Origin of the sequence: Bradyrhizobium sp. CB2312 (assembly GCF_029714425.1) — a bacterium.
GTDB lineage: Bacteria > Pseudomonadota > Alphaproteobacteria > Rhizobiales > Xanthobacteraceae > Bradyrhizobium.
In genome coordinates, this window is record NZ_CP121668.1 from 7,185,412 (window position 1) to 7,299,698 (window position 114,287).

At 64.5% G+C, this 114,287-nt stretch carries 104 protein-coding genes and 1 pseudogene (2 of these 105 only partly in view); 43 read left to right on the forward strand and 62 right to left on the reverse strand.

Annotated elements, in window-relative coordinates:
- Positions 1-56, forward strand: the end of a protein-coding gene (locus QA642_RS34920) for a GntR family transcriptional regulator (protein ID WP_283080943.1). 631 nt of this gene lie to the left of the window's left edge; the window shows 56 of its 687 coding nt (coding positions 632-687); its start codon lies beyond the left edge, outside the window; it ends in the stop codon at positions 54-56.
- 17 nt (positions 57-73) lie between these two features.
- Here the strand turns inward: QA642_RS34920 and QA642_RS34925 are convergent, their stop codons facing one another.
- From QA642_RS34925 to QA642_RS34935, 3 genes are read right to left on the reverse strand one after another with little or no spacing between them, the layout of a single operon-like run.
- Positions 74-532, reverse strand: a complete 459-nt coding sequence (locus QA642_RS34925; RefSeq protein WP_283080944.1) for a MaoC/PaaZ C-terminal domain-containing protein — start codon at positions 530-532, stop codon at positions 74-76.
- 52 nt (positions 533-584) lie between these two features.
- A complete protein-coding gene (locus tag QA642_RS34930) occupies positions 585-998 on the reverse strand; it encodes a hypothetical protein (protein WP_283080945.1) in 414 nt (137 codons plus the stop codon).
- Positions 999-1,021: 23 nt separating this feature from the next.
- Positions 1,022-1,285: a GlsB/YeaQ/YmgE family stress response membrane protein gene (locus QA642_RS34935; protein WP_283080946.1), complete on the reverse strand. Its 264-nt coding sequence runs from the start codon at positions 1,283-1,285 to the stop codon at positions 1,022-1,024.
- A 100-nt stretch (positions 1,286-1,385) separates the two neighbouring features.
- On the opposite strand from QA642_RS34935, the gene QA642_RS34940 reads away from it, so the two are divergent.
- Both QA642_RS34940 and QA642_RS34945 read left to right on the forward strand, forming a co-directional pair.
- Positions 1,386-2,384 carry a transglutaminase family protein gene (locus QA642_RS34940; protein WP_283080947.1) on the forward strand — a complete coding sequence of 333 codons (999 nt, stop codon included), beginning with the start codon at positions 1,386-1,388 and terminating at the stop codon, positions 2,382-2,384.
- A gap of 31 nt (positions 2,385-2,415) precedes the next feature.
- Positions 2,416-3,246 carry an ion transporter gene (locus QA642_RS34945; RefSeq protein WP_283080948.1) on the forward strand — a complete coding sequence of 277 codons (831 nt, stop codon included), beginning with the start codon at positions 2,416-2,418 and terminating at the stop codon, positions 3,244-3,246.
- A 65-nt stretch (positions 3,247-3,311) separates the two neighbouring features.
- Here QA642_RS34945 and QA642_RS34950 read toward each other — a convergent pair whose 3' ends face one another.
- A complete protein-coding gene (locus QA642_RS34950) occupies positions 3,312-4,136 on the reverse strand; it encodes an NAD(P)-dependent oxidoreductase (protein ID WP_283080949.1) in 825 nt (274 codons plus the stop codon).
- An 89-nt stretch (positions 4,137-4,225) separates the two neighbouring features.
- Between QA642_RS34950 and QA642_RS34955 the strand changes: the two genes are divergently transcribed.
- Complete coding sequence (locus QA642_RS34955) at positions 4,226-5,203, forward strand: SMP-30/gluconolactonase/LRE family protein (RefSeq protein ID WP_283080950.1); 978 nt, start codon at positions 4,226-4,228, stop codon at positions 5,201-5,203.
- 275 nt (positions 5,204-5,478) lie between these two features.
- Here the strand turns inward: QA642_RS34955 and QA642_RS34960 are convergent, their stop codons facing one another.
- Both QA642_RS34960 and QA642_RS34965 read right to left on the reverse strand, forming a co-directional pair.
- Entirely contained in the window at positions 5,479-6,909 is a 1,431-nt protein-coding gene (locus QA642_RS34960; protein ID WP_283080951.1) for an aldehyde dehydrogenase family protein, read from the reverse strand.
- Between the two features lie 296 nt (positions 6,910-7,205).
- Positions 7,206-9,569 (reverse strand): transketolase, encoded by a 2,364-nt coding sequence (locus QA642_RS34965; RefSeq protein ID WP_283080952.1) that lies wholly within the window; start codon positions 9,567-9,569, stop codon positions 7,206-7,208.
- A gap of 133 nt (positions 9,570-9,702) precedes the next feature.
- On the opposite strand from QA642_RS34965, the gene QA642_RS34970 reads away from it, so the two are divergent.
- The 3 genes from QA642_RS34970 (at position 9,703) to QA642_RS34980 (ending at position 12,747) form a co-directional block, all read left to right on the forward strand.
- Complete coding sequence (locus tag QA642_RS34970; protein WP_283080953.1) at positions 9,703-10,164, forward strand: Lrp/AsnC family transcriptional regulator; 462 nt, start codon at positions 9,703-9,705, stop codon at positions 10,162-10,164.
- A gap of 206 nt (positions 10,165-10,370) precedes the next feature.
- A complete protein-coding gene (ppk2, locus tag QA642_RS34975) occupies positions 10,371-11,291 on the forward strand; it encodes a polyphosphate kinase 2 (protein WP_283080954.1) in 921 nt (306 codons plus the stop codon).
- A gap of 46 nt (positions 11,292-11,337) precedes the next feature.
- Positions 11,338-12,747: a TAXI family TRAP transporter solute-binding subunit gene (locus tag QA642_RS34980; protein WP_283080955.1), complete on the forward strand. Its 1,410-nt coding sequence runs from the start codon at positions 11,338-11,340 to the stop codon at positions 12,745-12,747.
- On the opposite strand, the gene QA642_RS34985 is transcribed toward QA642_RS34980, so the two are convergent.
- The 12 genes from QA642_RS34985 to QA642_RS35040 all read right to left on the reverse strand — a co-directional run bounded on the left by QA642_RS34985 (position 12,725) and on the right by QA642_RS35040 (position 28,611).
- Entirely contained in the window at positions 12,725-13,804 is a 1,080-nt protein-coding gene (locus QA642_RS34985) for a zinc-binding dehydrogenase (protein ID WP_283080956.1), read from the reverse strand. The genes QA642_RS34980 and QA642_RS34985 overlap by 23 nt on opposite strands.
- A gap of 60 nt (positions 13,805-13,864) precedes the next feature.
- A complete protein-coding gene (locus QA642_RS34990; protein ID WP_283087038.1) occupies positions 13,865-14,809 on the reverse strand; it encodes a DMT family transporter in 945 nt (314 codons plus the stop codon).
- 188 nt (positions 14,810-14,997) lie between these two features.
- Positions 14,998-15,837, reverse strand: coding sequence for an aldo/keto reductase (locus QA642_RS34995; RefSeq protein WP_283080957.1), 840 nt, complete (start codon positions 15,835-15,837; stop codon positions 14,998-15,000).
- A 184-nt stretch (positions 15,838-16,021) separates the two neighbouring features.
- Positions 16,022-16,924: an SMP-30/gluconolactonase/LRE family protein gene (locus QA642_RS35000; protein ID WP_283087039.1), complete on the reverse strand. Its 903-nt coding sequence runs from the start codon at positions 16,922-16,924 to the stop codon at positions 16,022-16,024.
- 278 nt (positions 16,925-17,202) lie between these two features.
- Positions 17,203-19,188, reverse strand: a complete 1,986-nt coding sequence (locus QA642_RS35005; protein ID WP_283080958.1) for a methyl-accepting chemotaxis protein — start codon at positions 19,186-19,188, stop codon at positions 17,203-17,205.
- A gap of 136 nt (positions 19,189-19,324) precedes the next feature.
- Positions 19,325-22,027: a nitrate reductase gene (locus tag QA642_RS35010; RefSeq protein WP_283080959.1), complete on the reverse strand. Its 2,703-nt coding sequence runs from the start codon at positions 22,025-22,027 to the stop codon at positions 19,325-19,327.
- Position 22,028: 1 nt separating this feature from the next.
- Complete coding sequence (locus tag QA642_RS35015; protein ID WP_283080960.1) at positions 22,029-23,246, reverse strand: FAD-dependent oxidoreductase; 1,218 nt, start codon at positions 23,244-23,246, stop codon at positions 22,029-22,031.
- Positions 23,247-23,256: 10 nt separating this feature from the next.
- Positions 23,257-23,685, reverse strand: a complete 429-nt coding sequence (locus QA642_RS35020; RefSeq protein ID WP_283080961.1) for a globin family protein — start codon at positions 23,683-23,685, stop codon at positions 23,257-23,259.
- Between the two features lie 122 nt (positions 23,686-23,807).
- Positions 23,808-25,187: an MFS transporter gene (locus tag QA642_RS35025; protein ID WP_283080962.1), complete on the reverse strand. Its 1,380-nt coding sequence runs from the start codon at positions 25,185-25,187 to the stop codon at positions 23,808-23,810.
- A gap of 338 nt (positions 25,188-25,525) precedes the next feature.
- Positions 25,526-26,320, reverse strand: a complete 795-nt coding sequence (locus QA642_RS35030; protein WP_283080963.1) for an ABC transporter ATP-binding protein — start codon at positions 26,318-26,320, stop codon at positions 25,526-25,528.
- 13 nt (positions 26,321-26,333) lie between these two features.
- Positions 26,334-27,230, reverse strand: a complete 897-nt coding sequence (gene ntrB / locus QA642_RS35035; protein WP_283080964.1) for a nitrate ABC transporter permease — start codon at positions 27,228-27,230, stop codon at positions 26,334-26,336.
- Positions 27,231-27,294: 64 nt separating this feature from the next.
- Entirely contained in the window at positions 27,295-28,611 is a 1,317-nt protein-coding gene (locus QA642_RS35040; RefSeq protein WP_283080965.1) for a CmpA/NrtA family ABC transporter substrate-binding protein, read from the reverse strand.
- Between the two features lie 679 nt (positions 28,612-29,290).
- Here QA642_RS35040 and QA642_RS35045 point away from each other — a divergent pair.
- Both QA642_RS35045 and QA642_RS35050 read left to right on the forward strand, forming a co-directional pair.
- Entirely contained in the window at positions 29,291-30,130 is an 840-nt protein-coding gene (locus QA642_RS35045) for a formate/nitrite transporter family protein (RefSeq protein WP_283080966.1), read from the forward strand.
- A 67-nt stretch (positions 30,131-30,197) separates the two neighbouring features.
- Positions 30,198-31,928 (forward strand): bifunctional protein-serine/threonine kinase/phosphatase, encoded by a 1,731-nt coding sequence (locus tag QA642_RS35050; protein ID WP_283080967.1) that lies wholly within the window; start codon positions 30,198-30,200, stop codon positions 31,926-31,928.
- A 56-nt stretch (positions 31,929-31,984) separates the two neighbouring features.
- Here QA642_RS35050 and QA642_RS35055 read toward each other — a convergent pair whose 3' ends face one another.
- Positions 31,985-33,028 carry a medium chain dehydrogenase/reductase family protein gene (locus tag QA642_RS35055; RefSeq protein WP_283080968.1) on the reverse strand — a complete coding sequence of 348 codons (1,044 nt, stop codon included), beginning with the start codon at positions 33,026-33,028 and terminating at the stop codon, positions 31,985-31,987.
- Between the two features lie 170 nt (positions 33,029-33,198).
- Here QA642_RS35055 and QA642_RS35060 point away from each other — a divergent pair, with 170 nt between their 5' ends.
- A complete protein-coding gene (locus QA642_RS35060) occupies positions 33,199-33,510 on the forward strand; it encodes a hypothetical protein (protein ID WP_283080969.1) in 312 nt (103 codons plus the stop codon).
- Positions 33,511-33,591: 81 nt separating this feature from the next.
- Here the strand turns inward: QA642_RS35060 and QA642_RS35065 are convergent, their stop codons facing one another.
- Positions 33,592-34,509: an intradiol ring-cleavage dioxygenase gene (locus QA642_RS35065; RefSeq protein ID WP_283080970.1), complete on the reverse strand. Its 918-nt coding sequence runs from the start codon at positions 34,507-34,509 to the stop codon at positions 33,592-33,594.
- 163 nt (positions 34,510-34,672) lie between these two features.
- On the opposite strand from QA642_RS35065, the gene QA642_RS35070 reads away from it, so the two are divergent.
- Positions 34,673-35,947 (forward strand): serine hydrolase domain-containing protein, encoded by a 1,275-nt coding sequence (locus QA642_RS35070; protein ID WP_283080971.1) that lies wholly within the window; start codon positions 34,673-34,675, stop codon positions 35,945-35,947.
- A 225-nt stretch (positions 35,948-36,172) separates the two neighbouring features.
- Here QA642_RS35070 and QA642_RS35075 read toward each other — a convergent pair whose 3' ends face one another.
- Positions 36,173-36,406 carry a hypothetical protein gene (locus QA642_RS35075; RefSeq protein ID WP_283080972.1) on the reverse strand — a complete coding sequence of 78 codons (234 nt, stop codon included), beginning with the start codon at positions 36,404-36,406 and terminating at the stop codon, positions 36,173-36,175.
- A 139-nt stretch (positions 36,407-36,545) separates the two neighbouring features.
- On the opposite strand from QA642_RS35075, the gene QA642_RS35080 reads away from it, so the two are divergent.
- Together QA642_RS35080 and QA642_RS35085 are read left to right on the forward strand one after the other, a co-directional pair.
- Positions 36,546-36,890: a DUF1236 domain-containing protein gene (locus tag QA642_RS35080; protein ID WP_283080973.1), complete on the forward strand. Its 345-nt coding sequence runs from the start codon at positions 36,546-36,548 to the stop codon at positions 36,888-36,890.
- 351 nt (positions 36,891-37,241) lie between these two features.
- Positions 37,242-38,699 (forward strand): sensor histidine kinase, encoded by a 1,458-nt coding sequence (locus tag QA642_RS35085; RefSeq protein WP_283087040.1) that lies wholly within the window; start codon positions 37,242-37,244, stop codon positions 38,697-38,699.
- Positions 38,700-38,780: 81 nt separating this feature from the next.
- On the opposite strand, the gene QA642_RS35090 is transcribed toward QA642_RS35085, so the two are convergent.
- Entirely contained in the window at positions 38,781-39,512 is a 732-nt protein-coding gene (locus QA642_RS35090; RefSeq protein WP_283080974.1) for a cytochrome c biogenesis protein CcdA, read from the reverse strand.
- A gap of 206 nt (positions 39,513-39,718) precedes the next feature.
- A complete protein-coding gene (locus QA642_RS35095; protein WP_283080975.1) occupies positions 39,719-39,985 on the reverse strand; it encodes a hypothetical protein in 267 nt (88 codons plus the stop codon).
- A 495-nt stretch (positions 39,986-40,480) separates the two neighbouring features.
- On the opposite strand from QA642_RS35095, the gene QA642_RS35100 reads away from it, so the two are divergent.
- The 5 genes from QA642_RS35100 (at position 40,481) to QA642_RS35120 (ending at position 45,150) form a co-directional block, all read left to right on the forward strand.
- Positions 40,481-41,530, forward strand: coding sequence for a LysR family transcriptional regulator (locus tag QA642_RS35100; RefSeq protein ID WP_283080976.1), 1,050 nt, complete (start codon positions 40,481-40,483; stop codon positions 41,528-41,530).
- A 29-nt stretch (positions 41,531-41,559) separates the two neighbouring features.
- Positions 41,560-41,931, forward strand: coding sequence for a helix-turn-helix transcriptional regulator (locus QA642_RS35105; RefSeq protein ID WP_027558475.1), 372 nt, complete (start codon positions 41,560-41,562; stop codon positions 41,929-41,931).
- 376 nt (positions 41,932-42,307) lie between these two features.
- On the forward strand, positions 42,308-43,660 hold the full coding sequence (locus QA642_RS35110) for a L,D-transpeptidase family protein (protein WP_283080977.1): 1,353 nt from the start codon (positions 42,308-42,310) through the stop codon (positions 43,658-43,660).
- A 120-nt stretch (positions 43,661-43,780) separates the two neighbouring features.
- Positions 43,781-44,602 carry an enoyl-CoA hydratase gene (locus QA642_RS35115; RefSeq protein ID WP_283080978.1) on the forward strand — a complete coding sequence of 274 codons (822 nt, stop codon included), beginning with the start codon at positions 43,781-43,783 and terminating at the stop codon, positions 44,600-44,602.
- 266 nt (positions 44,603-44,868) lie between these two features.
- A complete protein-coding gene (locus QA642_RS35120) occupies positions 44,869-45,150 on the forward strand; it encodes a hypothetical protein (protein ID WP_283080979.1) in 282 nt (93 codons plus the stop codon).
- Between the two features lie 39 nt (positions 45,151-45,189).
- On the opposite strand, the gene QA642_RS35125 is transcribed toward QA642_RS35120, so the two are convergent.
- From QA642_RS35125 to QA642_RS35135, 3 genes are all read right to left on the reverse strand, one after another.
- Entirely contained in the window at positions 45,190-46,269 is a 1,080-nt protein-coding gene (locus QA642_RS35125; protein ID WP_283080980.1) for an isocitrate/isopropylmalate dehydrogenase family protein, read from the reverse strand.
- Positions 46,270-46,405: 136 nt separating this feature from the next.
- Positions 46,406-47,473, reverse strand: coding sequence for an alcohol dehydrogenase (locus QA642_RS35130; protein ID WP_283080981.1), 1,068 nt, complete (start codon positions 47,471-47,473; stop codon positions 46,406-46,408).
- 148 nt (positions 47,474-47,621) lie between these two features.
- The gene (locus QA642_RS35135; protein WP_283080982.1) at positions 47,622-48,818 is read right to left on the reverse strand and encodes a CoA transferase; all 1,197 of its coding nucleotides are present in this window, start codon (positions 48,816-48,818) and stop codon (positions 47,622-47,624) included.
- Positions 48,819-49,022: 204 nt separating this feature from the next.
- Here QA642_RS35135 and glgA point away from each other — a divergent pair, with 204 nt between their 5' ends.
- Complete coding sequence (glgA, locus tag QA642_RS35140) at positions 49,023-50,438, forward strand: glycogen synthase GlgA (protein WP_283080983.1); 1,416 nt, start codon at positions 49,023-49,025, stop codon at positions 50,436-50,438.
- Between the two features lie 230 nt (positions 50,439-50,668).
- On the opposite strand, the gene QA642_RS35145 is transcribed toward glgA, so the two are convergent.
- Positions 50,669-51,619, reverse strand: coding sequence for an oxygenase MpaB family protein (locus tag QA642_RS35145; protein ID WP_283087041.1), 951 nt, complete (start codon positions 51,617-51,619; stop codon positions 50,669-50,671).
- Between the two features lie 83 nt (positions 51,620-51,702).
- Positions 51,703-52,851: a patatin-like phospholipase family protein gene (locus tag QA642_RS35150; protein ID WP_283080984.1), complete on the reverse strand. Its 1,149-nt coding sequence runs from the start codon at positions 52,849-52,851 to the stop codon at positions 51,703-51,705.
- A gap of 198 nt (positions 52,852-53,049) precedes the next feature.
- Here QA642_RS35150 and QA642_RS35155 point away from each other — a divergent pair, with 198 nt between their 5' ends.
- Positions 53,050-53,931, forward strand: coding sequence for a LysR family transcriptional regulator (locus QA642_RS35155; RefSeq protein ID WP_283080985.1), 882 nt, complete (start codon positions 53,050-53,052; stop codon positions 53,929-53,931).
- Positions 53,932-54,125: 194 nt separating this feature from the next.
- On the opposite strand, the gene QA642_RS35160 is transcribed toward QA642_RS35155, so the two are convergent.
- Positions 54,126-54,842 (reverse strand): peroxiredoxin-like family protein, encoded by a 717-nt coding sequence (locus QA642_RS35160; protein WP_283080986.1) that lies wholly within the window; start codon positions 54,840-54,842, stop codon positions 54,126-54,128.
- 83 nt (positions 54,843-54,925) lie between these two features.
- A complete protein-coding gene (locus QA642_RS46610; protein ID WP_349253884.1) occupies positions 54,926-55,210 on the reverse strand; it encodes a hypothetical protein in 285 nt (94 codons plus the stop codon).
- Between the two features lie 237 nt (positions 55,211-55,447).
- Here QA642_RS46610 and QA642_RS35170 point away from each other — a divergent pair, with 237 nt between their 5' ends.
- Positions 55,448-55,930 (forward strand): cupin domain-containing protein, encoded by a 483-nt coding sequence (locus QA642_RS35170; protein WP_283080988.1) that lies wholly within the window; start codon positions 55,448-55,450, stop codon positions 55,928-55,930.
- 103 nt (positions 55,931-56,033) lie between these two features.
- A complete protein-coding gene (locus QA642_RS35175; RefSeq protein WP_283080989.1) occupies positions 56,034-57,236 on the forward strand; it encodes an MFS transporter in 1,203 nt (400 codons plus the stop codon).
- Here QA642_RS35175 and ccoS read toward each other — a convergent pair.
- The 10 genes from ccoS to QA642_RS35225 form a co-directional block, all read right to left on the reverse strand.
- Positions 57,233-57,400 carry a cbb3-type cytochrome oxidase assembly protein CcoS gene (gene ccoS / locus QA642_RS35180; RefSeq protein WP_283080990.1) on the reverse strand — a complete coding sequence of 56 codons (168 nt, stop codon included), beginning with the start codon at positions 57,398-57,400 and terminating at the stop codon, positions 57,233-57,235. The two genes, QA642_RS35175 and ccoS, sit on opposite strands and share 4 nt — an antisense overlap.
- Complete coding sequence (locus QA642_RS35185; RefSeq protein ID WP_283080991.1) at positions 57,400-59,592, reverse strand: cation-translocating P-type ATPase; 2,193 nt, start codon at positions 59,590-59,592, stop codon at positions 57,400-57,402. Before QA642_RS35185 ends, ccoS begins: the two co-directional genes overlap by 1 nt.
- Positions 59,593-59,603: 11 nt before the next feature.
- Positions 59,604-60,089, reverse strand: coding sequence for a FixH family protein (locus tag QA642_RS35190; RefSeq protein WP_283080992.1), 486 nt, complete (start codon positions 60,087-60,089; stop codon positions 59,604-59,606).
- Positions 60,090-60,104: 15 nt separating this feature from the next.
- Positions 60,105-61,571: a cytochrome c oxidase accessory protein CcoG gene (gene ccoG / locus QA642_RS35195; RefSeq protein ID WP_283080993.1), complete on the reverse strand. Its 1,467-nt coding sequence runs from the start codon at positions 61,569-61,571 to the stop codon at positions 60,105-60,107.
- Positions 61,572-61,681: 110 nt separating this feature from the next.
- Complete coding sequence (ccoP, locus tag QA642_RS35200) at positions 61,682-62,557, reverse strand: cytochrome-c oxidase, cbb3-type subunit III (protein ID WP_283080994.1); 876 nt, start codon at positions 62,555-62,557, stop codon at positions 61,682-61,684.
- A gap of 6 nt (positions 62,558-62,563) precedes the next feature.
- Positions 62,564-62,728 (reverse strand): cbb3-type cytochrome c oxidase subunit 3, encoded by a 165-nt coding sequence (locus QA642_RS35205; RefSeq protein ID WP_283080995.1) that lies wholly within the window; start codon positions 62,726-62,728, stop codon positions 62,564-62,566.
- Positions 62,729-62,741: 13 nt separating this feature from the next.
- Positions 62,742-63,476 (reverse strand): cytochrome-c oxidase, cbb3-type subunit II, encoded by a 735-nt coding sequence (gene ccoO / locus QA642_RS35210; protein ID WP_283080996.1) that lies wholly within the window; start codon positions 63,474-63,476, stop codon positions 62,742-62,744.
- 10 nt (positions 63,477-63,486) lie between these two features.
- A complete protein-coding gene (gene ccoN / locus QA642_RS35215) occupies positions 63,487-65,136 on the reverse strand; it encodes a cytochrome-c oxidase, cbb3-type subunit I (RefSeq protein WP_283080997.1) in 1,650 nt (549 codons plus the stop codon).
- A gap of 368 nt (positions 65,137-65,504) precedes the next feature.
- Positions 65,505-65,930 (reverse strand): CBS domain-containing protein, encoded by a 426-nt coding sequence (locus QA642_RS35220; RefSeq protein ID WP_283080998.1) that lies wholly within the window; start codon positions 65,928-65,930, stop codon positions 65,505-65,507.
- A 25-nt stretch (positions 65,931-65,955) separates the two neighbouring features.
- Positions 65,956-66,789 (reverse strand): universal stress protein, encoded by an 834-nt coding sequence (locus QA642_RS35225; protein ID WP_283080999.1) that lies wholly within the window; start codon positions 66,787-66,789, stop codon positions 65,956-65,958.
- Between the two features lie 205 nt (positions 66,790-66,994).
- On the opposite strand from QA642_RS35225, the gene fixL reads away from it, so the two are divergent.
- The 4 genes from fixL to QA642_RS35245 all read left to right on the forward strand — a co-directional run bounded on the left by fixL (position 66,995) and on the right by QA642_RS35245 (position 70,431).
- Positions 66,995-68,512, forward strand: coding sequence for a sensor protein FixL (gene fixL / locus QA642_RS35230; protein ID WP_283081000.1), 1,518 nt, complete (start codon positions 66,995-66,997; stop codon positions 68,510-68,512).
- A 3-nt stretch (positions 68,513-68,515) separates the two neighbouring features.
- A complete protein-coding gene (gene fixJ, locus QA642_RS35235; protein ID WP_283081001.1) occupies positions 68,516-69,133 on the forward strand; it encodes a response regulator FixJ in 618 nt (205 codons plus the stop codon).
- Positions 69,134-69,206: 73 nt separating this feature from the next.
- Positions 69,207-69,629, forward strand: a complete 423-nt coding sequence (locus tag QA642_RS35240; protein ID WP_283081002.1) for a response regulator — start codon at positions 69,207-69,209, stop codon at positions 69,627-69,629.
- Positions 69,630-69,732: 103 nt separating this feature from the next.
- Complete coding sequence (locus tag QA642_RS35245) at positions 69,733-70,431, forward strand: helix-turn-helix domain-containing protein (protein WP_283081003.1); 699 nt, start codon at positions 69,733-69,735, stop codon at positions 70,429-70,431.
- A gap of 37 nt (positions 70,432-70,468) precedes the next feature.
- Here QA642_RS35245 and QA642_RS35250 read toward each other — a convergent pair whose 3' ends face one another.
- From QA642_RS35250 to QA642_RS35265, 4 genes are read right to left on the reverse strand one after another with little or no spacing between them, the layout of a single operon-like run.
- Entirely contained in the window at positions 70,469-71,773 is a 1,305-nt protein-coding gene (locus QA642_RS35250) for an MFS transporter (protein WP_283081004.1), read from the reverse strand.
- A gap of 23 nt (positions 71,774-71,796) precedes the next feature.
- The gene (locus QA642_RS35255) at positions 71,797-72,333 is read right to left on the reverse strand and encodes a PRC-barrel domain-containing protein (protein WP_283081005.1); all 537 of its coding nucleotides are present in this window, start codon (positions 72,331-72,333) and stop codon (positions 71,797-71,799) included.
- Positions 72,334-72,350: 17 nt separating this feature from the next.
- The gene (locus tag QA642_RS35260; protein WP_283081006.1) at positions 72,351-74,555 is read right to left on the reverse strand and encodes an amylo-alpha-1,6-glucosidase; all 2,205 of its coding nucleotides are present in this window, start codon (positions 74,553-74,555) and stop codon (positions 72,351-72,353) included.
- Positions 74,556-74,612: 57 nt separating this feature from the next.
- Entirely contained in the window at positions 74,613-76,376 is a 1,764-nt protein-coding gene (locus QA642_RS35265; RefSeq protein ID WP_283081007.1) for an ABC transporter ATP-binding protein, read from the reverse strand.
- A gap of 278 nt (positions 76,377-76,654) precedes the next feature.
- Between QA642_RS35265 and QA642_RS35270 the strand changes: the two genes are divergently transcribed.
- Positions 76,655-77,725 (forward strand): glycosyltransferase family 4 protein, encoded by a 1,071-nt coding sequence (locus tag QA642_RS35270; protein WP_283081008.1) that lies wholly within the window; start codon positions 76,655-76,657, stop codon positions 77,723-77,725.
- Between the two features lie 171 nt (positions 77,726-77,896).
- Here QA642_RS35270 and QA642_RS35275 read toward each other — a convergent pair whose 3' ends face one another.
- From QA642_RS35275 to QA642_RS35295, 6 genes and pseudogenes are all read right to left on the reverse strand, one after another.
- A complete protein-coding gene (locus QA642_RS35275; RefSeq protein WP_283081009.1) occupies positions 77,897-79,825 on the reverse strand; it encodes an alkyl sulfatase dimerization domain-containing protein in 1,929 nt (642 codons plus the stop codon).
- 237 nt (positions 79,826-80,062) lie between these two features.
- Positions 80,063-81,223: a GGDEF domain-containing protein gene (locus QA642_RS35280; protein WP_283081010.1), complete on the reverse strand. Its 1,161-nt coding sequence runs from the start codon at positions 81,221-81,223 to the stop codon at positions 80,063-80,065.
- A gap of 120 nt (positions 81,224-81,343) precedes the next feature.
- Positions 81,344-82,627 carry a TRAP transporter large permease subunit gene (locus tag QA642_RS46615; protein ID WP_342741018.1) on the reverse strand — a complete coding sequence of 428 codons (1,284 nt, stop codon included), beginning with the start codon at positions 82,625-82,627 and terminating at the stop codon, positions 81,344-81,346.
- A gap of 288 nt (positions 82,628-82,915) precedes the next feature.
- Positions 82,916-83,236: pseudogene (locus tag QA642_RS46620) on the reverse strand (TRAP transporter small permease subunit); the annotation flags it as partial.
- 235 nt (positions 83,237-83,471) lie between these two features.
- The gene (locus tag QA642_RS35290; RefSeq protein ID WP_283081011.1) at positions 83,472-84,482 is read right to left on the reverse strand and encodes a DctP family TRAP transporter solute-binding subunit; all 1,011 of its coding nucleotides are present in this window, start codon (positions 84,480-84,482) and stop codon (positions 83,472-83,474) included.
- A 200-nt stretch (positions 84,483-84,682) separates the two neighbouring features.
- Positions 84,683-85,453, reverse strand: a complete 771-nt coding sequence (locus QA642_RS35295; protein ID WP_283081012.1) for a methyltransferase domain-containing protein — start codon at positions 85,451-85,453, stop codon at positions 84,683-84,685.
- 138 nt (positions 85,454-85,591) lie between these two features.
- Here QA642_RS35295 and QA642_RS35300 point away from each other — a divergent pair, with 138 nt between their 5' ends.
- Positions 85,592-86,335: an SDR family oxidoreductase gene (locus QA642_RS35300; protein ID WP_283081013.1), complete on the forward strand. Its 744-nt coding sequence runs from the start codon at positions 85,592-85,594 to the stop codon at positions 86,333-86,335.
- A gap of 81 nt (positions 86,336-86,416) precedes the next feature.
- Here the strand turns inward: QA642_RS35300 and QA642_RS35305 are convergent, their stop codons facing one another.
- The 3 genes from QA642_RS35305 to QA642_RS35315 form a co-directional block, all read right to left on the reverse strand.
- Positions 86,417-86,614, reverse strand: a complete 198-nt coding sequence (locus tag QA642_RS35305) for a hypothetical protein (protein ID WP_283081014.1) — start codon at positions 86,612-86,614, stop codon at positions 86,417-86,419.
- Positions 86,615-86,747: 133 nt separating this feature from the next.
- Positions 86,748-87,005 carry a hypothetical protein gene (locus QA642_RS35310; protein ID WP_283081015.1) on the reverse strand — a complete coding sequence of 86 codons (258 nt, stop codon included), beginning with the start codon at positions 87,003-87,005 and terminating at the stop codon, positions 86,748-86,750.
- 18 nt (positions 87,006-87,023) lie between these two features.
- Entirely contained in the window at positions 87,024-87,194 is a 171-nt protein-coding gene (locus QA642_RS35315; protein ID WP_283081016.1) for a hypothetical protein, read from the reverse strand.
- Positions 87,195-87,716: 522 nt separating this feature from the next.
- Between QA642_RS35315 and QA642_RS35320 the strand changes: the two genes are divergently transcribed.
- The 3 genes from QA642_RS35320 (at position 87,717) to QA642_RS35330 (ending at position 90,126) form a co-directional block, all read left to right on the forward strand.
- Positions 87,717-88,106: a helix-turn-helix domain-containing protein gene (locus tag QA642_RS35320; protein ID WP_283081017.1), complete on the forward strand. Its 390-nt coding sequence runs from the start codon at positions 87,717-87,719 to the stop codon at positions 88,104-88,106.
- A gap of 131 nt (positions 88,107-88,237) precedes the next feature.
- A complete protein-coding gene (locus QA642_RS35325; protein WP_283081018.1) occupies positions 88,238-88,672 on the forward strand; it encodes a hypothetical protein in 435 nt (144 codons plus the stop codon).
- Between the two features lie 359 nt (positions 88,673-89,031).
- Positions 89,032-90,126 carry an amidohydrolase family protein gene (locus QA642_RS35330; protein ID WP_283081019.1) on the forward strand — a complete coding sequence of 365 codons (1,095 nt, stop codon included), beginning with the start codon at positions 89,032-89,034 and terminating at the stop codon, positions 90,124-90,126.
- Positions 90,127-90,681: 555 nt separating this feature from the next.
- On the opposite strand, the gene QA642_RS35335 is transcribed toward QA642_RS35330, so the two are convergent.
- From QA642_RS35335 to QA642_RS35355, 5 genes are all read right to left on the reverse strand, one after another.
- Positions 90,682-92,748, reverse strand: a complete 2,067-nt coding sequence (locus tag QA642_RS35335) for a pentapeptide repeat-containing protein (protein ID WP_283081020.1) — start codon at positions 92,746-92,748, stop codon at positions 90,682-90,684.
- Positions 92,749-94,737 carry a trypsin-like peptidase domain-containing protein gene (locus tag QA642_RS35340; protein WP_283081021.1) on the reverse strand — a complete coding sequence of 663 codons (1,989 nt, stop codon included), beginning with the start codon at positions 94,735-94,737 and terminating at the stop codon, positions 92,749-92,751.
- Between the two features lie 60 nt (positions 94,738-94,797).
- On the reverse strand, positions 94,798-96,357 hold the full coding sequence (locus QA642_RS35345; protein WP_283081022.1) for a metallophosphoesterase: 1,560 nt from the start codon (positions 96,355-96,357) through the stop codon (positions 94,798-94,800).
- Positions 96,358-96,439: 82 nt separating this feature from the next.
- Positions 96,440-96,589 (reverse strand): hypothetical protein, encoded by a 150-nt coding sequence (locus QA642_RS35350; protein WP_283081023.1) that lies wholly within the window; start codon positions 96,587-96,589, stop codon positions 96,440-96,442.
- Positions 96,590-96,969: 380 nt separating this feature from the next.
- Positions 96,970-98,031, reverse strand: a complete 1,062-nt coding sequence (locus QA642_RS35355) for an isocitrate/isopropylmalate family dehydrogenase (protein ID WP_283081024.1) — start codon at positions 98,029-98,031, stop codon at positions 96,970-96,972.
- Positions 98,032-98,203: 172 nt separating this feature from the next.
- On the opposite strand from QA642_RS35355, the gene QA642_RS35360 reads away from it, so the two are divergent.
- On the forward strand, positions 98,204-99,592 hold the full coding sequence (locus QA642_RS35360) for an MFS transporter (protein ID WP_283081025.1): 1,389 nt from the start codon (positions 98,204-98,206) through the stop codon (positions 99,590-99,592).
- Between the two features lie 4 nt (positions 99,593-99,596).
- On the opposite strand, the gene QA642_RS35365 is transcribed toward QA642_RS35360, so the two are convergent.
- The gene (locus tag QA642_RS35365; protein ID WP_283087043.1) at positions 99,597-101,189 is read right to left on the reverse strand and encodes a B12-binding domain-containing radical SAM protein; all 1,593 of its coding nucleotides are present in this window, start codon (positions 101,187-101,189) and stop codon (positions 99,597-99,599) included.
- Positions 101,190-101,533: 344 nt separating this feature from the next.
- Between QA642_RS35365 and QA642_RS35370 the strand changes: the two genes are divergently transcribed.
- The 10 genes from QA642_RS35370 to QA642_RS35415 are packed head-to-tail and all read left to right on the forward strand — an operon-like array spanning position 101,534 to position 110,686.
- Entirely contained in the window at positions 101,534-101,983 is a 450-nt protein-coding gene (locus QA642_RS35370; RefSeq protein WP_283081026.1) for a (2Fe-2S)-binding protein, read from the forward strand.
- Between the two features lie 11 nt (positions 101,984-101,994).
- A complete protein-coding gene (locus tag QA642_RS35375) occupies positions 101,995-104,181 on the forward strand; it encodes a molybdopterin cofactor-binding domain-containing protein (RefSeq protein WP_283081027.1) in 2,187 nt (728 codons plus the stop codon).
- A 47-nt stretch (positions 104,182-104,228) separates the two neighbouring features.
- Positions 104,229-105,512 carry an NAD(P)/FAD-dependent oxidoreductase gene (locus tag QA642_RS35380; RefSeq protein WP_283081028.1) on the forward strand — a complete coding sequence of 428 codons (1,284 nt, stop codon included), beginning with the start codon at positions 104,229-104,231 and terminating at the stop codon, positions 105,510-105,512.
- Positions 105,505-105,957 (forward strand): sulfur oxidation c-type cytochrome SoxX, encoded by a 453-nt coding sequence (gene soxX, locus QA642_RS35385; RefSeq protein WP_283081029.1) that lies wholly within the window; start codon positions 105,505-105,507, stop codon positions 105,955-105,957. Before QA642_RS35380 ends, soxX begins: the two co-directional genes overlap by 8 nt.
- A gap of 4 nt (positions 105,958-105,961) precedes the next feature.
- Positions 105,962-106,429 carry a SoxY-related AACIE arm protein gene (locus QA642_RS35390; protein ID WP_283081030.1) on the forward strand — a complete coding sequence of 156 codons (468 nt, stop codon included), beginning with the start codon at positions 105,962-105,964 and terminating at the stop codon, positions 106,427-106,429.
- Positions 106,429-106,746 (forward strand): thiosulfate oxidation carrier complex protein SoxZ, encoded by a 318-nt coding sequence (gene soxZ / locus QA642_RS35395; RefSeq protein ID WP_283081031.1) that lies wholly within the window; start codon positions 106,429-106,431, stop codon positions 106,744-106,746. The genes QA642_RS35390 and soxZ overlap by 1 nt, the downstream gene beginning before the upstream one ends.
- Positions 106,743-107,522, forward strand: coding sequence for a sulfur oxidation c-type cytochrome SoxA (soxA, locus tag QA642_RS35400; protein WP_283081032.1), 780 nt, complete (start codon positions 106,743-106,745; stop codon positions 107,520-107,522). Before soxZ ends, soxA begins: the two co-directional genes overlap by 4 nt.
- A 58-nt stretch (positions 107,523-107,580) precedes the next feature.
- On the forward strand, positions 107,581-108,930 hold the full coding sequence (locus QA642_RS35405; protein WP_283081033.1) for an extracellular solute-binding protein: 1,350 nt from the start codon (positions 107,581-107,583) through the stop codon (positions 108,928-108,930).
- Positions 108,927-109,865 (forward strand): sugar ABC transporter permease, encoded by a 939-nt coding sequence (locus tag QA642_RS35410; RefSeq protein ID WP_283081034.1) that lies wholly within the window; start codon positions 108,927-108,929, stop codon positions 109,863-109,865. The genes QA642_RS35405 and QA642_RS35410 overlap by 4 nt, the downstream gene beginning before the upstream one ends.
- Positions 109,862-110,686: a carbohydrate ABC transporter permease gene (locus QA642_RS35415; RefSeq protein ID WP_283081035.1), complete on the forward strand. Its 825-nt coding sequence runs from the start codon at positions 109,862-109,864 to the stop codon at positions 110,684-110,686. Before QA642_RS35410 ends, QA642_RS35415 begins: the two co-directional genes overlap by 4 nt.
- Positions 110,687-110,711: 25 nt before the next feature.
- On the opposite strand, the gene QA642_RS35420 is transcribed toward QA642_RS35415, so the two are convergent.
- Both QA642_RS35420 and QA642_RS35425 read right to left on the reverse strand, forming a co-directional pair.
- On the reverse strand, positions 110,712-111,263 hold the full coding sequence (locus QA642_RS35420; RefSeq protein WP_283081036.1) for a hypothetical protein: 552 nt from the start codon (positions 111,261-111,263) through the stop codon (positions 110,712-110,714).
- A 4-nt stretch (positions 111,264-111,267) separates the two neighbouring features.
- The gene (locus QA642_RS35425; RefSeq protein WP_283081037.1) at positions 111,268-112,779 is read right to left on the reverse strand and encodes a hypothetical protein; all 1,512 of its coding nucleotides are present in this window, start codon (positions 112,777-112,779) and stop codon (positions 111,268-111,270) included.
- 311 nt (positions 112,780-113,090) lie between these two features.
- Here QA642_RS35425 and QA642_RS35430 point away from each other — a divergent pair, with 311 nt between their 5' ends.
- Positions 113,091-114,062, forward strand: a complete 972-nt coding sequence (locus QA642_RS35430) for an AraC family transcriptional regulator (protein WP_283081038.1) — start codon at positions 113,091-113,093, stop codon at positions 114,060-114,062.
- Positions 114,063-114,139: 77 nt separating this feature from the next.
- Here the strand turns inward: QA642_RS35430 and QA642_RS35435 are convergent, their stop codons facing one another.
- Positions 114,140-114,287 carry the end of a regulator gene (locus QA642_RS35435; protein ID WP_283081039.1) on the reverse strand. 1,505 nt of this gene lie beyond the right edge of the window, so 148 of the gene's 1,653 nt are visible here — the last part of the coding sequence; its start codon lies beyond the right edge, outside the window; its stop codon occupies positions 114,140-114,142.

Sequence of the window (114,287 nt, forward strand, 5' to 3'; positions counted from 1 at the left end):
AGTTCAGCAAGTCGGATTATCTGGCAAGGATTGCGGGGGAGGCGGCGCGGCGGTAGGGCTTCGCTTCGACGTCTCAGGAGCTCGCGACCGGCCGGCGCGCGACGAGAACTGTGCCAATGCACTGCAGCACGATTTCACGCTTTTGATTGCGGAGATGGATTTGGTTGCGGACGACACCCCTGTCGGAATGCGACTTGGTTTCGCGCTTCTCTAGGATCGTCACCTCAAGACCAAGCTCATCTCCCGGGCGCACCGGCGCGGGCAACCTGAGTTCATCAAAACCGAGCCCGGCCAAAACACGAAGCGAAAAGGGCTGCGTCTTGCTCAACAATGAAATCAGGATCGCGAAGGTGTGAGCACTTGATGCCGTCAGCCCCGCAAAGACCGAGCGCGCGGCAGCTTCCTCATCGACATGAAAGGGCTGCGGGTCGAACTTCCTGGCAAATTCGATGATCTCGTCCTTCGATACCTGATACGGGCCCGCCGTCCGCAATTTGCCGACCTCAGCCTCGTCGAAATACAGCATGACCATCAACGTCTCCCAAGTGCCGGCTGGCCAAAGCTGCCGAATAGGCCTCTGATGTTCAGTACCGCCTCAACAACCCGCGATCCACACCGGCATCGCCATAGGCGGCGCAGGCCCGTTTCGGGTCTTTGATCAAGTCCGCGCGGACGCGGCGGAACGTTCTGCCGGCCGCGTCGGACACTTCGGAGCGGAATTTGCCGGGATCGTAGCTCTCGCCGTCGCGGGCCTTGATGGCCGCGGCATAGGCGTCGATCATCGCCATCGCGGCCTCGGGGCTGCCGAGCAGCCGGGCGCCGAGTTGAACGCCGCCGGCACCGTCGACCTCGTAACCGTCGCATCTCTGCTCCAGCACCACGGATGCGGTGACGAGCTGGTCGAGAAACGTCGCCTCGGTGTCGCTGAGCGCTGCGGCTCGCGCCTGTCCTGACACGAACAACGCGAGCATCGCGACAGCCGGCAGATTGATCTTCATGCTCAGCCGATCATGTGGATCGATCAGGCGCGCCCCTGACGACCCATGACGAGCCCGTACAGAAACAGGAGGATGATGGCACCGACCACGCTTCCGATGAAGCCGGCACCCTCCCCGAACTTATACCATCCCACGGCCTGGCCGAGCCAGGTCGCGACGAACGCGCCGACAACCCCCAGGATCGTCGTCAAAATGAACCCCTTGGGCTCGGATTTGTCGCCGGGCATGATGAACTTCGCGACAACGCCAACGATGAATCCGATGATGATCGTCCAAATGATACCCATTCGATCGCTCCAATCGGTCAGTTTGCAGATCAACGTCTGAAACGAATGCCTGATCGCTTGATGGGCCAGACGATCCCTGGAGCGACGTTGATCTAGATCAATGGACAGACGCGACCAGACCGAAAGCTGGTACCTGCGCTTTCTTGCGCGGAAAGGTGCTCAACGCGCTCCACTGCGCGACGCGGATCAGTGCATGGCGATCATCGGCGAGATCACGCACACCACGACCTACCGCTATGCCAAGCCGGTGACGTTCGGCACGCATCGGGCCATGTTCCTGCCGCGGCGCGGCGCCTCGACCCGGCTGCTTCGCTGGTCCGCTTCGACCAGCGTGCCGTCGAAGGTCCATTGGGTCACTGATTCCCGCTCCAATGCCGTCACGGTGATGGAGTTCAGCGAGCCCGGCAGCGAGCTGACATTCACCTTCAAGGTTCGCGGCATCTATTTCGGCATCAAGGGCCTGGAATCGTTTCCGCTGGAGCCCCGGGCCGAGGAAGTCCCCGTGCAGTATACGCCGGACGAATGGACCGACCTTGCCGGCTATCTGCGTCCGCACGCCGACGATCCGGACGGCAGCCATGCGGCCTGGACCAAGAGCTTCGTTGCCGGCGATCAGGACCGGACCGCTGACGTGCTGCGACGAATACTTGGGATGTTTCGCAGCGAGTTCAGCTATCGTGGGCGAGATGCGGAAGGCACCCAGTCCCCTGGCGAGACACTGCGCACGAGATCAGGGACGTGCCGGGATTTCGCCTGGCTGATGATCGAGACGTTGCGCAGGCTCGGCTTTGCTGCGCGCTTCGTCAGCGGTTATCTCTATGACGCCGCGCTCGACGGCGGCGCCGTGGGCATGACCGGCTCCGGCGCGACCCATGCATGGGTGCAGGTGTTTCTGCCCGGCGCCGGCTGGCTGGACTACGATCCAACCAACAGCCTGAGCGCCGGCTTCGATCTCATCCCGGTCGCGATTGCGCGGCATCCGGGCCAGGCCGTGCCGCTGGCCGGCTCGTGGTTCGGCGATCCCGGCGACTATCTGGGCATGTCGATCAATGTCGCCGTTCACAAGATCGGCGAAGTGCTCGATCCTTCGGAAGGATAGACTACCGGCACAGGCGCGGCGGTCGCTGACCATGGTGTTTGTTCGCAACAACACAAAGGGACACGGACCGCTCGGCGCCGTCGCCGCGCCGTTCGAGGGCCTGAAAGACCGGATCAGGCAACTCTACGAAGGCGACACGTTCGGCTGCATCAGATTCCGCTACGTCTTGCTCGTGCTCGACATCGTCACGGTCCTGTTCATCATTGCGACGTCGTTCCTGCCGCGCAACAGGGTGATCGAGTCGCTCGATGTCGTGTTCGGTGTCCTGATCCTTGCTGACTTCTCGGCACGGATGATCATCAGCCGTCAGCCGCTGCATGACCTCGCGCGACTTTCCACCTGGACCGACATCGTCGTGATCATTTCCTTCCTGGCGCCGCTCGCCGGAGAAGCCGGCGGCTTCCTGCGCGCATTTCGAACGTTGCGGCTGCTGCGCGACTATCAGATGGTGGCGCGGCTCCGCGTCGATAGCGCTTTCTTCCGCCGAAACGAGGAGGTCGTCTTCGCGGTTGCGAACCTCGGCGTGTTCATCTTCGTGATGACGGGGATCGTCTATGAGACCCAGAAATCTCACAACACCCAGATCTCCAACTATGCCGACGCGCTCTACTTCACCGTCACCGCACTGACCACGACCGGTTTCGGCGACATCACCTTGCCCGGCACCGTCGGGCGCCTGATCACCGTCGTCATCATGATTTTTGGCGTGACCCTGTTCCTGAATCTCGCCAAAGCCCTGCTCGCGCCCTCCAAGGTGCGCTTTCCCTGCCCGGTCTGTGCCCTCCAGCGCCATGACGTCGACGCGGTGCATTGCAAGGCGTGCGGGACGATCTTGAACATTCCCGACGAGGGCATGGACTAGGCTGCAGCCCGTGCCACGAAGGGCTTCCCCTCACCCCGCAGCGGGAGCGAGGGGCCCATCATGTTCTACCGCTTATTCCAATCGATGATCCGGCTCGGGTCGGCGTCGAACTCCATGCTGCAGAACGTGCCGCCCTGGAAATAATCGCCGACCGGATCCGGCTTCAGCTTGGCCTGCTCGGCCATCGCGTGCTCGCGGAAATCTTCGGCGCGTCCCGTGGGGCGATAGCCGAATTCATAGGCGCGGTGGTTGTCCCACCAAGCGCGCTCGTTCAGCGAAGCGCCGTAGAAGACCTCGAAATGGATGTCGGGATGTTCGAGCCCGATGCGGCAGAGCTGCACGAGGTCGTCGGGCTTGAGCCAGATCGAGAGCCGGCGCTGGTCGAGCGGCATGTCGCCGAAATTGCCGATGCGCAGGCACGTTACCTTGAGCCCATGCTTGTCGGCGTAGAGCGCGCCGATGGCCTCGCCGAACACCTTGCTGACGCCGTAGCGTCCGTCGGGGCGCGGAGTGACGTCGGTGCCGATCTTGTGGTGGCGCGGATAGAAGCCGACGGCGTGGTTCGAGGAGGCGAACACCACGCGCTTGACGCCCTTGCGGTAGGCGGCTTCGAACAGATTGTAGCCGCCGATGATGTTGGCCTGGAGGATCTGGTCCCAGGTGCCTTCGACCGAATAACCGCCGAAATGGATGATGCCGTCGACACCCTCGCAGATCGCCTCGCACTGCGCGAGATCGGCGAGATCTGCCGCCTTGAATTTTTCGTTCGCGCCGAGATCGGCCGGCGGCTTGATGTCGGAGAGCAGGAGATCAGGATAGATCGGCGGCAGCAGTTTTCGCAGGCTCGTGCCGATTCCGCCCGAAGCTCCCGTCATCAAAATACGCGGCATGTTGTCCCTCGCCAGTGGTGACCGATTTGCGGTCACATGTCTCTAATGATAGCAGGATTGTCCAGAGGGAACGAAACGAGAGAACCGACATGAATGAGGCATCGTCCCACACCCAGGAGCGGCCAGGCTGGCGGCCGGCGACCTATTACCCCGATCCGGCCATTCACGCACTTGACCCCCGTTTCGAAAAATACTGGCTGAAACTGTCGGCGGTGGAGCGGCTCGCGACCGGCCTGCGCTGGGCCGAAGGGCCGGTGTGGTTCGGCGACGGGCGCTATCTCTTGTGCAGCGACATCCCGAACCAGCGCATCATCAAATGGGAGGAGGAGACCGGCGCGGTTTCGGTGTTCCGAAAGCCCTCCAACTTCGCGAACGGCAATACGCGCGACCGCCAGGGCCGGCTCGTCACCTGCGAGCATGGCGGGCGCCGTGTGACCCGAACCGAATATGACGGCACCATCACGGTGCTGATGGATCAATTCAACGGCAAGCGGTTGAACTCGCCGAACGATGTCGTTGTTAAATCGGACGGCTCGATCTGGTTCACCGATCCGACCTTCGGCCTGCTCGGCAATTACGAGGGCTACAAGGCCGAGAGCGAGATCGAGCCGAACGTCTATCGGCTCGACCCCGCAACCGGCAAGGCGACCATTGTCGCCGAAGGCGTGCTCGGTCCGAACGGGCTGTGCTTCTCGCCGGACGAGAAGATTTTGTACGTCGTGGAATCGCGCGGCGTGCCGAACCGCAAGATCCTTGCCTATGACGTTTCGCCTGAGGGCACCACGATTTCGAACAAACGCGTCCATATCGATGCGGGGCCTGGCACGCCCGACGGCATGCGCTGCGACATCGACGGCAATCTCTGGTGCGGCTGGGGCATGGGCGATCCCGAGCTCGACGGCGTCGTGGTGTTCGCGCCCGACGGCGTCATGATAGGCCGCATCGCGTTGCCCGAGCGCTGTGCGAACGTCTGCTTCGGCGGCGTCAAGCGCAACCGCCTGTTCATGGCGGCGAGCCAGTCGATCTACGCGCTGTATGTGAACACGCAGGGGGCGATGGGGGGATAGGCACTCGGCAAGCGACGGTCCCGTAGGGTGGGCAAAGCGAAGCGTGCCCACCATCTCTCGTTCGTCGCGCAGTGGTGGGCACGTCGCTACGCTCCTTTGCCCACCCTACGGCACTGTCTTCCGTCATTGCGAGCGAAGCGAAGCAATCCAGACTGCCTCCGCGGCAAGATTCTGGATTGCTTCGTCGCTCGCGCTCCTCGCAACGACGACGGAGCGAAAAGAAAAACGCCGGAGCGGTTGCCCGCTCCGGCGTCATTCTTTTCACGCGCTAAAACTTACGCCGCGTTGAAGCCGGCCACCGCCTTCACCTCGAGGAAATCCTCGAGGCCGTACTTGCCCCACTCGCGGCCGTTGCCGGACTGCTTGTAGCCGCCGAACGGAGCGGTGCGGTCGTTGGGCACGCCCTGGAGGTTGACGTTGCCGGCGCGGATCTGGCGGCCGACGCGCTTGGCGTCCTCGACCGTCGCGCCCGAGACGTAGCCGGCAAGGCCATACGGCGTGTCGTTGGCGATCTGCACGGCGTCGGCTTCGTCCTTGGCGCCGAGGATGGTCAGCACCGGTCCGAAGATTTCCTCGCGGGCGATCGTCATCTCCAGGGTGACGTCGGCGAAGATGGTCGGACGGACATAGAAGCCCTTGTTGACGCCTTCGGGCAGGCCCGGGCCACCGGCGACGAGGGTTGCGCCCTCGTCGATGCCCTTCTTGATCAGCGCCTGGATCTTGTCCCACTGGCCACGGTTGACGACCGGGCCGATGGTCGTGCCTTCGCCGCGGGGATCGCCCGCCTTGGTCTTGTCGGCGACGGCCTTCGCGATCGCGGCGACTTCCTTCATCTTGGACAGCGGCACGATCATGCGCGAGGGCGCGTTGCAGGACTGGCCGGAGTTGTTGAACATGTGCATCACGCCGCCGGTCACCGCCTTCGTGAGGTCGGCGCCTTCGAGGATGACGTTCGGCGACTTGCCACCGAGCTCCTGGCTGACGCGCTTCACGGTCGGCGCGGCGCGCTTGGCAACGTCAATGCCGGCGCGGGTCGAGCCGGTGAAGGAGATCATGTCGATGTCGGGATGCTCGCTCATGGCGGCGCCGACCTCGGGGCCGAGGCCGTTGACGAGGTTGAACACGCCCTTCGGCACACCGGCTTCATGGAGGATTTCCGCGAAGATCAGCGCCGAGGTCGGGGTGAATTCCGACGGCTTCAGGATCATGGTGCAGCCGGCGGCAAGCGCAGGCGCGACCTTGCAGGCGATCTGGTTGAGCGGCCAGTTCCAGGGCGTGATCATGCCGACCACGCCGATCGGCTCACGCAGCACCATGGCGGTGCCGACCGGTTCCTCGAAATGATAGTTCTTGAGCACGTCGAGCGTGGTCATGAGATGGCCGAGACCGGCGCCGGCCTGGAGCTTTTCGGCCATCGGCAGCGGCGCGCCCATCTCGTCGGAGACGGCGGCGCCGATCTCCTTGAGGCGGCCCTTGTAGATTTCGATCACCTTGGTGAGCAGCGCGACGCGCTCTTCACGGCTGGTCTGGGAGAAGGTTGCAAAGGCGCGCTTGGCGGCGGCAACCGCCTTGTCCACGTCAGCCTTGGAGCCCAGCGCAACCTCGTACATCGCCTCTTCCGTCGCGGGATTGACCACGGCGGTGGACTTCTTGACGGCGGGATCGACCCAGGCGCCGTCGATGTAGAATTGCATGCGATTGACCATTTTGACCTCTTCTTGGGAGCTTGGAGGGGGCGTTTCGGCAGGCATCCTTGCACGAAAGCGCCGGCAGTTGAACCCGCCATATGCGGGGCCAGCGTTGCGGCGGACGGAGGGATATAGGGTGATGGACGTGCCCGAGGCAAGCGTGGGTCCCGGCTCAGCGTCGCGACATTTCATGTCGCGCCGCGTCCGGGACACGAGACTGGAACGAGTCGAAACAGCTCTCATGCCCCGGGTGCAGCGCAGCGCTCCTTAGCGGTGCGCTGCTAAGCCGGGGCCCATGTCGACGGTTACCTTGACTACACCGCCATCTTCCGATGCAGCACCGGCGCGCCGGTGGTGAGGCTTTCGGCCGCATCGATGATCGCATTCGCGTCGATGCCGTAGTGGCGATAGAGGTCGGCGATGCTGCCGGTCTGGCCGAACTGCTCGACGCCGAGCGCCTCGACGCGATGGCCGCGGACGCTGCCGAGCCAGCCGAGCGCGGACGGATGGCCGTCGATCACGGTCACGATGCCGCAGTCGCGCGGCAGCGGCGCCAGCAGCTTTTCGATGTGGCTGAGATGCTGCACGCCGCGCCGGTCGCGCCGCAATTTTCGCGCGGCGGTCCACCCCGCATGGAGACGGTCGGCCGACGTGATCGCAAGCAAACCGATGTCGCGCCGGCTCTCGCCGATGAAGCCGGTGGCTTCGATCGCCTCAGGGGCGACCGCGCCGGTATAGGCGATCACGACCTCGGCATTCGGGCCCGGCTTGCGCAGCCAATAGGCGCCATCGGTGATGCCCTGTTGAAGCTCCGGCGTCATGATGCGCTGCGCCTGCTCGATGCTGCGCGTCGAGAGCCGCAAATACACCGAGCCGCCCTCGCCCGGCTCCCGCTGCATGTGCTGGAATCCGAAAGCCATGATCACGGCAAGCTCGTCGACGAAGGCCGGCTCGAACGAGGCGAGCCCATCCTGCGCCATGCCGATCAAGGGCGTTGCGATCGACTGGTGCGCGCCGCCCTCCGGCGCGAGCGTGATGCCCGACGGCGTCGCCGCCACCATGAAGCGCGCATCCTGGTAGCAGGCATAGTTCAGCGCATCGAGGCCGCGCTCGATGAAGGGATCGTAGAGCGTGCCGACCGGCAGTAGTCGCGTGCCGTTGATCTGGTGCGACAGGCCGAGCGCGGAGAGCATGATGAACAGGTTCATCTCGGCAATGCCGAGCTCGAGATGCTGGCCCTTCGGTGAGAAGTCCCAGTTGAAGGTGGATGGAATTTTCTCGCTGCGGAATAAGTCGGCCTTCTCGGCGCGCGCGAACAGGCCGCGGCGGTTCACCCAGGGGCCGAGATTGGTCGAGACGGTGACGTCGGGCGAGGTCGTGACGATGCGGCTGGCGAGCTCGCTGTCGCCGCGCGCGATCTCGTTCAGCACGAGGCCAAAGCCCTGCTGGGTTGACATCTGCGGCGACGGCTTGAAGGCGAGCTGCGCGGGCACCTCGACCACGGGCGCGGTCAGTCGGCGTCCGTCCTGGTTGAACGGCACGCGCGCCAGGAACGCATCGAGCTCGGCCGCGTCTTGCGTCAGGCCCTCGTACTTGTCCCACTCATGGCTCGCGCGGATGTTCTGGCTCTCGCGATATTTCTCCATCTGCGCGACCGTCATCAGGCCGGCATGGTTGTCCTTGTGGCCCTGGAACGGCAGGCCGACGCCCTTGATGGTGTAGGCGATGAAGCAGACCGGGCGGTCGTGATCGATGGATTCGAACGCCTCCAGCATGCTCGCCATGTCGTGGCCGCCGAGGTTCGACATCAGCGCCAGCAGCTCCTCGTCGCTGCGCTTGTCGATCAGCTTGGTGATCGGCCCCTGGTCGCCGATCTCGTCGTGCAGGTGCTTACGGAAGGCAGCACCGCCCTGGAAGCACAGCGCGGCGTAGAGCGCGTTCGGGCAATTGTCGATCCAGCGCTTCAACGCCTCGCCGCCCGGCTCGGCGAAAGCTTCGCGCATCAGCCGGCCGTATTTCACGATGACGACGTCCCAGCCGAAATTGCGGAACATGGTCTCGAACTTTTCCCAGAGCCCCTCGCGCACGACGGCGTCGAGCGACTGGCGGTTATAGTCGACCACCCACCATGTGTTGCGCAGGCCGTGCTTCCAGCCCTCGGCGAGCGCCTCCCAGATATTGCCTTCGTCCATCTCGGCGTCGCCGACGAGGGCAATCATCCGCCCCTCGCGGCGATCCTTCGCCCAGCCATGCGCCTTGACGTAGTCCTGCACCAGCGAGGAGAACAGCGTCTGCGCGACGCCGAGGCCGACCGAGCCGGTGGAGAAATCGACGTCGTCGACGTCCTTGGTGCGCGAGGGATAGGACTGCGCGCCCTTGAAGCCGCGGAAATTCTCCAGCTTCTCGCGGCTCTGCCGGCCGAACAGGTACTGGATGGCGTGGAATACCGGGCTCGCATGCGGCTTCACCGCGACGCGGTCCTCGGGGCGCAGCACACTAAAGTACAGCGCCGACATGATGGTCGCGAGCGAGGCGGATGAAGCCTGGTGGCCGCCGACCTTGAGGCCGTCCGCATTGGGGCGGATGTGGTTGGCGTGGTGGATGGTCCATGACGACAGCCACAGCGCCTTGCGGCTGAGGGCGGTCAACATGTCGAGACGGTCGGAATCAACGGGCATGGGCAATGCTCCCGGAAATCATCCCTCATGATACGCCTGGGGGCAGCGCCAAACTTCTCAATTTTTCGCGCCATACCCGACGATATTGGGATATTTTACCAATCAGATGCTCTCCGATACAGGTTTCATCCCAATGCCCGACCTCGACGCCATCGACCGCAAGATCCTCGCGCTGCTGCAGACCGACAGCCGGCTGACCATGCAGGAGCTTGCCGACAAGGTCGGGCTCGCGGTCTCGCCCTGCCACCGCCGGGTCAAGCTCTTGGAGGAACGCGGCGTCATCTCGCGCTATATCGCGACCGTCGACCAGAAGGCACTGGGGCTGCATGTCAGCGTGTTCATCTCGATCAAGCTGGCACGGCAGAAGGAGGAGGACCTCAACCGCTTCGCCCGCGCCATCTCGAAATGGGACGAGGTGCTGGAGTGCTATCTGATGACCGGCAACCGCGACTACCTGCTGCGGGTGGTGGCGGCCGACCTCGCCTCCTACGAGACGTTCCTCAAGACCAAGCTGACCCGGCTCGACGGCATCGCCTCGATCGAGTCCAGCTTTGCCCTGAGCCAGGTGAAATATTCGATCGCGCTGCCGGTGTGACAGACTGTCATTGCGAGGAGCCCTTGCGACGAAGCAATCCAGACTGCCTCCGCGGAGGGATGCTGGATTGCTTCGCTGCGCTCGCAACGACGGCGGAGGAGCGGCTCCGGGCAATTCCGAAGCAGCAAAAGGCGACGTTGTCACATGGATGAAACAAAGGGCACCGATGGTCATTTGACAACCGTCCCCACCCGAGAACCGCAACCATGACTGCATCCGACCGCACCTCCGAAACCGCCAAGCGCGAGCGCATCATTCAGGAGATGGCCGACGATCTCGACGAGGAGCTGGAGATGGAGATGGATGATGCCCGTCTCGACGAGCTCCTGGACGAGACCGACGCGCTGAACCCGACGGTCGACCGCAAGCTCTATTTCCGGGAGCTGCTGCGGCTCCAGGGCGAGCTGGTCAAGCTCCAGGACTGGGTGCACAGCGAGAAGAAGAAGGTCGTGGTGCTGTTCGAGGGCCGCGATTCCGCCGGCAAGGGCGGCGTCATCAAGCGCATCACCCAGCGCCTCAATCCCCGCATCTGCCGCGTCGCGGCGCTTCCCGCCCCGAGCGAGCGCGAGCGCACGCAGTGGTACTTCCAGCGCTACGTGTCCCACCTGCCGGCCGGCGGCGAGATCGTGCTGTTCGACCGCAGCTGGTACAACCGCGCTGGCGTCGAACGCGTGATGGGCTTCTGCACCGACGAGCAGTACCAGGAGTTCTTCAAGACCGTGCCGGAGTTCGAGCGAATGCTGATCCGCTCCGGCATCATCCTGGTCAAATACTGGTTCTCGATCACCGACGACACGCAGCAGTTCCGCTTCACCATGCGCATCCGCGACCCGCTGAAGCAATGGAAGCTGAGCCCGATGGACGTCGAAGCCCGCACCCGTTGGGAGGCCTACACCAAGGCCAAGGAGACCATGCTGGAGCACACGCATCTGCCGGACTCTCCGTGGTGGATCGTCGATGCCGTGGACAAGAAGCGCGCCCGGCTCAACTGTATCTCGCATCTGCTCAGCCAGATCCCATACCAGGAAGTGGCGCACGTGCCGGTGGTGCTGCCGGAGCGCGTGCGCAATCCCGACTATCACCGCGGCCCGATTCCGCCGGAGATGTACGTGCCGGCGAAATACTGACGGCGCCTGCCGCTAGCGGCAGGCCAGCCCGGACGAGGACAGCGCGATGCCCGTGCCGAGCGATCTGAGCGTGACCAGGGACTCGACCCGCCGCCGTAATCGCCTCAGCCCGTGGCTCGCGCTGGCGAGCGCGCTGTCGGTGCTGACGGTTGCGCTCGCTTTGTCTTATTGGGCCTGGCAGCCGGCCACGCTGCGCATCGCCGTGGGACCCGCCGGCAGCGACGACCAGACGCTTATCGCGGCGCTGGCGAAGGCGTTCGAGACCAAGGGCGGCGCGATACGCCTTGTCCCGATCGAGACCGACGGCACGCTGCAAAGTCTCAATCTGCTCGGCACCGGCAAGGCGGACCTTGCGGTGGCGCGCGGCGATCTCGCGATCCCGCCCGAGACCAATTCGGTCGCGATCCTGCGGCGGAATTTCGTGGTGCTGTGGGCGCCGACGGGGCGCAAGGGCGCAGCGCGGTCCAAAGTCACGGAGATCGCATCGCTCGGCGGACGCCGCGTCGGCGTCGTCGGCCTCGGCGATGCCAATCCCGACCTGCTGCGCGTCATCCTGGCCGAGTCCGGCGTCAATCCGCAGAAGGTGACGATCACCCAGTTCGGCACCGACCGCATCTCCGAGATGACCCAGGATGTCGCGCTCGACGCCTTCATGATGGTGGGCGCGCTCGACGACAAGGTCATCGCCAGCACGATAGCCACGACCGCGCGGCTGCGCGGCGAGCCCAAATTCCTCTCCGTCGACGTCTCCGACGCCATTGCCGAGCGGCATCCGCTCTACGAGTCCGAGGAGATTCCGGCGAGCGCGTTTGCCACGACGCCGCAGCGGCCCGACGACAAGATCGACACCATCGCGGTCAACCAGCTGATCGTCGCGCCCGCGTCATTGTCCGAGGACACGGTCGCAGCCTTCACCCGCGAGCTGTTCGCGGTCCGGCCGTCGCTCGCGAAGGATTTGCCCGGCGCCAGCCACATCCAGAAGCCCGACACCGACAAGGACGCCGCGCTGCCGGCCCATCCCGGAGCTGCCGCCTATATCGACGGCAACGAGCGCAGCTTCATGGACAAGTACAGCGACTACATCTGGGGTGTGGTGTTGCTGCTCTCCGGCCTCGGCTCGGTCGCCGCGTGGCTGCGCCATTATCTCAGGCGCGAGGAGCGCAGCCTCAACGCGCTGCATCGCGACCGGCTGCTGACGGCGATCTCCAGCGTGCGCGAGGCGACCTCGCTCGACGACCTTGCGGCCATGCAGGGCGCCGCCGACGAGATCCTGCGCGAGACGCTGGCCTGTCACGAGGACGGCGCCATCGAGGACGGCGACCTCGCCGCCTTCGGTCTCGTGCTGGCGCAGTTCCACCAGGCGATCGTCGACCGCCGCGCCGTGATCGCGGAGGCGCCCGCAAAGCCGGGCGGCGGCGCGCTTCAGCCGGTGCCTATCTCCACGGCTGCACGATGATCTTGGTATGGGCCTCGGGATTGGCGAGGTCGGCAAACGCCTTGGCGACGCCGTCGATACCGACCTCCGCCGTCACCATCGCCGCGGCATCCACCTGCCCCTCCGCGATCAGGCGCAGCGACGCTGCGAACTCGTCCGGTGTGTAGCCGAGCACGTACTGGACGCTCAGCTCCTTCATGATGCCGAGCATGGGCTCGTTTCTGTCGGCCTCCATGCAGACGCCGACCACGACGATGCGCGCATCGCGCGGTGCGCCTTCGAACACCTGCTGGAGCAAGCCGGGCACGCCGACGCATTCGAAGATGATCGCAGGCTTGAGCGCCGGCAGCATGGCCTGGAACGGCGGCCGCGCCGCCTTCTCGGTGTCCGACATCTGGGCGTGCTCGGCCCAGGTCGCATAAGGCTGCGACACCCTGGGATCGACCACGACGTCCGCACCGAGCTTTGCGGCGAGCGCCCGCCGGGCCGGCGAATAGTCGGCGGCGACGATCGGATGCAGGCCCTTGATCTTCAGCGCCGCGATCACCGCGAGCCCGACCGGGCCGCAACCGATCACGAGGGGCACTTCGTCGCCCCCGATATTCGCCTTCGCCGCGGCGTGGACACCGACCGCGAGCGGCTCGGTCAGCGCCGCATGTTCCGGCGCAAGACCGTTGGGCACTTCGAGCAGGAGCGGCTCGCTCAAGATCATTCTCTCCGCATAGCCGCCGCTGAAGTCGTTGGAATAGCCGATGCCCTTGATGCCCTCCGCTGTCAGCAGCGCGGGCAGCGAGCAGACGTGCGTGCCCGGCTTGAGCCGACGTTCGGTGCCTGGGCCGTAGTCGACGATCTCGCAGCAGAACTCGTGGCCGAACACGACATCGCGCGACAGATCCATCGGCGTTCGCCCGGTCTTCTTCGCCATCTCCACCATTCGTGGCGCGTGCTGGCGGGCGTGCAAATCGGAGCCGCAGATGCCGCAGGCGAGCGTCCTGACCAGCACCTGGCCGGGACCGGGCGTCGGCTCCGCCATCTGGCCGACGACAATCTCACCGTTCCTGAAAATCGCAGCACGCATCCGGCTCCTCCCCTGTCGTTGGAGCCGTTGATAGCACGTATCAGGGTACGCGGACTTGCGTCAGGGGTTCGGGGAACGCTCTTCCAGCACCAGGAGCTGGGCGCGGCGGATGCGCTCGCGATGGGCGATATAGAGACCGCTGGCGACGATGAAGGCGGCACCAGTGATGGTCCAGATATCCGGCAGCTCACCGAAGATGAAGAAGCCGAGAATGCTGACCCAGAGCAACTGCGTGTAGGAGAACGGCGCCAACACCGAGGCATCGCCATAACGGTAGGCGAGCACGACGATCCACTGCCCCACGGTGGAGGCAACGCCGACGACGATGCCGAGCCCAATCGCCGTCCAGCTGGGTGTCACCCAGGCGAACGGCACCATCACGGACATGATGGCAACACCCGTGAGCGCGGAATAGGCCATCGTGGTGAGAACCGCCTCGCGCCCGCTCATCATGCGGGTCATGATCAGCGCGGCAGCCCAGCAGAACGCCGAGACGATCGGAAAGAACGCCGCGACATGGAAAGCAGCCGAGCCCGGGCGAATGATGATCATCACGCCCATCAGGCCGATCGCGGTCGCGATCCAGCGGCGCATGCCAACCTTTTCGCTCAGGAAGATGATCGACAGCGCGGTAACGAACAGCGGCGAAACGAATCCGGTCGCGGAAGCTTCCGCAATGGGAAGGTAACTCACGCCGGTGATGAAGAAGAGCGAGGAGCCGAGCAGCGCCGTGCCGCGCATGATCTGCAAGCCCAATCGCTCGGTCCGCATCGCATGGAGCGGCGAACCCGGCAGCATCACCGGCAGGAACATCAGCGCGAACGTGACGAAGCGGATCCAGGTGATCTCGATCGAAGGCAGGCTCGACGACAGATACTTCGAGGTGACGTCGGAGCAGCCGAGAAACACCGTCGACAGCAGCACCAGCGCAATGCCCTTGAAGGGATGATCGACGCGCGCAGGCGCGCGGCGAGCCTCCTGCTTCTTCTCGGGCACGGAAGGCATAGGAATACTGTCGAGCCTTGCGGCTGCGGCGGGCGGCGGGGTCACGGCTGGAACCTGGGAAAACGACGATTCGGGAACGATCGTAAAAAACGACAAAAGCGCCGCTTTCACAACTTCCGAAAACAGGATGCCGATATGCGCTCACGTCCGCGCGCGTCAATACTCCATTAATAATGGAGGTTTGTGCACTACAACATGGGCAGGCTGCGCGGCTTCGGACCGCGCGGAAACGCCGCATCGAGCGCCGAAATCTCCTCCTTCGTCAGCACGAGATCGCCGGCGGCCGCATTTTCGCCGGCATGTTCCGCGGACGACGCCTTCGGAATCGCGAACACCGTAGTCGCACGGGTGAGGAAGCTCAGCGCGACCTGACGCGGTGTCGCACGACGCGCTTCCGCGATCTGCGCGAGCACAGCGCCACCCTTGCTGCGCGCGTCAGGGAAATCATCATGGCCGAACGGCGAATAGGCGACCACGGCGACGCCGTGCTGCCCGCACCACGGGATCACCGCATGCTCGATCGCGCGCTCCTTGAGGTGATAGAGCACTTGATTGCAGGCGATCTTCCCTTCGCCGGCGACATCGAGAATGTCGCCGAGATCGTCGGCGTCGAAATTGGACACGCCCCAGGATTTGATCTTGCCCGATGTCACCAGCTCCTCGAATGCGGCGACGGTGTCCTCCAGCGGATAGGAGCCACGCCAGTGCAGGAGATAGCAGTCGAGGCGATCGGTCTTCAGCCGCTTCAGCGAGCGCTCGCAGGCCGTGATGGTGCCGCGACGCGAGGCATTGCTCGGCAGCACTTTTGACACCAGAAACACCTCGTCGCGCCGGCCCGCGATCGCGTCCGCAATCACGAGCTCGGCATCGCCATACATCTCGGCGGTATCGGTATGCGTCATGCCGAGATCGAGCCCGCGCTGCAGCGCCGCGATCGCGCGCTTGGGATCGCCATGGTCGAGATACCATGTGCCCTGCCCGATGACGGAGACATTGGCGCCGGTCTTGCCGAAAGGTTTTGTGTTCATGTTCGCTCCGAACTCCGATGTTTCTTCCCCTCTCCCCGTTCTTACGGGGAGAGGGTTGGGGTGAGGGGCTGCTTCCGCAATCAAGGTAGCAGTTGGACTCGTGGAGAGTCCCCCTCACCCGCATTTGCGCTTCGCGCAACTGCGGCCTCTCCCCGCACGCGGGGAGAGGCGAAAAGCCGCGCGCTCAAGAGTTCAATCCGCCGATATCAGCGACCAGCACGCTGCCGGTCGCTGACTCCGTGATATAGAGCCGATCCCTGTTCGCGCCACCGATTGCGACATTGGTGCAGTTCGGCCCGGCGCACGACTTGATCCGCGCAATCAACTCGCCATTCGGCGCGAACACGAAGACGTGGCCGAGCGAAGCGTGGCCGACGAACAGGCGGCCCTTCGCGTCCATGGTCATGCCGTCAGGGCCGCTGGTACCGAACAGTGAGCAGAAGCGGCCGACCTTCGACACGCTGCCGTCCTTCATGAACGGCAGCCGCCACACCGCGTTGTCGCGCGTCATCGCGACGAACAGCACGGTCTCGCTGGGATCGAGCACCAGACCGTTGGGGCTGATGCCGGTGTCGATCAGGCAGTCGAGCCGCCCGTTCGGTGCGAGCCGGTAGACGCGACCACTCGGATCATGCAGGCCGGTCTGGCCCTGATCGGTGAAGAAGATGTCGCCGTTCGACGCAAGATGCAGATCGTTGCAGCCGCGGAAAGACTCAGAGTTACGCGCGGTCAGCACCGGCGTGATGCGGCCGGCCTTGGCGTCGAGCTCCATGATGCCGTGCATGTAGTCGGCCACCAGGATGCGGCCGTCGGCGGCGATCTTCAATCCGTTCGGCCAGCCGTCATACTCGATCACAAGCGACCACTCACCACCGGGCGCGATCCGGAAGATGCGGCCGAACGGAATGTCGACGATGTAGAGATTGCCGTCCTTGTCGAACGAAGGGCCTTCGATGAAGCTGTCGGTCGGCACACCCGGCCGGTTGGCATCGGCCCAATCCGTCCGCACACCCTTGCGGCGGAATGTGTCGGGCATGGCCGAGAAGAGTCTTGTTTCGATCAGGCGCGGCGGCGTTTCCAGGTACATCATGATTGTTATGATTGCTGAGAGGGAGAGCGCAGCAACATAAGGCACAATCGCGGGCGCGTCGATTGGGGCAACGAGCATGGCTGCGTTGGCGAGCGGTACCGGCCCGCGCGACTCTCGTGTCCCGGACGCGCTGCAACGCGTCAGCGTTGCTGCGCAGAGCCGGGATCCATAAGGGACAAACACTCTGCTGTTAGATAGGCCCCGGCTCTGCAGCGCACCACTTCGTGCTGCGCAGCGTCCGGGGCACGAGACCGTCTTGTAGCCCGTAGCCCGTCTCAGGCCGCGCGCACCGTGGCCAGGAACTGATCGACCTCGCTGCCGAGACGCTTGCTTTCGTCGAGCAGCGCGAGCGCTGCGCCGTGCACCTGGCCGGCGGCGGCGCCGGTTTCGGACGCGCCGCGCCTGACATCCTCGACGCTGGTGGAGACTTCGGATGCGCCCTGCGCCGCCTGCTGCACGTCGCGCGCGATCGCCTGTGCGGCGGCGCCCTGTTGTTCGACCGCAGCGGCGATCGAGGATGCAATGTCCGCCATGGATTCGATGGTGCCGCCGATCTCCTTGATCGAGTCCACCGACTGCCGCGTCGCCAACTGGATCTGCGCGACCTGACGGCCGATCTCGTCGGTCGCCTTTGCGGTCTGGCCAGCGAGCGCCTTCACCTCCGAGGCGACGACCGCGAAGCCCTTGCCCGCCTCGCCGGCGCGCGCCGCTTCGATCGTTGCATTCAGCGCCAACAGATTGGTCTGCCCGGCCACCGCCGAGATCATGCGCACGACCTCGTCGATGCGGTCGGCGGTCTGCGAGAGCGCATCGATCTGGCTGTTGGTCCGGTTGGCCTGCGCGACGGCCGCGAGCGCCACCTCGTGTGACTGCGCGACCCGCCGGCCGACCTCGCCGACCGACGTCACCATCTCCTGGCATGCGGCGGCCGCCGACTGGACGCTCGCCGACGATTGTCCGGATGCGGCAGCGACCGTTGCGGATAGGGCATTGGTCCCCTCCGCCGTATTGGTCAATCCATTGGCGGCCAGCTCGATTTCGGACGACGCCGCGGTGACGGCATTGACGATGCTGCCGACCGCCGCCTCGAACCGGTCGGCAATCTCGAGCATCCCCTGCTTGCGCTGGGCTTCCGCATCGTGCTTGGCCTGCTCGCGGGCATCGGCCATGTGCCGGTTCTCGAGCAGCTTGTGGTGGAAGACGGCGAGCGACGTCGAGATCTTGCCGATCTCGTCGTGGCGCGCGACCTGCTCGATCGGACGGTCGAGATCGCCATTCGCCAGATGCTCCATCGCCAGGACCATGCGGGTGAGCGGTGCGGTCAGCCGGCGGCCGAACCAGAACGCGATGACGATCATCACGGCGACGGTAATGGCGATGGACCAGACCACATAGCGATGCACGACCACGAGCTCATCGCTGACGGCCTCGAGGCGCTTGCCGGCCGCGGTCCTGACGGTCTCCAGATTTGGCCGCAGCCGATCGTAGATCTGGGCGAGATCCTCGGCCTCCTCATTGAGCGTGCTCTGGCCGGCCATGAAGGCGAGGAAGCTCGTCTTGTAGCTGTCGATCAGCTTCTTGATCTCGGCCTTGGCGTCGTCGGGCAGATCGGACTTGCCAAGCTCGGTCAGGAATTCGCCGGCGCGCTTGGTCAACTCGTCGCCGTATTTCTCGTCGCCGCGCAGCATGAAATCCTTCTCATGCCGCCGCATCATCAGCATGAGGACGGACAGCCGCGGCCGCTCGAATGTCCTGAGCTTGCTCTCGACCGAATGCACGGCCGCGCGCAGCTTGCCCTGCAGCCCGTCATTCTCGTTGAAGCCGACGAGCTTCTGAGCGGAGACCACATTGGCGAAGCGGGTGTTGTAGCTGGCGATGACGGGGCGGAACGACAGCGCCTTGCGCAGCGGATCGTCTTCCGCAAGGGCACCGGCGATCTCCTCGACTGCCGCCAGATGGCCGGTGGCCGCACGCAACGTCTCGTCATGCGCGGCGACCTTCTTGTCGGTCGGCTTCTGCAGGAAATTGGTGGCGAGTTCGCGCCCCTGCAACAGGCTCTCGGACAGGCGCGCGGTTTCGGATTCCAGCTTCGTGAAGCGGTCGGCGGTTGCACGGCTGCGATCCTCGATCTGCCGGCCGGCAAAATAGATCACGCCCACCATGAGGACGCCGGTCACGCCCAGCAAAAGCACCTGCGTGCGCAGGCCAAGGTGAAAGCTCCGCAGTTGGAAGCGGCGCGCCGACCGAAGTCTGCCAAACATGTGTTCCCAGCCCCGAAAGTATCAATTCGCAAAAATTGATCCATTTTGGCTGGAATTGCTTAACATTCCGGCAACCACCAGGCGGGCGCCGCCGCTCACGGCTAAGGTCCCCCTTTCCAGCCGGAGAATGGCCGGATTAGCCCGCCGCCCCCGCCAGCTTGGCCTGCTTCGCCGGCGCCTCGGTCGTCGCGATCAGGCGCTTCAGCTCGGGGATGCAGGAGCCGCAATTGGTGCCGGCCTTGAGCTTTGCGCCGATCTCGGCCGCCGTGCGTGCGCCGGATGAGATAGCGTCACAGATGGTGCCGCGGCCGACGCCGAAGCAGGCGCAGACGATCGGGCCGGTCGAGGCGCCGCCCTCGCTGGACTTGCCTGACAACAGCATGCGGCGCTGCTCGTCGGTGACGTGATCGGCGACGAACAGGCTCTTCACCACCTCCCAGTCGCCGGCGTCGTGCGCGGGTCCGACGAACAGGCAGGTCTCGATGCGGTCGCCCGCGAACGAGGCTGCGCGATAGACGCCGCCGCCGAAGTCGCGATACTCGGCCACGTCCTCGCCGGCGACGCCATCGAGCCAAGCCGGCCAGCGCGACAGATCGGCGTTGTCGGCGAAGAGATAGCCGAAGCCGTCTGAAACCGTGACGCGGGTCCACAACAGGTTTTGCGGCAGCTCGAGCTGCTTGCGCGACAACGCGAAGCCGCGGAAGACGTACTCATAGGGCGTGATCGCGGCAGGCGTCGCCTTGGACTCCGGCTGACCCGAGAACGGATCGGTGAACGACTGTACCAGCGCGCCGACGCGGCCGTGCGAGGCGTTCATCGCACTCCAGTGGATCGGCGCGAACAGCGTGCCGCGCTGCTGGCGTTCGCTGACGACCACTTTAAGGATGCACTGGCCGTAATCGGTGGTGATGCGGGCATAGCTGTCATGGACGATGCCGTATTTGCCGGCATCGTCAGGATGGATCTCGACGAAGGGCTCGGGCAGGTGCGCGCCGAGCCGTTGGCTGAGGCCGGTGCGCGTCATGGTGTGCCACTGGTCGCGGATACGGCCGGTGTTGAGCCTGAGGGGGCGCGACGGCCCGGTCTCGCCGCGCAGCGACGGCACCTCGGGTGCGACGAAGCGGCCCTTGGCGTCATTGGTGAAGAAGCCGCCTTGCGCGAAGAAGCGCTCGCCGGGCAGCCCGCCTTCGCGCACCGGCCACTGCACCGGCTGCAAGGCGTCGAAGCCCTCGTCGGAGAGCGACGTCAGCGCGCCGATGTCGAAATCGCGGCTGCCATCGTTCTCGAAGGCCGAGAGCGCGGCATGCTCACGGAAAATATCGGCGGCGGATTTGTAATGAAAACTGTCGCCGAAGCCGAGACGCTTGGCGGTCTCGCTGAGGATCCACCAATCCGGCCGCGCCTCGCCCGGCGCCGGCAGGAACGAGCGCTGGCGCGAGATGCGCCGCTCCGAATTGGTCACCGTGCCCGACTTCTCGCCCCAGGCGAGCGCCGGCAGCAGCACATGCGGGCCGGCCTCGACGGTGTCGTTGGAGAGCACGTTCTCGGAGACCACGAACAGTTCGAGCTTCTTCAGCACCTCGCGCACGAAATCCGCATCGGGCAGCGACACCGCGGGATTGGTGCCCATCACCCACAGCGCCTTGACCTCGCCGCGGTTGATCGCCTCGAACAGCTGCACCGCCTTCAGCCCCTCATGGGTGGCGATGCGCGGCGCCTTCCAGAACCGCCTGACCCGGTCGATGTCCGGCGGCGTAAAGCCCATATGTGCGGCGAGCATGTTGGCAAGACCGCCGACCTCGCGGCCGCCCATCGCGTTGGGCTGGCCGGTCAGCGAGAACGGTGAGGCGCCTGGCTTGCCGATCCGGCCCGTGGCGAGATGGCAGTTCAGGATCGCGTTGACCTTGTCGGTGCCCTGCGCCGACTGGTTGACGCCCTGCGAATAGAGCGTGACGACCTTCTCGGTGTCGCGGAACATCCTGAAGAAGGTGGCAACGTCCGCCTCGGAGAGTCCCGTGGCCAACGCGGTCGCGGTGACGCTGCCGGCGATGTTGCGTGCGCGCGCCAGCGCATCGTCAAAACCGCTGGTGTTCTGCGCGATGTAGTCCTTGTCGAGCGCGCCATTGTCGGCGAGATGGACGAACAGGCCGGAGAACAGCGCAGTGTCGGTGCCGGGCTTGAGGCCGAGGAACAGGTCGACGTCGCTCGCGGTGTCGGTGCGGCGCGGATCGATCACGATCATCCGCGCGCCGCGCTCCTGCCTGTTCTTCAACATGCGCTGGAACAGCACGGGGTGGCACCACGCGGCGTTCGAGCCGACGAACACCAGCAGATCGGCCTGGTCGAGATCCTCGTAGCAGCCGGGCACGGTGTCGGCGCCGAAGGCGCGGCGGTGGCCGGCGACCGAGGACGACATGCAGAGCCGCGAATTGGTGTCGACATTCGCGGTGCCGACAAAGCCCTTCATCAGCTTGTTGGCGACGTAATAATCCTCGGTGAGGAGCTGGCCGGAGAGATAGAAGGCGACCGCATCTGCGCCATCGCGCGCCACGATATGCTGCATGCGGTGGGCGACGTGATCGAGCGCATCGCTCCAGGCGACGCGCTCCAGCACGCCCTTGCAGCGGATCATCGGGTAGAGCAGCCGGCTCTCGAGCCCGACGGTCTCGCCGAGCGCGGAGCCCTTCGAGCACAGCCGGCCGAAATTGGCGGGATGATCAGGATCGCCCGCGATCGCCGCGCCGCCCTTGCCGTCCGGCGTTGCCAGCACGCCGCAGCCGACGCCGCAATAGGGGCAGGTCGTTCGGGTGGCTCGAAGGTTTGGGTCGATCGCCGTCATGTCAGGCTGCCTTGGACGGAAGGGCAAGCGTGCGGCCGAACATCATGTCGGCGCGGATCGCAGCGACCTTCTCGCGATTGCGAATCAGCTCGAGATACCAGAGCGCATCGACGGTATCGCCGATCAGCACAGCGCCGGTCAGCCGGCCGTCCGCGATGACGAGCTTCTTGTAGGTGCCGCGTCTGCGGTCGGTCAGCACGAGGCTCTCGCTGCCCTCGCCGCCCATGAAATCGCCGGCGGAGAACACGCTGACGCCGGAGACCTTCAGATTGGTCGAGACCACACTGCCTTGATAGGCGGCGGGCTTGCCGGCGAGATGCCGCGCCAGCACCCGCGCCTGCTCGTAGGCGGGCTCGACCAGGCCATAGCAGGTGCCGCGATGCTCGGCGCATTCGCCGAGCGCGTAGATGTCGGGCGAAGCCGTCTGCATCTCGTCGTTGACGACGATGCCGCGGTTGACGGCGATACCGGCCTCCTTGGCCAGCGCGATGTTCGGCTTGATGCCCGCCGCGAAGATCACGGCATCGGCCTCGATGCGGCTGCCGTCGGCGAGCTCGACGGCTTCGACATGACCGTCGCCGTGGATGCGCGCCGTGGAGGCATTGAGCAGGATGCGGATGCCCTTGCGCTCGACCAGCGTCTTGAGGAGATCAGCGGCCGTTCCATCGAGTTGGCGCTCCATCAGCCGGTCCATCAGATGCAGCAGCGTCACCGGCGCGCCGGCCTTGGCGAGGCCGTAGGCGGCCTCGAGTCCGAGCAGGCCGCCGCCGACCACGATGACGCGCTTCTTCGCGGCCGCGAGCGTCAGCAGCAGGTCGACATCGCGCGTGTCGCGAAAGGTGTGCACGCCGGCAAGATCGGCGCCCGGCACGTTGAGCCGTAGCGGCGTCGAGCCCGTGGCGAGCACAAGCTTGGAATATTCCATGCTCTCTTCGCCTGCGATCTTGAGCTCGCGGCGGCCGGTGTCGATCTCGGTGACGCGATAGCCGTAGCGCACCGTGACGCCGCGTTCACGCCACCAGTCGGCCGGCCTGAGCTCGATCTCGTGCGAGCCGGTCTCGCCGGCCAGCACGGAGGAGAGCAGCACGCGATTGTAAGCGAGCCGCGGCTCATCGCCGATGACGGCAACCGCGTAGCGGCCGAGTGCGGTCTTGGCGAGTTCATCGACAAGCCGCGCGGCCGCCATACCGTTACCGACGATGACCAGCGGTTCACTCACAAGGCATCTCCTATTCGGCGGCCTGCGCCTGCGCGCCATAGGCCTCGGAAATCATGTAGCCGGACAAGACGCCGTAAGCGTCGGTCCAGGCGGTTGCGAGCTCGGGCGTCCAGGCCTCGCCAAGACCCTTCTCCAGGGTCCACAGCAAGGTCGCGCCGACCACGGGATAGTGCTCGGCCTTGGCGCCGTAGGCGACGTGGCGCTTGGCGAGCGCGGAGGCCGCGGGAAGAATCGTCTCGAGATTCGACAGGCCGCCAACGACGGCGGCGAGCATGGCCATCAGCTTCTTGCGCTGCTCGGTCATGTCCTCGGGAAACATCGCGCGCACGGACGGCGCCACTTCGAACAAGCGGTCGTAGAACAGTTTTGAGGCTGCTTCCGAAATCGGCGCGACCTTGGAAAAGCTTTGCTGCACGAGGGCGATCTGCTGAGGCGTCATGATGGTCTCCTGTCTGTTTCGGTCTGCCTTTGTCCGCGCCGTTGCGAACAAGGTTCATGGGTCAAACGTCATCAGAGCGGCTTCTCCCCGCGTACGGGGAGAAGCGATTTTCATACCAAGTGCTAGACACGCGCTTCGGCAAGGCTTGGCGCGCCTTCGCCCTGCGGGCTGCGACGCAAATAGAACCACCAGGTCAAGGCCAGGCACGAGGCGTAGAAGCCGAGATAGATCGCGAGCGCGAGCTGCGGCCCGCCGGTCATGGCAATCGACTTGCCGAAACCGCTCGGGATCAGATAGCCGCCGACGGCACCGACCGCGCCGATGAAGCCGACCGCCGCACCGCTCTCGATGCTCGCGGTCTTCAAGGCAGCCGCACGCGCGACATCGCCCTTGCCGCGCACCCTGAACAGATTCTGCTCGCGGAAGATCGAGGGGATCATGCGGTAGGTCGAGCCGTTGCCGATGCCCGTGGTCACGAACAGGATCAGGAACATCGAGAGGAAGCCGACGAAATCCTTCTGCCCGACGAAATAGACCACGCCGACCGTGGCACCCGCCATCACGATGAAATTCCAGAACGTGATGATGGAGCCGCCGATCCTGTCGGCAAGCCAGCCGCCGAGCGGACGCGATAGCGAGCCGACCAGCGGGCCGAGGAAGGCGATCGAGATCGTCACCGACGGAAACAACGTCTTGAGCAGGAGCGGGAACGCCGCGGAGTAGCCGATGAAGGACCCGAACGTGCCGATATAGAGATAGGCCATGATCCAGGTGTGCTTGCGCTTGACCACCGCGAGCTGATTTTTGATCGACGATTTCGCCGTGGTGAGGTTGTTCATGAAGAACACCGCGCCGAACACCGCGATCGCGATCGGCAGCACCCACATCAGCCCGGCGTTCTGGAGGAAGATGCCGTCGACGGGGGAGGCCTGGAACAGGTTGATGACGGCGAGCGTCATCAGGATCGGGGTCAGGAGCTGCACGCTGGAGACGCCGATATTGCCGCCGGCGGCATTCAGGCCGAGCGCCCACCCCTTCATCCGGTCAGGGAAGAAGAAGGAGATGTTGGTCATGCTGGAGGCGAAGTTGCCGCCGCCAAGACCGGCGGTCGAGGCGACCAGCAGCATCAGCCAGAACGGCGTGTCGGGATGACTGACGAAATAGGCGAGCGACAGCGTCGGAATGAACAGCACCGCCGCACTGAAGATGGTCCAGTTGCGGCCGCCGAAGGTCGTCACTGCGAAAGTGTAGGGAAAGCGCATGAATGCGCCGATCAGGCCCGGCACGGCGACGAGCTGGAACAGCTGGTCGGTGGTGTAGTGGAAGCCCGCCTGCGGCAGCTTGGTGGTGACGATGCTCCAGATCAGCCAGACCGAGAAGCCGATATGCTCGGCCACGATCGACCAGATCAGGTTGCGGCGCGCGATAGTCTTGCCAGTCGCATTCCAGAACGCCTCGTCTTCGGGGCGCCAATCTGAAATCCAAGTCGGATTCTTCGTCATTGAGTATCCCTTCCAGGCTCACCGCTGCGTCGTTGCAGGCTCAGCCTCCGGTCACGGAGGCACGCTCCGGGGCTTCTCCTCGGTGGCGAGTTCACGATGCTGATTGATGATGTTGAGGGACGTCGTCGTTGGCGTCGGAAAAGGTGTTTCAATTTCCGTGCCAATTGCGCTCACGCTGGAAATGCAGGGATTTCAGGGCGTTATTCGTATTGCCCGAAATCTTCGCAGCGCTATTCCGCACGCTAAATTTGCGATTCGCTCAATCCTTGTGCGGCGCACAAGAATTGAGCTTGATGTCAAATATTTAGGCGCGCTCGTCTCGCGCATTAACCTTTGGTTTATGCGGCCTCTACGAAGCGATGACGCTCATAGAGGAATTCGAGCACGCGCTGGCGGCACTTCAGATACGTCGCGTTGGTGGCGAGCTCGAGTCGCTTGCGCGGCCGCGCCAGCGGCACCTCCAGCACCTCACCGATACGCGCGCTCGGCCCATTCGTCATCATCACGATGCGGTCGGAGAGCAGCACGGCTTCGTCGACGTCGTGTGTGATCATCAAGATGGTGTTGCCGAGCTTCTGATGCAGCGCCATCACCGAGTCCTGCAAATGCGCCCGCGTCAGCGCGTCGAGCGCGCCGAATGGCTCGTCCAGCAACAGCACCTTCGGTTCCATCGCGAGCGCCCGCGCGATGCCGACACGCTGCTTCATGCCGCCGGAGATTTCGGACGGACGCTTGTCCCTGGCATGCGCCATCTGCACGAGATTCAGATTGTGCATGACCCAAGCGTCGCGTTCGGCCTTCGACTTGGACTTGGCAAAGACCTTGTCGACACCGAGCCTGACGTTCTCGTAGACAGTCAGCCACGGCAGCAGGCTGTGGTTCTGGAACACCACCGCGCGGTCGGGCCCCGGCGAGTTGACCTCGCGGTTCTCCAGCAGCACGCCGCCGGTGGTGGCGCCCGTCAATCCCGCGATGATGTTGAGCAGGGTCGACTTGCCGCAGCCGGAATGGCCGATGATCGAGACGTATTCGCCCTTCTCGATGGTGAGATTGATGTCCTTCAGCACCTCGGTCGTCGCAGCGCCGCGGGTAAAGATCTTGTCGATGTGATCGAGCTTCAGATAGGCGGTCATGTGCCCTTCTCCCTCAGTTCTGCGCCGTGCCGCGGGTGACGATCTTGCCGAGGCCCGCGATCAGGCGGTCGAGCACGAAGCCGACGATGCCGACATAGAACAGCGCCAGGATGATCTCGCTGATATGCGAGGAGTTCCAGGCGTCCCAGATGAAGAAGCCGATGCCGACGCCGCCGATCAGCATTTCCGCGGCGATGATGGCGAGCCAGGACAGGCCGATGCCGATGCGAAGGCCCGTGAAGATGTAGGGCGCCGCCGCCGGGATCATGATCTTGGCGAAGAACTCGAGCGGATTGAGCTGCACCACCGCCGCGACGTTGCGATAATCCTGCGGGATGTTGCGGATGCCGACCGCGGTGTTGATAATGATCGGCCAGATCGACGTGATGAAGATGACGAAGATCGCCGAGGGCTGGCCGTCGCGGAACGCCGCGAGCGAGAGCGGCAACCAAGCCAGCGGCGGAATGGTACGCAGCACCTGGAACAGCGGATCGAGCCCGCGCATCGCCCAGACCGACTGCCCGACCAGCACGCCGAGCGCGATGCCGGCGATCGCCGAGAGCGAATAGCCGAGCGCGACGCGCTGGAGGCTGGCGGACAGATGCCAGAACAGGCCCTTGTCGATGCCGCCATGGTCGAAGAACGGATCAAAGATAAGTTCCCTGGTGTCCTTGAACACTTTTGACGGCGGCGGCAGCGCAGAGCCGGCACGGCGGCAGACCAGTTCCCACACCAGCGTCAGCAGCACGATCACGACCAGCGGCGGGATCACGCGCACGGCAAGCTCCCGCGCCATGCGTGCGTAGCTCTCCGCGCGCGGCGGACGCTTTGGCGTCATCGCAACGACCGGCGCGACACTCGCGGCAGGCGTCGCGGTCTCAACCTCAATCTTCGTAGCAGGCATGTTCATCGAAATCCCTCTCCGGCTTTCCGCAAGGACGATGCGGCCGCCCGAAGGCGGCCGCAGGGCTCCATCAGACTTCGACGCGCTTGATCGCGAGCGACTTCAGATAGGCAGCCGGATTTTCAGGATCGAACACCTTGCCGTCGAAGAAGGTCTCCTTGCCGCGCGAGGTCGAGGCCGGGATGTCGGCAGCGGCGACACCGAGTGTCTTGGCCGCGTCCTTCCAGAGGTCCTCGCGGTTGACCTTGGCGATCAGCGCCTTGGTGTCGAAGCCGGGCTCGTACTTGCCCCAGCGGATGTCCTCGGTGAGGAACCAGAGATCATGGCTCTGGAAGGGATAGGAGGCCTGATCCTTCCAGAACCGCATCTGCTGCGGCGAGTTGTCGACGACGCGGCCGGTGCCGTAGTCGAACTTGCCCTTCATGCGATCGGTGATGTCCTCTACCGGGCAGTTGATCCACTGGCGCTTGGCGCAGATCACCGCGGCTTCCTCGCGGTTCTCCGCCTTCTCCGCCCATTGCTGGGCTTCCATCACCGCCATCAGCAGCGCCTTCGCCGCCTTCGGATATTTGTCGACCCAGGCCGCGCGCATGCCGAACGACTTTTCGGGATGCTTGTCCCAGAGCTCGCCGGTGGTGATCGCGGTGTAGCCGATGTCCTGATGGATGAGCTGGAGATTCCAGGGCTCGCAAACGCAGAAGCAATCCATGGTGCCAACCTTCATGTTGGCGACCATCTGCGGCGGCGGCACCACGATGGTTTCGATGTCCTTGTCCGGATCGATGCCGCCGGCGGCGAGCCAGTAGCGGATCCACAGATCGTGCGTGCCGCCCGGGAAGGTCATCGCCGCCTTCACGGCCTTGCCGCCGGCCTTCTTCTTCTCGAGCGCGGTCTTGAAGGGTGCGGTGTCGATGCCGACCTTGAGGTCGGCATATTCCTTGGCGACCGAGATGCACTGACCGTTCAGGTTCAACCGCGCCAGGATGTACATCGGCGTCGGCTGGTTGTTTTGCGTCACCTTGCCGGCCGAGATCAGATACGGCATCGGGGAGAGGATATGCGCTCCGTCGATGCCGTTGCCTTCGGAGCCGAGCACGAGATTGTCGCGCGTCGTGCCCCAGGAGGCCTGCTTCTGCACCTCGACATCGGGCATGCCATATTTGGCGAAGATGCCCTTCTCTTTCGCCACGAACAGCGGGGTTGCATCGGTCAGTGCAATGAAGCCGAGCTTGGCGCCCTTGACCTCGGGGCCTGCGTCCTGCGCGAACGCGCCGGCGGGGAAATTGAGCTTGGCGGCGGCGAGAAGAGCGGCGGTCGAGCCGGTGGCCTTCAACAATTGCCGGCGGCTGAGGCCCATCTCCGAGGGCCCACGGGTGCGCTTGGTCATGAGTCGTGTCGTCCTTTTGCGTCGTTGCAGAATTGATGGCGTCTGTGCTCACGAGCAGCCCGTCCGTCCGGCGGCGCCGTCTTTGGCGCATGCGAACGCACGGCGGGGAGACCCCCGCCTGGTGGCGTCGGCAAGTCGGATGAGAAGTCTCGCGGGACGGCTTCAATGGCGTCGACATGGAACTATTCAAGCTTCATGCCAAGCCCGCGATAGCAAAAAGGCTAACCTATTTAACGGGTTAGAGGTTCTGCGCCAGCCTGCCGCAGGTCAGATCCGCTCGCCGAATTTGCGGCCTGCTCAATCTTTGTGCGGCGCACAAGTCTTGTGCAGTCGCTTATGCAAGAGGCCGACGGGCGTCCAAAGGCCCGATCCAATTGGGCGCGATCGCGCTGATATCCCTCAGCTTTCAGAATTGCCGCGCTCGGCACGCAACTTGCATTTCTACCGGCGTCAACGATGACTGCGGCTTGCCGCATCGTTGCAGCCTCTGGCGGCTGCATCAGGGAGCTCAACTGCTTCGCAGCCCTTCTCGGCTCAGTCCTCGTGACGCGATTCCCGCAGCTTCCAGACATTCCATAGCCCGCGTGCGCGGCAGAACCGTTCGCACGGCCAAACGACGTTCAGCCGCGCTCCCTCCGGGGGCGTGTCGATCTCACTTACGAAGCAAAAGGAACCATTGATGTCGTATCTCGCGCCTTCGGAATTCGTCACCAAGATGGTGGATGCGGGCGAGTCCAAGATCTTCATGTCCACCCGGGATACGGTCATCCGCGCCTATATGGCTGGTGCCATTCTCGCCCTCGCCGCCTGGTTCGCCGTCACCATCAACGTCAACACCGGCCAGCCGCTGGTCGGCGCGCTGTTGTTTCCGGTTGGCTTCGTCATGCTCTATCTGCTGGGCTTCGACCTTCTCACCGGCGTGTTCGTGCTCTCGCCGCTCGCCCTGATCGACAAGCGCCCGGGCGTCACGCTCAGTGGCGTGCTGCGCAACTGGGGCCTGGTCTTCCTCGGCAATTTCGCCGGCGCCTTCACGGTGGCCTTCATGATGGCGTTCGTCACGACCTTCGGCTTCACGCAGGACCCCGACAAGATCGGCACCGCCATCGGCAATATCGGCGAAGGCCGGACGCTGGGCTATGCCGCGCATGGCGCGGCCGGCATGGCGACGCTGTTCATGCGCGGCATGCTCTGCAACTGGATGGTCTCGACCGGCGTCGTCGGCGCCATGATCTCGACGTCCGTCCCCGGCAAGGTCATCGCGATGTGGATGCCGATCCTCGTGTTCTTCTACATGGTGTTCGAGCATTCCGTCGTGAACATGTTCCTGTTCCCGTCGGGCCTGATGCTGCACGCAAAGTTCTCGATCATGGACTATCTGATCTGGAACGAGATCCCGACCGTGCTCGGCAACCTCGTCGGCGGCCTCGCCTTCACCGGCATGACCCTTTACGCCACGCATGTCATGACCCTGCCCAAGCGCCAGCCCGGCAAGGTGACGCCGCCCCGCGTTGCGGCCTGATCGCACGCACCTCAACAAGAGAGCCTCGCCCGGCTAGGGTGAGGCTCTCTTCGCCTTGGTGACGACGATGACCCGCGGACTCCTGATTTCGATCGGCCAGCACTCCGACAGGGGTCGCAAGCCCGTTAACCAGGACTTTCACGGTATCCTCATTCCGGACGAGCCGCTGCTCAGCCTGAAGGGCATTTCAGCCGTCCTCGCCGACGGCATCTCCAGCAGCACGGTGAGCCAGATCGCCAGCGAGTCGGCGGTCAAGAGCTTCCTGATGGACTATTACTGCACGTCGCAATCCTGGACGGTGAAGACCTCCGCCCGCCGCGTGCTGGACGCCACCAATTCCTGGCTGCACGCGCAGACGCGCAAGAGCCAATATGCCTATGACCGCGACAAGGGCTATGTCTGCACGCTGAGTGCCATGGTCATCAAGGCGACCACCGCGCACATCTTCCATGTCGGCGACTGCCGCATCTACCGCGTCGCCGGCAAGGCGCTCGAGCAGCTGACCGACGATCACCGCATCATCGTATCATCGGAGCAGACCTATCTCGGCCGCGCGCTCGGCATCAATCCGCAGCTCGAGATCGACTACCAGGCGCTGGAGATCGAGGCCGGCGACACCTTCCTGCTCGCGACCGACGGCGCCTATGAATTCGTTGACCCGCGCTTCGTCACGAGCGCCATCAACGAGCATGCAGCCGAGCTCGACGCCGCGGCGAAGGCGATCGTCGAGGAAGCCTACCGGCGCGGCAGCGACGACAACATCACCGTGCAGATCCTGCGCATCGACGCGGTGCCGCAGCGCGAGCCCTCGGGCATCTTCAACCAGACCGCGGAGCTGCCGCTTCCGCCATTGCCGGAGCCGCGGGCGATCTTCGACGGTTACAGGATCGTCCGGGAGATCCACGGCAGCAGCCGCAGCCACATCTATCTTGCCGTCGACACCGAGACCGAGCAGCCGGTCGCGCTCAAGCTGCCGTCGATCGACCTGCGCGACAACGCCGCCTACCTGAAGCGCTTCCTGATGGAGGAGTGGATCGCGCGCCGGATCGACAGCCCGCATGTGCTCAAACCGTTGTCACAGTCGCGGCGACGCAGCTATCTCTACGTCGCGACCGAATTCGTCGAGGGGCAGACCCTGAAGCAGTGGATGACCGACAATCCGCGGCCCGATCTCGAAACCGTCCGCGGCCTCGTCGAGCAGATCGCCGCGGGCCTGCGCGCCTTCCACCGCATGGAGATGCTGCATCAGGACCTCAGGCCCGACAACATCCTGATCGACAAGACCGGCACCGCGAAGATCATCGACTTCGGCTCGGTCAGGGTCGCCGGCGTCGCCGAGGCCGCGCCGCCGGACGAGACCGACGACATCCTGGGAACGGTCCAGTACACCGCGCCGGAGTATTTTCTCGGGCAAGGCGGCTCGCCGCGCTCCGACATGTTCTCGCTGGCCGTGATCTGCTACCAGATGCTGACCGGCAAGCTCCCCTATGGCACTCAGGTCGCGAGGATCCGGCGCAAGGCGGACGTGCGGCGGCTCAAATATCGCCCGGCGGACGACGACCGCAACGTGCCGGCCTGGGTCGACGGCGCGCTCCGTCGCGCGCTGCATCCCGATCCCTACAAGCGGCATGAGGATCTCTCCGAATTCGTCTTCGAGCTGCGCACGCCCAATCCGGCCTATCTCGACACGCGGATCACGCCGCTCCTGGAGCGCAGCCCGCTGATGTTCTGGAAGCTGACCTCGGCGGTGCTTGCCTGCGCGGTAATCGTGCTGCTGGCGCTGCTGCACGCGCGGTAACGCCTCTGTCCACCGTGGCCCAGACGACAGGGGGTCTATCGTGTTGACGCGCCGCGTCAGGCGGCGCGCTGGCTACGTCGCGAGGAGAGATCCGGGCAAAGCACGAGCTTGCCCTCGAGACCGCCAGCCTCGAGGCGACGGTGGGCATCGGCGACCTCCTCGAAGGAAATTCGCTCGGCGATGCGCGGCCGGATGGCACCGGTTGCCAGAAGCCCGAACAGTTGCTCCAAGTCCTCCTTGAACCAGGCGGGATGTCGCGCCCGCATCGCATTGACCGAGTAAAAGCGGGTTCGCTTGCCGCCGGGCAACAGTCTCCACAGGTAGAGGCGCGCGATTTCCATCAAGATAGGGAGCATTCGACGCTGTGCCTGCACGCTTGCCGAAAATCCGATGGCACAAAGCAGGCCACCTGGCTTGAGCGCCGCGTATGAGCGGCGATAGCCGTCTTCGCCAACGCCGTCGACGATGACGTCGAACCCACCCGGCACAATCCTCGTGAAGTCCTCGTGCTGGTAGTCGATCGGCGTTGCCCCGAGATCTTGCACGAGCGCAATGTGCTCGCGGCGTACAGTGCCCCACAGCTCGAGACCGGCCAATCTCCCGAGCACGAGTAGCGCCTGGCCGACTGCGCCGGCGGCGCCGTGCACGAGCACACGTTGGCCTCGCTGGACCTTGGCCGCGCGGTGCAGAAGCTGGTGCGCGGTCGTCCAGCTCAAGATCAGCGCAGCCGCTTCAGCCGGATCGACACCCATCGGCACGCGAGCCACGTCGTTCGCTCGAAGCGTCCGATAGTCGGCGTTTGACCCGACCACCGTCATGTCGGCCACGCGGTCGCCAATCCGAAAGTCGTGCACGCCTTCGCCGAGCTGATCAATTGTCCCCACCACGTCGTAACCCATCACGAATGGCGGCCGGAGGCGCATCGTTTGCGGATAGAGATGGCGCCTGATCAACACCTCGGTGTAGTTGAGGCTCGACGCGATGACGCGAACGCGTACCTCGCCCGGGCCGGCGGTCGGCAGGGGAGCCTCGACAACCTTTAGTTTCTCGGGATCACCGAAGCGGCTGACCTGAACAACTCGATTGCGCTGCTCGATCATGGCCATCTCCATGCAGTGCCGTCATTCAGCGCAAGGACGGGCAGCCTGCCGCCGGGCTGGAGACATGGAGTTGATCCAGATCAAGCTTGAGGCTGCACGCTTTGGAATTCTCCTCCAGCCAAATGACCAAACCGGTTGTCTGGCGCCATCATTGCTCATTGGAGGGGAAAATGCCTGCAGTCGTCATGCAGTTCGTTTCGCATCCAAGACCCGGTAGTGATCTTGCGACCGTCTTGCAGCTGGCAAAGGAGGCCGCGTCACTCTGGAAGAAGCACGGAGCCGATGTCAGCTATTGGTCGGTGATCGGTGGTGAGATCGGCAACTATGCCTTTGTCGCCCGCTTCGATAGTGTAGAAGCTTATGGGCGCACCTTGTCGTCACTGGGTGCCGATCCTGCTTTCGTTGAATTTCAAGCCAAGCGGCTGAAGGCCGGGCAATCGGATTGGGTACGCTCCAACGTTGCCATCCAAGTCGATCTTTAACGGGCGTCTTCTCGCCCAAATGCGAGACCGCCCTCGGGCGGTCTCTTGCTACGCAGCCAATGTCGACTTGAGCGCGGAGTGTCACGCCGGCTCCGCCGCCTTCACCCCGAGCGGCTTCGGCGCCATGCCGCCGCCGGGCTTGAGGTGGAATTCGTAGTTCATCAGATGCCACCGCCCGCTCGCCTTGGTGCCGTCGGGCATTTCAGGGTCGTTGCGCGGCTCGACCTTGGCGACGAGGTCGTCCTTGACGCCGAACACCACGTCGGAATCGAGATATTTGTCGCCTTCCATGAAGACGTGGGTGATCAGCGGCTCATAGCCTTTCGCGTTCACCAGGAAGTGCACATGCGCCGGACGCATCGGATGACGCTTGGTCTGCACGATCATCTCGCCGACCGGCCCATCGGTCGGGATCGGGTAGCTGCACGGCAAAATGGTGCGGAAGAAGAAGCGGCCGTCGCCATCGGTGATGAAGCGCGCCCGAGCGGAGGCTCCGACCTCGTCGTAGTTCGCCTTCTGTGAATCGTAGAAACCGTCGTCGTCGGCATGCCAGACGTCGACGGGAACGCCCGCGAGCGGTTGGCCCTTCAGATCGGTGACGCGGCTCTGCACGAACATCCGCTCTCCGGTCTGGTTGTTCGGCGAGATATCGGTGCCGTGCGCGGTCACCTTGTGCTCGCCGACATAGAACGGGCCGAGCACGGTGGTCTCGGTGGCGCCGGCGCGATCCCTATGGTTGACCGCATCGACCAGCATGGAGACGCCGAGCACGTCGGACAGCAGGATGAATTCCTGGCGGGTGTCGGTGCATTTCTGCCCCGTCCGGGTCAGGAAATCGATGGCGTATTCCCATTCCTCGAAGGTGAGACCGGTCTTGCTCACGTAATCGTGCAGCGACTTCACCAATTCCTGGAGCAGGAATTTCGCCCGCGCATTGGGTGTGTTGTCGAAGCTTTTGGCGACGGCTTCGGTGAGTTCGGTCTCGTTGAACTGGGTCATGGTGCGTTTGCTCTGCGTTTTTCTCGTTGGCCCGGATGGGCTCCTTGGAGGCGTTCCAGGGTGCAGCCTACACCAGTCGGCGGGGCCGCGTTAAGCGCAACCGGCTTGGAATGGGCCCCGCATTTCGCTATCAACTTTCCGACAAAACGCCCCGGAGGAACTGATGCTCGCGCCCACCCCCGCCTCGCCCGAATCCGTCGGCATGTCCAAGGCCGCGCTCGACCGCGTCGATGCGCATCTGAAGCGCCGCTACATCGATGCCGGACGCTTCCCCGGCACGCATCTCTTGGTCTACCGCCGCGGCAAGGTCGCGCACTCCTCGGTTCAGGGCTTTGCCGATCTCGAGCGCAAGCTGCCGGTCAAGGACGACACCATCTACCGCATCTATTCCATGACCAAGCCGCTCACCAGCATCGCCTTCATGATGCTGGTCGAGGAAGGCCTCGTCGCGATCGACGAGCCCGTCGCAAAGTACATTCCGGAATGGAAGGACCTCGGCGTGTTCGTCGCCGGCACCGCGCCGGCGTTCCTGACCCGGCCGCCATCCCGGCCGATGCTGATCGTCGACCTGTTGCGCCACACCGCCGGCCTCACCTACGGCTTCCAGCAGCGCTCCAATGTCGATGCCGCCTATCGCGCCGAGAAGATCGGCGAGGTCGAGAAGTCAGGGACGCTCCAGACCATGATCGAGGGCCTCGCGAAAGTCCCGCTGGAGTTCTCGCCGGGCGAGTCCTGGAACTACTCGGTCGCAACCGACGTGATCGGCTACCTCATCGGCAAGATCTCGGGCATTCCGTTCGAGCAGTTCCTGAAGCAACGCATCCTCGATCCGCTCGGGATGACCGACACCGACTTCCACGTGCCGGCCTCGAAGGCGCATCGTTTTGCGGCCTGCTACTCAGCCGATCCCGGCGGCGGCATGACCTTCCATGCCGGTCAGCGCCGCGAAGGGCTGACGCTCCAGGACGATCCGGCGACGAGCTCGTTCCTCACCCCGCCTTCCTTCATCTCCGGCGGCGGCGGACTGTGCTCGACGGTCGCCGACTATCTCACCTTCTGCCGCGCGCTGCTCAATGGCGGCGAGCTCGGCGGTGTCAGGCTGATCGGGCCGAAGACGCTGGCGCTGATGACGACCAACCACATTCCGGGCGGCCGCGCGCTGCCGGAGGTGTCACGCTCGCTGTTCTCGGAGGCCACCTATAACGGCATCGGCTTCGGCCTCGGCTTTGCCGTCACCATGCGCCCGGCCGAGACGCTGATCGCCGGCAGCCCGGGCGAATACAATTGGGGTGGCGCGGCCACGACCTCGTTCTGGATCGACCCGGCCGAGGAGCTGATCACGATCTTCATGACGCAGGTGCTGCCGTCGAGCGCCTATCCGCTCCGGCGCGAGCTGCGCAGCATGGTCTATGCCGCGATCACCGAGAGCAATCTCTGACGTAACGAACGCCTGCCGAACTTTAGAGATCGTCATGGCCGGGCCTGTCCCGGCCATCCACGTCTTGGCCACGACGAACGAAGAACGTGGATGCCCGGGACAAGCCCGGGCATGACGCTTCGTAGTTCGTTCTCAGTGGAAATGGCCGATCAGATAAATGCCACCGCCGATCACCAACACAGCCGGCACGGCCCACAAGATCAGAACTGGCATGTGTCATCCTCCTCAGTTCGACGTGCAGACCTTGACGGTCTTCATGCCGCTTTCAGCTTCGGTGCGCGACTTGTAGATCGTGCCCGAGGGGCTGACGACGGTCATGGACGACTCCGTCGGCTTCTTGTCGACGACGGTGCACTTCTTGGTCTTGACGTCCTGGACGACGTAGAACTCGTCGGCCGCTAACGCCGGCAGGGACATTGCAGCAACCATCAGCGCTGCAGTTGCAATCTTCAGCTTCATCCTTCTCTCCTCCTCCAATCCCGGGCACTCCGGCCCGGTCGAGTCACAAACGGGAAAAAGCGGCAGTTTGTTCCTGGAGGTGGGAACGCCATGCACGGTGGGATGTTGTTGCGGCGCTTATTCCCATGAGGAGGACAAGATGAAGAAGCTGTTCCTGCTATCCGCTGCAGTGGTGATGATCTCGACCGGTGCATTCGCGCAATCCACCGTGGTGACCACCACCGGAACCGGCCACGCGGCCGCCGTGCAGATCGAGCCGCAATACCGCACCAAGATCAAATCCTACGTCACGGAGCATCGCATTCGCCCCGTGACGACGAAGGAAAAGATCATCGTCGGCGCGACGGTTCCAAGCGACGTCGAGCTCGAAGCCGTTCCGGCGGACTGGGGTCCGTCGCTGACGAAATATCGCTACGTCTATTCCGGCGATCGCGTGATGCTGGTCGATCCCGGCTCGCGCACCGTCGTTCAGGAAATCGACTAAGGCATAACGGGACGGGCGGCAGCCCCAACGGCAGCCGCCCTTTCCCGAGTTCAGCGCATGAGATCGCATCGAGAAGCCCGGATTGCCGGGCTCAGCCTGGCGGCTGTTTACGCCATGTGTCTACTATTGACCGCAATCAGCATGACCTGAAGCGCAGGGCGTCCCGCAACTGCGCCGCAATATCGCTCTCCAAGACCGCTTGCCGCATGCGAAAATCGTGGCGCCGCGCAAAGCCCGCTCGTATGGTCTGTTCAAAATCATAATCCGGCGCCGTTGCGCCGGAACCGGGACGCCCGCGTTTTGTCAAAGCTCACCCTGCCGGTCCGGCTTGCCCTTCTGGTCACGGGGACGATGTTGCCGCTGATCGTCTTCGCGGTCGGCCTTGCCTATTCCAACTACCGCCAGGACCGCAGTGACGCGACGCAGCGCGTACTGGAAACGGTGCGAAGCATGCGCCTCGTGCTCGATTCCGAGGTGCAGCGGATGACCGGCGGCTTGCAGGTGCTTGCGCTGACGAATGCGCTGCGCGACGACGATTTCCCGAACTTCCGTCGCATCGCGCTCGGCTTCCTCGATCAGTACGGCAAGGGCGGACTGCTGCTGATCTCCGACCGCAAGGGCCGGCTGCTGTTCTCCTCGGCGACGGAGGACACCGCAAGCCTGCCGCGGCGCGGCCATCTGCAGACCGTCGAGAAGGTGTTTGCGACCAAGGCGCCGCAATATTCCGACCTGTTCACCGGCGCTATCAACGGGCGACAGGTGTTGACCGTCGAAGTGCCGGTCTTGCGCGACGGCGAAGTGATCTACGATCTCTGCTTCTCTCCGCCGGTCAGCATCTTCCAGCAGCTGGTCGAGAAGCAGCGGCCCGACCAGCTATGGACCGTCTCGCTGCTCGACACCACCGGCACGGTGTTCGCGCGCGTGCCCAATCCCGGTGAGACCTTCGGCAAGCGCGCCTCGCCCTCGCTGTTTGCGGAATTGTTTCGCACGCCCGAGGCGAGCCTCTCCTCGATCTCGCTCGACGGCGTTGCGCTCGCGTCCGCCTACACGCGATCGCGACTGACGGGATGGACGGTCGCCGCGGGCGTGCCGGAAAGCTCGTTGATCGCACCGCTGTGGCGCAACATCGCGATCTCCAGCCTGATCGGCGGCGTGCTGCTGCTGATTGGCCTGACCTTCGCGGTGCGGATGGCGACCACGATCGCGCGCGGCGAGATGCTGCACAATCTGCTGGTCGAGGAGCTCAATCATCGCGTCAAGAACACGCTGGCCCTGATGCAGGCGATCGCGGTGCAGACCTTCCGCAGCGCCAGCCGCGACGAGCGGACCAAGTTCGAGGGACGGCTCGGCGCGCTCGCCGAGGCGCACAATCTGCTCAGCCAGGAGAAATGGGCCGGCTCGGAGCTGCGCGACGTGGTCGCCCGCGCGCTCCAGCCGTTCCTGCTGAGCAATCCCGACCGTATCCGCATGGCCGGGCCCGACGTGCCGCTGTCGCCGCGGCTCGCCGTCGTGCTGTCGATGATCGTGCACGAGATCGCCACCAACGCCGCGAAATACGGCGCGCTGTCCAACGAGACCGGCCGGGTGACGCTGGACTGGGAGGTCATCGCCGATACACCGAAGCCGCGGCTGCGGTTGATCTGGACCGAGATCGGCGGGCCGCCGGTGACGGAGCCGGTGCGGCGCGGCTTCGGCTCGCGCCTGATCGAGCGCAGCGCCCGCGACCAGCTCGGCGGCGAGGCGACCGTCGACTTCCTGCCGCGCGGCGTTGTCTGCACGATCACCTGCGCGCTGGACGAGGCGCGGTGAACGGAGGCGTGCGCGTGCCGGACGGGCCAGGACTAGGCATCGAGGTCGCCGCGAGGCGCTTGCGCGCTTTGCTGCGAGTTCTTACCCGATCGTCTGCAGCGCCGGGAACGTCTCCAGCAGCCAGATGCTCACATTCGAGACCGCGCCGGTGAGGAAGCCGATCCCGGTGATCACCATGAGGACGCCCATGGCACGCTCGACATTGACGAGCTGGCCCTTCATGCGTGCGAACAGTTTCGAGAACTGCTCGATCATCAGTGCGGCGATCAGGAAAGGAATGCCGAGGCCCGCGGAATAGACCGCGAGCAGCCCTGCGCCCTTTGTCACCGTCGCTTCCGCCGCGGCGATCGAGAGGATCGCAGCGAGGATCGGGCCGATGCAAGGCGTCCAGCCGAAGGCGAAGGCGAGGCCCATGACATAGGCGCCCCAGAGGCCGACAGGCTTGGGTGCGGTCAGGCGCCCCTCGCGCATCAGCAGGCCGATGCGGGTCAGCCCCAGGAAGTGCAGGCCCATGACAATGATGACGACGCCGGCGAGGATCGACAGCTCGGCCGACCAGGCGCGGATCAGGGAGCCGACCAGCGAGGCGCTGGCACCCAGCGCCACGAACACGGTGGAGAAGCCGAGCACGAACAGCAGCGCCGCCATCATGATCGCGCGCTTGGAGGCCGAGGCCGGCTCCTCGCTCTCCACATGCTCGATCGTCGCGCCCGTCAGGTAGATCAGATAGGGCGGAACCAGAGGCAGGACGCAAGGGGAGAGGAAGCTGACGAGGCCGGCAATCAGCGCCGCCGGGATCGAAACATTTTGCATGATGCAGTCGGAGCCATCTCAGGCTCTTTGGCCGCGCGCGGGGGATGCGCGCGCACCGGAGCCGAACGGCTCTGGTGTAGCCGATGCCGCATAATGCGCAACAGAGGCGCGATCAAACCAGGGCTCCTCCCGATGCCGCCTGCGATCACAGATGCGGCATCGGGACGCGCACAAACCTCGCCAAAAAGCGAGATCCGGCGGCGCGGCTACTTCACCACGCGGAGCAGCGGACGCCGGGGCTGGTCCTGCGTCTGCTTGGAAGGGGGCGGCGGTTCGCTTCCGGCGTTCCGCAGCATTTCGTCGCACAGCGCCTTGAGATCGGCGCTGTCAATTCCTTTGAGTTTCATCCGCACGTCGAGAATGACGATGGACAGAAGTTCGGCCGACTCACGGCTGTTGATCTCGTTGAGGACCTTGCGGCACTCCTCAAGTGTTTCCAGCACCGACTGCAACTGTTCGTCTGAATGCGACACCGGCGTTCTTTCCGTTAATTCGGCCTGTGAGACGTGTTTGTGACCACCCGTTCGGCCCCCATGGGTAACCGAAGATAGCATGAGGCCGTGGCGCCTCCGAACATGATTTCAGTGTGTTTCTGACTTGAAACCGCGGCATCTGCGAATATTGCGCGGCTGCGCTGCCGGCTGGTCCCGAAGCGGTCCATGGTCAAACGCTCTGCGCGCCGCGATTGATCCATCCCGGAGGGCTGCGCCGGCTCTTGCGCAAGGACCACCATTGTGGGCAGCGCCGACAATCCCGCAGCCATGTCTCGGCTCGCAACGGAACTCACGCTACACCCCTCATCCGGGCGATGGTCTGCCCGATTCCCAGCCTTTGTCCCAGCTCCCGGCAGCACTCCAATACCTCCCGTTAGGTAGTAAGGATTGACGTTCAAAACTCGTCATTCCCCAACCCGTCGTGGTTGTGGTTCGCGCCAGATTCTGCCAGTTTAGCGGACCGAAGGGACTTGTATGCACTCCTTGGCGGAAAGGGGCGTTCCTCTGGAGGAACGCCAGAAGGCAAATCTCAGCGGGCTCTCGGATTGGGATGCGGCCCGCATATTTCTGGAAGTCGTCCGTTGCGGCAGTTTCCGTTCGGCGGCCGAACGCTTGTCGCTGTCGATCAACGCAGTGCGCCGCCGGATCGATGATTTCGAACGCCAGACCGGCGCCACCCTGTTCACCCGCGACGTCCACGGCACTCATCTGACCGACGAAGGCGCGCTCGTGGTGTCCGCCGTGGAGCGGATGGAGGCGGCCACCTTCGACGTGCTGCGCGCCAGCGATTCGATGGCCAACGTCCTGTCCGGCGAGGTCCGGGTCGCCGTCACCGAAGGGCTCGGCACATTCTGGCTCGCTCCGCGCCTCGTCGAATTCCAGCAGGCCTATCCCAAGATCCTGGTCGATTTGCATTGCGCGATGCGCTCGGCCGACGTCTCCCGCCACGAGGCCGACGTCGCCATCCACCTGTCGCGTCCTTCGGCGCTCGACATCAAGCTGGTGCGGCTCGGCCGCATGCACCTGATGTTCTGGGCTTCGGAAAAATACCTTGAGAAATACGGCACGCCACGCTCGGCGGCGGAATTGATCAAGCACCGCCTGGTGCTGCAATTCGCCGACCAGCTCGCTGCCAAGGAAACATTCGAGAGCTTCTTCCCGGGCGTTCAGGAACGTGACCTTCTGGTCATGAAGACCAACGTCTCGAGCGCCAACTATTGGGCAGTCGCGAATGGCGCCGGAATCGGCGTATTCCCGAGCTACGCCATTGCGCTCGGCGGGAAGTTGATTCCACTGGAGGTCGAATTGAACCGACCGCTGGATATCTGGTTGTCCTACCATCCCGGTAGCGGCCGGATTCCACGCGTGCGGCACATGATTGACTGGCTGATCGAGGCTTTCAGTCCGGCTCGCTTCCCGTGGTTTAAGGAAGAGTTTGTGCATCCGCATGAATTCAAGGACTCGTATATGGGCGAACCCCTGACCCAGCTCTTCGGGGGATTTTCAACCGAAGAACAAAGGTGAAGACTAAAATGAAAGCAGCGGCGAAGAGAATGAAGCAGCGCAGTGCCGGCAAGCCGGACATCGAGCTTGGCAAGCGGATTCGTTTGCGGCGCGTCGAGATGAAGATCTCGCAGGCCGAGCTCGGCGAAAAGCTCGGCGTCAGCTTCCAGCAGGTCCAGAAATACGAGAAGGGCGTCAATCGCGTCGGCGCGGCTCGGCTTCAGCAGATCGCCTCCGCCCTCGACGTGCCCGTGACCTTCTTCTATGACGGCGACAACAAGGCGCGCGAGGTCGAGAGCCTGCTCTTCCTCGACAGCGCCTTCAGCCTCCGGCTGCTGCGCGCCTACAGCAAGATCAAGGACCAGACGGTGCAGCGTCAGCTCGTTTCGCTGATGGAATCGATTGCAGCGAACGAAGGCTGAGATCGGGTCTGGCTGCTACGGCCGATGTTCAATCCGCCGCGTCGCGGGGGCGTGGCTGGATTGAACGAGACCACGGATTTGGGCTCGCGCGCATGCGCGCGGCCTTTCTCAGGGCGGCTTGGCCGCCTTTTTTCTTGGCTATTGAGCCGCCATTCGTCGCGGATATCGCGAACCCATCCCACCCCTGGCGCGACCCAATCGAGAAGCCCCGCATCGGACGCGCGGGGTTTTTGCCTGCCGTGCTTAATGGGACCTCAACTCTGGTGCCGTAATGTCCCGCCGGTTTGACCAATCGGCGCACGCGGCGCGGCGGGCCTTGGAATTGCCAATGCGAGCGCCCGTTGCGGGCCTCGTTCTCAAGGGGAAGACGGGACACATGTCGAAACGCGTTGCGATGATCATTACCCTCGGCGTGCTCACGAGCGTCTCCGCGCTGGCGCAGACGGACACCATTGGACAGGCCGGTCCCAAGCCGGCGACATCAGGCACGGTGCCGGCCGCGGCGAACCCGGCCCATGCGGCCGCGCCGAAAGCGGCCCCGCCGACGTCTGCCTCGACGCCGGAGAGCCGCTCGGCCGCAGCCCTCGCAATGACGCATGAGCCGACCTATGACGAGGGCTCTGCCCAGCGCATCAAGGACGCGGCGCTGAGCTATTCGGACCTCGCGGTGCGCGGCGGCTGGCCGACGATTCCGGCGGATGCCAAATTCGCTGTCGGCGTCCAGGGTGCCAACGATGATCTGTTGCGCAAGCGGCTGATCGTCTCCGGCGATCTCTCGGCCGAGAAGGGGACCGGCGCCTTCGACCAGGATCTCGCGGACGCCGTGAAGCGTTTTCAGGCCCGCCATGGCCTCGCCCCGACCGGCATGATGACGCCGCGCACGATCGCGGCGATGAACGTGCCGGTGCAGAAGCGGATCCGGCAGCTGGAGGCATCGCTGCAGCGGCTCGAGAACATGAATTTCGGCTTCGGCCAGCGCTATGTCGTGGTCAATATTCCCGCCGCCTTTGCCGAAGCGGTCGAGAACGACGTCGTGGTGCGGCGTTATCGCGTCATCGTCGGCAAGACCGAAAAACCCTCGCCGACGCTGACGGCGCAGATCACCAGCGTCGTGCTCAATCCGACCTGGACGGTGCCGGCCTCGATCGCCAAGACCGAGATCTCCGCGCATATGCGGAAAGAACCGACTTATCTTTCGCGCATGCACATGGAAGTGCTCGACGCCCATGACAATCCGATCGATCCGCATTCGGTCGACTGGTCGGGCACGCACACGCCGAACTTCACCGTGCGCCAGCAAAACGGCACGTTCAACGCGCTCGGCGCGGTCAAGATCGACATGCCGAATTCCTATTCGGTCTACATGCACGACACCAACCAGCGCAATCTGTTCAGCGACGACTATCGCTTCGATTCCCATGGCTGCTCGCGCGTCGACAATGTGCGCGATCTCGCCGCCTGGCTGCTCAAGGACCAGCCGAAATGGAGCCGCGCCGCGATCGATGCGGAGATCGCCACAGGGCAGCATCTTGACGTCGCCATGGCGAAGAAGGTGCCGGTGGCCTGGATCTATCTGACGGCGTGGATGACGAAGGACCAGACCGTCCAGTTCCGCAACGACGTCTATAACCAGGACGAGCAGCTCCTGGAGGCCACTGCCGAAGAGGCGGCGTTCTTCAGCAATGCCGGCGGCCATCCGCTCACCGCGCACATGCATGTGACGCAATAAGCGCCTCTCGCGCCATGCAATCGCGGCACAGGCGGGTGCAAGGCCGCATGCCTTGACGCGGTTGACCCGGGCCCAGCCGGGGCCGCACATTGTGCTCGGCCCATGACGAGCGAGCGCGCGATGCCTGACACTTCCAACCCGACCGAAACACCTTACGCCGACGGCAAGATCCTCAAGCAGGTCACCGACGGCGTCGGCGTCATCATCTTCAACAATCCCGACAAGCGCAACGCGATGTCGCTGGAGATGTGGGAGGGATTTGGCGAGGCGCTGACGGCCTTGCGCGACGACGATGCGGTCCGCGTCGTGATCCTGCGCGGCGCCGGCGGCAAGGCGTTCGTCTCCGGAGCCGATATCAGCCAGTTCGAGAAGACGCGCCACAACGCGGCGGCGTCGGAGGAATACAGCAAGCGCAGCGACGCCCAGCGCGCATTGCTGGCCGATTACCCCAAGCCGACCATCGCCTGCATCCAGGGCTTCTGCCTCGGCGGCGGCATGCAGGTCGCGATGCTCGCCGACATCCGCATCGCCGCGCATGACAGCCAGTTCGGCATTCCCGCCGCGAAGCTCGGCATCGCCTATGGCTTTGACGGCTTGAAGCACCTGGTCTCGCTGGTCGGCCCGTCCTGGGCGCGGCTGTTGATGTATACGGGCATGCGGATCGATTCCGCCGAGGCGCTGCGCATCGGCCTCATCGAACGCGTGTTCCCCGACGATCAGCTCTGGGGCGAGACCATGGCGATCGCCGAGACGATCGCGCACAACGCCCCGCTCGCGATCAAGGCCGCGAAGATCACCATCGCACAGGTGCTGAAGGACGAAAGCCAGCGCGACATGAACGCGATCAAGGCGATCGGCAATGCCTGCATGGATTCGGCGGACTTTCGCGAGGGCCGTCAGGCCTTCATGGAGAAGCGCAAGCCGAAATTCTCGGGGAAATGACGATCCAGTCGTTGCGAGCGCACACCTCTCACCACCGTCATTGCGAGGAGCTCTTGCGACGAAGCAATCCAGAATCTTTCCATGGAGGGATTCTGGATTGCTTCGCTGTGCTCGCAATGACGACGAGGAAAGACCCCCAACGCATTTGGAACCACGAGCCAGGGTGAATAGACATTCACCAAGATTAAATTCCTCTCCTTCCCGCATCGCGATAGCAACTCCTTGATCCGCCGCAAGTTCTCTCGCCACCAACGAGGGAGATCGCGATGAAACTCAAATTTGCTGTTCTTGGTCTGGCTGCCCTGGGCGGAGCTGCGCTGGCGTCGGGACAAGCGCTCGCGGCGATGCCGAACGGCATTCCGCAGGCCGACAAGGTCGCAAGCGGCCCGGCGGCGAATGTCGACCAGGTACGGATGGTCTGCAATGCCTGGGGCCGCTGCTGGTGGCGTCCGAACTACTATGGCGCCTACGGCTATTACGGCGGCCCGCGCCGCTTCTACGGCCCGCGCCCGTGGGGCTACGGCCATCGCCACTGGCGCCGGTGGTGAGCAACGAAGGGGCCGAGGCCCCTTTTCTTTTGCGTCTGACTACAGCGCTCCCAGCACCGCCGTCGTGATATCCGCCGTGCCGTTGCTGCCGCCGAACTCCATCGGCTTGATGCCGCCGGCATAGACCTGGTCGACCGCGCGCTCGATCTGCTCGCCGGCTTCCGCCGCGCTCTCGACGCCGTGCTTGTCGGCGAGCCAGTCCAGCATCATAGCCGCGGACAGGATCATGCCGGTGGGATTGGCCTTGCCCTGCCCCATGATATCGGGGGCGGTGCCGTGGCACGGCTGGAACACGGCGTATTTGTCGCCGATGTCCGCCGACGGCGCCATGCCGAGACCGCCGATCAAACTCGCGGTGATGTCGGAGACGATGTCGCCGAACATGTTCTCCATCACCATCACGTCGAAATCCCAGGGCCGCTTCACCAGCATCGCGGAGCAGGCATCGACATAGAGCCGGTCGGTCTTCACATCGGGATGCTTCTTCTCGATCTCGTCGAAGATGCCGCGGAAGAATGCAAAGGCCTTGAACACGTTCGCCTTGTCGACGCAGGTGAGCGCACCCGGCTTGCCGCGCGCCTTGCGCCGCTCGGCGAGGCGAAACGAGAACTCGAACAGGCGCTCGGAGGTCTTGCGCGTGATCACCATGGTCTCGCGCGCGTCCTCATGGGTGACGACGCCCTTGCCCATCGAGGCGAACAGGCCTTCGGTGGACTCGCGGATCACGACGAGATCGATGCCGCGCTTGTCGGCACCGACGATCGGGCTCGGCACGCCGGGAATGAGTCGCGCCGGACGCACGCCGGCATAGAGATCGAAGATGAAGCGCAGCTCGATCTGCGGCGCGATCTCGGTGTTGTCGGGGTAGCGCACCGACGGCAGGCCGCAGGCGCCCAGCAGGATCGCGTCCGCCTCCTCGCACAGCTTGATCGTGGAGTCGGGCATCGACTTGCCGGTCGCGAGATAATTGTTGGCACCGGCCGGCGCCTCGGTGAAGCGGAAGCGCAAGTCCGATGTCTGCTCGATCTTGCGCAGCACCTCGATGGCCGGTGCCATGACTTCGGGACCGATGCCGTCACCGGCGAGCACGGCAATGTGGAAGGCGTTGTTTGCGGACATTTAGCGAGTTCCTGCGCAAAGGAAGAAGTGGTTCGTCATTGCGAGGAGCGAAGCGACGAAGCAATCCAGACTGTCTCCGCGGAAAGACTCTGGATTGCTTCGCTTCGCTCGCAATGACGAAGAAGAGAGCGTGGGACTACGGCGTCAGCACCGTGCGGCCGACCACCGCGCCCTGCTGCAACTGCAGCAGCGCATCGTTGGCCTTGGCGAGCGGTGCCGTCGTCACCGGGATCGGCGGCACCTTCTTGGTGCGGACCAGATCGAGCAGCTCCTGCGTCTCGCGCAAGTTTCCGACATAGCTGCCCTGGATCGTCACCGCCTTGATCGGGATCAGCGGCAGCGCCCAGGTCGCACCGCCGCCGAACAAGCCGACGATGACGAGCTTGCCGCCCTTGGTCAGGCAGTCGAAGCCGAGCTGCGTGGTCGCAGCGTTGCCGACGAGATCGATCACGGCGCGGATCGGTCCGCCCGCTTTCTTCGCGAGCTGCTCGAGCGCGTCAGGTGCCTTGGGATCGACGGTGGCGAGAGCGCCAGCCTTTTCCGCCGCTTCGCGCTTCCTGGCGTCGATGTCGACCATGATCGCGCCCTTGCCGCCCATCGCCTTCAAGAGCGACAGCGCCATCAGGCCGAGACCGCCGGCGCCGAACATCACGATCGGCGTGTCGAAATGCTGCTCGACCTTCTTCAGCGCGCTGTAGGTGGTCACGCCCGAGCACGCATAGGGCGCGGTCGTTGCGGGATCGAGGCCCTTGAGATTGAGCAGATAGCGCGGATGCGGCACCAGCATGTGGTCGGAATAGCCGCCGTCGCAATAGACGCCGAGCGAGCGCGGCGTCAGGCACATGTTCTCGTCGCCGGCAAGGCAGGTCGCGCATTTGCCGCAGCCGATCCAGGGATAGACGAGGCCGACATCGCCGAGCTTGAGGTCGCCCTGGTCGGTTGGCTTGACGTCGGGACCGAAGGCGAGGACTTCGCCGACGGTCTCGTGGCCCATGGTCAGCGGCAGATTGATGCCGCGATCCTTCAGCGACAGCGGCTTGCGGCCGTGGCCGAGATCGTAGCCGCCTTCCCAGATGTGGAGGTCGCTGTGGCAGACACCGGCGGCCTTCACCTTGATCAGCACCTGCGTGCCCGACGGCTGCGGCGTGGCTTCGTCGAACTCCTGCAGCGGCGCCTTGAAATCGGCAACCTTGAAACTCTTCATCGGCGTCCTCCCGCATACTTCTTGTTGTCCCGCCAGCATGCCATGGCAGGCCGGGCGAGACAAACCTGGACCTGTCTAGTTGACACCGGTGGACCGTGGCAAGCCGAGCACATGCAGGGCCGGATTGCTTGCCGCAGGACGATGTTCGTCAGCCACGCGCGGCGGTCTTGCCGGGCGGAATGGACGCGTCATCGGTGAGTCCGACCTCGCCGCGCAATTCGCGCGTGTGCTCGCCGAGCACGGCCATCGTCCTGCCCGGCGTGGTATCGGCGCCCGACATCCGGAACGGCAGATTGAGCACCTGGAACGAGCCGCCTTCGTCCTCGACGGGCGAGAGCGCCTGGCGGTGCGCGAGCTGCGGATCGGCCAGCGCCTCGGCCACGGTGCGATAGGCCGACGCCGGCACGCCGGCCGCGGCAAGCGCGGCGAGACAGGCCTCGGTCGACAGCTGCCGCGACCAGGCTTCGACACCGTCCATCAGGTCCGCCCAATTGCCGCGGCGCGCGCCATAGCTGGCGAAGCGGGCATCGGTGATCCATTCGGGACGGCCGATCACGCCCATCAGCAACTGGAACGTCTTCTCGCTGGCGATCGTGATCATGACATAGCCGTTCGCGGTCTCGGTCGGCCCGAACATCGGCCGCGGCGGCGGCTTGACCGCAAATTGCGAGCTCTGCAATTCGATCACCGTCAGGCTCAGCATCGACTCCAGCATGGAGACATCGATGTGCTGGCCCTGCCCGGTGACGGTGCGCTGATAGAGCGCAGAGGCAATCGCGCCGAAGCCATAGGTGCCGGTGACGACGTCGGCATGATAGATGCCGCAATAATCGGGGCGATTGCGGCCGGGCTGGTAGGCGAGATGCGCCATGTCGTAGCCGGAGGCCGCATGGATCACCGGCGCATAGGCCGGCAGCTCGGCCGACGGCCCGGTCTGGCCATAACCCGAGATCGAGCAATAGATCAGCCTCTCGTTGACCGGACGCAGGCTGTCGTAGTCGAGCCGCAGCCGGCGCATCACACCGGGGCGAAAATTCTCGACCAGGATGTCCGCGGTCGCGGCCAGCCGGCGCACCGCCTCCCTGCCGTCCTCGGATTTGAGGTCGAGCACGACGCTCTTCTTGCCGACATTGAGCTGGCCGAACACGGTGCTGCAGCCCTTGCGCAGCGGCGGCCGGGTCCGCATCGTCTCGCCGCCGTCGGTCTCGATCTTGATGACCTCCGCCCCCATGTCGGCGAGCATCCGCGCGCAATGCGGGCCGGCGATGGTGGTCGAAAAATCCAGGACCCTGAGGCCGGCGAACGCCTTTGTCGTCGTCCCCTCATGCTTATCTGCTAACTGCATGCTTGCCGCGTCCTCGCCTGTGTCCTTGGGTCGCTTAGGAACAACCAATGTTCTCTTTTGTTGGTGCGTCGACCCTAGAGGGCAGCGGCTGAGTAGGAAAGTCTTTACCGAACGGACGCGACTTGTAGGCGGGCTTGGGAATTCCGGGACAACTGGACCCGTTCTTGCATAGCAGCAAACGGGATCGGAAGAGGGCAGCTGTTCTTGAGGGTCTTGTTCGTCACGACAGAGATGGACGACTTCGTCCGCGTCGGCGGCCTTGGGGCCGTTTCCGCCGCCTTGCCCCGAGCGCTCCGCCCCTTTGCCGATATCCGGGTGATGCTGCCCGGCTACCGCGACATCATCGAACAACTCACGCATATTCAGATCGTTGGCCGCTGTCCGGCCTTCGCCGAGATGCCGGCCTGCTCGCTGGGACGGGCCGCGACCAAGGACGGCCTGCCGGTCTATGTGCTGTTGTGCTCACAACTCTACGACCGGCCCGGCAACCCCTATGGCGACGAGTCCGGGCGCGACTGGCCTGACAACGACATCCGCTTCGCGCGGTTTGCCTCGGCCGCCGCTGAGCTGGCCATGGGCAAGCTGGACAAGAATTGGGCAGCCGACCTGATCCATGCCAACGACTGGCAGGCGTCGCTGGTGCCGGCCTATCTCGCCTGGCGCGGCGCCAAGCTGCCGTCGATCTTGACCATCCACAACCTCGCCTATCAGGGCCTCTTCCCGAAGGACTCGCTGCGGCGGATCGGCGCACCGGAGAGTTCCTTCCACATCGACGGCGTCGAATTCTACGATCAGCTCTCCTTCCTGAAAGCGGGCCTGGTCTACGCCTCGCACCTCACCACGGTCAGCGGCACCTATGCGCGCGAGATCACCACGGAGGAATTCGGCTGCGGCCTCGAAGGCCTGCTGCGCGTCCGCTCGGACGCGTCCGAGCTCACCGGCATCCTCAACGGCATCGACGAGAGCTGGGACCCGCGCTATTGCGCCCAGCTCGCCCAGCAGTTCGGCGCCGGCGACTGGGTCGGCAAGAAGGCCAATGCGGATTATGTGCGCAAGCAGTTCGGCCTTGCGGTCTCGCGCGGACCGATGTTCGCGATCGTCGCGCGCCTCGTGCACCAGAAGGGCATCGACCTCGTGCTGTCGGCCGCCGACGAGATCGTCGATGCCGGCGGGCAGATCGTGGTCACCGGCTCCGGCGAACCGGCGCTCGAGCAGGCCTTGATCAACGCGCATCGCCGCCGTCCCGACGCTATCGGCGTCACCATCGGCTTCAACGACGCCCAGGCGCGCCGCATTTTTGCGGGCAGCGATTTCACCTTGATGCCGTCGCGGTTCGAGCCGTGCGGCCTCAGCCAGATGTACGCCCAGCGCTTCGGCTCGCTGCCGATCGGCCACCAGACCGGCGGCCTTGCCGAGACCATCTCCGACGGCGAGACCGGATTCCTGTTCTCAAGACCCTCGCACGAATCCTTCCTCGGCGGCGTCCGCAGGGCCTTCGAGGCCTTCATGGCCCATGACCAGCTCGACACCATGCGCCGCAGCGCCATGGGCCGGTCGTTCTCCTGGAGCATCTCGGCCGGCAGCTACAGCGCGTTGTACCGGAAGCTGGCGTCGGCGTGAGGCCGAGGCGTTGTGAGGCGCGACCGCGCTGCCCCATCCTCCGTCATTGCGAGCGCAGCGAAGCAATCCAGAGTCTTTCCGCGGAGAGATTCTGGATTGCTTCGCTGCGCTCGCAATGACGATGTGGATAGAATGCGCACCTCACTCTCCTCTCGTGCCCCGGACGCAGCGCAGCGCGTCGCCCTTTGCGACGTGGTGCGCTGCTGAGCCGGGGCCCGAGAGATTGGGCCTCAGCCCTTCCCGCGCTGATCCATCTGCGGCCGGCCGATCCAGGCGCGGTTGAGGCAGCGGATCATCCAGTCGGGCTGAGCCTCGCCCCGCAACCGCGCCTGCGCTTCCTGGTAGGGGCTGGCATAGCGCAGCCGGCCAGGCAGTTTCGGATAGACGCGCCGGATCCATCGCAGCGCGCGGTCGGCAGACCTGACGTCCCGTTCGTCGAGCGCAAGGGCGAAGCCGGCGCGCAGGTGCTCCGGCAGCATCCCGGCGGTGAGCGCACGATACCAGCGCGGCGGCCGCAACCACGGTCGCGCACCGCCAAGGATCTGCGCGGCGATCTCGCGCGCGGCCGGGCTGACGGTCAGCGTCTCCGACTGCGCCATTGCCGCGGTGTAGGCTGCAAAGCCAGCCCAGTCCGCCGGCAGATCATCGCCTGTCAGCCCGAATAGCGCGCCAAAGGTCCGGCTCTCCGTCCAGTAGCGCTCGCGCTCCTCGATCGAGAGCGGCGGCAGAACCAGATCGTGCGCCATCAGCGCGGACTCGGTCAGCGTGGCATGAACCCAGCGCAGCGACGGGATGTCGTTGGCGCAGTAGCGCGAGCCGGCCGCGAAGGGGCCGACGGTCTCGGGCATCTCGCCGACGATCATGGTGTGGCGCCGGTGCAGTTGCCGGGCCGACAGCAAGGCACGGTCGAGCGAGCCGAACACCATGGCGAAGACCACGTCGAAGGTGCGATGGAAGCGGCCGATCGGATCGGCAAGGGTCGTCGAGTGCTCGGCGATGGCGGCAGCGACCCAGGGATGCGCCAGTTGAAGCAGCAGCGCGCGGCCGGCACCGAGAAAGACGGCGGCCTCGCGGTCGATCCGCCAGGTCAGCGTGTCAGGACCGAACACGCCCGCAACCGGTCCCGCGGCGTCAGCACGGACCTTGTCGAGAGCCAATTCCAGATCGTTCGCGGACACCAATTGCAGGACCTTTCGAGGTCGAACCAAGGCCAACGATCCGCAAGGCCTGTGGCAATTCGATGAAGCGCGCGATCGCTTATACCCTATTCTGCAGCCATCGGCATCTCGTCCGTATGCTCGTGCAGCACCACGCCGGCGAGCGGATCGAATTCGCCGATCCACGGCTTGCGCGTGAGCACCGACTTCGTGTGAGCATAGCCGGCATGCCAGCGCCGCGTGATGCCGGACGGGCTGAAGTCCATGTCCTTGGTGTGGGTCTCGCGCTCGAGCTGCGGCGCCAGCAGCCGCACCACATGCATGCGGGTCGGACAGCCGTAGCTCATCAGCTCCATCACCGCGGGATCGTTGCGCTCGCTCTCGGGCAACCGCGCAGCAAGCTGATTGATGACGTGGCGCAGGCGATGGGCCTGCTGCTGGCGCACGATCTGGCTGGCGATGCGGCTGGAATATTGCACGTCCTTGTGCCGGTTCAGCACCTCCGCCATCGTGGTCGGCTCGGGACCGACGGGATTCCACAGATGCACGGAGAAGATCAGCGAATCCCTGCGCGGGTTGTCGTCGAACACCGCTTCGGTCGGCGTGTTCGACAGGATGCCGCCGTCCCAATAGAGTTCGCCGTCGATGCGCACGGCCGGGAAAGCCGGCGGCAGCGCGCCCGAGGCCATCACATGCTTCACCGTCAGCTCGCCGTCGCGGCTGTCGAAATAGCGCATCTCGCTGGTGCCGACATGGGCCGCACCGACCGTCAGTCGCGGCGCGCAGCGATTGGCGAGGTCGAAGTCGACGAGCTCGCGCAGCGTGGTCTCCAGCGGCGCGGTCGAATAGTAGCCGGCGTGATCGGCGCCCAGCGGATAGGAATCCCCGGCATGCGCCAGCGGATTGGGGCGGAAGAAACCCGCAATGCCGTGGGTCACGGTCGACCAATAGGCCAGCTTCTCGTTGAAACCGGGAAACGCGGCGCGCCAGTCCCAGACCGGCTGCTGCTCCATCCGCTTCCAGAATTCCCTCAAGCGCGCGAGCCGGTTCTGCGGCGCGTTGCCCGCAATAAGGCTGGCGTTGATGGCCCCGATCGAGGTACCGATGATCCAGTCCGGCTCGATGCCGGCCTCGTGGAGCGCCTGGTAGACCCCGGCCTGGTACGAGCCGAGCGCGCCGCCGCCCTGAAGCACGAGAACGACCTGACCCGGCAGGTCCATACTCTTTCGTTGCGGGTTGTCCTGCATGCCGTTCATGTCTCGCTCCTGTCGAGCCTATGGTTATCATTCGCCCGGCGTAAGGAAATTGTTACGTCCTGCCGTTGTCGGCGATAGTCGGGCCTTTTGGAAATGCCGGCTGGCTTCCGAAACCATACGCGCGTGCTATAGCAGCCAGCATATCATTCCCCGCCCCGATCGGTTAGATTTCCGGCCGATCTCGCTGGGAGCCGATCCATGGAAATGCACCAGGTCCGCTATTTCCTCGCGGTTGCGCAGCTGTTGAATTTCACGCGCGCCGCCGAGGAGTGCAACGTCACGCAACCCTCGCTGACGCGCGCGATCAAGCAGCTCGAGGCCGAACTCGGCGGCGATCTGTTCCGCCGCGAACGGCCGGCGGCACAACTGACCGAGCTCGGCCAGCGCATGCATCCGCTGCTCAAGCAGTGCTACGACGCAGCGGCCGGCGCGCGCTCGCTCGCCTCTTCATTCAAGGGCGGCGAAATCGGCGCGCTCCGCATCGCGCTCACGCATTCGATCGACCTCGCGCTTCTGATTCCGCATCTCAACGAGATCAAACGGCAGTTCAACCGGCTCGAACTCCGCTTCCTGCGCGGCTCGAGCCGCGAGGTCGCCGAGTTCCTGAAGAAAGGCGAAGCCGAGCTTGGCATCGCCGCCGAGATCGACGAGTCCTGGGAACGGCTCGACGTGTGGCCGCTGTTCACGGAGGGTTTCGAGCTCGTCGTCAGCAGCGGACACCGGCTGGCCGGCCGCAGCAACGTCGAACTCGACGATCTGCGCGCGGAGCAGTTGCTGGGGCGGACGTTCTGCGAGCACTCCAGCCGCATCGCTGCAAGCCTGCGCGAGCACGGCATCGAGCATGGACATGAGATTTCGAGCGAGCGCGATCTGATCGAGCTGGTCGAAGCCGACGTCGGCGTCGCCATGGTGCCACATACCTCGCAGGTGCCGGAGAGCCTCAAACGCGCCGCTGTCACCGGGCTCGATGCGCGCCGCACCGTCAGTCTTTACGGCGTGGCCGGCCGGCAGCGAACGGCCGTTGCCAATGCGGTGATGCGGATGTTGCGCGGCGCGGACTGGCGGCAGATTGCTGGGTAGCTGCGACAACTATCGCTGCTGCTCTTCTCCTTCTCCCCTTGTGGGAGAAGGTGGCGCGAAGCGCCGGATGAGGGGTTTGCATCCGCGCACTCGACGCGAAATATTCACTCGTGGAGAGAGAGACCCCTCACCCGTCTCGCCGCTACGCGGCGAGACACCCTCTCCCACAAGGGAGAGGGAAAGACTGTTCGGCGCTATTGATCGACGCCCGCATCTTCCAGCGCTGCGAGCAGATCGTCGATCTCCATGCGCTTGCGGAAATCGGGGTCGACAAAGCGGGCCTTCACGATCCCGTCGCGACCGACGACGAACACGGCCGGGATCGGCAGCATCCAGCCGTCATTGCCGTGGAATTTCGCCATGTCCTGATAAGACAGGAGGCTCTGGATTTCGGCGCCGAGCCAGATCGCGAGATTGAGCGACAGCGCATAGCCGTTGTCGAGATCGGTCAGGACCGGAAATGGCGCGCCGGATTCGGCCTTGAGCTGCCGCGCATATTCCTGCGTCTCCGGCATGATCGCGACGACGCGCGCGCCCATGGCCTCGATGCGGCCCAGCGCCTGGACGACCGCGCGGACGTTGAGCCGGCAATAGGGGCACCAATGGCCACGGAAGAACATCACCGCGACCGGGCCGCTCTCCAGCAGCGCAGTCAGCGTGACGAGACGCCCGCTGTCGTCCGGCAGCATGAATGGCGGCATCGCATCGCCCGGGCGCGGCGCGGTCTCGCCTCCGCCGTTTCCGCCCAATCGCGTCACCAGGCGGTCGACCGCCTCGCCATAGGCCGGGAAGACCTCGCGGCTGGCATCGGCATAGGCGCGGAGCTGTTCGTTCAGCGTGCCGTCCATGTCGCGGCAGCGCAGGAAGGCAGATCTGAGCCGCTCGGCGTCGGCTGGCAAGAGAGACGTCATCTTCCGCTCCGGCGTTCGTGAGATGAATATTAGTTTCCTGGTTCGGCCGCCCGCAAGGGGGCGGCCGTAATGCCTGGACCGGTTCAGTTCACGTAGAAATTGCCGGTCGGATCCAGCCGACCCGAGGTCGAGTACAGCGTGCCGTTGTCCATGAAGAAGACGGTGTTCTCCGGCACCTTCTTCGCGTTCTTCATCATGGCCTCGTGGTTCTTCTCGGCAGGGGCCATGGCCATCGCCGACATCTTGCCGGGTCCGCCATAGATATAGGCCATGCCGGCCTTGAAATCCCAGGCCGCCTCCGAGAAGGCCGATGTCGCGATGACCGCGAAGGCGGCGGTGAAAATCAGGGTTTTGGACACTTTCGTCATGAGATGCTGCTCCGGATTGACATGCACGCCCGCCAATCGGGCGCACTGCCATCGGACGCCAGACACAGGAGAAGCGGAAATGCCGATGCCCAATCGGTTCGATAGCCGCCGCGCATCAACATAGCGCGCAGCTATCGCATCGAGAGCAAGCCGGCATTTCAGAATCGAGACGGTCTCGACGAAGCTCCTGCCATCGCCGGCGACCAGCGAGGTCGCGGCCAACACAGGAGACCTCCCATGTTCACGAGCCACACCTTCTCTCGCCTGCTCTGGCCGGGCCTTGCCGCTATCGGGGCACTGACGCTCGCGGCGCAGCCGGTCCTTGCCGGCGAATGTCCGGCCGACAAGATCAAGCCGAACGCGCAGCAGATGGTCGACACCAAGCCTGTCGGCGTCACCGACGTCACGCTCGGCGCAATCGACCTCGGCAAGCAGCCAGCTCATATCGAGGGCCGCGAACTCCGCTTCCGCAAGCTGACCATCGAGCCCGGCGGCATCGTGCCCTGGCACAGCCATGACGATCGCCCTGCCCTGATCTTCGTGCAGCAGGGCGAAATCGTTGAACACGCCTCCAACTGCATCGATCCGATCGTGCATAAGGCCGGCGACATTCGTCCCGAAGTCTACGGCACCTCGCATTGGTGGAAGAACCTCGGCAAGGAGACCGTCATTCTCTATGTCGGCGACGTCCGCAAGGATCCCAACGACCATCACATGTAACGAGCGCACCCAGCCCCAGCGCACTCGTTACCGGATGTGGCGCCCGGGATCCCCCATGCCATCCGCATGCCGGGCGTCACATTCCTCACAGGACAATCACGCCATGACCGATCTTTCCGCGTCGATCAAACCGGCCGCGATGACGATGGAGGCGCACTCGCCTGGTTTCGCGCTGCGCTCGCTCGTGATCGGCCTCACCGCATTCCTGACCGTCGTCGACCTTTTCGCGACGCAGGCGATCCTGCCCTCGCTGACGCGGCACTACGGCGTCACCCCCGCAGCAATGGGCTTTGCCGTCAACGCCAGCACCTTCGGGATGGCCATTGCGAGCCTCGTCGTCGGCTTCTTCAGCCCGCACATCAACCGCCGGGCCGGCATCCTGGTGAGCCTCCTGCTGCTGGCAATCCCCACCAGCTTGCTCGCGTCCGCACCCAATCTCGCCGTCTTCACGGCCTTGCGGGTCGCCCAGGGCCTGTGCATGGCGTCTGCCTTCGCACTCACCCTCGCCTATCTCGGCGAGCAATGCAGCGCGATGGATGCCGGCGGCGCGTTCGCCGCCTACATCACCGGCAACGTCGCGAGCAACCTCTTTGGCCGGCTGATCTCGGCGGCGCTTGCCGACGGCCTCGGCCTTGCCTGGAATTTCTATGTCTTCGCCGCGCTCAATCTGGTCGGCGCGGTGCTGGTCTATTTCACCATCGGACGCGTGCGGCCGATGCATGCGATGATGCCGGCGGCTTCGCCGCTCGCCGCCACCATCGCGCATTGGCGCAATCCGCGGCTGCGCGCCACCTTCGGCGTCGGCTTCTGCATCCTGTTTGCGTTCATCGGCACCTTCACATTCGTCAATTTCGTGCTGGTACGGCCGCCGCTGTCGCTGGGCATGATGGACCTCGGCCTCGTCTATTTCGTCTTCCTGCCGTCGGTCGTCACGACGCTGCTCGCCGGCAAGGTGGCCGCACGGCTGGGAACGCGGCCTGCGATCTGGTTATCGCTCGCTACCGCTGGACTGGGCCTGCCCTTGATGCTGGCGCCGCATCTCGGTGGAGTGCTCGCCGGCATGGTTCTGGTCGGCGTCGGCACATTCTTCGCGCAGGCCGCAGCGACAGGCTTCGTCGGACAGGCCGCGACCGACAACCGCGGCATCGCCAGCGGGACTTATCTTGCGTGCTACTTCTGCGGCGGGCTGGCCGGTACGGCCGTGCTCGGCCGGTTGTTCGACAGCTTCGGCTGGTACGCCTGCGTCGCAGGTGTCGGCGTGGCGCTCGCGCTGGCGGCCCTGCTCACCGTCGCCCTGAAGCGCTAACGACTCGCCGGGGTTTCCTGCGGCGGCTCGTCGTCGGCGATGGCGCGCCAGGCGGCGCCGTCGAGGTCGTCGTACTGGCCGCTTTTCAGCGACCAGAGGAAGGCAACGAGACCGGCACCTCCGAGCATCAAGGCCAGCGGCACCAGGATGACCAGGATCTCCATTACCCAATCTCCCGCGAGGTGTTCCGGGCGCGCAGCGAGTTCAGCATCACCAGGATCGACGATCCGCTCATGGCCGCTGCCGCAATCAGCGGCGTGACGATGCCGCTGATCGCGACCGGCACGGCGAGCACATTGTAGCCGATCGCCAGCCAGAGATTTTGCCGCATCAGATGCAACGCCTTGCGCGAGGCATCGATGGCGGCGACGACCGGAGCGAGCGGCCGGCCAAGGAAGACGAGATCTGCGGTGGCCTGGCTGAGATGCGCGGCCGAGATCGGCGACATCGAGACATGGGCGGCCGCCAGCGAGGGCGCGTCGTTCATGCCGTCGCCGACCATCAGCACTTTTGTGCCGCGCCGCTTCAGCTCCTCGATCCGCGCGATCTTGTCGGCCGGCGTCACGCCGGCGCGCCACTCGGGAATGCCGAGCGCATGCGCCGCCGCGATCACCGCCGGCTCACGGTCGCCGGAGAGAATCTCGATGCCGATGTTGCGCGCCTTCAGCGCCGTAATCACGGCCTGGGCGTCCGGTCGCAGCCCCTGGCGCACCGACAGGATAAACTTTTCGCTCCCCTTGCTGAACGCGACGATGGAGGCCTCGGGATCGAGATCGTCGGTCAAGCCGACGAGTGCCTCGGCGCCGCAGAAGGACGGACGGCCAAGACGAAGCTCGACACCGTCCACCGTGGCGCGCACGCCCTGGCCGGCCTCCTCGACAGCTCCGACGATCGGCGACTTCGCGCCGGCGGCCTGCGCCACCGCGGCGGCCACCGGATGATGGCTCGACAGCGCCAGCCGGCCGGCGAGTTCAAAGACATCGGCAGGGATGTCGGCCGCGTTGGTCACTTCGAGATGAGGCAGCGTCAACGTGCCGGTCTTGTCGAAGATGATGTGGTCGGCCTCGGCGAGGCGTTCGATCGCGTCGCCGGCATTGAGTAGAACGCCGGACTTGAACATGGCGCCCGCGGCGACGGTCTGCACGGTGGGGATCGCAAGACCCAGCGCACAGGGGCAGGTGATGATCAGCACGGCGACGCCGGTCACGATCGCATCGTGCCACGACGCGCCGGCGACGACCCAGCCGAGGATCGTGATCAGCGCCGTCGCATGCACCACCGGCGCATAAAGCCGGGAGGCACGGTCGGCAAGCCGCATGTAGCGCGAGCGCGCGGCCAGCGCGTGGTCGAGCAGCCGCGTGATCTCGGCGAGCAATGTCGCTTCCGACGCCGCCGAGACCCGCACCCGCAGCGTGCCGGAGATGTTCATCGATCCCGCATAGACCGGCGTACCCTGCTCCGCGGTGACATAGAGCGTCTCGCCGGTGATCAGGCTCTGGTCGATCTCGGAGCGTCCCTCGATCACGGTGCCGTCGACCGCGCAGCGCTCGCCGGGCCGTAGCAGCACGATATCGCCGGGATGGATCGCTGCGACCGGCACCTGGGAGATTTCATCAGCCCCGATGAACTTCGCCGCGGTTTCCGCCTTGAGCGCGGCGAGATTGCCGGCGACCGCGCGGGTGCGCCGTCGCATGTTCTGGTCGAGGAAGCGGCCGACCAAGAGGAAAGTCAGCAGCATGATCGCCGCGTCGAAATAGGCGTGCTCGGCATGGTGGATGGTCTCCACCACGGACATGCCGAGCGCCAGGCACACGCCGATCGAGATCGGCACGTCCATGTTGGTGGTCTTGTTCGACAGCGCGCGCCAGGCCGAGCGGAAGAACGGCTGGCCGGCATAGGCCGCCGCCGGCAGCGCGATCAGCGCCGACAGCCAGTGGAAGAAGTCGCGCTGCTCAGGCAGCATGTCCGAGACGTTTCCGGACCACACCGGGATCGACAGCATCATCACGTTCATGGTGGCGAACGCCGCGACGCCGAGACAGCGCAGCAGGAAACGGGATTCGGCGACCTCGGCCTCTTCCGCGCTTTCAGTCTCGTAAGGATAGGCCTTGTAGCCCAGCTCCTCGAGCCTATCAATGAAGCGAGCCGGATCGAGCGTGCCGGCCTTCCACTCCAGCGCGACGCGCCGGTCAGTGAGGTTCACGCGCGCCAGCGTGACGTCGGGAATGGCGGAGAGACCGCGCTCGATCTTGGCCATGCAGCCGGCGCAGTGAACGCCCTCGACGGCGAGATCGATATGCTTGATCCCCTCGCCCGCGGCGCGGACATAGTGCGAAAAATCCCGCGTGACCTGCATGAGCATGTCCCTCAATTCAGGATCACGCGGTTGCGCGACATGAACACGCGCGCGCCGCGCGCCGCGCCTTCGATCACGAGATCCCACTGGCCGGGCGCGACGGCAGCGGCATTGCCGCGATAGGTGCCGATGCCGGCCTCCGAAAGCTCGACCTGCAGATCGGCGCGCTTGTCGGTCGGCCGTTCCAGCCGTCCGCCGAATTTCAGGCCGCTCACCGGCTGGCCCTTGGCATCACGCGCATCGACCTGAAGCGTGGCACCGCCATCGGCGCGGCGCTCGATATGGGCGCTGACCTGCCAATTTCGCGCGGCCTGGTCATGAGCTGCCGATATCTCGCGGTCATAGGTGAGGCCCGCGGCGTAGGGACTGTCGACGTCGGTGCCGGGCAGCGTCGCGATCGCGAGCTTCATCATGGTGACGTTGACGCCGATCACGAGCCCGAAGAAGGCGACCAGCATCAGGAACACCTTCGTTCCGGTCAGCGGCTTGGTTGCCATGGCAGTCTCCTCGTCTTACGGCGCGACAAAGTTGTCGGTGGTGGTCGCGACCTCGCCGAGGCCGATGTCGGTGACGTGGAAGCGCACCGGGATCGACTTCTCCGGATTGCTCTCCGCCGGCGCGGTGATCAGCAGGCGCAGCTCGCTGGTGGAGTCGCGCGGAATCACGATCATCGGCCGATCAGGCGTCACCGAATCGATGCCGACGACATGCGTGGTCAGATTGGCCGGGCCGTCCGCGTCGATCGCGACGACGCGGTCGTAGCCGCTCTTGTTGAGCAGACGCACCGTGTAGGCGTTGCGGATCGAGCCGTCGCTGAGCCTGACCGCGACCGGATTACGGTCGTGCAACACGTTGACGTCGAGCAGGCTGCGGGTCGCAAGCGTGTAGATCATGATGCCGCCGACCGCCGCGATGATCGCGCTGTAGACGATGGTCCGCGGCCGGACGATGCGATAGACCGGCGCCTTGCCTTCCTGGCGGCGCTGGATGTTGATGTCGTTGTCGTAGCCGATCAGCCGCTTCGGCCGGCCGATCTTGGTCATCACGTTGTCGCAGGCGTCGATGCAGAGCCCGCACTGGATGCATTCGAGCTGCGGCCCGTTGCGGATGTCGATCCCGGTCGGACAGACCGCGACGCATTGATAGCAGTCGACGCAGTCGCCGACATGCTCGCCGAGCGCGCGCAGCTCGGCCGCCTTCTTCACCGAGGTGCGCTTCTCGCCACGGTCGTAGCGGTAGGTGACGTTGAGCGCCCATTCGTCGGTCAGCGCGGCCTGGATGCGCGGCCATGGGCACATATAGGTGCAGACCTGCTCGCGCATGAAGCCGGCGAGCACGTAGGTCGTCGCGGTCAGGATGGCGATCCAGATATAGGCGATCATCGGCGCCTGGAAGGTGACGAGCTCCTTCACCGGCGTCGGCGCGTCGTTGAAATAGAGCACCCAGGCGCCGCCGGTCCACCAGGCGATCAGCAGCCAGATCGAATGCTTGAGCACGATCTCGGAGATGCGCTCGAGCTTCATCGGATCGGACGACTTGTCCTTCTTCATCCGCTCGCGCCGGTCACCCTCGACGAGGCGCTCGACCGCGTAGAACAGGTCGGTCCACACCGTCTGCGGGCAGAGATAGCCGCACCAGATGCGGCCGCCGACGGAGTTCATCAGGAACAGCGCCACCGCGGCGACGATCAGAAGGCCGGTGAAGTAATAGACCTCCTGCGGCCACAGCTCGATGAAGAAGAAGTAGAAGCGGCTGTTGGGCAGGTCGATCAGCACCGCCTGGCTGGGCGCGCCGAGACCGCGATTCCAGCGCACGAACGGCAGGAAGTAGTAGACGCCGAGGCAGAATGCCATCAGGCCCCACTTGATCCGGCGGAAGGTGCCGTGGACGCTCTGGGGATAGACCTTCTTGCGGGCTGCGTAGAGCGGCCCGTAGTCGTCGTCCGATGTGAGCTCGTTCGGGTTCACGGTCTTGTTCATCGCGAAGTTTGTCTCGAAAAGGTGCGATTAAACCTAGACCCGGCGTCGCAGCGCCGATTGATCCAGCTCAAGCGGGGGCATTTTGTCCACCCCCGCCTGTTCTCCTTTGGCTACTTGCCGCCGCCCAGCGAGTGGACGTAGACCGCCATCGCCTTGAGGGTGGCGGGGTCGAGCCGGCCTTCCCAGGCCGGCATGACGCCGGCGCGCCCCTGGCTGATGGTCTCGATCAGGGTCGCCTCGTCCGAGCCGTAGAGCCAGATCTTGTCGGTCAGGTTCGGCGCGCCCATCTCCGGATTGCCCTTGCCGCCGTCGCCATGGCAGGCGACGCAATTCTCGGCAAAGATCTTCTCGCCCTTGGCGGCGTCGAAACCCTTGCGGGTCGACAGGCCCGACAGCGACCGCACGTAATTGGCGACCGTGACGATCTCGTCCGGCTTGAGCACGCCGTCCTTGCCGAAGGCGAGCATCTGGCCCTCATGCGTCTTGGCGTGGCCGGAGCGCGCGCCGAACTGGATGGTCTGCATGATCTGCTCGAGCGTGCCGCCCCACAGCCAGTCGTCGTCGTTCAGGTTCGGAAAGCCCTTGGCGCCGGCGCCGCCTGAGCCGTGACACGGCGCGCAATTGTCGCCGAACACGGTCCTGCCCTTGGCGCGCGCGAGTGCGAGCAATGCCGGATTTTTCTCGATGTCGGCGAGCGGCGCCGCCGCCAGTGCCGCCATCTTCTCGCCGCGCAGCGTCTCGAGATTGGCGAGCTCCACCGCGAGGCTCGCGCGGGTCGAGTAGCCGAGCAGCCCGGTGGTGTTACTGGAGATCAGCGGCCAGGCCGGATAGACGATCCAGTAGCCGATCGACCAGATGATGGTGAGGTAGAAGGAGATCACCCACCAGCGCGGCAGCGGCGTGTTGAGCTCCTTGATGCCGTCCCACTCATGTCCGGTCGTGGACTTGCCGGTGACGGAATCGATGTCGCCATGATGATCGGTCATGATTTCTTACTCCTCCCGCAACGGCAGGCGTGCCGCTTCGTCGAACGCGGCCTTGTTGCGGGGCCAGAATGCGTAGGCGATGATCGCGAGAAAGATCGCGACGAACACCGGCGTCCAGATCGTGGTGACGAGGCTGGAGGCGAGATTGTCGAGTGTCAGGATGGCTTTCATCGGTGATGCCTTCTCAGCGAAGATTGGCTTTCTCGTTGTAGAGCTTGAAGTCGACCAGCGTGCCGAGCATCTGCAAGTAAGCGATCAGCGCGTCCATCTCGGTCGGCGTGCCCGCCTTGCCGTCGAAATTGCGCATCACCGCCTTGGCATAGCGCTTGCTGAAGGCGTCGGTGCCGGCATTGTCAGGGTCGGCCTGGGCCTTCAGGTCCGCGCCTGCGTTCGCGATCTGGTCGTCCGTATAGGGCGTGCCGACGGCCTTGAGCGTCTTCATGTGGTCGGCGATCGTGTCCGGATCGACCTCGGTCTGACTGAGGAACGGATAGCCCGGCATCACCGACTGCGGCACGATCGCGCGCGGGTTGGTCAGATGGGTGACGTGCCAGTCGTCGGAATATTTTGCGCCGACGCGGGCAAGGTCGGGACCGGTGCGCTTCGAGCCCCACTGGAACGGATGGTCGTACATGCTTTCGGCGGCGAGCGAGAAGTGGCCGTAGCGCTCGACCTCGTCGCGCAAGGGGCGGATCATCTGCGAATGGCAGAGATAGCAGCCCTCGCGGACGTAGACGTTGCGGCCCGCGAGTTCCAGCGGCGTGTACGGCCTGACGCCGTCGACCGCCTCGATCGTGCTCTTGAGGTAGAACAGCGGGGTGATCTCGACGAGGCCGCCGATCGCGATCACCACGAGGATGCCGACGATCAGGACGATCGAGTTCTTTTCGAAGATTTGGTGGCGTGTCCAGAACGACATGGAAAGCTCCTCATTCCGCCGGCTGGAGCGCGACGGGCATCTGGACTTCCTGTTCGCCGACGCGAACGGTCATCCAGAGATTGTAGGCCATGATCAGCGCGCCGATCAGGAACAGCCCACCGCCGGCGGCGCGGATGATGTAGAAGGGATGCATCGCCTCGACGGTCTCGATGAAGGAATATTCGAGGAAGCCGAGCGAGGTGTAGGCGCGCCACATCAGGCCCTGGAGGATGCCGGACACCCACATCGCCGAGATGTAGAGAACGATGCCGAGGGTGGCGATCCAGAAGTGCCAGTTGACGAGCTTGAGGCTGTAGAGGCCCTTGCGATTCCAGGCCCACGGCACCAGGCAATACAGCGCGCCGAAGGAGACGAAGCCGACCCAGCCGAGCGCGCCGGAATGCACGTGACCGATGGTCCAGTCGGTGTAGTGGCTGAGCGAGTTCACCACCTTGATCGACATCATCGGGCCTTCGAAGGTCGACATGCCGTAGAAGGCGACGGACACGACCAGCATGCGCAGCACCGGGTCGGTGCGCAGCTTGTCCCAGGCGCCCGACAGCGTCATCAGGCCGTTGATCATGCCGCCCCAGGAGGGCATCCACAGCATGATCGAGAAAGTCATGCCGAGCGTCTGCGTCCAGTCCGGCAGCGCCGTGTAGTGCAGATGGTGGGGACCGGCCCAGATGTAGAGGAAGATCAGTGCCCAGAAGTGGATGATCGAGAGCCGATAGGAATAGATCGGCCGCTCGGCGCGCTTGGGAATGAAGTAATACATGATGGCGAGGAAGCCGGCGGTCAGGAAGAAGCCGACCGCGTTGTGGCCGTACCACCACTGGAACATGGCATCCTGGATGCCGCCCCAGGCGACGTACGACTTCGAGCCGAACACAGAGACCGGAAGCGCCGGATTGTTGCCGAGATGCAGCACGGCGATCGTCACGATGAAGGCGAGATAGAACCAGTTCGCGACGAAGATGTGCGGCTCCTTGCGCTTCATGATGGTGACAAGGAACACCAGCAGATAGACCACCCAGACGATGGTCAGCCAGAGATCGGCGTACCATTCCGGCTCGGCATATTCCTTCGACTGGGTGACGCCGAGCAGATAGCCGGTGCCGGCGACCAGGATGAAATAATTGTAGCCGAGCACGACGAACCAGGGCGCGAGATCGCCGGCAAGGCGCACGCGGCAGGACTTCTGCACGACGTAGAAGGACGTGCCGATCAGCACGTTGCCGCCGAAGGCGAAGATCACTGCGGAGGTGTGCAGCGGCCGCAGGCGGCCGAAGCTGGTCCAGGGCAGGTCGAAATTCAGCGCCGGCCAGGCCAACTGCGAGGCGATGATGAGGCCGACCAGGAAGCCGGCGATGCCCCAGAACATCGCCATGACGGCAGTGAACTTGATCGGGCCCATGTTGTAGTTGGGGCGGCCGTTGGCCTCGGCCGGCGGCAACTCCGCCGGGCGATCGAAGTAGCGATTGATGATACCGAACACCACAGCCAGGCTCGCGATCGCGCTGAGACCGGCATGGAAGGCGAAGGGCGAATCGAGCGCCTTGGCCGAGGCGATCACGCAAAGGAAGGCGGTGACTGCGAACACGGCAGCCAGTCCGCTTTCACCTGATGTCATGGATTTGGAGATGGAGGGCTGGCTCATCGCGGATTCTCTTTCGAAAGAACACGGAGCCAGAAACCACATTCACCCTCGCGGGGAATTGATTGAAATCAAGATATGCGGTTTGGTTCTGCGTCGGGGGCGAACATTTTTGGGGGAGCACTCCCGTATTTCTGCGGAGCCGCCAGTTGAGGCGCCGAGGCTGCGAGGACCGCGCGGCAGACTCACTTGGGCGAAGGGTCGGCTCCGAGAGAACAGAACCGTAGGGTGGGCAAAGGCGCACTTGCGCCGTGCCCACGATTTGTCTCGAACCCGCGACAGAAATGGTGGGCACGCTTCCGCCTTCGCTCTTCGAGCTTCGGCGGACAAGTCGCTTTGCCCACCCTACGACATTCCCCGAGGGAGGGGAATCACTCCATCGCCGTCGCCTTCAGCGCCGCAATGACGTCCTCGCGGGCGATGATTCCGGCGAGCTTCTGCGCACCGTCGAGCACGATGATGCTCCTGATGCGATGCTCGACCATGATCTGGAGCACGCGCGTCAGCCGCGTGTCGGGGCTGACATAGATGAACTCCGGCGTCATGACGTCGCCGATGCTGCGGCTCATCAGGTCGTGATAGCGCGGCAGCATCTGGTTTGGGGTGAACGCAAAGCATTTCAGGATGTCGAACTTGGTGACGATGCCGACCACCTGCCCGTCGTCCTCGACCGGATAGGAGTTGAAGTCGTCGGTCTCGAACATCTCGCTGAGCGCGAGCAGGTCCTGGTCGCGCCGCACTGTCCTGACCTTGCGCGTCATGTAGCGATCGACGGTCTCCTCGAGAAACTTGTACACGGCGCGTCCTCCTCGAATGGTTCAGTCAGTGCGACAGCAGCACGCAGCGCACCGACTGCGTGACCAGGTGCTCCGTAACGCCGCCGAGGATCAGCTCGCGAAAGCGCGAATGACCATAGGCGCCCGCAACGATGAGGCCGGCGCCGACGTCGCCTGCGACCTGCTCCAGTTGCGCGGCGGCGGTTTCGCTATCTGCGGCCTCCGAGATGCGCGCGCTCGCGGTGATGCCGTGACGGGCGAGCCAGGCGGCGACGTCGGTGACGCCGGCCATCACCATCTCCCGGTCGTCGTCCTGCTCCGGAATCTCGACAATGGTGACGTCCCTCGCCTTGTGCAGCATCGGCAGCGCGTTGGCCACTGCACGGCGAGACTCCGGCGTGTCCTTCCAGGCCACCAGCACGCTGCGCAAGTCGAGCCAGTTGACCTTGTCGGGGACGACGAGAAGCGGGCGGCCCGCCTGCATCACCAGATCCTTGGGGCTCGCCAGCGCGAACGCGTCGGGGAAGGCCGGGCCGTACCCGCCGCTGACGATGATATCGGCGCAGCGCGCCTGCGCCAGCACGAAGCGGGCCGGAAAATCCATGGCGCTGCGCCATTCCGCCCGGCCGCCGCGCGCTTTCGTGGCGCTGCGGAACTGGGCTTCCAGATCGGCAAGGCGCTTCTTGATGGAGGCTTCCTCCTGATCGATCAGGTTCTGGGCTTCAACGCCGTCGGCGAAATAGAGCGGCGGCGCGAACCGCGCCGCGGCGACGCCGATGATGGCGGCCTCGAATCGCTCGGCGAGCTCGCCCGCGACCTGAAGACGCGCCTCATTGGACTGATCGAGCGCCAGGCTGACCATCACGGTCGCGTATGTCATGGGGGGTCTCCGCACAGCCAAAGAACTGGCGCGGAATCTAGCCGCGCCGGCGCGCCGCATGATGAGGTAGATCAAACCGCCCGCGCCGGCTTGCGGCAAATCCGCCAATGGAATCAGACATCCGAACTTGCCTCTCGCCCGCTCATGGGCGAAATTGCGGCCATGTTCGCGGCATCGCCGGCCGCACCAGAATGGGAGCCATCGATTGTCGCCGACCCGTGTAACGCACCCGCCAGACGACAGTCGCGGCGAGCATTTCCGGGTCCGAATCGAGGGGTTCGGAGTCGGCACCTGGGATCTCGACCTCACGACGCGGGAGCTGGAGTGGTCCGAAACCGCGCGGATGCTGCTGGGTATCGAGCGCGGCCAGCCGGCCAGCTACGACCTCTTCCTCTCCCGCCTCGAGCCCGAGGACCGCGCCCGCGTCGAGGACGCGATCAGGCAGGTCACCGAGCATGGCGGCGGCTTCGACGTCTCCTTCAAGATTTCCGGCAATGCCGACCGCGGCAAATGGCTCAGGGCCCGCGCCGGCCTGATCCGGGACGATGCCGGCGTCGCCCGCCATCTCAGCGGCATCCTGCTCGACATCGACGAGGAGAAGCAGGTCGAGGAAGCCTTGCGCACGCGCGAGACTCACCTCCGCTCCATCCTGCACACCATTCCCGATGCCATGATCGTGATCGACGGCCACGGCATCATGCAGCTGTTCAGCACGGCCGCGGAACGCCTGTTCGGCTGGTCGGAGCAGGAGGCGATCGGCCAGAACGTCAGCATCCTGATGCCGGAGCCGGACCGCACCCGTCACGACAGCTACATCGCGCGCTATCGCTCGACCAATGATCCGCACATCATCGGCATCGGCCGCATCGTCACCGGCAAGCGCCGCGACGGCACGACGTTCCCGATGCATCTGTCGATCGGCGAGATGCAGTCCGGCGGCGAGCCCTATTTCACCGGCTTCGTCCGCGACCTCACCGAGCACCAGAAGACCCAGGCGCGGCTGCAGGAGTTGCAGTCCGAGCTCGTCCACGTCTCGCGGCTGACCGCGATGGGCGAGATGGCCTCCGCGCTCGCGCACGAGATCAACCAACCACTAGCGGCGATCAGCAATTACATGAAGGGATCGCGGCGGCTGCTCGCCGGCAGCGCGGATCCCAACACGCCGAAGATCGAGAGCGCGCTGGACCGCGCCTCGGAGCAGGCCTTGCGCGCCGGCCAGATCATCCGGCGGCTGCGCGACTTCGTCTCCCGCGGCGAATCCGAGAAGCGGGTCGAGAGCCTGTCCAAGCTGATCGAGGAAGCCGGCGCGCTCGGGCTAGCCGGCGCGCGCGAGCAGAACGTGCAGCTCCGCTTCAGCCTCGATCCCGATGCCGATCTCGTCCTCGCCGACCGCGTGCAGATCCAGCAGGTGCTGGTCAATCTGTTCCGCAACGCGCTGGAGGCGATGGCGCAATCGGAGCGGCGCGATCTCGTCGTCGCCAACAGGCGCGCCAATGACGACATGATCGAAGTGGACGTCTCCGACACCGGCTCCGGCTTCCAGGACGACGTCATTCCAAACCTGTTCCAGACCTTCTTCACCACCAAAGACACCGGCATGGGCGTGGGACTGTCCATCAGCCGCTCGATCATCGAGGCTCACGGCGGGCGCATGTGGGCCGAGAGCAATGCATCGGGCGGCGCGACATTCCGCTTCACCCTGCCGGCAGCCGACGAGACCTGAGCAATGACGACCAAGGGACATGTCTACGTCATCGACGACGACGCCGCGATGCGGGACTCGCTGAGCTTCCTGCTGGACTCCTCCGGCTTCGGCGTCACGCTGTTCGAGGACGCGCAGAGCTTCCTCGACGCCCTGCCCGGCCTTGCCTTCGGCTGCGTCGTCTCCGACGTGCGCATGCCTGGGCTCGACGGCATCGAGCTGCTCAAGCGGATGAAGGCGCAGGCCAGCCCGTTCCCGGTCCTGATCATGACCGGCCATGGCGACGTGCCGCTCGCGGTCGAGGCGATGAAGCTCGGGGCCGTCGACTTCCTGGAAAAGCCGTTCGAGGACGATCGCCTCACCACGATGATCGAGACGGCGATCCGCCAGGCAGCGCCGGCGGCCAAGACCGAAGCGATCGCACACGACATCGCCGCTCGCGTCGCTTCCCTCAGCCCCAGGGAGCGCCAGGTCATGGAAGGGCTGATCGCCGGGCTCTCCAACAAGCTGATTGCCAGGGAATACGACATCAGCCCGCGCACCATCGAGGTCTACCGCGCCAACGTCATGACCAAGATGCAGGCGGGCAGCTTGTCGGAGCTGGTCCGCCTGGCGATGCGCGCCGGCATGCTGAAGGATTGAGGCAAGTCGGATTGAGGCAAACCGGATTGAGCCAAGTCAATCCGGGCCGCTCCGTCTGTGCTAGCCAGATGCGATGATCGAGATCGGCTCGCACCCTCAGCGGCTTCCCATGGCGCCTTCGGCAAAGCCCGTCGTCTATGTCGTCGACGACGATGCCGCCGTGCTGGGATCGCTGCGATTCCTGCTCGAAACCGACGGGTTCGACGTGCGGACCTTCAGGAACGCCACGGCGCTGCTGAACGCGGCCAGCCAGCCCGGCGCCGACTGCTACGTGATCGACTACAAGATGCCCGACATCAACGGCATCGAGCTCGCCGGCCGCCTCCGCCAGTCCGACGGCGAGACCCCGGTGATCCTCATCACCGGCTATCCCGACGGGAATATCTCGGCGCGCGCGGCGGCTGCAGGCGTCAAGGACGTGATTCTGAAGCCTCTTTTGGACGAAAACCTGGTCAAGCGCATCCGTGGTGCGATCCAGGAAAGGCGCCGGAATTGACCTACGGGATTCTACGTAGGTAAACCTCCTTAAGATAACGCGCGAAATTTCCGGATTGCGCAAACCCGCGTAGCAATGCTCCATCACAACGGAGATGGCGCAGATGCTGACCCAGACGCTCGACACCCACGCGATCAACACGCAACTTCGTGGCAAGATTGCCCCCGCCCATCCCGTCACCGACCAGTTCGGCGCGATCACCGGCCATGTCGGGCTGGTCGCCACCGAGTTCTCCTATCGCAAGGACGAAGAGATCTACGGCGAAGACGAGCCGGCCGAATATGTCTACCAGGTCGTTTCGGGCGCCGTGCGCAGCTACAAGCTCCTCTCCGACGGCCGCCGCCAGATCGGCGCCTTCCATCTTCCCGGCGACGTGTTCGGCCTTGAATCCGGCCCCACCCATCGCCTCGCCGCGGAAGCCATCATCGACACCAATGTTCGCCTCGTGAAGCGCGCCAGCCTGGAGAAGGCCGCCGGCACCGACGTGCAGGTCGCGCGCAAGCTCTGGGCCATGACAGCGAGCGAGCTGCGCCACGCCGAAGATCACATGCTGCTGCTCGGCCGCAAGACCGCAATGGAGCGCGTTGCGACCTTCCTGCTCGAAATGGACCGCCGCCTCGCGGTCGCCGGCATGATGGCGCTGCCGATGTGCCGTCGCGATATCGGCGACTATCTCGGCCTGACGCTGGAGACTGTCTCGCGCGCGCTGTCCCAGCTCCACGCCCAGGGCATCCTCGGTTTCTCCGGCGCCCGCCAGATCGTGCTGCGCAACCGGGCGCGCCTGCACAATCTCGACGCCTGATTTTTCCTCCCCACTGACTTGGCCGGCTTGATGTCGTTCAGCCGGCCTTTTCTTTTGGCGCAAGGCGCCTGGTTTCCGGCATCACCAGCAGGATCAGCAACAGCCCCGTCGCCGCGATGCCGGACAGCCCGATGAACGCGGTGGCATTGCCGAACTTGTCGCTGACATAGCCGCCCAGCGCCGTGCTGAGCGACGCGCCGATGCCGGTCGCGGTGCCGACGATGCCCTGCGCCAGGTTGAAATGCCCGCTGCCGAAGGCGACGTCGGCGACGATCAGCGGGATCATCACCGCGAACACCGCCGCGGTGATGCCGTCGAACACTTGCACCGCGACCAGCAGATACGGATCGCGCACCGTGGCGAACAACAGGCCCCGGATCGTCAGCGCACCGAAGCCGATCAGCAGCAGCGGGCGGCGGCCCCACGCTTGCGCCTTGCGCCCGACCGTCGGCGACAGCAGCGCCACGATCGCCTGGGGCACGACGATGCAGAAAGCCACCAGCACCGTCGCCCACTGGCTCGACCGCGCCGTCACCGCGCTCGCCATCAGCGGCATCATCGCGGCGTTCGCCAATTGCAGCAGCAACACGCTGAGCGCGAAGACGATGAGCGGCCGCTGCCGGATCAGATGCCAGACATTGGTGTCGCCCGGGACCGGCGCCTCGCGCGGCATCTCGCCGTGGCAGCGCGCGATGTCCACTTCCTCCTCGCGGATCCGCGACAGCGCGATCAGGGTCGGGATCGCCAGCAGGAAAGTGACCAGGAACACCGAGCGGCTCGACAGCAGATAGCCGGCGGTGCCCATCACGGCCGCCGCGACGCCATTGCCGAGCGAGGCAAAGCGTGCGTTGCGGCCGAGCCGCTCGCCGATCGCGAGCGGGCCGACGAGGCCGAGGCTGATCGCCGCGATCGCAGGCCCCAGCACGCAGCTCGCCGCCGCATGCAGCGTCGCCGCCGTCACCACCACGGGGAAGATCGGCATCGCGGCATAGGCGAGCGCGCAGAAGCCGATGGTCACGATCGCAAGGGCTGCGACCAGCCGCTCGGATTTTGCGGCATCGATGATGGCGCCGCCCGGCATCTGCCCGATCAGCGCGACGATGCCGCCGATCGACAGCACGAGGCCGATCTCGACCTGGGTCCATTTCTGTGTCGTCAGGTAAACCGCGATGAAGGGACCGAACCCGGTCTGCACGTCGGCGAGGAAGAAGATGAACCAGTCGAGGCCGCGCAGGCTCTGGCGCGATGGCGCCGGAATGGGCGCAAGCCGCAGCGCGGCGGCGTTGTTCTGTTCAACGTGGCCGCCGCGATCCGCATGGTTCGGCTTCCTCGACAACAGCACAGGCAGTCAGCCCTCCCCGCGCCTCACTGGATGGCTTGCAGTGGTTGAAGACTGCCGGACGCGCCGAGCACGACCATCGGCGTGTCTTCCTTGTACTCCGGCGCGGCGGCGACCTGCGCCTTGGTCAGTTCCAGCGTGATGCTGTCCTTCTTGTTGGTGATCTTGCCGAAGCGAAGCGCATTCCAGTCCACCACGATCTTGCGGCTGCCGACGCCGAGGAAGCCGCCGAAATCGATCACGGCAGCCCGCACATGGCCGGTGCGGTCGACGATGATGTCGACGATGCGGCCCATGTCCTCGTCGGCGGCGCTGCGCACGTCGCGACCGAGCACGCCATGGGCGTCGCTCGCGCCGATGATGGTCACCGAGGGCGGCGGCGCGGCGTCCTTCGGGGTCACCGGCACGGTCGAGGCCGGCGGCTGTGCGGTCGCCGGCGCATTCGCTTCACTTGGCGGCGAGGTTGGGGCCGCCGCAGGCGGCTCCTCCGCGGCACGCGACATTGCGACCGTCAGGCCGGCGACGATCGCCACGCTCAAGACCAGCCATCGGACAGCACGCATGGGCCCTCCTCGCGCGCCTAGCGCGCCAGCACGATCGAGACCTGGATCTGGCCGCGCGTGCGCAACACCTCCAGCGCCACGTCGTCGCCGTGGCGGCTGACGCGCAAATCGACGCTGGACTCGCCGAGGCGCAGATCGCGCAGGATCACCTCGTTCAGGAACGCCGGCAGATGCGGATTGCGCAAACGGATCTCGCCGCGCGCCACATCGAACTCGATGCCGAGCGCCGCCTCGAGCAGCGTGAATGGCGTCGCGCTGGCCCAGGCCTGCGGCGCGCAGGCGACCGGATAGAGCGTCGGGCCGCGCCGCTTCTCGCGCCGGAAGCCACAGAACAGTTCCGGCAGCCGGCGCAAATCCATGTAGGTCGCGGCGTCGAACAGGCCCTTGAAGACATGTGCGACCGAATGCTTGAGCCCGTAGCGCGCGAGCCCGAGCGCGATCAGCGCGTTGTCGTGCGGCCAGACCGAGCCGTCATGATAGGACATCGGGTTATAGCGCACCTCGCCTTGCGCGACGGTGCGGATGCCCCAGCCGGAGAAGAAGTGCGGCCGCATCAGATCGGCGGCGACGAGGCGCGCGCGGTCCTCGCGGATCATGCCGCTGAACAGCACCTGCCCGGCATTCGAGGTGCGCACCCTGCACGGCCGCTTCTTGCCGTCGAGCGCGAGCGCGTAGGTGCCGAGCTCCTCGCACCAGAACGCCCTTTCGAAGCGCTCGGCCAGCGCCTTGGCTTCGGTCTCGAGCTTGCGCACCCGGTCCGGCTTGCCGAGCCGCAGCGCGCAACGCGCGGCGAGCTGCTTGGCCGCGTAGACGTAGCCCTGGACTTCGGCGAGCGCGATATTGCCTTCCGCGAGCTGGCCGTCGGCATGGAAGATCGCGTCGTAGGAATCCTTCCAGCCCTGGTTGGCCAGTCCCTTCTCCGTCGCGCGCTGGTATTCGACGAAGCCGTCCTGATCGGGATCACCCGGACCGTCGATCCAGGCCAGCCCCGCCTCGATCGCCGGCCACAGCTCGATCAGCGTCGCGGCATCGCCGGTGCGCTCGAAATAGCTTCCGGCGAGCAGGATGAACAAGGCGGTCGAATCGACGCTGCCGTAATATTGCGAGAACGGCACCTCGCGCAGCGCCGCCATCTCGCCGCCGCGCATCTCGTGCAGGATCTTTCCGGGCGCCGCATCGGCGAGCGGATCGACCGTCTTGGCCTGGAAATGGGCGAGCCGCCTGAGGACGCCCTTGGCGATCCGCGGGTCGATCCACAGCATCTGCAGCGCAGTGATCAGCCCGTCGCGGCCGAAGGTCGTCGAGTACCAGGGAATGCCGGCATAGGGATAACGCCCCTGCGGCGTTTCCGTCATCAGCATGTTGAGGTCGGCCATGGCCTGGCACAGCACCTCGTTGAAGATGTTGTTCGAGGTCTCGACGCTGGCCGCGTCCATGGTGGAGTGCCGCATCTCGCGGCGATGCGCCAGCAGGCCCCGGAAGAACCGCGCCGGCTTTTCCGACGCCGGCCTGTTGCAGGACACCGCCACGAACAGCGACTTGGCCTGGTGCGGATCGAGATCGATCTGCCAGGCCGCGGCGTTGACGGAGAGCCGCGTCGGCCGCGGGTCGAAATGCAGGCCGGTGGTGCGCTCGGCATCGTCGAGGCCGCGATAGTCGAAGAGCACGTCGGTCGGCCCGAGCAGCTTGCTCGTGCCGGTGCCGCGGCGCGGCCGCCGCTCGCCGCGGACCTCGAACAGGTCGGCGAAATCGTTGTCGAACAGCAGCGTCAACTCGAAGCTCGCGGGCCGCTCACCATGGTTCTGCACGCCGATGCGTTGATAGGCCGAGCCGCGCCACAGGAAGATCGTGCGCACGATGTGCAGCAGGTCCTTCTGCAGGACGAGGGCGCCCTCGCGGTAGATGTCGGGATTGGTGAGATCGACCGTCAGGGCCGAATTGTCGTCGCGTAAGTTGGAGCCGAGCAGCAGCGGCTGGAGGTCGTTGAGCACGAGCTCCAGCCGCGCGAGGTAGCGCGTGTCATAGTGGAACAGGCCGTCCGGCCCGCCGGCCGAGGCGCCGATGTCGCCGTGACTGTCGAGCACGATGAAGGTGTCGTCGTGCTTGAGCGAGCGCCGCGGCCGCGCCGACGGCCCCGTCATCGGGATGTAGAAGGGCTGCTCCGCGACCTGCTCCACGGTCCGCGCCACGGAGACGAATTTGGTGACGACTTCGGCTGCCATAAGCTGCTCCCCTGCCCCTGTTTCGAAACGCAACCAGCGCGGACGCGACTCTCGAGGTTACGCGGCGAACTTCGCGAGCCGGCTCATCTCCTGCGTCACCAGCTCCCGGTACGGACCGTGCCCCTGCATCAGGCGGTCGGGCGCGCCGTCCTCGATGATCTTGCCGTTCTTGAGCACGATCACACGGTCGAAATTGCGCAGCGTCGCGAGCCGATGCGCGATCGCGATCACGGTGCGGCCGCGCATCAGGCGCGACAGCGCCTCGCGGATGGCCTCCTCGGATTCGCTGTCCAGCGCCGCGGTCGCCTCGTCCAGCAGCAGGATCGGCGCATCCTTCAGGAAGGCGCGCGCGATCGCGATGCGCTGACGCTGGCCGCCGGACATCTTCACACCGCGGTCGCCGACCATGGTGTCGAGACCATCAGGCAGACTCTCGACGAAATCGCAGCGGGCCGCAATAGCCGCGCGCAGCACCTCGTCGTCGGTCGCATTCGGGCGGCCGTAGCGGACGTTCTCGCGGATGGAGCGGTGGAACAGCGAGATATCCTGCGGGACCACCGAGATCGCCTCGCGCAGGCTCAGCTGTGTCACCATCGAGATGTCCTGGCCGTCGACCGTGATGCCGCCTTCGTCGACGTCGTAGAAGCGCTGAAGCAGCGTGAACAGGGTCGACTTGCCGCCGCCGGACTGGCCGACCAGGCCGACGCGTTGGCCGGGCTGCAGCCGCAGGCTGAACCGCTCGAAGATCTTCTCGCCGCCGGGATAGCCGAAGGTCACGTTGTTGAACGCGATCGCCGCGCCGCTCTTCACCAGTGGCTCCGCCTCGGGGTGATCGCGCAGCTCATGCGGCACCAGCAGCGTCGCGATGGCCTCGGTCAACCGCGCGACATGCTGGGTGACGTCGACCAGCGCCACCGCGAGATCGCGGGTGGCGTTGAGGATGGACAGGCCGAGGGTGCAGACCAGCACGACGTCGCCGGTGGTCGCCTCGCCCTGCTGCCAGAGCGTGATCGCCCAGGCCATCAGCGTAACGGTCAGGACGACTGTCACACCGGCATGGGTGAGCCGCAGCTTTTCGAGATAGCGCAGGCTGCGGCCGCGCGCGGTGAGCTCGCGATTGACGGTAGCGTCGAACCGCTCGTGCTCATGGCCGATGCCGCAGAAGGCGCGGACCAGCGGCATGTTGCTGATGACGTCGATCATCTCGCCGTCGACCACGGCCGCCTTGTCGGCGAAATCGTCGTGCAGTGGCTTGCCGGCGGCCGCCAGGTGGAACATCGCGATCACCATGCCGCCCGCGACCACGATCAGGCCGAGCGCCATATAGGGACTGACGGTTCCGATCAGCATGATCGCCGCAATTGTGGCAATGCACGGCGGCAACACATTCCAGACGAACATGTTCTCGACCGTGAACACCGCGTTCGAGGTCGCGGTGATACGGCTCGTCAGCATGCCCGGCATGCGGTCCGAGAAGTAGCTCGGCGCATGTCCGGTCAGATGGCGAAATATGTCACGGCGTAGATCGCCCGTGACACGAACGAAGGTAAAACTCGCTGTCCAGCTCGCGATCCGCCACAGGAAGTTATCGGCAGCGATCAGCGACATGAGCAGAATGAATGCCAGCCATACGCTGCCACCATGCGATGTTCCCGCCGACAGACTGTCGACGAGGGATTTGACGCCGTACTGCGTGCCTACGGAGCAGGCAACGGCGGCGACGACAGCAGTCAGGATCACGAGATGCGACGCGAGACGACGTCGAAGATAGCGCAAGACAAAGGCAAATGGCCTGCGCGCGTATCCAGAAAGCTGATCCATGTGACACTCTACCCCGCGTGATGGTTTTCAATTTTCGTGACTGTTCGACTGAACATCGACCAGCTCGCCTCGGTTCCCGGGCAAGCTCATCACGACATGCGGATGCGGACGATCTGCGAAGACGAGATGGCAGCATCGAGACAGGTGCGAGATGTGTCCAATAAGTAACGTTTGTTGAGAGGAACTTCGCAACTGCGGAAACGTTCCCTTTGCTGGCATTGCCGGTGCCGTACGCGCTGGGGGTTTTCAATATTCATGATCGCAAAGGAGAAGGTGAGATGCGCATCGCGCAGGTAGCTCCGTTGACGGAGGCTGTTCCACCCAAGCTGTATGGCGGCACCGAGCGGGTGGTGCATTGGTTGACGGAAGAGCTGGTTGCCCTTGGACATGACGTCACACTGTTCGCCAGCGGCGACTCGCAGACGTCGGCGAAGCTGGATGCCTTATGGCCGCGGGCGCTGCGCCTCGACGGTTCCGTGCGTGATCCGAACGCGTTGCACATGGTGCTCTTGGAGCGGGTGCGGCAGAAATGTGACGACGAGGAGTTCGACTTCCTCCACTTCCATCTCGACTATTATCCGTGGTCGCTGTTCCACCGGCAGCCGACGCCTTTCGTGACCACGCTGCATGGCCGGCTCGACCTGCCGGAGCATCAGCCGGTGTTCGAGACCTTCTCCAAGATGCCCGTGATCTCGATCTCGAATGCGCAGCGGCGGCCGGTGCCGCAGGCGAACTGGGTGACGACGATCCATCACGGCCTGCCCGAGACTTTGCTGACGCCGAAGCCGGCGAAACAGGAATATCTCGCCGTGCTCGGCCGCATCGCTCCGGAGAAAGGCGTCGACCGCGCCATCAAGATCGCGACCCATTGCGGCATCCCGCTGAAGATCGCGGCCAAGGTCGATCGCGCCGACCAGGATTATTACGACGAACTGATCAAGCCGATGATCGTGAACAATCCGCTGGTGGAATTCATCGGCGAGATCAGCGACCACGAGAAGTCGGACTTCCTGAGCGGCGCGCTGGGACTTCTGCTGCCGATCGACTGGCCGGAGCCGTTCGGCCTCGTGATGATCGAGGCCATGGCCTGCGGCACGCCGGTCGTCGCCTTCAACCGCGGCTCGGTGCCGGAGATCATCGACGAGGGCCTCACCGGCTTCGTCGTCGAGGACATCCTCAGCGCCGCCGGCGTCGTCAACCGTCTTCCGAGACTGGACCGCTCCGCGATCCGCAAGCAGTTCGAGACGCGCTTCACGGCGCGGCGGATGGCGCTCGACTATCTTGCGGCCTATCGCAGCCTGACCGAGGAGCAAGCACCGCGGATCAAGCTGGTGAGCAGCGCGGAGTAGTTGCCTCACCCACAGCTGTCGTCCCGGACAAGCGAAGCGCAGATCCGGGACCCATAACCACAGGATAGTGTTTGGCGAAGACTCGGAGTGACCGTCTCGTCCAAAACGTCTCCCTGGGGTTATGGTCCCGCGTTCGCGGGGACGACACCGAATACGTTGCCGCGGTGGTGGCTACACCACCACCGCCCGCTTCGGCTCCACGATCTCGAACATCCGCGGAAACTCATCCATCAGGCCCATCAGCTCGGCGAGCTTCATGGGGTTGCCTGACAGCTTGATCTTGCCGGCCGCCACCGCCTCCGGAAAACTCGTCAGCTTCGCGATCACCTCATCGAGCGTCGATCGCGCCAGCGTGAAGCTGGCATCGGCGCCTTCGGCCTGCACGCCCGCGGTATAGGTCAGTGCGCAGTTCTCCAGATTGAGCACGAAGGTCTCGCCGGTGTCCGAAAAGCTCCAGTTCAGCACGATGTGCTTTCCTTCCGCCTTCGGACCGTTGAGGCGAATGCCGAGCACGTCCCAGAGCTGCTCCGTGCGCAGCGCGGCCACCGTCTCGCGCGGCATCGGCGGACGCGGCGGGGTCTTCGGCATGCCCTGGCGTAATTCCTGCGCGCCGAACAGATAGGCGTTGCGCCAGGTCGCGCTTTCGGCGGCATAGCCCAGCTGCTCCAGCGTGTCCGCCAACAGCGCGCGCGCCGCCTGATTGTCCGGCTCGGCGAAGACGAGATGGCCGAGCGCCTGCGCGACGAAGCGGAATTCACCCTTGTCGAAATCCGCGCGCGCCCGCGTCAGGATCGCGTCGGCGCCACCCATATACGCGACGTATTTCTTGCCGGACTCGACCGGCGGCAGTGGATCGAGATTGACCGGGTTGGCGTCGTACCAACCGAGATACTTTTGGTAGATCGCCTTCACATTGTGCCGGATGTGACCGTAATATCCGCGGCCGTGCCAGGCGCCTTCGAGGCTCTTCGGCAACTGGATGGTCTCCGCGATCTCCGTCGCGGTGAGGCCGTGGTTCATCAGACGGATGGTCTGGTCATGCGCGAACTTGTAGAGATCGCGCTGCTGCCGGATCATGGTGCCGATGCGCTCAGTACCCCACACTGGCCAGTGGTGCTGGCCGCACATCGCCTCCGCCTTGCCGTCCCACAGCTGCAAGGCCTCGTTGAGGTACTTCGACCACGCCAGCGCATCGCGCACGTCGGCGCCGCGGAACGGCAAGAGATTGTGGAAATTGTGGGTGCAGTTCTCGGCAAGGTTCAACAGCTTGTAGCGCGGGATGAAGAAGTGCATCTCCGCCGGCGCCTCGCTGTTCGGCGCCATCTGGAATTCGAATGCGACGCCGTCGATCACGCGCCTGTCGCCGGTCGCCATGATCAGATCGGTCGGCCGCAGCAACGCGACCGAGCCCGCGGCCATCGACTTGCCGAGGCCGCAATCGACCTGGCCTCGTGCCCCCTTGGCCAGGAACGGCCCGAATTGGTACTGCGCCCGCCGCAGCATCGCAGGGCCCGCGATGATGTTCTCGGAAACCGCGTGCTCCATGAACAGGTTCGGCGCGATGATCGGCACGCGGCCGGTCGCCAGCGCATCCTCCTCCAGGACGCCGCGCGCGCCACCCCAATGGTCGGTGTGGGTGTGGGTGAAGATTACGGCCGCAACCGGCTTCTGGCCGCGATGCGCAAAATAGAGATCGAGCGCGGCACGCGCGCCTTCGATCGAGGTCAGCGTGTCCACGACGATGACGCCGCTGTCGCCCTCGATCAGCGTCATGTTGGCGATGTCCAGCCCGCGCACCTGGTAGACGCCGGGCACGACCTCGAACAGCCCATGCTGCATGTTGAGCCGCGACTGCCGCCACAGGCTGGGATTGACCGTCGGCGGCGCCTGCTCGGCGGAGAGGAAGCCGTAAGGCTCGAGGCTCCAGACCGTGCGCCCTTGCGGATTTGTCACCTTCGCATTGTCGATCGTGCCGAGGAAGCCCCGCGCAGCATCGTCGAAATCCTGCGTGTCGGAAAACGGCAGCGCGTTGAGCATCGCCGTCTGCTGCGCGATGACGGACGGCGTTGCGTCCTTGGGCTCGCTGCTGAACTCAGTCATGCTTGTTTCCTCCCGGCCTGATGCGCGGCATCTAACCGCATCTCGCGGTCGATTGCCATCACCGGGGGAGACAGCAGAGGTGCCCTTCCCTTCTCCCCTTGCGGGAGAAGGTGGCGCGAAGCGCCGGATGAGGGGTATATCTCCGCTCGTACGACTGCTCGTGAGGATAGATACCCCTCGCCCGTCTCGCCGCTTTGCGGCGAGCCCCCTCTCCCGCAAGGGGAGAGGGTGCATCGTCTACGCGGCCAGTCCTTCGGCGACGGGTTGATTCGACGCATCAGTCTTGTCGGCCATCCGCAACTCCCGCGCCAGCACATAGCCGCCGCGGCTTTCCTTGGCCCGATAGAGCGCCTTGTCGGAGCGCGACAACAGCGCTTCCGCGGTGCGCCCGTCGTGCGGCGCCACGGCGACGCCGACGCTCACGCCGAGCTCGATCATCTGTCCGTCGACATCATAGGGGGCACTGATCGACTGCACGATACGCCGGACCATCTCTTCCGCGTCTGCGGTCGCACGCTGCACCAGGACGAACTCGTCGCCGCCCATGCGGACTACGAGATCCTCGGCCGCGGCGATCGCCCTGAGCCGGCCGGCGACCTGCCTCAGCAGCGCATCGCCGACAGGATGGCCGAAGCGGTCGTTCGCTTCCTTGAAGCGGTCGAGATCGAGCGTATGGACGGCAACCATCCCGGCCGCGAGCATGGCAGGCAAATCCGTCGCCAGCACCGAACGATTGGACACGCCGGTCATCGGATCGATGCGCGATAGCTGCTCGAACTGCCGCTTGAGCGTGATCTGGCTGATCGAGGCATTGAAGCTCAGCCGCACCATCTCGAAGCTCGCGACCACATACATCAAGATCAGCAGCCCGAGTCCGACATGGCGCAGATCGGGCTGCATGAAGGTGACGATCGCGGCGGGCGCGGCGATGGCGACCAGATCGAGCAGCGCCGCGACGGGGCGCAGCGCCAGCCGCGCCACCACGCCGGCACCAAAGCCGAAGCCGATGCCGATCGCCATCACGGAGCAGAGCGCATCGCCGAGCACAATGCTGCGCGCGGCAAACAGGCCAAGAATGAGAGCCGTCACGACGGTGCCGGCCACATAGCACCGCTCCCAGCGGACGGCCTCGGCCCGGCCGAGCTGTGGCGCACGCGCAAGGCGGCGGCGGAATGCAAAGACCTCGAACAGACGGACAATGGCCACCAACACGCCGGCGAACGTCAGGGCTGCCGTCACCATATCGCCCGTCTCATAGGTCGTGATGGCGCCGACCATCGCGAGGCAAGCGGCCGCGAGAATGTTGGGCATCGTCGTGCCGTGAAGGCCCGTGATGACTTCCAGATAGACGGCGTCGGAAATCGACGCCCGTCCGGATTCCATTCTGTTGAACAACATGCCAGCCCCTATCCCGCTGGCACGTTCTTACCGCAGACCCGTAAAATCGGCTCCTTTCGGAGCGATGGCATTTGAGCGAGCGGGTTTACCGCGCGTTAGCCATCTCCGCCGGCGCATCGGCTAGTGCATTCCCAGCACCCTCGGCAGCCACAGCGTCAGGTCCGGCCAATACGTCACGATGACGAGGAAGCCGAGCATGGTGATCAGCCATGGCATCACCGCGACCGCAAGATCGGTGATCCGCATTCGCGCGATCATCGAGGCGACGTACAGGTTCAGGCCGACAGGCGGATGGCAGAGACCGACCTCCATGTTGACGTCCATCACGATGCCGAAATGGACGAGGTCGATGCCGAGCTTCTTGGCGGCCGGCGCCAGGATCGGCGCCATGATCAGGATGATCGAGTTTGGCTCCATGAAGTTGCCGGCGAGCAGCAGCAGGATGTTGACCACCAGCAGGAAGCCGACCCAGCCGAGATTCTGCGCCGCGATCCAGTCGGCGAGCGTCGCCGGCAGGTTCTCGTTGGAGAGCACGAAGGAGAACAGCACCGCGTTGGTGACGATGTAGAGCAGCATCGCGCTGGTGTTGGCGGCGCGCAGCAGCACCCGCGGCACGTCCGCCATCTTGATCGCCTTGTAGACGAACACCGCGATGATGAAGGAATAGACCGCCGCCATGGCGGCGGCTTCGGTCGCCGTGAACAGGCCGCTATAGATGCCGCCGATGATGATGACGACCAGCATCAATCCCCAGATGCTCTCGCGGAAGGTGCGGACGGTTTCGCCCCAGGTCGCCTTCGGCAGCCGCGGATAGTCGCGATTGCGGGCGAGCCACCAGGTGACGATGCAGAGCATCGTCGTCAGCAGGATGCCGGGGAGCAGGCCTGCGACGAACAGCGCGCCGATCGAGGTGTTGGTCGAGACCGCGTAGACGATCTTCGGGATCGACGGCAGCATCAGGATTCCGAGCGAGCCGGCGACGGTGATGATGCCGGCGCCGAAACGCATGGGATAACCGTGCCGGACCATCTCGGGCAGCACGATGGCGCCGATCGCCGCCACCGTCGCAACGCTCGAGCCGCAGACCAGTGCGAACATCGCGCAGGCGACGATGCCGGCAAGGCCGAGGCCACCATACCAATGACCGATCAGCGAGGTCGCGAAATTGATCATGCGGCGCGCGACGCCGCCATGGGTGAGAAAATTTCCGGCAAGGATGAAGAACGGGATCGCCATGATCTCGAAGCCCTCGATGCCCGTGAAGAGCTTCATCGAGACCGCCTCGATCGGCACCGTGGTCAGCGTGAACAGGAACGTCATCACGGTGAGACCGAGCGCGATCGAGACCGGGATGCCGGTCAGCATCAGCGCGATCAAGAGCGCGAACACGGTCGCGGCGCGCATCCAGTGCGGCAGCACCACCACGCCGAACTTCTCGGCAAGGCACATCATGAAGATCAGGACCGGCGCCATGATCAGGATGACGCCGAGCGGCGAGACTTTTCGCGCAGCCGCGCGGGTTGCGGCGCCGGCGGGCTGCGGATGCAGCGCCGGCGAGGCGTCGGCCTCGACGCCCTCGACATGGGTCTCGTCGTGATGCGGCAGATCGCCCGTCCAGTAGTAGTGCCAGGAAACCTGGAGGAAGCGGAAGCACATCAGGCCCGAGCCGAGCGGGATCGCGAGATAGACGAACCACATCGGCGCTTCCAGATCGTTGGACTGCTGGCCGGTGTGGAACATCTCGCGCACGAAGGAGGCGCCGAAGGCGGCAATCATGCCGGTGAACAGCGCGCCGCACAGCATCGCGAACAGGATCACGTGCTTGCGCGAATGCTCCGGCAGGCGGTTGACGAGCAGGTCGACGCCGACATGGATGCCGGTGCGCACGCCATAGGCCGCGCCGAACTTCGCCATCCAGATGAACATGTAGATGCAGAGCTCCTGCGCCCAGGACAGATCGAGCTCGGACAGGAAGGTGAACACCGCCATCGACAGCGACGCGAGCCAGCTCATCCCGTGCGCGGCCGCCCATCTGGAGAGAGCGATCGATTCGCCGGCGCCGTAACGGTGCACAACTGCGATGAAGATCAGGCCGGTTGCAGCCGCAATGAGCGTCGCGATCAACCATTCTTCGAGATGGTTGAGCGCCGAATTGAGCACGCGAAGCAAATCGAGATCCCCCTATCGATACGAAACGGCCGGAAGTGCTTGCACTCCCGACCGTTGGTATTGTTCTCCAGGAAACGCGTCAGTTCATCTTGACGTCGAGTTCCTTGGCGACGAGATCGAGCACTTCCTGCCCGACCCGGCCCTTGGCCCATTTATAAGTCGGCTGCATCGCCTCCTGCCATGCCTTGCGATCGGCGTCGCTGAGATAATGCAGCGTGGTCTTGCCGGTCTTCTTGATCTCGGCGAGCGCATCCTCGTTTTCCTGATGCGCGATCAGATTGGTGTAGTCGGTGGCCTCGTTCATCGCCTTCTCGAGCTGGGCGCGGGTGTCGGGCGGCAGGCCGGACCAGAATTTCGAGTTGACGATGACGGCGTATTGCAAATGCGCGTGATAGGACACGGTGATGTCCTTCTGCACCTCGTAGAACTTCTGCGTCAGATAGTTGGACGCAGTGTTCTCGCAGCCGTCGACGACGCCGGTCTGGAGCGCCTGGTAGACTTCGGAGAACGCCATGATCTGCGGGATCGAGCCGAGCAGGCGGAAATACTGGTCGGCGATCTTCGAGCCGGAGATGCGGAACTTCAGGCCCTTGAAATCCTCCGGCTTCATCAGCGGACGGTTCGACGACACCATGTGGAAGCCGTTGTCCCAATAAGCGAGCCCGGTGATGCCCTTGGCTTCCAGCTTCTGGAACAGCCATTTGCCGACCGTGCCTTTCATCGCGCTGGAATAGGTCGCATCGTCCTTGAACAGCCAGGGCAGGTCGAGCGCCTCGAACTCCTTGATGCCGAGCGGGGCGAATTTCGCGGTCGAGGGCGCCAGCATCTGCACCGAGCCGAGCTGGAGCGCCTCGATCTCCTCCTTGTCCTTGTAGAGCGAGGAGTTCGGATAGACCTCGATCTTGACCTTGCCGTCGGTATACTTCTCGGCGAGTTCCTTGAACTTCAGCGCGCCCTTCCCCTTCGGGGTGTCGTTGGCGACGACGTGGCTGAACTTGATGATGATCGGGCTCTGGGCGAAGGCGGGGGGCGCGAGGAGGGTGGCGAAAGCAAGCGTCGCCGCTGCGACCGCAGGAAGCAGTTTGCGCATGAAGGACCTCCCCAATAACCCCAGCAAACCGGGTCTTTTTTGTTTTGCGTCCCCAGTAGTGGCAGCAATCCGCCACCCTGCCAACTAGACCTAAGCCCAATTTGCCGCAGGCAAGCTATCTTGACGGCTGCCGCATGCGCAACCCGGCACCCGCTCCGGCCCAATGGAGCGAGCGCTTATGTCGCATTGCGGCAAGGCGATCAGCCCTTGCGCTGCGCGACCATGAACAGACGGCGGAACGGAAACAGCGTCTGCCCCGCGGCGTTCTTGGGATAGGCTTTTGCGACCCGCTCCCCGTAGGCCGCTTCGAACGCCGCCTTCTCCTCGCCCTGCAAGACGTCGAGATAGCGCGTCAGCCAGGTCCCCTTGGTCCACTCCTTCACGGGGTTCTCGCCCTCGAGCACCTGAAGATATTCGGTCTCCCAGATGTCGACATTGGCCGACATCGGAGCAAGGAGGTCGTGATAGAACGCCGGTCCCTCGACTGGTGGCGGCGTGACGAGGTGCTCGACCTTGGACCGCCATGGGCCGCTCAATGCAGTCTCGCCGATCAGCACATGCGAGGGAGCCAGAAAGTTGCGCGGCATCTGCACCGCGAGGATGCCGCCGGGCTTCACCTTCTCCATCACCGACGGAAACAGTGCCGCATGATTGGGCAGCCAGTGGAGTGCGGCATTGGAATAGACGAGGTTGTATTGCCTCAAGGGACGCCACTGGCCGAGGTCCTCATGTGACCATTCCACGTCAGGCGCCGCCTTGCGGCCTGCAGCGACCATCTCGGCCGAGCCCTCGACACCGGTCACGGCCGCATCCGGCCAGCGCTCCCTGATCAGTTTCGTCACATTACCGGCACCGGCGCCGAGATCGGCGACCGTGCGCGGGCCGACATCCGGAATCCGCATTAACAGGTCGACGGCGGGCCGCAAGCGGTGGCCGGAGAATTTCAGATATTGCTGCGGATCCCAGACCATGACATGCGCCTTTTCTTTTTCGTGTTTCCTTCGCTGCGGCTCTTGGTTACCACTGCTCGTCCCGATCAGGCAATTCGCAAAGCCGGCGGGACGGGCAGGAAACGAACAGCAACACGCAAAAAACAAGAGAGCGTTGTTATGGACCTCGGGCTCAAATCGAAAACCGCAGTCGTGACGGGAGCGAGCATCGGCATCGGCCGTGCCATCGCCAAGGGCCTCGCTGCCGAAGGCGTGCGCGTCGTCGGCGTGGCGCGCCGCACCGACCTGCTCGCCGAGCTGGTGAAGGAGGTCGGCGGCGGGCTGATCACGCCGCTCGCGCAGGACGTGATGGAGAAGGACGCGGCGGAGAAGATCGCGGCCTTCGCGCTGAAGGAGCTCGGCCATGTCGACATCCTCATCAACAATGCCGGCGGCAGCCGTCCCCTCCCCGTCGATGCGCCCGACAGCAAATGGGACGAGGCGATCGCGTTGAACTTCACCAGCTACCGCCGCATCGCCCATGCGCTCTTGCCGCAGATGATCGCGCGCAAATGGGGCCGCATCGTCAACATCACCGGCAAATCCGAGCCGGAAGGCCTCAACGCCGCCTTCGCGGCGAAAGCCGCCGTGCACGCCTGGGCCAAGGGCCTGTCACGCGAGATCGGCGAGCACGGCATCACCATCAACTGCATCCCGCCCGGCCGCATCATGAGCGAGCAGATCCGCCGCAACTATCCGCCGGAGTATCGCGAGCGCTTTGCCGAGGAGGAGATTCCGGTCGGCTATTGGGGCGAGCCGGAAGACCTCGCAGCCCTCGCGGTGTTCCTGGCCTCGCCGGTGGCGCGCTACATCACCGGCACGGTGATCCCGGTGGATGGGGGCTTGCGGCGGTATCAGTTCTAGAGCGGGAGCTGGGGCCTTCTCGCGCTGACCCGCTTTCCGTTGCTCTTGAAGTCGATCACGATCTGATCGCAGCCGTCGCGCTCAAGTCGCGACGCTGCTCTTGGCGGCGCGGCAGTGCTTTTCGCAGAGCGCATCCAGCCTGACCCGATCCGGCACGCTACGAAGATCGTCATTCTGATGGAGCAGCTGCTCCAGCTCGAAGGTCTCGTCCGGGGAAAGTCCGGGAAGGATGATCATGCCTTTGGCATTCGTGGTGAACTCGAAATAGCGAGCGCTCATCTGGAATTCCGAAAATGACTTAGGATCAATATCGGCGATCCTAGCGATGGGACGACAATCCGCCAAGAGGCGATAACGGGCGATAACAGGCGACCATGCGACAGGTGCAGGACTTGCACGACGGAATGTGCGGTCAGACCGATGTGATCTTGCGCAATTGCGCGGCAGGCGCATCGTGGAGGTCGTCCGGTGCGGCGAGATAGGCTGGCCAATCGATCGGCCGGCAGAACAGACCGCGGCGGCCGATCTCGCGAAACAGGCGGTCCGCGCGCTGCTTTGCAGGCACGCCTACGAGGGGGGTGCCGGCCAAGGCATCGGCTTGCACTTCGTTGCGGATGAACTCGTACATCCGCAAGATGAAATGGTCGGAGAGGCCTTCAAAGTCGTCCATGGAGATCCCAGGCTCGTGTCAAGACAACGTCCATTCGAGGACACGCCAGCTGACCCAGGCGATCGCGCCGATCCAGGCGATCATCGCGCCGCCGACCGCGCCAAAGAACGCAAGCGCGACCAGATAGTCGCTGGTCGGCCGGCGCTGAACGCCGACAGGCACTTCTTGCGTGGCGGTTCTATCAAGCATTCTGGTCCCTGACGGATGACAGGGATAACGAGCTCAATGCGGATCGACAAATGGACGACGATATTAACCTCACCAGTCAACCTTAAGACGGAAACCGCGCCTCCTCGCGCGAGGCGTCCGACCGGGCGCGAACCGCTGGCTGATGACAAACCAGCCAGGGATCACAGCCAAGGGCCACAGCTAAGGGCCGTGAGGCGACATCGGCGGCTTGGTTGCGGCCGTGTCGCCCAGCATCTCGAGCTGGCTCGCCAGTGCGCTGAGGCTGCGTGATATGCTCTTCAGGATGGTGGCAGTCCTGGCGGGCAGACCTGTTTCGGTCGCCTTTCCGTTGAAAGCCCTCGCGAGTGCGCGGCACTCTGCGGCGGAGGGCAGACTTCTATGCACGGTCGCTTTGACTCCAGCTGACACATTCGCGTTTTCTGCACGTTTTGCAAACGAACATGCGCGCGCTAAACACAAATGCAAGCAAAAACGAGAGTGGCGAAAATGGCCGGAAAAATCCCAGACAATTCAGATCCAGCCTTGGCGAAGCGTCACAAGCAATCGGCGATCATCGGCCGCCTGACCGTGGCCTGCTTCGTGGCGATGCGCAGCGGCTACGCGCGCAAGCATCTCGGGGCGGTGTTCGAAGAGCTGCTGACGGCGCTGGCGATCCGCGTCGCCGACGATCTCGGCGCACCGCCATTGACGGCGTCCGATCTGTCCAGGCATCTGGGATTGCCGCGCTCCAACGTCCGCCGCTGCCTCGAAGCCCTGGCCGAGGAAGGCGTCGTCCGCAAGGAGAATGAGCACGGCTACAGGGGAGAGTTGGACTGGCTCGCCTCCCGGATCGATGCGGAGTATTTCCTGACGATCCGCAATGCGATCATCTCCGCGGCTGACGAGTTGAAGGCGCTGGACGCGCCCGCGTAAGGAGGCCTGCGCAGGAGGCGCCTGGCGCCGGATACTTGATCTAGATCAAGCTTGCCACGGCACCGCCATTCCGGAATGGTTGTCGATGGCCGCGCAGAAGCGCCGCCCCATAGCCAAGGAGATGATCGATCATGACCTCCTCGAACTCCCTGCGTCGCCTGATGCTCGCTGCGGCAAGCACCTTGCTTCTCGGCACGGGCGCCCAGGCCGGGCCGATCCCCACACATCTGTCGGCGATCAAATCGATGGTCGAGCCGACCACGACCGAAGTGCGCTGGGTCGGCGGCTGGCGCGGCGGCTATGGCTATCGCGGCGGCGGCTGGGGCTACCGCGGTTGGGGTTATCGCGGAGGCTGGGGCTATCGCGGCCTCGGTTATGGCGTCGCCGGCGCCGTGGTCGGCGGCGCGATTGCGCGGAGTGTCTATTACGGAGGCTATGGCGGCTATCCCGCCTACAGCTACGGCTACAGTTACCCGCCCGCTGCGTATTATGGCTATGGCGGCGACTACGGCTACGGCTACGGCGGCGATTATTGCGCGCCCTCCGGCAGCTACTGGGCCTACTAGAGCATAGGATGGGTAGAGCGCACCGAAACCCATCGACGAACATCCAGCTTGAAACGTGATGGGTTTCGCAGCGGACTTCATCCCTCGCCCGCCGGCGGGATCACATACAGCGTCAGCACGCGCAGGACGACGATGAAGCCGACGAAGGCCGACGCCGCGTTCACATAAAGTTGCTGCCGTGATGTGATGACGTGACAAGGCGGGGTATCGCCCGGCGACGAAAAATCGGCACACTCAAACTCCCAACAATGACGACCCACGCTGCAGTCGCACCGGGGACTGCAAATGAGCAACGTCCATCGCCTGGGTGAGCACCACAGGGGCCTGCCCTTGCCAATTCGTCACGAGAGCCGCGCAACATGAACACGTTGGATCGGACATCACAAGAGCATCACTCCTGCCCTTCCTGTTGCGGCCCGTCCTGGTCGCGGCGCGGCTTTCTTGCAGGAGCCGGTGCGCTTGGCCTGGCCTCGGCCATCCCGACCGTTGCGGCATACGGACAGACAAGGCCAGCGCTGATCGATACCCACCTTCATTTCTATCCGCCCGAATATCAAAAGCTCTGGCTCGGCTACGAAGACGCACGCAAGCAGCCGCACTTTCCCGGTCAAGTCGCCTGGACCCGCGAGAAGCTCGTTGAGGACATGGACCGCAATGGCATACGGACCGGCATCCTGTCGATCGCCTCCACGCCGGGCGTATGGTTCGACCTCGGGCCGGCGGAAGCCGGCCGGCTTGCGCGCGCCTGCAATACATATGCGGCGGAGATGATGCGCGACCATCCTGGCCGTTTCGGCCTGTTTGCGACCTTGTCGATGCTGGATGTCGATGCCACGCTCAAGGAGATCGAATATGCCCTCGACACGCTGAAGGCCGACGGAATCGGACTGCAAAGCAGCTATGGCGACAAATGGCTCGGCAATGCCGCCTACAGGCCGGTGCTCGAAGAGCTGAGCCGCCGCAAGGCGGTCGTTTATGTGCATCCGCTGGTCGCGAGTTGCTGTAGCGCGCTCAGCGTCGGCACGTTTCCGGCGGTGATCGAGGTCCCGCACGACACCACACGCACGGTGACGAGCCTGCTGCTCAGCGGCGCCTTTGCCCGCCACCGCGACATCAAGTGGCTGTTCTCGCATGCCGGCGGCACGATTCCGATGATGGCCGGGCGGATCAATTCGTTCTATGGGGCGCGGCCCGACCTGAAGGAGTTTGCGCCGGACGGGATCGAAGGCGAGCTGCGCCGGCTTCATTACGACACTGCGAACGCGACCTTCGCGCCATCGATGGCGGCGCTACTCAAGCTCGTTCCCACCTCCCAGATCACCTACGGCACCGACTATCCGTACTTCGGCTTCAACCAGTTCGCGCAGCTGGAAAAACTTGGCCTCTCGACCAGGGATCTCGATGCAATCGGCCACGAGAATGCGGCACGCCTCGTTCCCCGGCTGCAGTCATAGAGCATCCTCGTGAAAACGTGGCGCGGGTTTCGCCCGGGCCCGGTGGCGCGGTACGTCACGGGCACGGTGATCCCGGTAGATGGGGCTGCGGAGGTATCGGTTTTGCGGCGGGGCTCCTGAATCCGATCAGCTCCTCCACTCGCTCTCAATAGCGGACGTGGCAGCTCGCCTTACCAGCCGGCCGACGGCCAGAAGCAGCCATCAGGGGGACTTCGAAAGTGAAGCAGATCACACAATGTCTGGACCAGGTGCGCTAGGTTGTGGGATGGCGGCACAGCTCGTCGGGTCAGGGAACAGCACCTGAACATCGGCCCAAGCGAGCATTGCAGCGCAACACATTGTACCTGCACGGGTCCTTTGTTACTTGCACCACCGTTGCCGCGTATGCGTAGGAGAGTTCAATGAAACATATTCGCGCATTTGCTTTTGCAATCGGGTTGCTGGCCCTGGCCGGCTTGGCGGCGGGTACCTGCCTGGTCGTAAACCCGACGGTCGCCGTCGCAGGCTGCAGCGGACGGTGCTAGACTGCACCCGCCGGGCCTGTCTCAACGCCCGTCAATTCGCCTCCTTGCTCAGATTGGCGAGTTGCGCCTTGAATTCACCCGTAATGTAGCGGCGTAGAAGATAGAGTTCGTGGCTGGGCACGTAGTGGAGATCCCGCAGGGATTTTTCCAGGTTGGCTTGCGCTTTCCGCTCGAGCCGCTCCTTCTCGTCGCCCTCTTTCTCCAAAGCCAGCGCGTGTAGTGCGAACGCATATCTGAATAGCAAGTCGCTGTCTGAATTGGCATCGACGATCCCGGGCTGCTCCAACAACCTCACGGCCTCTTTGGGGTTGCCCTCTTGCAACCAAATGTAGGCGATCGTGTCGGTAAAATTCGCGCGGCTGTCGGCCAGCCACGCCTCCGTTTTCCCCTTTATTCTCTTCACTTCATCCAAGGCCTTTTGTGCATACTCTTCCTTGGCCACCTTCAGATCGGCTCCGTATGTGGCGTAAGTCCACGCAACTTTATTCAACGCTCGCACGCGGTCTTCAGGCGCAGTTGCATTTTTTAGCTCCTTTTTCCTTAAGCTGATATCGTCGTTGAAACCCTTGGCTTCTTCGATCCGGGTATCCTTGAGTTGATCAGCGAATTTTTCAATTTGTGGAAGGGACCATCCAAAGGCCAACCACCATGCCGTGCCAGCAAGCTTGAGCTCCCCATCTATTATCGCGACGTTCCGAAACGACGCAGACCGAAGATCTGCATTTGAAAAATCATTGACGCCGTTGAATTGCGCATGGTCGAAAATAGCGCGATACAAAATTGCGCCGGAGAAATTCGATTGAGCAATGACTGCCTCATCAAACCGCGCCGACGACAATTCCGCATTCCGAAATTCCGCATCATATATCTTGCATTGGGAAAATGACGCATATCTGAGCGTTGCGTCTATGAATTTGACCCTGACAATCGCTGACTTGACGAAATCCGCAATCGGGGGCGACTTGTCTCGATCATACATCTCTCTCAGATCCAGATCCTCCAGAGGCAGAGATTGAAAGCCAATCGGCCTGCCAAATTTGGCGAGCTTCTGGATTGCTTCTTCCGTGCTTCGCTTGTCACCGCCGGAAACTATCGTTTGTATCGCCTGCTGCACCTCAGCATCCTCCCAGGTGAGATAGCCTACCCGCAAACCGGCCCAAGCAACTGCAAGCGCGAAACCGCAGGCAATCGCCCCGGCAACGATCTTTTTGTTTCTGTAAGAAATATTCGCCGGGATAAACTCGCGCTCCAGCTCATTCAGGTCGGCATAGTCTCCCAACGCCTTGTTGGCTTGCCTGGCAGATGTCAGAGCGCGATCGGCGCGCGCCCGTTGCGCCCAGAACACCGCCGTGTCGCGAAAAGCAACGCGCTCAGTGATCAAGGCGCGAAGCTCGTCCCATTGGCGCGTCAGCGCCTCGTATCGCAACGAGATCAACCCTCCCGGCTCCTCGCGCAAGACACCCGATGCAATAAGAGCATTGAGCACCTCCCTTGTCCGCTTGTGATCACCAAGCGAAAGAAGGTCATCGCGCTTGACCGTCACTGGCTCGCATGAACCATCACCCTCGGGCATGCGAACGGTACGTAGCAGCATTCGCCGCGCGATGCTCTCGTAGCCGGCACCATCGTCACCAAGCCAAGGGGCTACACGCAGCAGAATGCGTCGCAAGGAGCTCTTTGAATCACCTGCATCTTTCGCATCTTTCCGTCTGAACGAGGCGAGCAAATCGTTGCCGTTGGCGACCGTGGCCTTGACCGTCTCCCGATCAAAAGGCCTCAGTAGAGTGTCGCCCCTTATCGATGGCCCCTGCTTGGAACGTGTCTCGCGAGGAAACGAATAGAGTTTCGCCAGCCAGAAATCGACGAGTGCCTGCGCCGTCTTTCGGTCATCCGGCGTATCCAGCACGGTACCAGTCATCGTGGCACGTTCGATGAAACGCTCTATCCTTTCAGCAATCTCGTCGCGGTCCAAGTCAGAAATTGAAAGCTCGTCTTCTGGAAGGATCGCGATCAATGCATCGCTTGCAACCTCGAAAGCCTTCAGCGAGACAAAAGGCGGAGATTCGTTTATTGTCGTGGTCATCGTGGTCAGATCCAATTATTCGCTCAAGAGAGAATAGAGCGGTGTCTCAAACTCCGTGATTTTCTTGCAAAGCGCGTTCAACTCGCGATCGACTTCTATGAAGCGACCTACACATTGATCGTAGAATGCGTTGAAATCTTCCTTGAGTTTTGAAATTTTACCCGGCAACTGCGGCTCCGCCGGCGAATCATCCGCCATCCATGGCTCCATCATTCCCCTCAACTCTAACGACCAGTCCTCCTGAGGGAACGCGTCGCACAAGCCGATGAGCTTCGCTTTGAACTGCGGCCATCTCGAAAATCTGGCTTGGGGCTGAACCTTCTTTTGAGTCACGGCGTATTCAAGATCGCGATTGAGGGATTGCCATTCGTCGTGCTCGGAGACCAAGCCCGCAAGGCGCGCGCGCAGTCTGCCGACTGCAACTGTCCCCTCGCGCAGCCGGTTCAAGGAATTCTCGGGCATGGTTGCGCCAAGTTTCTGCTCGACCAGCCGCATCGTTTCGGCAAAATTTTTGAGACCGACGTTCTTTACCCTGCTAACCAACTCCTCGTTGATGCTCGAAGCTCTCGGCAAAAGGTGCGTAAGCCGGTCGGGCACCAGCAGCACCTCCTCGTCGATGTCAGCCACTGCCACGCTCGCGGCCTTTTTCATGACTTCGCCGCAGGCATCCAGCTCGTTGATCCAGTCCTGCTCTTCCTCTGCGGTCGGAAGATCCACGGTTTGATTACGAGCTTGTCTGGCCAAGCTCCGCAGGAAAATTCCTTCCTCCCTCAGGTATCGCCGCACATCGTCACCCGATGTGAGGCGTGTGAAGTGGCGGGCAATCACATCGAGCCGCTTTTGGAGATCGTGCAGGCAATTATGCAGCGCCTTGTAGCTGGCCAGGACGGCGATCTGCTTGCGTGTCTTTTCGAAATCGGGCCGGTAACTTTCCATGATATGGTGGAGGTCCCGCGCATGCCTAATGCCGTTGAGTTGGATCAGCGCGCGCTCGATCTTGGTTTCCAGCTCGCGATCATGTGCCTCCTGAACGTCCGGATCGTCATTTAGCGGCTGTAGCGAGTAACGCGGGACCTGCTCTGCAAAGGAACGGAGAGCTTGATCTTCCGGATGTGCCGCGATGGCGCCGCGTAACAGCATGCTGATCATGCCAGGACCTTCTTGGACGAGCGACGGCAGTAGCGCGGACACGTATTCCTCGACCGTTTCAGCTTGCGTCACACTGCGCTCTGCCTCGACACCGAGCGAGAACCTCACGGTGCGACGCAGCCCGTCGAGATTGGGCGTGAAGGCAGCGACCAGAAGTCCTTCCAATTGTGCCATCTGCTCCGGCGTCAGGAGGACGGTTGGCGCGAGTGGCGGGCGCAAACTCAGCCGTTCGGGATCGAGCGCAACGATGTCTCGCGCGCTGCACCCATAAAGCGTGCCGGCGACCGTGCGGCCCTCCTGCATCAGGGCGAAGCGCATCAACCCGATGGCCGCACTGCCGACAATGATTGGAGCCCCGGAAAGCCCCTTCGGGGGAGCTCCGGTGCCCGCACTGGCCTCGTCGCAGAAGAGTTGCAGCACCGGCTCATATGCGGATTGCCGGGTCGCGTAGGAGCTGGTCAATTGCGCTGCGTGGTCCATGACCTTCCCAGCCCAGATCATGCCGTTTATCGGTTGCGCGTCGGGATAACCTCGCGTTTTGAACAAATCGTCAGAATGGTCCAACTCGCGCAGTGGGATCGTCGGATAGTCCTCCAATGGCCCTGGATCGAGGCATCGAAGCAGAACGCAGTCCGCGTCCTGATTCCATTTATCGGGTATCACCTCGGCGGCAGTCTTGTGGCCGCGGAATTCGAGCTGGATCGTGCCGGCGAAAAAAGCGGGTGGTTCGACCTTTCGGTCGGCGACGACGTGAAGCGCGGTTGCCACGATGTCGGGCGCCACGAGGAAACCCGTGCCGCGCCCGTTTTCACCATCGATGGTGATCCTGGCGATCGCGTCGCGAAATTCATCCATGGCGGCTGTCCGGCAAGCGCCGGGCGCCGGAGTGCCAAGACGCGCTGGGAACGCAGGGGCTCATGACGTTGCGGCCTCCGAGAAGTTCAGAAGTTCAGCCTTCGAAACCTTTCCATCGTCACCGACCTCAAAATGGACATAGGTCGGACGAAACAACGTCCAGGCGGAAAAATCGCCGGCTTTCATCTGCGCCACGAAAGCCTGCAAGGCGGGCAGCGCGTCGGCCTCGGACTTCAGAATCTCATTGGGAAACCGGAGGACATCGGCCCATGTACCGGTGTTCAAATAGAACCGGCCGTCGCCCAGAGATACGCGCTTGGCTTGATGGGTGTGGCCGAACACGACATAGCGGAAGCCGCCGCGATCGCAGAGCATTTGCGCGGCGTCCAGATATTCCTTCGCGCTTTCCGTGCCGAGCTCGAACGTATCGGTGTCCTGCAGGCCGCGCATGGCCTTCAGCAGCGCGGGCATTCGCCTCTCGAAGGGTTGGGATGTGCGCCCGAAGAGGAGCGCCGCGAAGCCGTAGATCCGGCTGACAGTGTCGGACGCGGTGACCTCGTCTCCAAGCTGGCCAAGCGGATCGGCTTCGGCAATTTCGGCGTCGAGGTCCCGGAGAAACCGTTCGGCCTGGTTTCCCAACGCAGCCTGCAGCGCCTCCTTCAGTGCCGCGCTCTTCTCGGACCGATCCGTATCTGTCTTCACGTTTCCATCGGAAGAAATCTCTTCGCCAAATCCGTTCTGGGCGGGGTCGGTGCGGCCTCCCATATCCTCGCCGGGAATGATGCTGATATCCTGCTCGGACCGAATGTCGCCGCCGAACCTGGGGGTCACCGGATTCGAGAGCCCGTGGCTGCGGGTTCGGCTGTAGAGGAGGGCGATCGTGGCAAGGCGCGAACGAAAGCCCGGCTCGAGGGCGAGCAGCATCGGCACCACGGCAGCGGTCTCGGGCTTCAGCAAATCCACGAACGGATAGTCGAGCTTGATCGTATTGATGACTTCGGTCACCATCTCGCTGCCGGCGGGCGGGGTGAACACATGCTCATCGGGTACATCCAGCCGGCGCGACTGAACCGAGCGAACATGACGAAGTGCGTCGTAATCGACCTGGTTCCAGCTGTCGTAGCGATTGCCATGCTCGATCAGCGCGTCGCCGACAATGTAAGCCTCGCCGTCGTAGAGAAATTCGAAATCATGACCTGCCTTGATGCCGAGCGCGCGGCGGAACGCTGCGCGCACCGTAGGCAGGCTCAGTTCGATATCGTGATTTCCGAGCAGCACCACGAGACGGCCTCCCTTGTCGAGAAACCGCCCCATGGCGTCGAACACGGCCTGGTCCCGTTCGACGATCGATTGAAGTTTCTTGACTGCCAGGCCCGGATCTCTCGTGAAGGGAGACCATGCATTCGGCTTTTCATCGTGCTCTGCTAGAAAGTCGACCGTATCGCCGTTCAGGATCAGCTCGCTCGGACCTTGCTGTGCGAACTTCTGAGTGATGCCATCGATGAACTGTGCCACTGCATCGGCGCGGGTGCACAGCCGGAAGCCGCGCTTGCCCGATCCGCGCGGGTGCGCGTAATCACCACCGAGATGCAAGTCAGAAATGATATGCGTACTACGCACTTGGCCCTCTCACACATAGCGACCAAGAAGCTGAAAAACGATCAAGACGCAGATTCGTCTTGGGTTACCAAGATGCCGAAAATCACACCTGGCCGTTGTTGCGACCGGAAGCCTCGAAGACGTTGAAATGGAGGCCTGCGCCGTTCAGCTCGCCCTGAACGGCTTGCGGGCGCTCTCGAGTGGCAGAGTGCAGAAAGGCAAGTTCGAAGGATTGTCGGTCCTTGCCGGCCATTGACCACTCCAACAGTGCTGAAGCAGGCGTCGCAAGGCTCGGTCAGGCGGAGCACTCGCTACCGCTGCATATTGACACGATCTATTCTTGTACGGGAAACACGCCTCGACAAGTGATCTACTTCACACGCTCGTCGAGCGTGTCATTTTGTCGCGACTCTTCGATGTGCGCTGCTGTGACCGGGCCTCGCTCGATCGGCGGCACGATAGCAGCGTGGCCGGTGTTTTGCCCGACGTGTCAAACGTCGTCACGGCAGGACATGCCGTCGCGGCGCGGGCCGAAAATCCCTTATCGATCAAGGCCCCTTCTACTGTGCATGGGGTTGTTTTCGACACTTTTGTTGTGAGCCTCGGAGAAAAGAAAGAACGCACAGTGCCGGCTCACTCCGCCTGCAGGATCTCCGCGATCGCAGCGCCTGCCGCGATGGTGCCAAGCTTGCCACCGACGTCGCGCGTCGCCCTGCCCTCGCGAAGGGCCTTCGCCACCGCGCCCTCGATCGCACGCGCCGCTTCCTCATAGCGCACCGCGCCGCTTCTCTCGCCGTGCCAGGCCAGCAGCAGTGCCGTCGACAGGATCAGCGAGACCGGATTGGCGACGTCCTGTCCGGCGATGTCGGGCGCCGAACCATGCGCGGCCTGTGCCATGGCATAGCGGTCGCCGACATTGAGCGAGCCGCCGAGGCCGAGGCTGCCGGAGAGCTCCGCGGTGAGATCAGACAGGATGTCGCCGAACATGTTGGTGGAGACGATCACGTCGAAGCGATCGGGATTGCGCACCACATGCGCCATCATCGCGTCGACCAGGATGTCGTCGACTTCGAGACCCGGATAGCTCTTCGCCGCCGCGCGGCAGATGTCGAGGAACATGCCGTCGCCGATCTTGAGCACATTGGCCTTGTGCACGATGGTGAGATGCTTGCGCCGCTTCATCGCGAGACGGCAGGCGGCGTGCGCGATGCGCTCGCAGCACAGCCGCGTGATCCGGCGCAGCGACATCGCGACGTCAGGCGTGACCAGCATCTCGCCGTTGCCCTGCTCCATGTTGCGGTCGGCATAAAACCCTTCGGTGTTCTCGCGCACCACGACGAGGTCGAAATCACCGATGCGGCCGGGCCGCCCGGCATAAGTGCGCGCCGGCCTGACATTGGCGTAGAGATCGAGGCTCTTGCGGAAGTGGCGTGAAGGGTTGATCTCGCCATGCGCCTCGTCCTTGAAGTCGAAGGTCGCGGTCGGGCCCAGGATCAGGCCGTCCGCGGCGCGGACGACGTCGAGAAGCTCGGGGCGCACCGTCGTGCCGAACTGCTTCAGGCTCGCATGCCCGACCGCGTGCTCCTCGAGCCGCAGATTGAGCTGGAAGCGCTCGGAGGCCGCGCGCAGCACGCCCGATGTCGCGGTCGTGATCTCGGGCCCGATGCCGTCACCGGGCAAAACGACGATTTGCATGGCGTTTCCCTGTCATTGCAGCAGCCAGCGCGATCATACGCCGGCGCGAGGCGACATCGCCTCACCTTCGCGCATACACAGCATGCAAGCATATGCCTGTGGAAGCCGCCTTCGGCGTAGTACATGCCAAAAGTCCCTTTCAGCCACGCCGCCGGAGCAACGCGCTCACGCAATGACAATCACGTTACCTGCCGCCGCGCGCGAGCCCGACCATCCCATTGCCGACGGCCTTCCGGTCACGCAGCGGCGCTGGGCGATTGCCGCGATCTTCACCGCGCTGGCGATGGCCTCGCTCGACACCGCGATTGCCAACATCGCCCTGCCTGCCATTGCCGCCGACCTGCACGTCACGCCGGAGCAGTCGGTCTGGGTCGTCAACGTCTACCAGATCGCGCTGGTCGCGACGCTGCTGCCGCTCGGGGCGCTCGGCGAAATCGTCGGACACCAGCGCATCTATCTCGGCGGCCTGATCCTGTTCACCATCGCTTCGCTGTTCTGTGCGGTGGCGTGGTCGCTCGACAGCCTGCTGGTCGCACGCGCGCTGCAGGGCCTCGGCGCGAGCGGCATCATGAGCGTCAACACGGCGCTGGTGCGCTTCGTCTATCCCGGACGGATGCAGGGCCGCGGCTTCGGTCACAACGCGCTGGTGGTCGCGACCGCCTTCACCTTCGGACCGTCGATCGCCTCCGCCATCCTCGCGGTCGGGCCATGGCCGTGGCTGTTCGCCGTCAACATCCCGTTCGGCCTGGTTGCGACCGGCATCGGCTTTGCGATGCTGCCGAAGACGCCGCGGGCCGATCACGGCTTCGACTTCCTCGGCGCGCTGCTCGCCGCCGCCTGCCTCGGCCTGTTCATCACCGGCATCGGCAGCGCCGCGCATAATCTGTCGCCGGTCGTCGTCGGCATCGAGCTGATTGCGGCCATCGCGCTCGGCTTCATCCTGACGCGCCGGCATGCCGATCATCCAGCGCCGATGCTGCCGATCGACTTGTTCGGCCGGCCGATGTTCGCGCTGTCGGCGGCGACGGCCGTGTGCTCCTTTGCCGTACAGGGCCTCGCCTTCGTTTCGCTGCCGTTCTATTTCGAGGACGTGCTGGGACGTTCGCAGGTCGAGACCGGCTTCTTCATGACGCCGTGGCCGCTGGTGGTCGGCATCATGGCGCCGATCGCGGGCCGCCTGTCCGACCGCCATCCGGTGGGCCTATTGGGCGGCATCGGCCTCGTGCTGCTCGGCATCGGCATGGCGCTGCTCGCGCTGCTTCCGGCAAGCCCGAGCATCCCCGATATCGTCTGGCGCATCATGATCTGCGGCATGGGCTTCGGCTTCTTCCAGGCACCGAACATGAAGGCGCTGATGGGAAGCGCGCCGCCACATCGCAGCGGTAGCGCCTCGGGCATCGTCGCCACCGCCCGCCTGACCGGACAGACGACCGGTGCCGCGCTCGCCGCGGCCTGCTTCGCCATCGCCGGACACAACGGCGCAACCGTCGCGCTGGCGCTCGGCGCCGGCTTTGCCGCGCTCGGCGCCGTGATGAGCTTCCTGCGGCTCGCGGTGAAGTAGGCTCTCAGGCCAGGTGCCGGGCGGCCGTCGTGTCGATCGCCGCTGCCGCCGGCACGACCGGCCCATCGTCGATCGCAGCGAGGCGCCCATCGATGGCCTCGATCACCTTGTGCGAGAACGGGCCGAGATGCGCATAGGCCGCAATCAACTGCACCGCGATGCGCGCCGATGAGGTGTCGCGCTTGGCGCAGTTCATGAAGGTCTGCCACAACGGCCCGCGCGCCTCCGGAATGGCGGTGACCACGCGGTGCACCGTCTCCATCGCGCCGACCCGCGAGCGGATGTCGCCCTCGGCGAGCTCGTGGCGCTGCCTCGAGCGGTCGAGCAGGCTCATCAGCTTGTCGACACGGCCGGCATAGGCGGCCGGGCTGTAGATATGCTCCAGCACCCGCTTATAATCGGTCAGGATGTCGCGCAACGGGCGGACCGGATCGAAGTTGATGCCGGCCGTGCACTGATCGGCACCGATCGTCGGCGCCACATCGTGGCCCGGATGCAGCCGGCCTTCGCGCTCGAGCCGGCGCGTGAGCTGCGTGTTCGGCAAGGCATAGAGCAGGCCGACCATGGCGACGGGAATCGCCGCCTCCTCGATGAAATCGATCATCGCCTCGGCCATCGAGACCTTCTCGTTGTCGAAGCCGACGATGAAGCCGGCGGTGACCAGGATGCCGGCGGCGTAGATCTTGTGGATGCTCTCGGCGATGTTGCGCCGTGTGTTCTGCTTCTTGCGCATCGCGACCAGAGTTGCCGGATCGGGGCTCTCGATGCCGACGAAGATGCCGAAGAAGTTTGCGGCGCCCATCAGCTCCAGCAATTCAGGATCGTCGGCGAGATTGACCGAGGCCTCGGTCGATAGCTCGAAGGGGTAGTTGTGGGCGCGCTGCCATTCGGCGAGCCGGGGCAGGAACTGCCGCAGCGACTTCTTGTTGCCGATGAAATTGTCGTCGACGAAGTCGAGATGGCCGCGGTAGCCCATGTTGTAGAGCGTCTCGAGCTCGACGAACATCTGCTCGGTCGTCTTGGTCCTGGGCACGCGGCCGTAGAGCTCGATGATGTCGCAGAACTCGCAGGTGAACGGGCAGCCGCGTGAATACTGCACACCGAGATAGAGGTAGTCCTCGAACTTCAGGAGGTCGAAGCGCGGCACCGGCGTCTTGGTGACGTCGGCCTGGAATTTCGGCGCGGTGAAGACGCCGGAGCGCTGCCCGCTCTCCCAGGCCGCGAGGAATTCGTCGATGACGCCCTCGGCCTCGCCGAGCACCCGGAAGTCGGCCTTCTCATAGATGTGCGGGCTGGAGGTCGGATCGGGACCGCCGACGACCACCGGCTTGCCGGCCGCGCGGCAGAGTTCGATCAGGCGCAGCGTGTCGGCCTGCTGCGGCAGCATGCCGCCGGTGAAGACCACATCGGCCCAGGCGAGATCCTCGTCACCGAAGGCCTGCGTGTTGCAATCGACCAGCCGGACGCTCCAGTCCTTGGGCAACATCGCGGCGACCGTGATCAAGCCCAGAGGCGCGGCGGGACGCCGCACGCCCATCAGCTTGCAGGATTCGCCAAAACTCCAGAACGACTCCGCCGTGAACAGCGGATAGAGCATCAGTACGTTGCAGGGGCTTGGCACGTCGACGGAACTCCTTTTGACTCGGGCGCAGTGTAGCAAAGAGCCATCGTCTTGCACCCCGGCAAATGGACCAAACTATGGTCGGTGCCATGCGAGGGAACCTGCAAACGTCGCTCCAAGCCGGAGAATTAGCGCACCGGGAAAGGTAGCTTACCCGCCCACCGGGGGCGAGGCAAAACACCGCGGGTGCCCCAATCTTCCCGCAGGCGCGAGAATCTTCGATAGTTGCCCCTCAGACTATTGATTTGAACAGTTCCAATTTGCCGGACACATTGCGCCCCTGAGTCCAATCGGTGGATTGGGCCAATCAGGGGACTGCGATGGCAAACCTAACAATCAACGGAAAATCCTTCACGCTCGACGTGGAGCCGGATACCCCGCTGCTCTGGGCGATCCGCGAAAATGCCGGCCTGACCGGCACCAAATATGGTTGCGGCATTGCACAATGCGGTGCCTGCACCGTTCACATGGACGGCGTCGCGACCCGCTCCTGCGGGATTTCGGTCGCCGAGGCCGAGGGCAAGAAGATCACCACGATCGAGGGGCTCGCCTCCGGAGCCACGCTGCACAAGGTGCAGGAGGCCTGGATCGCCCAGGACGTGCCGCAATGCGGCTATTGCCAGAGCGGCATGATCATGGCGGTGGCGGCGCTCCTGAACGAGAAGCCGAAGCCGACCGACGCCGACATCGACGAGGCCATCACCAATATCTGCCGCTGCGGCACCTTCCAGCAGGTGCGCGAGGCGATCCACACGATCGCAAGCGCCTAAAGGAGCCGCCCATGAACAAGCACATCTCTCCCAAGATGAACCGCCGCGCCTTCGTCATCGGCACCGCCGCTGTCGGCGCCGGCCTTGCGATCGGCCTCGATCTCCCGTTCGGTGGCCCCACTGTGGTCCGCGCGGCCGATGGCTCGCCGGAGGTCAACGCCTGGGTCGTGGTCCGGCCCGACGACACCGTGGTGATCCGCATCGCCCGCTCCGAGATGGGCCAGGGATCGCTGACGGGCCTGGCCCAGCTCGTCGCCGAGGAGCTGGAATGCGACTGGACCAAGGTCACCACCGAATATCCGACGCCGGGCCAGAGCGTCGCCCGCAAGCGCGTCTGGGGCGATTTCTCGACCGGCGGCAGCCGCGGCATCCGCTCCTCACAGGACTATGTCCGCAAGGGCGGCGCCACCGCGCGCGTGATGCTGATCGAGGCCGCCGCCAATGAGTGGAAAGTGCCGGCCTCCGAATGCACCGTCGCCAACGGCGTCATCACCCATACGCCATCGGGCAGGACCACGACCTACGGCAAGGTCGCTGAAGCTGCGGCGAAGCTGACGCCGCCGGCCGACGTCAAGCTGAAGGATCCGAAGGACTGGAGGCTGGTCGGCAAGGGCGTCAAGCGGCTCGACACCGCCGACAAGACCACCGGCACCATGATCTACGGCATCGACGTCAAGCTGCCGGGCATGCTCAACGCCGCGATCAAGGACTGCCCGGTGTTCGGCGGCAAGCTGAAGAGCTACGACGAGTCCAAGATCTCCGGCATGAAAGGCGTCAAGAAGGTCGTCAAGGTCGGCGATACCGCGGTCGCGGTCGTGGCCGACACCTGGTGGCACGCCAAGACCGCGCTGGAAGCGCTGCCGATCGTGTGGGACGAAGGCGAGAACGCAAAAGTCTCCAGCGAGTCCATTGCGAAATGGCTGGCCGAAGGCCTGAACAACGACCAGCCGGCCTATGTCGGCAACAAGAACGGCGACGCCAAGGCCGCGATCGCCGGCGCCGCCAAGAAGGTCGAGGCCGTCTACAGCTATCCCTACCAGAATCACGCCACCATGGAGCCGATGAACGCTACCGCGCTCTACACGGCGGACAAGTGCGAGGTCTGGTGCGGCACGCAGAACGGTGAAGCTGCCTTCGCGGCGGTGCTGGAGGCCTCCGGCCTGCCGGCGGAGAAGTGCGACGTGCACAAGGTGATGCCCGGCGGCGGCTTCGGCCGGCGCGGCCAGACCGACTATGTCCGTCAGGCGGTCATGGTCGCCAAGCAGATGCCGGGCACGCCGATCAAGCTGTTGTGGTCGCGCGAGGAGGACATGGCGCACGGCCGGTATCACCCGATCACCCAGTGCAAGATGACCGGCGCGTTCGACGCCAACAACAATCTGGTCGCCCTGCACTACCGCCTGTCCGGCCAGTCGATCCTGTTCTCGCTGCGCCCCGAAGCGTTGCAGAACGGCATGGACCCGGCCGCGTTCCAGGGCGTCGCCCAGTCCGGCGAGGCCGCGTTCGGCTATTCGGTGCCGAACCTCTTGATCGAGCATGCGATGCGCAACCCGCACGTTCCGCCCGGCTTCTGGCGCGGCGTCAACGTCAACCACAACGCGATCTACATGGAATGCTTCATGGACGAGCTGGCCCAGGCCGCAGGCCAGGACCCGCTCGAATTCCGCCGCAAGCTGATGGGCAATCACCCCAAGCATCTGGCGGTGCTCAATGCCGTGGCCGAGAAGATCGGCTGGACCACGCCGGCGCCGCAGGGCGTCTATCGCGGCATTGCGCAGGTGATGGGCTATGGCAGCTATGTCGCCGGCGCCGCCGAGATCTCGGTGACCGACGGCAGCAAGATCAAGGTGCATCGCATTGTCGCCTCCACCGATCCCGGCTACATCGTCAATCCGGCGCAGGTGGAGCGGCAGATCGCTGGCTCCTTTGTCTATGGCCTCTCCGCCCTGTTCTACGGCGGCTGCACCGTCAAGGACGGCAAGATCGAGCAAACCAACTTCGACACCTACAATTCGATGCGCATCAACGAGATGCCGAAGGTGGAGTCGGTGATGGTGCCGAGCGGCGGATTCTGGGGCGGCGTCGGCGAGCCGACCATCGGCGTTGCGGCGCCGGCAGTGCTCAACGCCTATTTCGCCGCGACGGGCAAGCGGGTCCGCTCGTTCCCGCTGCGCGACCAGAACATCACCTTCGCTTAAAGCAACATGCTGCGGCGGCGCGAGATCGCCGCCGCAGCCTTTCTCAGATGCCCCTGATGACCACGCGCCCGGTGACACGGCGCAATGCCGTGTTCGGCATCACCATGGCGGCCGCGACGCTGGCGCGGCCATCGATCTTGCGCGCGCAATCCACGGGACGTGTCGTCGTGGTCGGCGGCGGTTTCGGCGGCGCCGCTTGCGCCCGCGCGCTGAAGCGTGCGCAGGACAATCTGCAGATCATCCTGATCGAGCCCAACGCGGTCTTCACCTCCTGCCCCTTCAGCAACGAGGTGATCGCGGGCCTGCGCGAGATCGACGTGCAGCAGTTCGGGTACGGCAAGCTTGCCGCCGAGGGCGTCACCGTGGTCGGCCAGGCCGTGACCGCGATCGAACCGGAGCGGCGCAGCGTCATGACGAGCGATGGCGTCGCGCTGCCCTATGACCGCCTCGTACTCTCGCCAGGGATCGACTTTCATTTTGAGGCCCTGCCCGGCTATGACGATGCGGCGTCGGAAAAGATGCCGCACGCCTGGAAGGCCGGCGCACAGACGCTGCTGCTGCGCAGGCAGTTGGAGGCGATGGAGGACGGCGGCATGGTTGCCATTGCGGTCCCTGCCAATCCCTCGCGTTGCCCGCCGGCGCCCTACGAGCGTGCCAGCCTGATCGCGCATTATTTGAAGACGAAGAAGCCGCGCTCCAAAGTGCTGGTGCTCGATGCCAAGGACAATTTTTCGCAGCAGCGCCTGTTCGAGAAGGCGTGGAAGGAGCTTTACGGCGACATGATCGAGCGCATCGCGCTGTCGCAAGGCGGCCGCGTCACCTCGGTCGATCCCGTGACCAAAACCATTGTCACCGAATTCGGCAACTACACGCCTGATGTCGCCAACGTCATCCCGCCGCAGCGCGCCGGCCGCATTGCCGAGATCGCGGGCGCTACGGATGCGACCGGGTGGTGTCCGATCGATCCCGTGACGTTCGAATCGAAGCTCGTCAAGAACATCCACGTCATCGGCGACGCCAGCCTCGGCGGCGGCATCCCCAAATCGGCATCGGCCGCGAGCGCGCAGGGCAAGGCCTGCGCCGCGGCGATCGTCGCCCTGCTCGCCGGCCGCACGCCTGAGACACCCCGGCTGACCGGAGTCTGCTACAACACCGTCGCGCCCGGTTACGGCTTCTCGCTCGCCGGCAACTACCAGCCGAGAGGCGACATCTTTGCCGAAGTTGAGGGCGGCGCGACCAGCCCGGTCGACGCCCCGCGCGAACTGCGTGCCCGCGAGGCCGGGGAAGCGGAGCGCTGGTTTCAAACCATCACGGCGGACACGTTTGGCTAGAGCATTCCACCATATCGCGACGATGATCGCCGCCGGCCTTGCCTTCGCCTGTCCTGCGAAAGCGGCCGAGCTCGCGCCCTACAAGATCACCGGCGACGGCATCGCGGAATCCCTCACCGGCTCGCTCGGCGACGCCGCACGCGGCCGAGCGCTGGTGCTGGCGCGCACGACCACCTGCATCCTCTGCCATTCCGGCCCGTTCCCGGAAACGCGGTTCCAGGGCGACCTCGCGCCTGACCTCACAGGTGCCGGGAACCGCTGGACAGCGAGCCAGTTGCGGCTTCGACTGGTCGATGCGGCGCGCTTCAACCCGGAGACCATAATGCCGTCCTATTACCGCAACGATGGCCTCGTGCGCGTCGGGCGCAATTTTGCCGGCAAGCCGATCTTGTCGGCTGCAGAGATCGAGGACATCGTGGCCTTTCTTGCAACGCTTCGGGACTAGGTTCATGCCGACCACGCGACGAAAATTCTTGGGCCTTGCCGGAGGCGTGACAGTCGCCGGGACGATCCCGATCGTCACGTTACGGCCGCTCGAGGCAACGCCGGCGATGCTCAGCACCGCGATCCGCAATGTCGTCGGCGAAGCGCCGGTGCGCTTCGGCAAGGTGAAGCTCGACATCCCGCCGCTGGTCGAGAACGGCAACACCGTGCCGATGACGGTGAGCGTCGCAAGCCCGATGACGGCGACCGACTACGTCAAGAGCATCCATGTCTTCAACGAAAAGAACCCGCAGCCGAACATCGGCAATTTCTATCTCAACTCCTCCTCCGGCCGTGCCCAGGTCTCGACCCGCATCCGCCTCGCCGACACCCAGAAGGTGGTCGCGATCGCCCGCCTGTCCGACGACAGCTTCTGGCAGGCTGCCGCGGACGTCGTCGTGACGCTGGCGGCCTGCACCGAGGAGCTGAACTGATGGCCGCGCTCATCAACGTTCCCGCGAAGGCCAGACGCGGCGACATCATCGAGATCCGCACGCTGACCTCGCACATCATGGAAACCGGCTTCCGCCATACCGCCGACGGCGCGCTGGTGCCGCGCGACATCATCACCAGCTTCACCTGCCGCTACAACGGCACCGAGGTCTTTCGCGCCGACCTGTTTCCGGCGATCGCCGCCAATCCGTATCTGTCCTTCTTCACCGTCGTGAAGGAGAGCGGCAAGTTCGAGTTCGAATGGATCGGCGACAACGGCTATGCGTCCACCGCGTCGGCATCGATTACCGTCGAATGAGACTCTGGCGCGCGATAGCGGCAGCGATACTGCTCGCTGCGGCCCCTGCTCTGCTCGCCGGTGAAATCCCGCCCGATGCGCGCCGGTCCGGCTACGCCTTCATGGGGCCTGATACCCGTGCGATGCAGGACGACGACACGTCCAATCCGGGCATGCTGTTCGTGCTCGACGGCGAGGGGCTCTGGAGCAAGAAGTCGGGCAGCGCCGACAAGGCCTGTGCGGATTGCCATGGCGATGCACGCAGCAGCATGAAGGGCGTCGCGGCGCGCTACCCCGCCTTCGACAAGGCGCTCGGCCGTCCCATCACGCTGGACCAGCGCATCAATCTCTGCCGCGCCAATCATCAGCAGGCGACCGCGCTGCCTTACGAGAGCCGCGACCTGCTGGCACTGTCCGCCTTCGTCGCCCACCAGTCCCGCGGCGTGGCGATCACGGCCGGCGATGATCCGCAACTCGAGCCCTTCGTCGAGCAGGGCCGCGATCTCTTCATGCAGCGCGAGGGCCAGCTCAACCTCGCCTGCACCAATTGCCACGACGACAATTTCGACAAGCGTCTTGCGGGCGCGCCGATCACGCAAGCGCAGCCGACCGGCTATCCGCTCTACCGCCTAGAGTGGCAGACGCTGGGGTCGATCGAGCGCCGGTTGCGCAGTTGCATGACCGGCGTACGCGCCCAGGCCTATGACTACGGCTCGCCCGAGCTGGTCGCGCTTGAGCTCTATCTGATGTCGCGGGCGCGCGGCCTGCCGATGGAGACGCCTGCCGTGCGTCCCTGAGGCGCCAGATTAGGACTAGGCAGGCGTGGCACGGCCGTTAGTATCTCTCCCAAAGAAAATGAATCAAAGGGAGGGATTCGACGTGGCCAACCAGAATATCTCGCGCCGCACGCTGTTGACGGGCACCGCCGCGGCTGGCGCGCTCAGCCTGACCGGACTCCCGGCGCGCGCCGAGGTCAACTGGAAGAAGTATGCCGGGACCAAGCTGGAGGTGATCCTCGCCAAGGGTCCGCGCGGCGACAACCTGCAAAAAAACATCAAGGAGTTCACCGAGCTCACCGGCATCCAGGTGGATTCCGAACAGATCCCCGAGCAGCAGCAGCGGCAGAAGGTCGTGATCGAGCTGACCTCGGGCCGGCCGAGCTTCGACGTCGTCCATCTCAGCTATCACGTCCAGAAGCGGCAGTTCGAGAAAGCCGGCTGGCTCACCGACATGACGCCCTTCATGAAGGATCCGACGCTGACGACGCCCGATCTCGTCGAGAGCGATTTCTCGGCCGCCGGCCTGCAATACGCCAAGAACGACAAGGGCCAGATGCTGTCGCTGCCCTGGTCGGTCGATTACTTCATCCTCTACTACAACAAGGAGCTGTTCCAGAAGAAGGGCGTCGCCGTCCCCAAGACCCTCGACGAGATGGTCGCGGCGGCCGAAAAACTGACCGACACCAAGGAAGGCACCTACGGCTTCGTCGGACGGGGCCTGCGCAACGCCAACATGACATTGTGGACCAACTTCTTCCTCAACTATGGCGGCGAATTCCTCGACGCCAAGGGCAACATCCTGACCGACGGCCCGGAAGCGATCGCGGCGACGAAGCTCTATCAGACGCTGCTGACCAAGGTCGCCCCACCCGGTGTCGCCGGCTTCAACTGGATGGAGTCGATGGCCTCGTTCACGCAAGGACGTTCGGCGATGTGGATCGATGGCGTCGGCTGGGCGCCGCCGCTGGAGGACCCCGCCGCCTCGCGCGTCGTCGGCAAGGTCGGCTACACCGTCGTGCCGGCCGGACCGAAGGGGCAATATTCGGCCACCTATGGCGACGGCATCGGCATTGCCGCGGCGAGCAAGAACAAGGAAGCTGCCTATCTGCTCTGCCAATGGGTGGTCTCGAAGAAGCAGGGCGCACGGCTGTTGCAGGCCGGCGGCGGCGTGCCGTTCCGTAACTCGATCCTGAACGACACCGAGGTCCAGAGCGGCGTGAAGATGCCCAAGGAATGGCTGCAATCGGTGATCGATTCCGCCAAGATCAGCAAGCTCGGCCTGCCCGTCGTGATTCCGGTCGCCGAGTTCCGCGATCTCGTCGGCGCGGCGCTCACCTCGACACTCTCCGGAGCCGATCCCGCAGCCGAGTTGAAGAAGGCTCACGATCAGTTCCGGCCGATCCTGGAGCGCAGCGAAAAGGCGTGAGCGCGTTGACACAATCGACTCCGGCCGCGGCACGGTCCGATGCCGCGCCGGAGAAGGAGCTGCGGCCGCCGTCCTACTGGCCGTTCGTGGTGCCGGCACTGGTCGTCGTGCTCGCCATCATCATCTTCCCGTGGGTCTTCACCATCTGGATGAGCCTGAACGAGTGGAAGGTCGGCTCGCCCACCACCTTCGTCGGGTTCTCCAACTATCTGCGGCTCACGAACGATCCGCGTTTTCTCGAGGCGGTCGGTCACACGCTGGTCTACACCGTGCTGTCGGTGGCGCTGCCGCTGACCCTCGGCACGCTCTCGGCCGTGGTGTTTCACCAGAACTTCGCCGGTCGCGGATTTTTGCGCGGCGTCTTCATCATGCCGATGATGGCGACGCCGGTGGCGATCGCGCTGGTGTGGACCATGATGTTCCACCCGCAGCTCGGCGTGCTGAACTACCTGTTGTCGCTGGTCGGCATCCCCGCGCAGCTCTGGGTCTTCCACCCCGCAACCGTGATTCCCTCGCTGGTCCTGGTCGAGACCTGGCAATGGACGCCGCTGGTGATGCTGATCGTGCTCGGCGGCCTCGCCGCAATCCCGACCGAGCCTTACGAGAGCGCGCAGATCGACGGCGCCAGCTTCTGGCAGGTGTTCCGCTTCATCACGCTGCCACTGATCATGCCGTTCCTGTTCATCGCCGGCATGATCCGCATGATCGACGCGGTGAAGAGTTTCGACATCATCTTCGCGATCACGCAGGGCGGACCGGGCTCGGCGTCGGAGACCATCAACATCTATCTCTACAGCGTCGCCTTCACCTATTACGACCTCGGCTACGGCTCGGCGATCGCGGTCGTGTTCTTCCTGCTGATTGTCCTGCTCGCGGCGGTGATGCTCTACGCCCGCCAGCGCATGCTGTGGACCGAAATCGCGAGCGGCGCATGACACCCCGTCAGATCATCGGCAAAATCGGCCTGTGGCTCTCTGTCTTCGTCATCGTCTCGCCGGCGATCCTGTTCTTCCTCTGGATGATCTCGCTGTCGCTCAAGTTCGAGGTCGACAATGCCGCCTACCCGCCGGTGTTCTTTCCGGATCGCATCGCCTGGAAGAACTATGCCGACGTGCTCGCTTCCAACCGCTTCCTGACCTACTTCATGAACAGCCTGATCGTCACCGGCAGCTCGACCGTGCTGGCGCTGCTCGTCGGTGTACCCGCCGGCTACGGCATTGCGCGCATGGCCGCGCATAAATCCGCGGTCGTGATCCTGATCGCCCGCATCACGCCGGGCCTGTCCTATCTGATCCCGCTGTTCCTGCTGTTCCAGTGGCTCGGTCTGCTCGGCACGCTAGTACCGCAGATCATCATCCATCTCGTCGTGACCGTGCCGATCGTGATCTGGATCATGATCGGCTATTTCGAGACGACTCCGATGGAGTTGGAAGAAGCGGCCCTCATCGATGGTGCCGGCCGCTGGCAGGTGTTCCGCCACGTCGCGCTGCCGATCGCCAAGCCCGGAATCGCGGTCGCCTTCATTCTCGCGGTGATCTTCTCCTGGAACAATTTTGTGTTCGGCATCGTGCTGGCCGGGCGCGAGACACGCACCCTGCCGGTCGCGGTCTACAACATGATCTCGTTCGACCAGCTGAGCTGGGGCCCACTGGCCGCCGCCGCGCTGATCGTCACCTTCCCGGTGCTGCTGCTGACGGTGCTGGCGCAGCGGCAGATCGTCGCCGGGCTGACGGCGGGGGCCGTCAAGGGCGGGTGATCGCCCGCCCTCACGGCAGTTCGGACTACCGCTTTGAGGCATCTGCCTGCGGCGGGACGGGTTGAGCCGCGGCGGGCGTGGCGACCGAAAGTCCATAGAGCCTCCAACTGCCGCCGACGTTCTGAAACAGCAAATCGAAATCGATCTGCAATGGTCTCGTCGGAATATTGCCGCTCAGCCGCAGCATGCCGTTGGCATTGACGCTGGGCGGCACCGACAATCGCGGCGCGAGAAGCGCCGCTCCAAACAGGTCGAACTTGCGCGACCGCAGGTCGGAGAAGGCGAGCGCGAGGTCGGCCGCACTGTTTCTGGCCTGGAATTCAGGCGCGGCAAGGTCGCGCAACACCGAATAGTTGCCCGAGCGATTGGCATCATTCAACGTCAGGAGCGAGGAGCGGATGAGATAGAGCGCCTGCTCGATGGCGACCTGAGGCCCGCCCTGCTTTGTCGGTGCTGTGGCTGGCTGAACCGCCCAACGATCCGCGAAGCCGGAAGGCGATGGCTGCGTCTCCGCTCGCACGGGCGCGCAAGCCGCGACGAAGAGAAGGCACGCGGCCAATCGTGAGGATACGATCATGCGCTCACCAGCCCATGCGCAGGCCGACGCGCCCGCCGGCGACTTTCTCGTCCGGCCCGTAGCCGATACCGCCGTTGAACTGCATGTTCCCGTTGAGGCGTAGTGCCGCGTTGAACGCGAGACCGTTGGCGCGCTCAAACGTGCCGTAGTTCATCGTCATGGCAAAGCTCTCGTTCGGCAGCAGCGTCGGTACACCGGCCATGGCAAAGGCCATGGCGACGCCGCTGGTCGCCTTGTTGGTGCGGCTATTGAGGTCGTCGAGCCGCCCGTTGATGGTGGCGAGCTGGCCGTTGATGGCGCCGAGATCGGCCGTCGAGGCTATGCCTAGGGCGCCGAGGGTGGTCGTTGCGAGATTGCCGGCACCGTCGGCCGTCACGAGCTGTGTCGCGCCGCTTTGCGCGGCCTTGCTTGCGGACGAGGTGATGCCGGCCATGGTGTAGGTATTGCTTGCCGTGCCGAACGTCTGCTGGTTGGCGCGCGTCACCGTGGCGCCGTTGCCGAAGGCGGACGAGTTGGCGAAACCGGCGCTGGTGTTGTTACCGACGGCGACGGCGTTGGCGCCGGCAACCGACACGGTGTTGCCGATCGCAATGGCGCCCGATCCGGTGACCGTCGCCGTGTTCGCCATCACCAGCGCATTGGGCGCATTGACGGCGTTGCCGGAGCCGAACACAGAGGAGCCGGCAGCGCTCGCAGTGCCGGCCACGGCATTGTTGGAGCCGACCACGTTGACGCTGTCGCCCCTGCCGGTCTGGTTGGTGCCGTTGATCGTGTTGTTGTCGCCCAGCACGAAGCTGCCATTGCCGTTCAGAATATTCGGATCACCGATAGCGTAGCTGCCATTGCCGCGGACGGTCTGCCCGGTGCCGAACGCGCCGCTGTTGTTGCCGGTGACGCTGTTGCTGGCGCCAACCGCGGTGCTGTTGGCTCCATTCACCCCGATATTGTAGCCGACCGCCGTGCCGTTCGTGCCCGCGGCATAAACGTTGGCGCTGGCACCTATCGCCAAGGCGTTGTCGGCGAGCGCCCGACTGGCGTTGCCAACCGCGGTGCTGGCAATGCCGCCTGCTGCCGCTCCATAGCCTACGGCCGTACTGGCAAAGGCGCCAGCGGCCGCCTGGTAGCCGATCGCCGTGCCGGCAAAGCCTAACGCGGAGCTCTGGTAGCCGAAAGCCGAAGCGTTGGCGCCGCTGGCCGAGCTGGAGGCGCCGGCCGCCGTGCTCCAGAAGCCGCCCGCATAGCTGTGATAGCCCAGCGCCGTGCTCATGCCGCCTGCGGCGAGGCTTCCGGCGCCAAAGGCCGAGGCCTCCGAACCGGCAGCGCTCGAAGCGCCGTATGCGGCACCCTCGGTCGTCGCGCTTGCATTGGCTCCGCAAGCGACGCTCGAAAACGAGCCTGCGGTTGCACCGGCGGCGCTGTTGCTGGCATCGACGCAGACGAACTGCGCCCGCGCGGATGGGGCATCCAGCCAGGCGACGGCGAGCGCGATTGCCGCAGCCGCGAGATTCCCGAGCAAGGGCCGATTGCACCCGCAACGCGCGGCCGTCCTCGCGGCCAACGTCCTTCTCTCGACGATCCGGCCCTCAGCCGGCTTTAACGCAAACGCAATCCCCTGCTCGCTCATCGCTCACCTTCACGTCATTGCAAATTGCGCGGGCCGGCAAACACACAGGTCTAGCCCGCGCGCAATAATATGAATATTCATGTCCGAAGACTGCGGTTCGGCGGTGCGGAAACTTGCCTGTTCGTCCCAATTTGCAGACCAACTGCCCGAGGGAGCGGCCTGGCATGACCAAAATTCCGTATCTGCGCTTTGACAGCGCGGAATTGCCCGCCGGCGAGCGCCTCGACCGCTACCGCGCGATTCTCACGCATTATGAGGTGTCGCTCCCCGACGGCACCGACCACGACACGTTCCAGGTCCACGCCGAAGCGTGGCTGCTCGGCGGCCTGGTCGCCGCATCGACCCGGATGGGGCCGGTGCGCTTCACGCGCTCCGCCGCACTGGCAAAGGCCGATGGCCGCAACTCATTCGCGCTGCTGCTGCTCCGTCGCGGCGCCTGGAGCGGCGAGGTCGAGGGCGAGCCGATCTCCGCCGGCCCCGGCCAGGTGCTGGTTCTGGATCTGACCCGCCCCTTCGATGGCATCGCGACGACGACCGATACCATCAGCCTGGATGTCGAGCGCGATCCCATCGTCAGCGCCGCGCCCGACGGGCTCGACCTGCACGGGCTGGTCCTTGACGGCGCCGCCGGCCGGGTGCTCGCCGATCAGATGGCGCTGTTGCGGAGAAGGCTCCCGGCGATGGACGAGACCGACGCGTCCGAGGCGGTGCAGACAACGCTCGGGCTGCTGCGCGGATGTTTTGGCGTGGCTGCGCGGCCGCGCGAGCAAGGGCTTGCCCGGCGTGACATCGGCATCCTTCATCGCGCCAGCCGTTTCATCGACCAGAATCTGGGCCATCCCAACCTCTCGGTGGCGACGATCTGCCGCGAGATCGGCGTATCACGCTCGGTGCTCTATCGCGTCTTTGAGCCGCTCGCAGGCGTCGCGGATTACATCCGCGGGCGGCGGCTCGAGGCGATCCACGTACTGCTCGACGACGCAGGCGAGGAGCGCTGGAATGCAGAGATCGCCGCTGAATTCGGCTTTGTGAGCCAGGCGCATTTCAGCCGTAGCTTCCGGCAACGCTTCGGCTATTCGCCACGCGCAGCGCGCGACGCCCGCCTGCACGATCTTGCAGCCGTGGTCGAAGCCGTCCCCGAGCTGTTTCGCGAATGGATTGGCCGGCTCGGCTGAATCGCCGGAGTAGGCAGAACCAAATGAAACGGCCGGGCAACTCCTCGCCGCCCGACCGCATTCGATGTCTCGCTTCCCTACTCCGCCGGCGCGGCGTGCATCTCCGGATGCGCGGCGTAGTGCTCGCTGGTGCCGAGCTTGCTGGTCGCGAACAGGCCGGCCGACACCACGGCATAGGCGAGTGCGACCGCCGGCGTCACGCCAAAGCCGCCGCCGATGCCGACG

Coding starts and splice junctions, on each gene's coding strand:
- QA642_RS34925 (WP_283080944.1), bottom strand. CDS start 532: ATGGTCATGCTGTATTTCGACGAGGCTGAGGTCGGCAAATTGCGGACG.
- QA642_RS34930 (WP_283080945.1), bottom strand. CDS start 998: ATGAAGATCAATCTGCCGGCTGTCGCGATGCTCGCGTTGTTCGTGTCA.
- QA642_RS34935 (WP_283080946.1), bottom strand. CDS start 1,285: ATGGGTATCATTTGGACGATCATCATCGGATTCATCGTTGGCGTTGTC.
- QA642_RS34940 (WP_283080947.1), top strand. CDS start 1,386: ATGGACAGACGCGACCAGACCGAAAGCTGGTACCTGCGCTTTCTTGCG.
- QA642_RS34945 (WP_283080948.1), top strand. CDS start 2,416: ATGGTGTTTGTTCGCAACAACACAAAGGGACACGGACCGCTCGGCGCC.
- QA642_RS34950 (WP_283080949.1), bottom strand. CDS start 4,136: ATGCCGCGTATTTTGATGACGGGAGCTTCGGGCGGAATCGGCACGAGC.
- QA642_RS34955 (WP_283080950.1), top strand. CDS start 4,226: ATGAATGAGGCATCGTCCCACACCCAGGAGCGGCCAGGCTGGCGGCCG.
- QA642_RS34960 (WP_283080951.1), bottom strand. CDS start 6,909: ATGGTCAATCGCATGCAATTCTACATCGACGGCGCCTGGGTCGATCCC.
- QA642_RS34965 (WP_283080952.1), bottom strand. CDS start 9,569: ATGCCCGTTGATTCCGACCGTCTCGACATGTTGACCGCCCTCAGCCGC.
- QA642_RS34970 (WP_283080953.1), top strand. CDS start 9,703: ATGCCCGACCTCGACGCCATCGACCGCAAGATCCTCGCGCTGCTGCAG.
- ppk2 (WP_283080954.1), top strand. CDS start 10,371: ATGACTGCATCCGACCGCACCTCCGAAACCGCCAAGCGCGAGCGCATC.
- QA642_RS34980 (WP_283080955.1), top strand. CDS start 11,338: ATGCCCGTGCCGAGCGATCTGAGCGTGACCAGGGACTCGACCCGCCGC.
- QA642_RS34985 (WP_283080956.1), bottom strand. CDS start 13,804: ATGCGTGCTGCGATTTTCAGGAACGGTGAGATTGTCGTCGGCCAGATG.
- QA642_RS34990 (WP_283087038.1), bottom strand. CDS start 14,809: ATGCCTTCCGTGCCCGAGAAGAAGCAGGAGGCTCGCCGCGCGCCTGCG.
- QA642_RS34995 (WP_283080957.1), bottom strand. CDS start 15,837: ATGAACACAAAACCTTTCGGCAAGACCGGCGCCAATGTCTCCGTCATC.
- QA642_RS35000 (WP_283087039.1), bottom strand. CDS start 16,924: ATGTACCTGGAAACGCCGCCGCGCCTGATCGAAACAAGACTCTTCTCG.
- QA642_RS35005 (WP_283080958.1), bottom strand. CDS start 19,188: ATGTTTGGCAGACTTCGGTCGGCGCGCCGCTTCCAACTGCGGAGCTTT.
- QA642_RS35010 (WP_283080959.1), bottom strand. CDS start 22,027: ATGACGGCGATCGACCCAAACCTTCGAGCCACCCGAACGACCTGCCCC.
- QA642_RS35020 (WP_283080961.1), bottom strand. CDS start 23,685: ATGACGCCTCAGCAGATCGCCCTCGTGCAGCAAAGCTTTTCCAAGGTC.
- QA642_RS35025 (WP_283080962.1), bottom strand. CDS start 25,187: ATGACGAAGAATCCGACTTGGATTTCAGATTGGCGCCCCGAAGACGAG.
- QA642_RS35030 (WP_283080963.1), bottom strand. CDS start 26,320: ATGACCGCCTATCTGAAGCTCGATCACATCGACAAGATCTTTACCCGC.
- ntrB (WP_283080964.1), bottom strand. CDS start 27,230: ATGAACATGCCTGCTACGAAGATTGAGGTTGAGACCGCGACGCCTGCC.
- QA642_RS35040 (WP_283080965.1), bottom strand. CDS start 28,611: ATGACCAAGCGCACCCGTGGGCCCTCGGAGATGGGCCTCAGCCGCCGG.
- QA642_RS35045 (WP_283080966.1), top strand. CDS start 29,291: ATGTCGTATCTCGCGCCTTCGGAATTCGTCACCAAGATGGTGGATGCG.
- QA642_RS35050 (WP_283080967.1), top strand. CDS start 30,198: ATGACCCGCGGACTCCTGATTTCGATCGGCCAGCACTCCGACAGGGGT.
- QA642_RS35055 (WP_283080968.1), bottom strand. CDS start 33,028: ATGATCGAGCAGCGCAATCGAGTTGTTCAGGTCAGCCGCTTCGGTGAT.
- QA642_RS35060 (WP_283080969.1), top strand. CDS start 33,199: ATGCCTGCAGTCGTCATGCAGTTCGTTTCGCATCCAAGACCCGGTAGT.
- QA642_RS35065 (WP_283080970.1), bottom strand. CDS start 34,509: ATGACCCAGTTCAACGAGACCGAACTCACCGAAGCCGTCGCCAAAAGC.
- QA642_RS35070 (WP_283080971.1), top strand. CDS start 34,673: ATGCTCGCGCCCACCCCCGCCTCGCCCGAATCCGTCGGCATGTCCAAG.
- QA642_RS35075 (WP_283080972.1), bottom strand. CDS start 36,406: ATGAAGCTGAAGATTGCAACTGCAGCGCTGATGGTTGCTGCAATGTCC.
- QA642_RS35080 (WP_283080973.1), top strand. CDS start 36,546: ATGAAGAAGCTGTTCCTGCTATCCGCTGCAGTGGTGATGATCTCGACC.
- QA642_RS35085 (WP_283087040.1), top strand. CDS start 37,242: ATGTTGCCGCTGATCGTCTTCGCGGTCGGCCTTGCCTATTCCAACTAC.
- QA642_RS35090 (WP_283080974.1), bottom strand. CDS start 39,512: ATGCAAAATGTTTCGATCCCGGCGGCGCTGATTGCCGGCCTCGTCAGC.
- QA642_RS35100 (WP_283080976.1), top strand. CDS start 40,481: ATGCACTCCTTGGCGGAAAGGGGCGTTCCTCTGGAGGAACGCCAGAAG.
- QA642_RS35105 (WP_027558475.1), top strand. CDS start 41,560: ATGAAGCAGCGCAGTGCCGGCAAGCCGGACATCGAGCTTGGCAAGCGG.
- QA642_RS35110 (WP_283080977.1), top strand. CDS start 42,308: ATGTCGAAACGCGTTGCGATGATCATTACCCTCGGCGTGCTCACGAGC.
- QA642_RS35115 (WP_283080978.1), top strand. CDS start 43,781: ATGCCTGACACTTCCAACCCGACCGAAACACCTTACGCCGACGGCAAG.
- QA642_RS35120 (WP_283080979.1), top strand. CDS start 44,869: ATGAAACTCAAATTTGCTGTTCTTGGTCTGGCTGCCCTGGGCGGAGCT.
- QA642_RS35125 (WP_283080980.1), bottom strand. CDS start 46,269: ATGTCCGCAAACAACGCCTTCCACATTGCCGTGCTCGCCGGTGACGGC.
- QA642_RS35130 (WP_283080981.1), bottom strand. CDS start 47,473: ATGAAGAGTTTCAAGGTTGCCGATTTCAAGGCGCCGCTGCAGGAGTTC.
- QA642_RS35135 (WP_283080982.1), bottom strand. CDS start 48,818: ATGCAGTTAGCAGATAAGCATGAGGGGACGACGACAAAGGCGTTCGCC.
- QA642_RS35150 (WP_283080984.1), bottom strand. CDS start 52,851: ATGAACGGCATGCAGGACAACCCGCAACGAAAGAGTATGGACCTGCCG.
- QA642_RS35155 (WP_283080985.1), top strand. CDS start 53,050: ATGGAAATGCACCAGGTCCGCTATTTCCTCGCGGTTGCGCAGCTGTTG.
- QA642_RS35160 (WP_283080986.1), bottom strand. CDS start 54,842: ATGACGTCTCTCTTGCCAGCCGACGCCGAGCGGCTCAGATCTGCCTTC.
- QA642_RS46610 (WP_349253884.1), bottom strand. CDS start 55,210: ATGACGAAAGTGTCCAAAACCCTGATTTTCACCGCCGCCTTCGCGGTC.
- QA642_RS35170 (WP_283080988.1), top strand. CDS start 55,448: ATGTTCACGAGCCACACCTTCTCTCGCCTGCTCTGGCCGGGCCTTGCC.
- QA642_RS35175 (WP_283080989.1), top strand. CDS start 56,034: ATGACCGATCTTTCCGCGTCGATCAAACCGGCCGCGATGACGATGGAG.
- ccoS (WP_283080990.1), bottom strand. CDS start 57,400: ATGGAGATCCTGGTCATCCTGGTGCCGCTGGCCTTGATGCTCGGAGGT.
- QA642_RS35185 (WP_283080991.1), bottom strand. CDS start 59,592: ATGCAGGTCACGCGGGATTTTTCGCACTATGTCCGCGCCGCGGGCGAG.
- QA642_RS35190 (WP_283080992.1), bottom strand. CDS start 60,089: ATGGCAACCAAGCCGCTGACCGGAACGAAGGTGTTCCTGATGCTGGTC.
- ccoG (WP_283080993.1), bottom strand. CDS start 61,571: ATGAACAAGACCGTGAACCCGAACGAGCTCACATCGGACGACGACTAC.
- ccoP (WP_283080994.1), bottom strand. CDS start 62,557: ATGACCGATCATCATGGCGACATCGATTCCGTCACCGGCAAGTCCACG.
- QA642_RS35205 (WP_283080995.1), bottom strand. CDS start 62,728: ATGAAAGCCATCCTGACACTCGACAATCTCGCCTCCAGCCTCGTCACC.
- ccoO (WP_283080996.1), bottom strand. CDS start 63,476: ATGTCGTTCTGGACACGCCACCAAATCTTCGAAAAGAACTCGATCGTC.
- ccoN (WP_283080997.1), bottom strand. CDS start 65,136: ATGAGCCAGCCCTCCATCTCCAAATCCATGACATCAGGTGAAAGCGGA.
- QA642_RS35225 (WP_283080999.1), bottom strand. CDS start 66,789: ATGACATACGCGACCGTGATGGTCAGCCTGGCGCTCGATCAGTCCAAT.
- fixJ (WP_283081001.1), top strand. CDS start 68,516: ATGACGACCAAGGGACATGTCTACGTCATCGACGACGACGCCGCGATG.
- QA642_RS35240 (WP_283081002.1), top strand. CDS start 69,207: ATGATCGAGATCGGCTCGCACCCTCAGCGGCTTCCCATGGCGCCTTCG.
- QA642_RS35245 (WP_283081003.1), top strand. CDS start 69,733: ATGCTGACCCAGACGCTCGACACCCACGCGATCAACACGCAACTTCGT.
- QA642_RS35255 (WP_283081005.1), bottom strand. CDS start 72,333: ATGCGTGCTGTCCGATGGCTGGTCTTGAGCGTGGCGATCGTCGCCGGC.
- QA642_RS35260 (WP_283081006.1), bottom strand. CDS start 74,555: ATGGCAGCCGAAGTCGTCACCAAATTCGTCTCCGTGGCGCGGACCGTG.
- QA642_RS35265 (WP_283081007.1), bottom strand. CDS start 76,376: ATGGATCAGCTTTCTGGATACGCGCGCAGGCCATTTGCCTTTGTCTTG.
- QA642_RS35270 (WP_283081008.1), top strand. CDS start 76,655: ATGCGCATCGCGCAGGTAGCTCCGTTGACGGAGGCTGTTCCACCCAAG.
- QA642_RS35275 (WP_283081009.1), bottom strand. CDS start 79,825: ATGACTGAGTTCAGCAGCGAGCCCAAGGACGCAACGCCGTCCGTCATC.
- QA642_RS35280 (WP_283081010.1), bottom strand. CDS start 81,223: ATGTTGTTCAACAGAATGGAATCCGGACGGGCGTCGATTTCCGACGCC.
- QA642_RS46615 (WP_342741018.1), bottom strand. CDS start 82,627: ATGCGCGCCGCGACCGTGTTCGCGCTCTTGATCGCGCTGATGCTGACC.
- QA642_RS35290 (WP_283081011.1), bottom strand. CDS start 84,482: ATGCGCAAACTGCTTCCTGCGGTCGCAGCGGCGACGCTTGCTTTCGCC.
- QA642_RS35295 (WP_283081012.1), bottom strand. CDS start 85,453: ATGGTCTGGGATCCGCAGCAATATCTGAAATTCTCCGGCCACCGCTTG.
- QA642_RS35300 (WP_283081013.1), top strand. CDS start 85,592: ATGGACCTCGGGCTCAAATCGAAAACCGCAGTCGTGACGGGAGCGAGC.
- QA642_RS35305 (WP_283081014.1), bottom strand. CDS start 86,614: ATGAGCGCTCGCTATTTCGAGTTCACCACGAATGCCAAAGGCATGATC.
- QA642_RS35310 (WP_283081015.1), bottom strand. CDS start 87,005: ATGGACGACTTTGAAGGCCTCTCCGACCATTTCATCTTGCGGATGTAC.
- QA642_RS35315 (WP_283081016.1), bottom strand. CDS start 87,194: ATGCTTGATAGAACCGCCACGCAAGAAGTGCCTGTCGGCGTTCAGCGC.
- QA642_RS35325 (WP_283081018.1), top strand. CDS start 88,238: ATGACCTCCTCGAACTCCCTGCGTCGCCTGATGCTCGCTGCGGCAAGC.
- QA642_RS35330 (WP_283081019.1), top strand. CDS start 89,032: ATGAACACGTTGGATCGGACATCACAAGAGCATCACTCCTGCCCTTCC.
- QA642_RS35340 (WP_283081021.1), bottom strand. CDS start 94,737: ATGGATGAATTTCGCGACGCGATCGCCAGGATCACCATCGATGGTGAA.
- QA642_RS35350 (WP_283081023.1), bottom strand. CDS start 96,589: ATGGCCGGCAAGGACCGACAATCCTTCGAACTTGCCTTTCTGCACTCT.
- QA642_RS35355 (WP_283081024.1), bottom strand. CDS start 98,031: ATGCAAATCGTCGTTTTGCCCGGTGACGGCATCGGGCCCGAGATCACG.
- QA642_RS35360 (WP_283081025.1), top strand. CDS start 98,204: ATGACAATCACGTTACCTGCCGCCGCGCGCGAGCCCGACCATCCCATT.
- QA642_RS35365 (WP_283087043.1), bottom strand. CDS start 101,189: ATGCTCTATCCGCTGTTCACGGCGGAGTCGTTCTGGAGTTTTGGCGAA.
- QA642_RS35370 (WP_283081026.1), top strand. CDS start 101,534: ATGGCAAACCTAACAATCAACGGAAAATCCTTCACGCTCGACGTGGAG.
- QA642_RS35375 (WP_283081027.1), top strand. CDS start 101,995: ATGAACAAGCACATCTCTCCCAAGATGAACCGCCGCGCCTTCGTCATC.
- QA642_RS35380 (WP_283081028.1), top strand. CDS start 104,229: ATGCCCCTGATGACCACGCGCCCGGTGACACGGCGCAATGCCGTGTTC.
- QA642_RS35390 (WP_283081030.1), top strand. CDS start 105,962: ATGCCGACCACGCGACGAAAATTCTTGGGCCTTGCCGGAGGCGTGACA.
- soxZ (WP_283081031.1), top strand. CDS start 106,429: ATGGCCGCGCTCATCAACGTTCCCGCGAAGGCCAGACGCGGCGACATC.
- soxA (WP_283081032.1), top strand. CDS start 106,743: ATGAGACTCTGGCGCGCGATAGCGGCAGCGATACTGCTCGCTGCGGCC.
- QA642_RS35405 (WP_283081033.1), top strand. CDS start 107,581: ATGAATCAAAGGGAGGGATTCGACGTGGCCAACCAGAATATCTCGCGC.
- QA642_RS35415 (WP_283081035.1), top strand. CDS start 109,862: ATGACACCCCGTCAGATCATCGGCAAAATCGGCCTGTGGCTCTCTGTC.
- QA642_RS35420 (WP_283081036.1), bottom strand. CDS start 111,263: ATGATCGTATCCTCACGATTGGCCGCGTGCCTTCTCTTCGTCGCGGCT.